This window comes from Bacteroides fluxus YIT 12057, assembly GCF_000195635.1.
GTDB classification, from domain to species: domain Bacteria; phylum Bacteroidota; class Bacteroidia; order Bacteroidales; family Bacteroidaceae; genus Bacteroides; species Bacteroides fluxus.
The window spans coordinates 115343-230685 of the sequence record NZ_GL882614.1 but is presented as its reverse complement, the minus strand read 5'-3'; the positions used below and the strand labels follow the sequence as shown (position 1 = coordinate 230685).

The following is a 115343-nucleotide window of genomic DNA, read 5'->3' as shown; positions in this document are numbered from 1 at the left end:
TGTACAGCGGCTTTACAAAGAACTTATTAGTCTGCCAAGTCCATCATCAGCGGAATGTCTTTCTCGTTGATTCCCTGTTTGATCAGCGTTTCCTTGTCCTTGCTGAACATCTCCCGGAATGCTTCCCTGCTACCGCTTTCCAAAGCTGCCTTACCGTAGAGCTCTGCTGCTTTTTCAAGATTCCCCAATCTCCAGGCAACATGTCCGGCATTGAGGTAATCGGTGGCAAGAGGCCGGGAGTCAAGTATCTTGTTGTAGTATTTCATGGCTTGTTCGTGCTTCCCGCTGACAAATGAACACCAGCCTATGGCACGCCATGCTTTGACATTGTTGTTTTCTATAAAATCCAGTTTAAAGAAGTACTGCAGGGCTTCTTCATACTTTTCTTGTTCTGCCAGGCAACTGCCTGTATAGAAAAGGATATTGTGGTTTTCCGGTTGGATCGTTTCCGCTTTTCTGTAATATTCCAGGGCAGAGGTAAAATCCCTCATCTGACGGTAGCAGGTGGCAAGATGGCGGATAGTCCACACATGGTCAGGTTTCAATATGTCGGCCTTGCAGTATGCGCTGACAGCTTCTTTGTAACGCTTTTCTTTTTGCAGGCAATAACCGGCTTTCTGGAAGATATCTGCATCTGTATGATTTTGGTTGATCAAGTTTTGATAAACTTCCAAAGCCTCGGTATAATGCTGTTTACGGAAATGGAAATCGGCCACGGCGGCGAGCAGTCCGGGCTTGCATAAGATTTCTTTTAAAGCCGGAATCCGGTGCAGCGCTATCTCTTCTTTAAAAATATCACGGAACTCCAATCTGCGTTGGTTCAGTTTGAAGAAACGATATAAATCATGTATATATTGATTGCTGTTGACATCCGGTCGTTGGGCATACTGGCGCAGACTGGAGGATTTGCTTTCATCCGCCAGGTCATTCAAATCCTGGGAGGTCATCTGGCTGAGCATCATTTCGCGCTGTGTCTGCGGTATGTGTGCCATGGTGAAACAGAGAGAATACTTGTCACTGTCACAAAAGAATCCCGATTGCAATATCAGAGAAAGGATGGCATTGTCTCCCGTCGGCTTGAAACCGAATTCTTTAATAAGGCTGGAGTGCTGCATGTCAAACGGGTAGAACCAGTTATACGGTTCTCTGAAGAACGGATAGCTCTTGAGTTGGGCAAATGTGCTCATATAAACATCTGCGCCTTCCAGTTGCAGTTCATTCATCTCGCGTATCTTGTCTCCTAAACCGGATTGTTCGAAAGCCTTTTCCCAGTCCGGATTCAAGTCATTTTCATCGGCGGCATTGTCCTCGAATCCGAATTTCATGTTGCGCATGATGCTGACATTCTTCATCATTTCCGGAATGATTTCCTCGCGCATCTTCTTGTCTATCTTCTCTGTTTCCTGGCTACGTAGCAGTTGGATATAGACCCGGTTCAGCTGTTTGCCGAAACTGCTGTCTTCATTGAAAAGAGACAGGCGGGCCGTCAGTTCGGGATAATAGGACAGGCGGGCAGGATAGATATGCAGCGCAATGGCTATTCCTACCAGGGCGCGCTGGTTTACATGGGTTTCGGCATGAGTCGTTGCATCCAGCAACCATGCGAACTTGCGCATGTCAAAACATTCCATTAGGCTCAGTGTCACGGCGCTGGTAAACAGGCATAGGTCGTTGACGGGCAATAACTCGGATTCCAGTAATTCTTTGGCTTGCTGCTCGTCCTTTGCCGTCCAGGCACTATTGCTCCATGTGGCAAGGAAAAGAACCTGGTTGGTCTCTTCATGGCGTTTTAATACGGCATCCAGATTTTGATTGTCTGGCATTAGCCGGCATACGGCCATATCGTCCGGAAAGGACTCCAAGACTTTCCGGAGGGTGGCAATGTCATATTCTTCGGGCAGCCTTTTCCTGTTTTTACGTAAGGAGTGGTAGTAATGGCTGGATACTTCATCGAGTGAACCCAGACGGACCTGGTCGGCAATTTCCCACGTTTCGGCAAGCAATTTCCGGTAGAGCTTCGGGCGTTCCGGGTCATTGACTCCTTGCTTCATATATTGCAGCATATACCGGTAGGAGATTTGCGCCTGTTCCAGACGGTTGCGTAAACTCCAGTTGCTGCTGTCCCATAAGAATGTTTCCAATAGGGATTGCGCCTCTTTCAATCGTTTCTGTTGCAGCAAGCTAATGATATGTTGGTATTGCTCTTGTATGGTTTGCTCGTTCATGGATTTCTGTCTTTTTAAAAGTATCTTTTGCAAAAGTACAAAAAGAATGCCAGAAAATTTGGCGATTTCTCAGAAACCGTTTGCCTGCTGTTGTAAAAAGATGAAGAGGTTGAATCCCATAAATGAAAAACATGGAATTCAACCTCTCTTTAGTCGTTGTAAAGCAGTGGGCTACAGCAGTCCGCTCGATCCTAGGAAGATCAGCATGGCATATCCCAGCACCAGTCCGATGGCTCCCATAATGAGACCGACTTTTTCCATATCTTTCTGTTTGATCATGCCTGTGGCATGTGCCAGCGCGTTGGGCGGTGTGCTGATGGGCAGCACCATTGCCAGGGATGAGCCGAGGGCTACGCCTACCAATAAGGTCAGTACGCCACCCATGGGCTGTAGCGTGTCGCGCATACTGATTCCGGCAATGGCGAGGATGGGCACCAACAATGCGGCAGTAGCCGTGTGTGAGATAAAGTTTGCCATGGCGTAACAGATAAGCCCCGACCCTACAATCATTACGACAGGTGACCATGTATTGAACGGAATGGCTTCAATCATGTGTTTGGCCAGTCCGGTCTCGTTCAATGCCACGCCTAAAGCGAAGCCGCCGGCAACCATCCAAAGTACACTCCAGCTGATTTCTTCCAAGTCGCGTTTGGTTATGACTCCGGTGATACAGAACACCGCTACCGGAATCATGGCTACTACATTGGAGTTGACACCGGTAAACTTGTCGGACATCCACAATAATACCGTGATGGCAAAGGTGATATATACCACAATAGACCGCCAGTCTTTTTTGGCTTCGCCTTCTATTTGCAGTTCAATGGTTTTCTGCTTGAAAGGGAACAGGCGGAGGAGGATGAACCAGGCAATGAATAGCACGATAATGGTATAGGGCATCATGAAACTCATCCACTCACCGAAACCGATGTTCATGTTCAAGCCTTCGGGGTCGTTGAGGTATTTCAGCGCGATGGCATTGGGCGGTGTGCCGATAGGGGTTCCCATGCCACCTACGTTGGCTGCTACCGGAATGGCAAGTGCCAGGCCTATTTTACCTTTTCCGTCGGCGGGAAGGGCTTTCAATACCGGGGTGAGGAAAGTAAGCATCATGGCGGCAGTGGCCGTGTTGCTGAGGAACATGGAGAAAAAGGCGGTTACTAAAATAAAGCCCAGCAATACGTAGCGTGACTGCGTGCCAAAGGGTTTCAGCATGACTCGTGCCAACAGCACGTCCAGACCGCTTTTCGTGGCGGCAATGGCCAGAATGAAGCCTCCGATGAACAGCATGATGATAGGGTCGGCAAAGCAATGCATGATGGACTTGTATTTTACTGCCTGCCCCAATTCTTCCGAGGAATAGCCTTGTCTGAAGAACCATAAGCTGCTGTCGGAGACGGTTAACAGCAATAATACCACAATCAATACGGAGGTGGTCCATGCCGGTACGGCTTCAAACACCCACATCAGGGTGGCAAAGACGAATATGGAAATTAAGCGTTGTTCTATGAAGGTCAGTCCTTCTACACCGAAAGCGTCTGTGGGGAGACCCCACAGTACTAAAGCGACTGTGGTGGCAATGGTCAGTTTGATAATTCTGGAAACGGTCTGGTCTTCCGCCAGACGTTTGGCTTTTTTAAGTTCCTGGTAGGCTTCCACTAAATGAAAGCCCCTAAACATTTTATACATGGTATTGGATTTAAAGGGTTATTGAATGCTAGAAAAAACAGACAGGGAAACTTTATTTAGAAACGCCAATAAAGTTGCAGGTCAAAAGTGTTATAATGGCCGTCATTGGCGGTACTCTTGTCGTTGGTGTATGTGTAGTTTGCTTGTATTTTCAGATTTTTATAGAAGTAGTAGTTGGCGGCAAGGCAATAGAGCGATTTTTGTGAGTTCCAGTTCTTGCTGTCTCTATACACGTCCCACTTGGCATAGACTTTACACTTCCGGCTGAGGGGGGCACCTACGGTCATGTACCAGGCGTCTGCCTTGTTCGAAGTACCCGCTTTCAAGATTCCGTCACTGCTGTAGTCGGTTATCTTATGTCCTTCGCTGGTGGCATATTCGGCACGTACGGTCCATACAGATTCATACTTCACTCCGAATGCCATGCGGTTACGGTCAACGGTGATTCCGTTCTTTGTATAGTCGCCTGTCCAGCCGAACACTCCGACGGCAAGTTGCTTGACGGGATAGACATAAATTCCTCCGATGACATCCTTGGAACGGTTCTCGTCCTTATGGTTGATGCCTTGCCCGTTGTAAACGCCTACCTGATAATGGATGAAATTGTGCCTGTCGTTGCCCATGGGCAGAAAGTCTCCTTGGAATTGAAGTCCCAGGTCACGTCCGTTGCTGGAATGCTCGCCGACACGGTCGTTCATGCCTGCCAGTTTGGTGATGAGCTGGGAATAGGCGCCAAAGCCTATGTCCCACGGATTCATGGGGTTCTCGAAGGTAAAGGCACGTTTGAATTGTCCGAAGCGTACATAGAAGAATTTATACTTCTGCCATTCTGCCCAGGCATCTACGATGCGCACGCCTTTTTCGTTGCTGTAGTCTCCCGGTTTGCCGTTCAGCTCTAATTGCAGTTTGTATTTAAAGTCCAGGACTTTACCGTCCACATAGGCACGTACCAACCTTATGTCAAAGTCGGTATGGCTTTTGGTGCTTGCATTCAAATGTTGGTCGGTAGCCGTTGCTTTTCCTATGACGTACCCGCCGAAAGATGTTTGTTGTATCAAGTCTTTTTTTGCTTTTTCCCCGATGGAAGTCTGTGCTTGGGTAAATGTAGTCAGCATCAAGGCTAATAGTAGCGTGATGTTCCTTGTGATTTTCATTGTTATTTAGATATAATAAGACAAAAAGAAGAGCTGCACTCAACTGTTCGGATTGCTTTCCGAAAATTAAGTGCAGCCTTTGTTATGCTTTACTTATTCTTATTCGTTGATAGCAGCGATACCCGGAAGAACTTTTCCTTCGATTGCTTCAAGCAATGCGCCACCACCTGTAGATACGTAGGATACGCCGCTTGCCAAGCCGAACTTGTTGACGCAGGCTACGGAGTCACCGCCGCCTACGAGTGAGAAAGCGCCGTTCTTGGTTGCTTCTACGATAGCTTCGCCTACGGCACGTGAGCCGTGAGTGAAGTTTTCGAATTCGAATACACCTGTAGGACCGTTCCAAAGGATGGTCTTGGAATTCTTGATAACTTCAGCAAAGAGTTCTTCAGTCTTGGGACCGATATCCAGGCCTTCCCATCCGTCAGGTATTTCGTCAACCGGACAGAACTTGGTGTTGGCGTCGTTGGAGAAAGCGTCGGCAATCTTGGCGTCAACGGCCAATACAAGGTTCACGCCTTTTTCTTTAGCCTTCTTTACCAGGTCGAGAGCCAGATCCAGTTTGTCGTCTTCACAGATAGAGATACCGATTTTACCGCCCATAGCTTTGGTGAAAGTATAAGTCATACCACCGGCAATGATTAGGTTATCGACCTTGTTCAGCAGGTTTTCAATGATCTCTATTTTAGAAGAAACCTTGGAACCTCCCATGATGGCGGTGAAAGGACGGTGAATGTCATTCAGCACTTTGTCAACGGCTTTCACTTCCTTTTCCATCAAGTAGCCGAACATCTTGCTGTCCTTGTCGAAATATTTGGCGATTAATGCCGTGGAAGCGTGTGCGCGGTGAGCTGTACCGAAAGCGTCGTTTACGTAACAGTCAGCGTATGAAGCCAATTTTTTGGTGAATTCTTTCTGGCTTTCTTTAACGGCGGCTTTGGCAGCTTTCTTTTCTTCGTCTGTAGCGTCTTCGGCCAGCCCACGGGGCTTGCCTTCCTCTTCAGCGTAGAAACGGAGGTTTTCGAGCAACAGCACTTCACCCGGTTGCAGGGCAGCGGCTTTAACGGCGGCTTCTTCACCCATGCAGTCGTTGGCAAACTGTACTTCAACTCCCAGCAGCTCTTCAAGATGCTTCAGGATGTGCTTCAAAGAGAACTTGTCAGCCGGACCTTTCGGACGGCCGAGGTGAGAACCGATAATTACACTACCGCCGTCGGCCAAAATCTTCTTCAATGTAGGAAGAGCAGCACGCATACGGGTATCGTCTGTGATGTTGAAGTTTTCGTCCAAGGGCACGTTGAAGTCCACGCGAACGAATGCCTTTTTTCCGGCAAAGTTAAATTGATCAATTGTCATAATACTCTGATTTTATTTAAAAGTGTTACTTATTTCTTTTTGTGAGTGCAAAGGTAATGTTTATTTCTTTTTTTAGCTATGAAATAATTATTTATTCTTCATCCGGAGCGCTCTCTTTACTTACTTTATATTTCCGGCAATAATATTTGCACATTAATTGCAAACCACAGTTGTCACATTGTGGAGTGCGTGCCTGACATACATAACGCCCATGCAGGATCAGCCAGTGGTGGGCAATGGGTATGTCGGCTTCCGGGATGTTTTTCACCAGCTCCTTTTCCACGCTGAACGGAGTTGTGCATTTGTCCGGAACCAGTCCCAGGCGGTGGCTGACACGGAATACATGGGTATCCACGGCCATGGCGGCTTTGTTGAAGACGACGGATTGAATCACATTGGCGGTCTTGCGTCCCACGCCGGGGAGTTTGACCAATTCCTCCAGGGTATCCGGTACCTGGCAGTTAAAGTCTTTCACCAGCATTTGGGCCATGCCCACCAGATGCTTGGCTTTGTTGTTGGGATAGGATACACTGCGGATATACTCATAAATGACTTCGGGAGTGGTCGCGGCAAGTGCTTCGGGAGTGGGGAAATCCCGGTAGATGGCAGGGGTGATCATGTTTACCCGCTTGTCCGTGCACTGTGCAGAAAGAATAACCGCTATCAGCAGCTCGAACGGGTTGTCATAATGCAATTCGGTTTCGGCTACGGGACGGTTTTCCCTGAACCAGGCGATTACTTTTTCATAACGTTCTTTCTTTCTCATCTTAATTTGTTTTTATGATAATGAGGAGATACTTTTCTGTTGAAGTAGAGCGTGGATATAATGGTAAGGCAGGCGCCGAATAGGTAGGCTCTGTCAAAAGTACTGACATCAGAAATATATCCTCCTGCCAGCATGCCTATACCTATTCCTACATCCCAGGATGTCAGATAAGTGGAAGTGGCCGTCCCCCGTTGGCTGTTTGGGGCGAGGTTGACGAACAGTGTGTTGTATGCCGGGAACATGATGCCGAATCCCACTCCGAGCAACAGGGCGATGAGGAAGAAGATGATACTGCATGCCACGGCGTTCCACTGGATGATATAGACACAGGCCGAGAGCAGGAAGAAACTGAATACCACGATATAGAGTCCTGCTGAAATGACTTGCGTCACTTTTCCTTTATCTACCAGTTTTCCCGAAAAGATGCGGGAAATAGCCATGCCTGCCGCCATGAAGGTGAAAAAGAAACCGGTTGTGACGTTGATGCCTATTTCTTTGGCATACATAGCCACGTAGTTGGTGGTCATGCCGTAGGGGATGGATAATAACAGCAGGCTGATACCTGCTGGGATTCCTTTCAGCAGGATGAACCGGTCAAGTGATACGGGCTCTTTCTTTACCGGAGGCTTATAGGGAGTTTTCACTGACATGGCACACATGAATCCGGCAAGGCAGGAGCAGAGCGAGCAACAGAAGATAGTTGTGAAACTCATGCCCGCGTCATGCAGGAACAGTCCGGACATGGGGCCTACCGCCATGGCTATATTGTTGGAAAGCCCGTAATATCCCAAGCCTTCTCCACGTCTGGACGAGGGCATGATGTCGATTACTACCGTGTTGCCCGCCACCGTTACCATCCCGAATGAAACTCCGTGTATGATCCGGAACAGAATAAACAGCGTGAGTGACCCCGCAATGATATATCCTGCAAACATTGTCATGAAGACAAAGTATGCCAGTAAATATAAAGGCTTGCGTGCGAAACTGTCCAGGAAGTAACCGGAGAAAGGGCGGATGCACAGGGCCGCGACCGTGTAGCAGGAAAGTATGATACCTATGGTGGAATTTCCGGCATTGAAGACCTCCGACAGATAAAACGGCAAGACGGGAATCAATAGCCAGAAACCAAAGTACAGCAGAAAGTTGGCTGCAAGGATGAAGCAATAGCCGGGAGTAATGAGCCGATCTTTCATTGGGCAGAATTTTAATAATGCGGAATTAACGATGAAAGAATTAAAGAATGGAAAACAACCTCACTTCATTTTCTCATTCTTTAATCCTTTCGTTTTTAGCGGAGGAAACTTCGCCGAATCAGTAGGCCGCCTCGAATTCCTTCAGGAAGCGTGTATCGTTTTCAGAGAAAAGGCGGAGGTCGTTGACGCGATATTTCAGGTTGGCGATACGCTCTATACCCATACCGAGGGCATATCCGCTGTATATTTTGCTGTCAATGCCGTTCAACTCCAATACGTTCGGGTCAACCATCCCGCAGCCCAGGATTTCAACCCAACCTGTACCTTTACAGAATGGGCATCCCTTGCCGCCGCAGATGTTGCAGCTGATGTCCATTTCGGCGCTGGGCTCTGTAAAGGGGAAGTAGGAGGGACGCAGGCGGATTTTGGTATCATTGCCGAACATTTCTTGGGCAAAGAGCAGCAAGGCCTGTTTTAAGTCGGTGAAAGAAACATTCTTATCTACATACAATGCTTCTACCTGATGGAAGAAGGCGTGTGCGCGGTAGCTGATGGCTTCATTGCGGTAAACGCGCCCCGGACAGAGGACGCGGATCGGCGGTTGTGACGTTTCCATCACGCGGCTTTGTACGCTCGAGGTATGTGTACGCAGAATAATGTTGTGTGATACGCTTTCGCTGTTGTTCTCAATAAAGAAGGTATCCTGCATGTCGCGTGCCGGATGATCCTCGGCAAAGTTCATGGAAGAGAACACATGCCAGTCGTCTTCGATTTCCGGACCGTCGGCGATGTTGAATCCCATGCGTGCGAATATGTCTATGATTTCGTTCTTTACGATGGTCAGCGGATGGCGTGTGCCCAATTCTACCGGATAGGCGGAGCGGGTCAGGTCAAGGTCGTCGCAACCGTTGTCCTGGCTTTCGAACTGTTCCTTCAATGCGTTGATTTTTTCCTGCGCTTTGTTTTTGAGTTCGTTCAATCGCATTCCCACCTCTTTCTTCTGTTCGGCGGCTACATTGCGGAAGTCTGCCATCAGTTCGTTGATGGTCCCCTTTTTGCTGAGATATTTGATGCGTAGCGCTTCCAGTTCCTCGGCGTTGGCGGCTTTCAGTGCTTCTACTTCTTGCAGAAGCTGATTGATTTTAGCTATCATATTGTTGTTATCTTGTTTATTTTCTCAGTTAAAAACGGTGCAAAGATACAATTTTCTTAGGATATCACTCCTTAGTCTGTTTAAATTTTCAGCATTGCGCCTCGATCCACCCACAGTTGTTTGGGCGGCGCTTGTTCCGCCGCTCTCTTGTTTCTGAAAGAAAAGACGGCTTTTTTAGGTCACTGCACGGAGATTTGTCTTATACTGGCATAGGTAGACATATTTACAAACTTATAAATATGTCTACCTATGCCAGTATAAGACACCCTCCGGTTACATTTGTAGGAGTTTCGCGGAATAGGCGGATGCAAATACCTTTTTTTGATGTTTTAAGGGTAAAAGCTTTCTTTTTGCTCTTGGAAAAACATAAATATGCATCGCTTTATAACTTTTAAAACATACTTTTATTATCTTTGCGCCCCACTATTCTATGGAGGTAGAATATGCGTCTGTTTAAACTTTATTGCTAGAACAACTAAAAAGAGACTTGACAGACAGGAATTTTAATATTAAAAGATAGAATTGAACTGATGAGATTAAAAACATTCCTGCCCATTATGGTAGCTACAGGCGTCCTGATAAGCGGACCCACTGTAATGTTGTATGCCGGCCAGTCTGACTCCGCTTTTCCCGAAGCGGCAGGATGGTTCCGGAAGAAAAAGAAGAGTGAAGCCAAGGACAGCGTCCGCTCCAGAAGCAACTATGAGAAGTTGACCGGTGACGGAGCCATTGTCCATACCGGCATGTTTAATGTTTACCGGAAAAAGAACGACTATTATTTTGAAGTCCCAGCAAAACTGTTGGGACGTGACATGCTTGTAGTGAACAAGTTGCAGCGTGTGCCTTCCGAATTGAATGAGGCGGGCGTGAACCGTGGCACGAATTACGAGAACCAGATGGTGCGCTTTGAATTGGATAAAGCTGCCGGTAAGCTGCTGGTGCGTCAAAGCCGTCCGTTGCCGCTGGCTCCGGAGGGGGATGCTATACGGCAGTCGGTACTCGATAATTATATTTCCCCGTTGATAGCGGGGTTCAAGGTAGAGGCGTTCAATGAAGACTCTACCGCGATGGTAGTGAAGGTGAACGACATCTACGACGGTACGGAAACGAGTATCAACAATGTGTTCACCAATATCAACCTGGGTACTTCAGCCATCAAGAACCTGTCACGTATTCTCTCCATCAAGTCCTTTGAGAACAATGTGGTGGCAACTTCCGAATTGACTACCAAGGTGACCGAAGGGACCACCACCGTCTATGTGACGGTGGAAGTAAGCTCCTCCTTGTTGCTGCTTCCGGAAAAGCCGATGATGGGGCGTCTGGACAGTCCGCGAGTAGGATATTTCACCAATCCGCTGTTGAACTATAGCGACGGACAGCAGCGCGTTGACAAGAAACCGTTCATTACCCGCTGGCGTCTTGAACCGAAGCCCGAAGACAGGGAGCGTTATCTCCGTGGAGAACTGGTGGAGCCCGCCAAGCCGATTGTGTTTTATATAGAGAACTCTACTCCCCGCCGCTGGAGAAAGTACATCAAGCAAGGTATTGAGGACTGGCAGGTTGCGTTTGAACGTGCCGGATTCAAGAATGCCATCATTGCAAGGGAACTGACGGACAGCATGAATGTGGATAAGGACGATGTGAACTATTCCGTACTGACTTATGCCGCTTCCACCAAGGCAAATGCCATGGGGCCTTCTATCCTTGACCCGCGTTCGGGCGAGATACTGGAAGCGGACATCATGTGGTGGCACAATGTGTTGGGCATGCTTCAGGAGTGGATCACGGTACAGACCGGTACGATACGTCCCGAAGCCAGGGGAGTAAAACTCTCGGACGAACTGATGGGGGATGCCATGCGTTTTGTGGCTTGCCATGAAGTGGGGCACTCTTTGGGGTTGCGGCATAACATGATGGCCTCCTGGGCTTTTCCTACAGACTCTTTGCGTTCAAAGACTTTTACGGACCGTATGAACAGCACCTCTTCTTCCATCATGGATTATGCACGCTTCAATTACGTGGCACAGCCGGGAGACGGGGTGACGGCTCTCTCTCCGCATATAGGACCGTACGACATGTTTGCCATAGAGTATGGCTATCGCTGGTATGGCAAGGAAACCCCGGAAGCGGAAAAGGAATTGCTTGCCGGTTTTCTGGATCGTCATACGGACCGGTTGTACAAATATAGTGAAGCGCAGGATGTCCGGGATGCGGTTGACCCCCGTGCGCAGATTGAAGACTTGGGAGATGACGCCATCCGCTCTTCTCTGTTGGGCATCGAGAACCTGAAGCGTATTGTGCCTCAGATCATTCAGTGGACTACCACCGGAGAGAAAGGGCAGACTTATGAAGAGGCTTCCCGCCTGTATTATGCGGTAATCAACCAGTGGAACAATTACCTTTACCATGTGCTTGCCAATATCGGCGGAATTTATCTGGAAAATACTACGGTAGGTGATGGGCAGAAGACCTATACGTTCGTGGAGAAGGAAAAACAACAGGCTGCCATGAAGTTCCTGCTCGACCAGGTATTGACTTATCCGAAGTGGCTGTTCGATGCGGAAGTGGGAGAATATACGTACTTGTTGCGCAACACTCCGCTGGGGGTAGTGGAAAACGCGCCGACACAAGTGCTGAAGAATGCGCAGTCGTATATCCTTTGGGATTTGCTGTCCAACAACCGTTTGATGCGTATGCTGGAGAATGAGTTGGTGAACGGTAGGAAGGCATTCACCGTGGTTGAACTGATGGATGGGCTGCATCGCAGTATTTTCGCTACTACTGAACGCGGAGCGTTGCCGGATGTCATGACGCGTGCCTTGCAGAAAAATTTTGTTGACGCGCTGATTACGGCTGCCGCCGAAAGCGAAGGGGTGAAGATCAACAAGAAATTGATGGACAGTCATTTTTTGCTGGATAACCGGATGCCCCTCTGCAGTTGTGACGAGCATGCCGGCAAGGCGTTGGATGCCGGTCGTATGGGAGCTCCCCGTGAACTGAACTTCTACGGTTCGCAGATCAACCGTGTGTCGGATGCCATCTCTGTGAAGCGTGGTGAATTATTGCGTATCAAGGATTTGTTGCAAAGCCGTCTGGGAACATCGGACATAGCGGTGAAGTATCATTATAAAGATATGATCCTACGTATAAATACAGCCTTGGGAATAAAGTAAAGGAGCAATTTCAATAGAGTATTAATTTTATTTTTAGTGTGACGCATGGAAAAACGTTTATTAATCGTTTTGCTATGCCTTGTGGGTGCTTTGTCTTCCGCCTTTGCTGCGGACAGACAGGTGCAGGGTGTAGTAATATCTTCAGAGGATAACCTTCCGCTTATCGGCGCTTCCGTTTATGTAACGGCGGAAGACTTGAAAAAGGCGGGAAGCTCTCAGACTACGGTTGGAGTTATCACCGACGTGGAAGGCCGGTTCTCTATCAGCATCCCTTCGGGAGTAACCCGTATCTTTTGCAGTTATGTGGGATACGAGGTTCAAGAGGTAAAACTTGTTTCGGGAAAAGATCGGTATGAGATAACTCTTCATACTTCTGCACAGATGCTCGACGCTGTTGTTGTGACGGGTTATCAGACGGTGGAGCGCCGCAAACTGACGGCTGCCGTATCCAAACTGGATATATCGGATGAAACCATCGGTGCGGTAAAGAGTATAGACCAGGCGCTTGCCGGACAGATTGCCGGACTTTCCGTAAGCCCGACTTCCGGTGCCCCGGGCGCTCCGGCAAAGATACGTATCCGTGGTACCGCCTCATTGAACGGCACGCAGGATCCTTTGTGGGTATTGGACGGCATTCCTTTGGAAGGGACGGATGTGCCCGAGCCGGATGAGCTGAATGACATCACCAATATGAAGCAATCTTCCATTGCGGGCTTGAATCCAGCGGACATCGAGAACATCACAATATTGAAGGATGCCGCGGCAACGGCCATCTATGGAGCGCGTGCTGCCAATGGTGTGATTGTGATTACGACCAAGAAGGGCAAGGTAGGGAAACCGGTTATCAATTTCTCTTCCAGATTTACTTATACTCCTACGTTGAGCCTGAAGCGGCTGAACTTGCTGAACTCGGCGGAGAAGGTCGGGCTGGAGATGGATATGATTCGCAATGACTATTCGCCGGAAAACCATAAGGGAGGAGTCTATAATATTCTCTCTGACTACAATGAACTGACGGCCTTCCGGTCCGGAGGGTGGGATGCGCTGAGCAGTGAGACGCAGGCTGCCATCAATCGCTTGAAGAGTGTCAATACGGATTGGGGAGACATCCTTTTCCGTGATGCTTTCAGTCAGGAATACAATTTGAGCCTTTCCGGTGGCACGGAAAGGGTTACTTACTATACGTCTTTCGGTTATTTTAAGGAAAATGGGAATATAGACGGAGTGGGTATGGATCGCTTCAACCTTGTAGGCAAGACCTCTTATAAGGTGAACCGAATACTGAAGGTGGGGGCTTCCCTGTTTGCCAACCGCCGCAAGAATACCAATTACCTGACGGACAAGTACGGCATGTCCAACCCCGTCTTTTATTCACGTAAGGCGAATCCGTATTTTGAACTTTACGATAAAGACGGGAACTATAATTATGATTACGATATACAGAATAATACGTACAAGGATTTAGGATTCAATATCTTTGAAGAACGCCGGAACACGTCCAATGAAGGTGTGGTGAACTCTTTCTCATCCATATTTGATGCGGAGTTGCGTTTCAATGATAAACTGAAGCTGACTTCCCAATTCGGCTATCAGCTGGAGAAAACCTCCAGAGAAGAGATTGCAGACTGGGAAAGTTATGCCATGCGTTATTATTATAAGCAGAGTGAATACTCCCAAGACGGTGAAACCAAGCACTTCCTGCCCGAAGGAGGTATGCAGAAGTCATACGAAAACTCCAACTCCCAGATTACCTGGAAGGCGATGGGAGAATATCGTGACAGCTTCAATGATATCCACGAACTGGAAGTGATGGCGGGTACCGAACTGCGCAAGACGTGGTATGAAACCTTGTTTTCCGCCGGATATGGCTTTGACCGTAAGACATTGACCACCAAACCGGTGATTTTCCCCAATGAGAGCTATGCCGCGTCTTTCCCGCTTCACCAGACCACTTATAAGGAGAATGCGTACGTATCTTTCTACTCAACAGCCTCTTATTCTTTGTTGAACCGCTATACGGTGGGGGGAAGTATCCGTTTTGACGGTTCCGACCTTTTCGGCGTGGATAAGAAATACCGCTATCTTCCTCTTTATTCTGTCAGTGCATTGTGGCGCCTGTCGCAGGAGCCGTTTATGCAGCAGGCAAAGTGGATTGACAACTTGGTGTTCCGGGCCTCTTACGGTCTGCAGGGAAATATAGACAAGAATACTTCTCCATTCCTGCTGGGGACTTATAAATCGGAAAGTATCCTGCCCGGCATGTCGGAAGATATGATTGTCATTAACTCTGCTCCCAATAAGAAGCTGCGTTGGGAAAAGACACAATCGGTCAATGCCGGTTTTGATTTTTCTGTATTGAACCAGGCCATCAACCTGAGTGTGGACTATTATTATCGCAAGGGTACCGACTTGATTGCCTTGCGTATGCTTCCTCTGGAAACCGGCTTCACTTCCATGAATGTCAATTGGGCCAGTATGGAAAATAAAGGGGTGGAAATCAGCTTATCTACACGTAATGTAACGACGAAGAACTTCTCCTGGTACACAAACTTCAACTTTGCCTATAACGGCAATAAAGTGTTGCAGGAAAACATTCCCGAACAGCAGACTACCCCGGGGCGTGAAGGCTATCCTGTAGGAGCCATCTTCGCGCTGAAGACTGCGGGTGTGGATAAAGAGACCGGAAACATGATGTTCTATAATCCGGAAGGGGAGAAAGTGACTCTGAAGGAACTTTACCGTCTGAAGGATGAGTGGGGGATCGGCATTGCCTCTTCCGATGTGACTGCTGCCGAGGAGAGAACTTTCTATTCGTATATAGGGAGCAGCGACGCACCATATACAGGAGGTCTGATTAATACGTTCAGTTATAAGAATTGGGAACTGAGCGCCAACTTCTCATTGACGTTCGGCGGATATGTACGTACCCAGCCTTCGTATGAAATTATCAATCCGGACTATGGCAAGAATTACAACCGTGATGTCTTGAACCGTTGGACACCCGAGAATCCGGATGCAAAGTTTCCGGCTTTTATGACAAGTGCCTCCAATCCGGAAGAATATTCCTGGTATGACTCTAAGTCTATCTGGAGGGATCTGGATATATGGGTAAAGAAACTCAACTATGTGCGCCTGCAGAATCTGCGCCTGGGATACCGTATCCCCGAGATCCTGACGAAACGTCTGGGGATGAATTCGGCTACGGTATCTATGGAAGGCCGTAATCTGTTTGTGTTCGGTTCGGGATATGATAACTATATGGATCCGGAATCAATGTACAATCCTTATGCCACTCCTGTGCCGAAGTCTGTAACATTTAGCTTGAGTCTGAATTTCTAATTCCAAAAACAGAAAGAAAATGAAGAAAACAATAAGTTTGATGATAATGGGTTGCATGCTGCTGCTTGCTGCCTGCGACAACTATCTGGACATACAGCCTACCGGTAGCGTCATTCCTAATTCCTTGGCTGAGTATAGGGCGCTGCTTGCCCGTTCGTACAAGGACGTGAGCAATTTCAGCGACCGGGGGATGGCTTGCTTCCGTTCCGACGAAATGCGGGTCAGGGATAATGAATATGACCAGAACTATTACATGGATATAGAACGCTGGAATGACTTGGCGCCCAACGCTTATACTTCGTCGTTTGAATGGGCTAAATATTATAATGTGCTTTTTATAGCGAACCATGTCATAGAGAGCAGAAGTGATATCAAGGACGGTTCTGGAAAAGATATAAACCAGCTCGTGGGAGAAGCGTATATGCTCCGTGCCTATGTGCATTTCTTGTTGGTAAACCTTTATGGTCAACCTTACACCAAAGAGGGTGCTTTGGATACGAAAGCGGTACCGCTGAAGCTGGACACGGACTTGGAGAAAGTCTTGAAACGTAATACAGTGAAGGAAGTTTATGCTTCTGTCCAGTCTGATATTGATGAAGCCCGTAAGTTGATTACGGAAACGGAGTGGGAGCAGAGATTCTCCTATCGTTTCAATGTGGCTTCGGTAGAGGCGCTTCAGTCACGCGTATCTTTATATAAAGGAGAATGGCAGGAGGCTTGGGATGCAGCCGAGGCTGTACTTGCAGGAAAATCCGTTCTGGAAGATTTGAACGATGCCGCCGCCGATGTACCCAACAGTTATAAATCTGTGGAGAATATTGCTGCGTTGGAAATCTCTTTGAGTAGCACCATCAATGGGGCTGCCCTGGCCACTCCGGATTTTCTTGCCCTTTATGCAGAGAAGGACATGCGCCTGGACAAATATTTTGCTGCAGCGGATGAAGACGGATTCCGGAAGAGCAAGAAGGCGGGAAGCAATAATTTCCTGTGTACTTTCCGTGTAGGTGAAATGTACTTGACGGCCGCTGAGGCTGCTGCCCGGATGGACCGATTGCCGCAGGCGCGTGCCCGGTTGCTGGCATTGATGCAGAAACGTTACGCTCCGGAGGCTTATCCTGTAAAAGCTGCTGCAGTCAATGAAATGAGCAAGGAAGCTTTGGTAAAAGAAATTCTGGATGAGCGTGCCCGCGAACTGGCATTTGAAGGACACCGCTGGTTCGATCTCCGGCGTACTACCCGTCCGCGGCTGGAGAAAGTGCTTGGTGGCAAGACGTATGTATTGGAAGAGAATGATGCCCGATACACGCTTGCCATTCCTAAAGAGGCGCTGGAAGCCAATCCCGGATTGTTGAACTGATGATGGAATAGAAACAAGAATCCCTTTCCGTATCTCTGAAATTCCTTATGAAAAGGTTGGTGGAGAAAGGAAGGGGATTCATTTCTTTATATAACTTTGCACCGGTTTTTATAAAAGACAGTATAAGATGATGCAGAACCAAAGACCTCCCATTCGCAGAATTGCTTTTCCTATACTTATTGCATTAAGCATTTCTCACTGCCTGAATGACATGATGCAGTCGGTAATTTCAGCGGTATATCCTTTGTTCAAGGAAGATCTTTCTTTGAGCTTTGCTCAGATTGGTCTGATTACACTGGTCTATCAAATGTCGGCATCTGTGTTTCAGCCTTTGATGGGATTGCTTTTTGATAAACGCCCTCTTGCCTGGTCCTTGCCGATAGGCATGAGCTTTACTCTGGTAGGTATAATGAATCTGGCTTTCGCCACTAATCTGTATTGGCTGCTGGCTTCAGTGTTTGTAGTCGGTATCGGTTCTTCCGTGTTGCATCCGGAAGCGTCGCGTATCGCTTTTCTGGCTTCAGGCGGAAAACGTGGGTTGGCACAATCTTTATTTCAGGTGGGCGGTAATTTAGGTGGTTCGCTCGGACCGTTGCTGGTAGCTTTGCTGGTGGCACCTTACGGGAGGCGTCACATTGCCTTGTTTGCTGTTTTTGCCGTGATGGCGATTATGGTGATGATACCTATTTGTCGCTGGTTCCGTTCCTACTTGAATCATATAAGGAAACGTCCGGCATTTGTGGTAGGAAAGTTAGAGCGTCCTCTTTCTTCCGGGATGACAGTCTTCGCCATAAGCATTCTGTTGGTACTGATCTTTTCCAAATACATTTATATGGCAAGTTTGACCAGCTATTATACTTTTTATCTTATCCATAAGTTTGGCGTCACCGTGCAGCAGTCACAATTGTTTCTGTTTATCTTCTTGGTGGCAACTGCCATAGGAACTCTGGTAGGAGGTCCGGTGGGGGACAAGGTAGGGCGCAAGTATGTGATTTGGGCATCCATTCTCGGTACAGCACCGTTCAGCATGCTGATGCCTCATGTCGGGTTGATGTGGACGATAGTGCTTAGCTTCTGTGTAGGACTGATGCTTTCTTCTGCTTTCCCCGCTATATTATTGTATGCACAGGAGCTGCTTCCCAATAAATTGGGGTTGGTTTCGGGCCTGTTCTTTGGCTTCGCCTTTGGGGTTGCTGGAATTGCTTCGGCTGTATTGGGCTCCATGGCGGACAAGCATGGCATAGAAGCGGTCTATAATGTGTGTGCATTCATGCCTTTGTTGGGACTGGTGGCTTGGTTCCTGCCTAATCTGAAGAAAGGATAACTACCGGCCGATTTATAGAAAAAAGAGGGATGTCTGAAAGAGAGAGAGATACCTTTTCAGAGTTTTGATACACTTGTCTTAAAACCAAGTTCTTTTAGAACTATACTTGTAAAAGCACAATTTTCGCTGCAAAAATAATAATATTTTTGTTATCAGAACATATTTAATAAAAATATTTTCTAATTAATTCATGAATTCCGTTTATTAAATAAAATATATCTATCAGAATCCTTGTTTTATTTATATTAATAAGGGATATGATTGTGTTTATCTAAAATATTTAATTTATCGAAGGATTGCCGTTAAAATCAATAAAAAGTATCACATAGCCATGAATGAGGTATAACAAATATACTTCCCGGTAGAACAATAGATACCTTTTTAGATCTCAATTTATGTTTTCAATGAAATTACTATCCTTCTTGGTTTTCTTTCAAGAGAAATATACACGTTAAGTTAGTTCTAAAAGTACTTACTGCTTTGTGGAGTACATTGTTAACTTTATTATTAATATTAAAAAAACAGTTATGTTAAAACGATTTAGATCGGTCAGCATGGTGCTGTTTCTCATGGGAATATCAGCAGGAACAGCTTATGCGGTAGCCAGTCCGGATGTGGCTGCTGTAAAAATCACACAACAGAGTGGTACGTGCACGGGTATTGTCAAAGATGAAACCGGTGAAAGTGTAATCGGTGCATCTGTAGTGGTAAAGGGAACCAGTAATGGAGTCATCACAGGATTGGATGGTGACTTTTCTTTGGGCAACGTTAAAACAGGCGACATTCTTCAAATTTCATTTGTGGGCTATCAGACACAGGAAGTGAAGTGGGAAGGAAAGGCACTTTCCATTGTATTGAAGGAGGATGCCCAAACTTTGGATGAAGTAGTGGTAATGGGGTATGGCATTAAGCAGAAACGAGGCAAATTGACAAACTCCATTTCGAAAGTAGGTGAAGAAACGCTTACTATGGGATCGTATGGTGACCCTGCCCAGGCACTTGTAGGTGCTGTGGCCGGTTTGAAAGTGAAGCAAACTTCTGGTTTTGCCGGCAGCACGCCTTCCATTGTACTTCGCGGTGGTACTAACTTTGACGGTACAGGGTCGCCTATCGTAGTCGTGGACGGGCAGATTCGTCCGGAAGGTCTAAGTGACTTGAACTCCAATGATATTGAGTCGATGGAGATTTTAAAGGATGCGGGAGCTACTGCCTTGTATGGTGCCCGTGCATCCAACGGTGTGGTGCTTATCACTACCAAACAAGGGAAAGCCGGAAAAGCCGCAGTTACGTTCAATATGAAGGTGGGAGCGCAATACTTTGTCAAACAGTATGACATGATGGATGCGGAAGGCTATATCTACTGGATGCGGAAGGCGCTTGCCAATACTCCGTGGGCAGCCTCTGCCAACTTGAATTCAGCCAATCATCCGGCAGGTATCGGCAGGACGCAGCTTGATGCAAGCACTATTTACAATATAATGAAATATACGGGTAGTGCAGAACAGGATGCACTTCTTGGTAAAGGATGGCGTTTGATGGACGACCCGGTTAGTGATGCCAGGATTTTATATAAAGATACGGATGCTTTTGACTACAACGTCAAGAATCCGGCTATCACCCAAGATTATAATTTGAGTTTTTCTGGTGGAAACGACAGGGGAAAGTATTATGCCGGATTAGGGTATTATGACGCCGATGGTTTCGGGGTAGGAACATTCTATCAACGCTATTCTTTCTCGTTGACCGGAAATTATAAAATTGCCAAATGGTTGGAATCAACTTCTATTTTCAACTATAACCGTGCAAACTATTTGGCCGATAATCCCAGAAGCCAGGGGGATGGTCGTTACTTTGGCCGTCAGATGTCAATGCCTCCTACTATGCGTCTGGCAGACGAAGAGGGAAATCTGTTGCTGGGTAGTTCAACGGCAGACGGAAACTTTGCTTACGAATTGGATCGGTTTATCCGTGAGAACCAAACTGACAAGTTCTCCATGACTCAGTCTTTGGAAGCGACATTGCTTAAAGGACTGAAATTGAAGGGCACCATGGCTTGGACATACAGTGAATATCTGGGAGAATCATTCAATAAGGATTACCATACCAACCAAGCGGAAACTGCCATTGACAAGACCCGCTCTTCATCAGCAAGTTTTTATCGTACTCTTGGCCAGACTTACAACCTGGTACTTTCTTATGACGGTACATTTGGTGACCATTCCATCAGTGCTATGGCGGGCACAGAGTATTATAACAGAGGCTATAAGAGCTTCAGTGCCTCCGGTAAAGATGCTCCTACCGGTGATTTCATGGATCTGGGCTATACCTCTACGGCCGAGGGCGCACGCGTCATTGACTCTGCACACGAACAACAGCGTATCATGTCTTATTTCGGTAGAGTGCAGTATGATTACTTGGGACGCTATATATTGGCTGCCACTTTTCGTGAGGACGGATACTCTTCTTTGATAGATAATCGTTGGGGCTTTTTCCCGGGTGTGTCTCTTGGATGGATTTTCTCTCAAGAGGGTTTCTTTGAAAATTATACGCATATCATAAATTATGGTAAGGTGCGTGCCAGCTTTGGTTTGAACGGTAATGCCAGCGGTATCGGTGCCTACACCTTGCAGGGACAGTACGGAGCCTATACCTATAATGGAAATACGGGATATCGTATAAGTACGCTTCCTAATCCTAGTTTGCGTTGGGAAAAGACACGTACTGCTGAAGTGGGACTTGATTTGGGATTCCAGGCTAACAAATATACGCTTGGCTTCACGTTCTATGATCGTTTGACTTCCGATAAGTACGCATCACTGTCTTTACCTAAAACCACCGGCTTCTCATCCGTTACCAATAATAACGGAAAGTTCCGTAATCGCGGTATTGAACTGGAATTCGGTGCAAACCTCATTCATAACAAGGACTTTCACTGGGATGTAAAAGGAAATATCTCATGGAACAAGAACACGATAGTGGAATTACCCGAAAACGGACTTGATAGAAACCGCCAGGGAGGTACTGAGATTTATACCGGCAACGGTGATGAAACCTATTTTGTAGGTGGCCTTCAGGAGGGAAAGACTCCTTATGATGTAATGGTAGGTTATGGTGTTGTAAAAATGGCACGGACTGCTGCAGATTTGCCGGATGGATATTGTGATGTGTCTCAAAGCGTAGCTGTATTTTCCGGTGAAAAGGGAAGGCAGAAATTGCAGGAGTATGGATGGACTGGTATGGCCTATGAACTTTCGCCGGGTGACTTGATTTATGAAGATAGAAATGGTGACGGTTACATTGACCAATATGACCAGAAAGTAATCGGCAATCTGGTACCGAAGTGGAACGGTGGTTTTAATACGACTTTCAGCTGGAAAGGCCTGTCGCTTTATGCGCGTTTTGATTTTGGCTTGGGATTCCATTCTTACGATGGCCTTCGTCAATGGATTAACGGTTGCGGACAGGGCACTTACAACATGACTACTGATATGTGGGATTCTTGGACGGAAGACAATGTCAACGCTAAATATCCCCGTTATGTATGGAATGATGCCGGTGGAACCAACAATTACATCCGTACATCCGAATTCTGGGCATCTAAAGGAAACTATCTGGCTTTCCGTGAGTTGCAACTCTCTTACAAGGTACCTGCCTTTATCACCCAGAAATTCCGTTGCCAGGAACTGACCGTCTCTGTAACCGGACAAAATTTGGGGTATCTTACGAGCAGTAATTGTGCCATACCTGACTATATACAGTATACTTCCGGTTCAACAGCCGGATACGGTGCCACTTATCCGCTGCCTCGTACTGTGCTCTTCGGACTTAATGTTACTTTCTAAATTCATATCATAAAAAGACAATTATGAAAAAAAATAAATTCTTCTCATTGTTCTCTGCAACTGTTGTTGCTGCAAGCTTGGGGCTTACTTCCTGCGAGCTTGATCTTGCTCCCATCGATTATTATGGAGCCAACAGCTTCTGGACCACAGAGGCTCAGGCCATAGGAGACATTCATGCCATGATGCAACATTTCCGTACCTTTGACTTTCAGACCAATATTACTTATGGGGAAATAAGAGGGGGGGCATATACTTTGGAGACGACAGGCTCTGATGGCTCTAACCTTGCTGCTGCGTATCTTCGTGAGCAGAACTTGAGTGTCACTAATTATGGGGTGGCTAATTTCGGCAATTACTGGGGGCTGATTGCCAATGTCAATCTTTTTATAGCCCGGGTAGAACCTGCTGATTACTTCTCTAGTGAAGAAACCAAGAATTATTGTCTAGGCATGGCTTATGGTATGCGTGCTTACTATTACTTTATACTTTATCGTGCTTACGGTGGGGTGCCTTTGCGATTGATACCTGACGTAGCAGATGGTAATTATGACCCGGTTACGTTATACATGAAACGTGCACAGCCTTCGGAAGTAATGGCTCAAATTAAGAAAGATATAACCACTTCGCTAAATTATTTTGGTAACCAGACTACTTTTAACTTCGACAATGAGAGCGGTAATGCCAAATATTACTGGTCAAAAGCTGCAACGGAGATGTTGGCAGGTGAAGTTTATCTTTGGAATTCCAAGGTGACCATTGGCGACCAGGCGGCTGATAAAAACGATCTGGCTACAGCCAAGACCCATTTTCAGAATGTGATAAATAATTATGGTCTGGGTTTGCAGGGGGACTTCTCCGCTGTATTTGATCCGGAAAATAAGCAGAATTCTGAAATAATTATGGCTTTTAAGTATGACGAGAATGAAGCTTCGAACGGTTTTTCCGGTTATTGCTACAGTGCCACTACCGGACTTACGCTTGGTAATGCCTTTGACATCAATGGAGAAACATGGGCGGATCCTCTCCGGATTGGTGGAAATGTGCACTATTATCAGTATTCTAATGCTCTCTGGTATCAGTATGATGAAGCCGATACACGCCGTGACGCCACGTTTATAAGTTCTTGGCATGACAAGGAGGCTACCCAACTTCGCGGAACTTTTGTACGCAAACATATAGGGAGCATTTCTGCTTTGACAAGTTACAGGACTTACGATAGTGACCGTGCTATTTATCGTCTGCCCTTGGCATACTTGTCTCTTGCTGAAATTGCGAATATGGAGGGAGATAACACCGGAGTAAAAAATAATATCAACAAGATCCGCGAGCGTGCATATGGTGACGCTTGGAGTGAAGATGTCTATGGATATACTCCTGGGTCGTTTGCAGAAAACGAAGTGGCTATTCTTCATGAGAAAGACAAGGAATTTGTTCAAGAAGGACAACGTTGGTGGGATGTCTGCCGTATGTCTGTCAGTTCAGCTTGTGGTACTACAGATCATTTGGTGTTCCATAATGAAGGACATGTGGCTTATGGACTTGCCGTTAATGACTTGAGGGAAGCAACTTCAAAATCATGGGCAGAGGCAAATTCGATTACAGTTCAGCCGCTGCTTTCTACAGAAAATGCCTATCGTGTCCTTTGGCCTATAGATACCAGTACATTGAGTTCTGATACGGAATTGGAACAGACACCTGGGTATTGATGACTTCCAGAGACAAAAAAGCTTGTGTAAAAGGACTTTTTTGTTTCATTCTTCTAACTTGATTCTATGCTCCTGTGATGAATATAATTGTTTAAACATATGTATTTTGGGGCTTATAGACTAAGCCAATGACCGCCTTGCTCGTGATGAGCCGGGCGGTTTTCCAATATTTATTCCTCAACGTATCCTTTCTCTTATAAAATTTCTCTCAAATTGCGTAGGGAGTTTTCAAAGAAAGCTTGTCTTTATGTTGCAATCAGATTTGAAGTCAGTAAGGTTCTGCTTTGCTTGTTGTTGGTAGGAACTATGCTATACCCCGGTTTTACGGTTGGGGGTTGTTTTTGAAGTAGTGTTGTGATTTAAAGATAAATGTTTAACTTAACTATTTAATTTATGAGAAAGTTTTTTTATGTTTTAATTGGAGTTTTTTCAAGTATAGTTGGATTACTTATTCTCATGTTTGTATCGTTCACTTCTTGTAGCAGCGATGAGGTAGAGCATTTTTCCAGAATCTCTGTAGAGCCTGACGAACTTTTACTGAGTTCTATGTACGTGAAGAAGGATTACCCGCCTTCTGTACGGCAGCTTGAGGTTTCCGGAATGAGAAAGGTCGATTTTATGTCCGAGGATGAGAATGTTGCGGTTGTCACCGAAAGGGGAGGTGTCGTGGGAATCCATGTGGGTAAAACGATAATAAAGGTACAGGCGGATAATCAAACAATAGATGTCAAGGTAGAAGTTGTTCCGAAATACCAGAACTTCATTGAACCTATACATGATTTTTCATTGACTAAAAATGATTTGTTGTCCAAACTTGGCGATAGCTATGAAATGCAGACAGATCCTGCTGTCTTTTATTATAGGAATGGTGGAGTTAGCCCTACAGGTGAATGGTATTTCTTTGATGAGGAGGGTGTATTATATACTTCATGTCTTATTTTGAGCAAAAGTAAGATACCCTATGATGAATTACGCCTTTTTATGAAAGAACGATATGAATATAATATTATTCGCGGAGCATATGTAGGTTACATTAATGATAAGAAACTCTTTATTCAGTTATCAGAGTACGATAGGGAGTATTATAAAATAACTTATACAAGAGGTTGAATCAGTGCCGCTCTTCTATATGTTTTCCGTTCTTCAGCGCAAGAACCAATTTTAACGAGTGGAGCGTATCGGACTCGAACCGATCACCTCGACACTGCCAGTGTCGCGCTCTAGCCAGATGAGCTAACGCCCCGTTGCTAACGTTTGCGGAGCTACCCGCATTTTTGATGGTGCAAATATAATGCATTATTCTGAAATAATTGCTATGTTTGCCAAAGAATTTGAAAAAAAGACGTTATGCTGATATATAATACGACCTATCACGTAGAGGAAGGACAGGAAAAAAACTTCCTGATTTGGATGCAGGAGTACTATCTTCCCGAAGTTGAGAAAAACGGTACTTTGCACGCTCCCCGGATTTCCCGCATATTGAGCCACATAGAGGAAGGCAGTATTTGTTTTTCGGTTCAGTTTGAAGTGGAAGATTCTGCCAAGTTGCACCGTTGGCATCAAGAACAGGGTGTCAAGTTGAACGGGGAGTTACTGAACATATTCAAGGATAAAGTAATAGGATTCCCTACATTGATGGAGGTGATAGTGTGATACAGCCGGTCAAGGAAAAGATAATTCTGGGTATTGACCCCGGCACCACTATTATGGGGTACGGTGTGTTGCGTGTTACGGGTGTAAAACCCGAAATGATAGCTATGGGCATCATTGACCTCCGTAAGTTTGGTGACCACTATTTAAAATTGCGCCATATCCATGAACGCGTACTGAGCATCATAGAGAGTTATTTGCCTGATGAACTTGCTATTGAAGCTCCTTTTTTTGGAAAAAATGTGCAGTCTATGCTTAAATTGGGGCGTGCGCAAGGAGTGGCAATGGCAGCCGCCTTGAGCCGGGACATCCCTATTACGGAATATGCTCCTCTAAAAATAAAGATGGCGATTACCGGAAACGGACAGGCATCCAAAGAACAAGTTGCCGACATGTTGCAGCGTATGCTGCATTTCCCAAAGGAAGATATGCCGGTGTTTATGGATGCAACGGACGGACTCGCTGCTGCCTATTGTCATTTTCTGCAGATGGGACGTCCGGCAGTGGAGAAAGGCTATCATGGATGGAAGGATTTTATAGCCAAAAATCCGGATAAGGTAAAAAAGGGGATAAAGTGATGACAATGGATAGGGTGATGAAATAAGACTTGAAATCTAATAAAATATTTAATACTTAAAGACAGTATCATGAAATTGAATGAACTTGCCATTATTGGAGTAACTGCAACGACCATCGCCAGTTGTGCTCCCGCAAAGAACGAATATGCTTCGTATGAACTTTATCCGGTCCGTTCCGGCAGTCTGACTGAAATGGAATATACACCTGCTGCAACGCAGTTTACCTTATGGTCGCCCACGGCGGATGAAGTTCGTCTGATGCTGTTTGAGGCAGGAGACGGAGGACATGCTTACGAAACAATTTCCATGAATCCGTCCGAGGAGGGAACATGGACTGCCAAAGTTGAAAAAGACTTGAAAGGCAAATTTTATACATTCAATGTCAAAATCAACGACAAGTGGTTGGGAGACACACCGGGAATCAATGCCAAAGCTGTTGGTGTGAACGGTAAACGTGCGGCGATTATTGATATGAAATCCACTGATCCTGAAGGGTGGGCGGACGACAAACGGCCTGCATTGGCTTCTCCTGCAGATGTCATTGTTTACGAGATGCATCACCGTGACTTTTCCATTGATCCGTCCTCGGGCGTTGAACATAAAGGAAAGTTCCTGGCACTGACAGAACAGGGAACGGTCAATCCCGATAAACTGGCAACCGGTATCGACCATCTGAAAGAGTTGGGAATAACCCATGTGCATATTTTGCCTTCTTACGATTATGCTTCAGTGGATGAGACCAAGTTGGATGAGAATAAATATAACTGGGGATATGACCCTCAGAACTACAATGTACCCGATGGTTCCTATTCTACTGACCCTTATACGCCGGAGGTTCGTATCCGTGAATTCAAGCAGATGGTGCAGGCTTTGCATAAGGCAGGCATCCGTGTAGTGCTCGATGTGGTATATAACCATACTTTCAATACTTCTGACAGCAACTTTGAGCGTACCGTTCCCGGCTATTTCTATCGTCAGAAGCCCGACGGCTCTTATGCGGATGCTTCGGCTTGCGGTAACGAGACTGCCAGCAACCGCCCTATGATGCGTAAGTATATGGTAGAATCTGTTCTGCATTGGATAAACGAGTATCATATCGACGGCTTCCGTTTCGACTTGATGGGAATTCATGACATCGAGACCATGAACGAGATACGCCAGGCTGCAACGGCTGTTGATCCTACCATCTTTATATATGGTGAGGGCTGGGCGGCTCAGGCTCCGCAGATGCCACAGGATTCTTTGGCCATGAAAGCCAACACTTACAAGATGCCGGGCATTGCCGCTTTCTCCGACGAGATGCGCGACGCTTTGCGCGGTCCGTTCAACGACAATCATCAGGGGGCTTTCCTTGCCGGGCTTCCCGGAGGAGAGGAGAGCATCAAGTTTGGTATTGTAGGTGCCATTAAGCATCCGCAGGTAAACAATGATTCTGTTAATTACAGTAAGGCTCCTTGGGCAGAGCAACCTACACAGATGATTAGTTATGTGTCATGCCATGACGATATGTGTCTGGTTGACAGGTTGAGGTCCAGTATTCCGGGCATCACTCCCGAAGAACAGGCAAAACTGGATAAACTGGCTCAAACCGCTGTATTCACTTCGCAGGGTGTCCCCTTCATCTATGCAGGCGAGGAAGTGATGCGTGACAAGAAGGGAGTGCACAACAGCTATGAGAGTCCCGATTCCATCAACGCCATAGACTGGAAACGCAAGACGGAACATGCCGATGTCTTTGCTTATTATAAAGGATTGATTCGGCTTCGCAAGAATCATCCTGCTTTCCGCATGGGTGATGCCGGCTTGGTGCGTAAACACCTTGAGTTCCTTCCAGTCGATGGCAGTAATCTTGTGGCCTATCAATTGAAGGACAATGCGAACGGTGATGCCTGGAAAAGTATAATCGTAATCCTGAACTCCCGCAAGCAGCCTGCAAAAGTTGCTGTTCCCGAAGGTAAATATACGGTGGTTTGCAAAGACGGCTTTATCAATGAACAAGGTCTGGGTACGGTGTATGGAACAGAAATACTTGTGCCTGCACAGTCGGCAATGATCCTTCATCTTTAAAAAAATCTTATCTTTGCGCCATCAACTATATTAAATACGTTTGAAATGGCGCAACCATACACTATACACATAGCGGGGGGCGTAGTACGCAACCCGCTTGTTCGTTTGGCCCGGCCCGTAACTCTCGACTTTCTGGCGGGAGAGCACATTGCCATTGTAGGTCCTAATGGGGCAGGGAAAAGCCTTCTGGTAGATATGCTCACGGGCAAGTATCCTTTGAGGGAAGGTGAACTGGCTTATGATTTTTCTCCGTCGGCTACCAAGACAGCCTATGATAATATTAAATATATAGCTTTCCGTGATACTTACGGCTCTGCCGATGCCAATTACTACTATCAGCAGCGATGGAACGCCCACGACCAAGAAGATACTCCCGAAGTGCGTGAGATGTTGGGGGAGGTCGCTGACAGCGCTTTGAAGGGTCAATTGTTCGAGTTGTTCCGTATCGAACCTATGCTTGATAAAAAAATCATTCTTCTCAGCAGCGGTGAGTTGCGTAAGTTCCAGTTGACAAAGACATTGCTCACCGCTCCCCGTATTCTTATTATGGATAATCCGTTTATCGGGCTGGATGCTCTTACCCGCGAACTTCTTTTCCATTTATTGGAAGAGCTCAGCCGTATGGATTCTTTGCAGATTGTCCTTGTCCTTTCCATGTTGGATGACATACCTTCTTTCATCACTCACGTGGTGCCTGTGTATAACATGACGGTGGGTGAAAAAGTGGAGCGTGAAGTATATATGCAGGCTTTCCGTGGGCAGGATACCGCTGTTGCCATGGATGAGTTGCAGCAACGTATTCTTGATTTGCCGTACGGAAGCGGGAATTATACTTCGGATGAGGTGGTAAAGTTGAACAAGGTCAGCATCCGTTATGATGACCGCACCATCTTGAAAGAATTGGATTGGACGGTGATGCGCGGGGAGAAATGGGCGCTGAGTGGAGAAAATGGTGCAGGCAAATCTACCTTGCTCAGTCTGGTGTGTGCCGATAATCCGCAGTCATACGCCTGCGATATCAGCCTGTTCGGCAGGAAACGCGGAACGGGTGAGAGTATTTGGGAAATTAAGAAACATATTGGCTATGTCAGTCCTGAAATGCACCGTGCCTATTTGAAGAACTTGCCCGCCATTGAAATAGTGGCGTCCGGTTTGCATGACAGCATCGGGCTGTACAAGCGTCCTCGGGAGGAACAGCTGGCTGTATGTGAATGGTGGATGGATGTTTTCGGTATTGCGGGGCTGAAAGATAAGCCTTTCCTGCAGCTTTCCAGTGGAGAGCAGCGTTTGGCTCTTTTGGCCCGTGCTTTTGTGAAGGATCCGGAATTGCTGATTTTGGATGAACCTCTCCATGGGCTTGATACGTACAATCGTCGCCGGGTGAAAAAGATAATTGAGGCATTCTGCCATAGAAAAGATAAAACGATGATTATGGTGACGCATTATGAGAATGAACTGCCCGGTACAATTACCGGTCATCTTTTTTTGAAGCGGAACCGCTAATAGCTTTATAAATGAAGTACGGAGTCTTTTATATATTGCTTTTGTTGCCCTTGCTGACCTCATGTGGAAGGCAACATGCGGCATCGGAATCCTTGCAACCTGATTCTGCCAGGGTAGCTTGGATATTTTATAAGAAAATCTGGGCAACTTCCACGTTGGACAGTGCAAAAAGGTATGCCGCTCTGGCATGTGATTATCTTTCGGACCAAGAACAGGAAGCAAGGGTAAATTATGCCATGGCACTCCGTTGTATGAAGTTGGGTGAGTTTGAACAGGCCCTGGCCTATTGTAGGAATATGGGTGAGAGGACGGATGGCTGGATGCAACAGGAGTTGTGCGTGATTATGCCCGAGGCGTATGCTGCCATGGGACGCTATCTTGATGCGATCCGTTGCTTGGACTCCATACGTGATTGCAGGGTATCGCGCTCTGTCATACCGCATTATTGTCTGGCTAAAGGAAATTTGTTTGTAATGACGGGGCAGGCTGATTCCGCATTCCACTATTATGAGATTGCTGCCAATTCCCTGAACCGTTGGGTGGCGGGGGTGGCCTCACTCCGGTTGAGAAATTTTTATGCTTCGTGTGGAAAGGATAGCTTGGCCTATAATTTGGCATTGAAGGCGGACAATATCTTGAAGAGTGAAATCCGGAAGGAAGAATTTGTGGAAAGCCGCACTAGCTATGAGAAAGAGAAGATGCAAAATGAACTGAATCGTTTGAAGATAGATAAGCAGCGCCAAGAGATTATGGTCTTATCCCTTGGATTGAGTGTCATTCTGATTGTTTTTGTCTTCTATTTCGTATGGCAGTACCGGAAACGCCAGACTGACCTATTGCTGTTGCAAGAAAAGACTGCCCGTCTGGAGCAAACCCAACAGTTGCTGGTGCAGGCAGAGGAACTGACCCTCTTGCGTGAAAAGGAAGCGCAGTTGCGCGAGTCGTTATTCCGCCGCATGAAGTCTTTTCATAAGATTCCTTCTTTGGAAGAGAACAGGGAGGAAACGGATAGCCACTCGCGTATTGCCTTGTCCGAAGAAGATTGGGAGGATATCCGGCAGACTGTGGATAAGAGTTATGATAACTTTACGCAACGGCTGCGACAAAACTTTCCTTCTCTGTCTGAAAAGGATATGAACTTCTGTTGTCTGGTGAAGATAGGAGTAAGTATCAAAGATCTCTCCGATATTTATTGTATCAGCCGTACGTCCGTCAGTCGTAAAAAGCAACGTGTGAAAAAGGATAAGTTCGGGCTGACCGCGGACGATGAGACTTTGGATTCTTTTTTGCGGCATTTTTAGAATTTGTCTATATCATTATCTGGTTGTTTGCAACTTATATGTCTGTATATTAGTAGTATATATGCCTTACGACTTTCTCGTATTGTCTATGGGAAAGTTTGCGCTTTTGCTTACTCTTCTCTAATTTTGTTGCCATACTATTAAAATAACAAGGACATGAGAAACAAGAAACAGATGAAAGCTTTTTTCCTGTTGGTGGGGATGGCTTTATTAGCAGGCTGCAATGGCACTGGAAAACAGGTAAATGATGGCTTGGCTGAACGGCCGGTAGTAGGCTCTGTAGAAGTTGTGAACGGTGATTCCGTATGGGTCTGTGATTTTTCCGCATTAAAGGATACGGTCACTTTGTATTTGAGCGCTGTTGCGGAAGATTTTCAAGTCGTGAAACTGGATAATAGTGACGAGGCATTGGTACCGGCAGGGAATGCTTTGGTTTCTGATAATTACATTCTGGTATATGGCAGGCAGCAGACTCCTTTCAAGCTGTTTGATAAGTCCGGTAAATTTTTGGCCAATGTAGGTTCCTTCGGACAAGGGCCGGGAGAGTATCAATTAGTGTATGATGCCCAGATTGATGAATCATCGGAACGTATTTATATCTTGCCGTGGAATGCGAAATCCTTGCTTGCCTACGATTTGAAGGGGCGGTATGTACAAAGTATCCCTTTGCCCACTCTGGTTCCGAAGGGTAAGTTTAAGGTGGACAGCCGGAATTCCACGTTATCTGTGTTCATTCTCCCTTTCAACAATCTGCCATACGTGGCATGGCGTCAAGACCTTCAGGGAAACTTGATAGATACCATTCCCGGACGTCATTTGGCGGTACGTCCGGACTTCAGTAATGAAGTGTCCAGCGGCAAGGTCAACGGTACATTTGACGTATTCCTCTTTACCTTCTTCGAACTTCGTTCCGATACGCTCTATCATTTTGAGGAGGGGCGTTTGAATCCACGCTTTACGGTAGATTTCAAGACCAAAGAAGTTCCAATACATTTTTATCAAGAATTGCCTCACCATTTTGTTGGTGACGCTACGGTGAAGAAGCAAGTGAGCGAAAATAACTATACTACTGAGGCCCCGTCTTATTACATCATGGACAAGAAGACACTGAAGGGGGCTTTTTATAGATTCGTGAATGACTATTTAGGAGATATGCCTGCTTATCTGTTTGCCTGCGGTGATTACTATATACTCAATATGGAACCTGCCAAACTGAAAGAAGCATTGGAGAAACATCTGGAGATCAAGACGAATCTTTCTTCCAAAGAACGTGAGCGTTTGCAGAAGTTGGCGGATGGCATTCATGAGAATGACAACAACTATATATTATATGCAAAATTTAAATAAGCCATGAAATACATTAACTTTCTTTTTTTGTTGGTACTTTTCTTTTTTTCGGCTTGCAAACACAGGACAGAAAAAGAACGGGCCATTGCTGATACGTTGTTTGTGGCTGTAGAACCGGTATGTCCTGCGGAACCGCCTTTGGTTGCCGGAAGCGTTACTTTAAGCGAGGATGATTTTGGCCCCCTTGTCGAATTGTCCGGCAAGCAACAACTTTTTGATGAGAATGGCCCGGTTTTCAAGCTTTCCGAACCGGAAGTATTGATCATTGAAGGATGTTTCCTTTTTCAGAATCGTCCTGCAGGAGGCATGGTACAGATACGAAACGAGAATGGAACTACCACTGTAAAACCGATGGGAGGTGAAGAAGGTGCATTGCCCAACTTCTTCCATTGGTATCACTTGCCTGATTTCCGGTATATGGCTTCTATGGGACAACAGGGAAATGGACCGGGAGAGTTCATTTATCCGCATCTGGTGCAGAGTTGTAAAAAAGCTCCTGGTGCCTATTTGTATGAAACGACTACATCCAGACTCTATATGGCCGATACTGCCGGAACATTGAAACCTGTGCCTGTTGATTTTCAAAAAATAAAGGGAAGCACTTATTCTAACAAGCAAATTGTTGTTGCTGCCCCCGATACTCTTTATTCGGTGGATAATGTCCGGGGTGGGAAAGCGCTTTTCCGTACGGTATTACGGGAAGATTCAACTGTGACGGAGCAGATTTACAACCTATCTTTCAGTAAAAAGCACAAAGGATGGGCAGCCTATATCGGAGACTTTGCCATGTCCCCGTCAGGCAGCCGTATTGTATATGCTTACAAATACTTCCGTAAACTGTTGGTGATGGATAAGGAAGCCCGTATTGTGCGTGACATTTCATTTGATGCGGAAGGAGTGGATGCCAAAGACGATGTAAAAACTTTGGGGCCTGATAATGTGACTTATTATTGGGGGATTTCTGCTACGGATCGTTACTTCTTTCTGGTTTATAGCGGGCGTACTCCCATTAAAGTAGGACAAGAAACCAATAAAGGTAACGGTTATATTTTTGTAGAGCAATACGACTGGGGAGGCAACCCTGTGGCGCGCTATCGGCTGGACCGCTGGGGGAAAGTATTTACAGATGGAACTACCTTTTATTTGCTGTGCTATAAGTATGACGATCCTCTCTTCCTTTATGCGTTGCCGGAAAATAAATAAAGGTATCCGCAACTTATCTATAGTATAAATCGTTATATTTGTACATCAACTGTTTAAACCATTTATACCATGAAGTTTTTTATTGATACAGCCAATTTGGACCAGATTCGGGAAGCCTATGATATGGGCGTGCTCGACGGTGTGACTACTAATCCTTCGCTCATGGCGAAAGAGGGCATTAAAGGTGTAGATAACCAGCGTAGGCATTATGTGGACATCTGCCACATTGTGCAGGGAGACGTTAGTGCCGAGGTGATAGCCACGGATTATGAAGGCATGATTAAAGAAGGGGAGGAACTGGCCGCCTTGAATCCGCATATTGTGGTAAAGGTGCCTTGTGTTGCCGATGGTATCAAAGCGATCAAATATTTCTCCTCCAAGGGAATACGTACTAATTGTACCTTGGTCTTTTCTGTGGGACAGGCATTGCTTGCCGCCAAGGCGGGAGCTACTTATGTCTCTCCCTTTGTAGGACGTCTTGACGACATCAGCGAAGACGGCGTCGCACTGGTGGGAAAAATCGTGGAAATGTACCGTTACTATGGGTATGCTACCCAAGTGCTTGCTGCCTCCATACGTCATACTGCACATATCATCCAGTGCATCGAAGTGGGGGCTGACGTGGCTACCTGTCCGCTTTCCGCCATCAAAGGACTGCTTAACCATCCGTTGACGGATGCCGGCCTGAAGAAATTCCTGGAAGATTATAAGCGTGTAAACGGATAATCTAAAAAAAAGCTATAAGCCTTTCTTTCACCGCAATTCTTGGCCAATAATGACGAGAATTAGAATAAAAAGATTTATTTTTGCGCCTTATATTAGATATAAGATATAAGAAAGGCACCGATGAAAGAAAGGCTTATAGGATTTATCAAGACATATTGTTTGTTTATCTGCATTTTTGCATTGCAGAAACCTCTGTTCATGCTGTATTACCGTTCGCTTTATGAAGATTCTTCGTGTGCGGACTGGTTCAGTACCATTTGGCATGGGCTACCTTTGGATTTGTCTTTGGCTGGCTATCTGACCGCCATTCCCGGTTTTCTTTTCATTGCTTCCGCATGGACACTGTCTAAAGTCCTTCATCGCATCTGGTGCGGATATTTTCTTTTCATTTCTATCCTGCTTTCCATTATTTTTATTGTTGACATAGGGTTGTACGAGTATTGGGGATTCCGGCTGGATGCCACTCCCTTATTCTATTTCTTCTCTTCTCCCAAGGATGCGGTTGCCAGTGTAAGCCTTTGGATGGTGATGGGCGGCATTATAGCGATGGCCGTTTATGCGGCAATACTTTATGCCGTTTTTTATGGAGTCTTGTTGCGGGAAAAACGGTTGCTTGGAATGAAGTTGCCATACTGCCGTCTGCGGGTGTCGGGGGTGCTGTTCCTGATGACAGGTATCTTGTTCATTCCCATCCGGGGAGGATTTACCGTATCGACCATGAATGTAGGCAAAGTCTATTACAGTCCTAACCAACGCTTGAACCATGCCGCCATAAATCCGGCCTTTAGTTTGATGGAATCTTTGTCTAAACAGAAAGATTTTGGCAGCCAGTATCGGTTTATGGAGGATGCGGAGGCAGGATGCCTTTTTAAAGGGTTGACAGATCCTGCCGTTTTCGGTGCAGAGGCAACCACTGCTGATTCTTTGCAACCATCGGCCGATTCGTTGCACGACCTGTTTACTACCCGTCGCCCCGACATACTCTTTGTGATTCTTGAAAGTTTCTCGTCCAGGCTGATGGCAACTTTGGGAGGAGAGCTGGACGTAGCTGTGAATTTGGATAGCTTGAGTAAGGAGGGGATTCTCTTTACAAACTTCTATGCCAACAGTTTCCGTACCGACCGCGGTTTGGTTGCCATCTTGAGCGGTTATCCGGCGCAGCCCACTACCAGTATCATGAAATATCCTCGTAAGACGCAATCCATTCCGGCCATTGCCGGCAGTCTGAGGAAAGCCGGTTACGGAACTGAATATTACTATGGAGGTGATGCCGACTTTACCAACATGCGTTCTTACTTGGTGTCTTCCGGTTTCGAGACGATTGTGTCCGACAGGGATTTCCCTGTTTCGGAGCGTTTGAGTAAATGGGGGGCGCACGATCATCTGGTGTTCAACCGCCTGCTGGAAGATTTGAAGGCAGAAGCTTCGGAAGAGACTTCGGCAAAGCGGCCTGCTCCTCATTTCCGTGTCTTGCAGACTTCCAGCAGCCACGAACCGTTTGAAGTTCCTTACCGCCGTCTGGAAAATGACCGTTTGAATGCATTTGCCTATACTGATAGTTGCCTGGGTGATTTCGTAAGACAGTATCGTGAATTGCCTCAGTGGAAAAATACGGTCATCGTATTGGTGCCCGACCATCTGGGAGCTTATCCCGAGAATCTCAACAACCTCACGGTGGAGCGTTATCAGATTCCCCTGCTTATGATAGGCGGCGCTGTCCGTGAACCCAAACGTATTGATGTATATGGTTCCCAACAGGATATTGCGGCCACTCTGCTGGCGCAGTTGGCGTTGCCGCACAATGAGTTTACATTCAGCAAAGATATGCTCAACCCGGCTTCTCCCCATTTCGCATTCTTTACAGTGCCTGATGCCTTTGGTATGGTGACCCCGGATAACCAGGTAATATTCAATTGTCAGGCCAATGCCGTAGCGCTGGATGAAGGACCGTCAAAAGGAAAAAATTTGCCGTTGGGAAAAGCGTATCTGCAAAAACTATATGATGATATAGCTGGAAGATGAAAGGAATATAAACTGCAAAAAACTTATGATGATGTTAATGGACGCTTTACAAGGTCTTGTCAGTGTGGATACTGATATATTCCTTTTCTTCAACGGAATGCACAACACGTTCTGGGACTACTTTATGAGTGCCTATAGCGGCAAGTGGCAGTGGATTCCCATGTATGCCGCGCTGCTTTACGTGATAGGGCGCAACTTGTCGTGGCGCACGGCGCTGATGTGCGTGATAGGTGTGGCGCTGGTAATTACCTTTGCCGATCAGGTCTGCGCCACGCTGATACGTCCATACGTGGAACGTATGCGTCCTTCCAACTTGGACAATCCCATTTCAGAGATGGTGCACATCGTGAACAATCATCGCGGCGGGCGTTATGGTTTTCCTTCCTGCCATTCGGCAAATACTTTCGGACTGGCATTCTATCTTTTTTTTCTGTTCCGCAGACGGTGGCTCACGTTTTTCATGATGGCTTGGGCAGTGCTGACCTGCTATTCGCGCGTATATCTCGGTGTGCATTATCCGGGCGACTTGCTGGCGGGTATGCTGGTAGGGCTGGCGGGAGCTTGCCTTGTTTTCTTCCTGTTCCGGAAAGTCAGCGGATATAAGCGTGCCGGACACGTCACTCATGCCAACGTTCCCATACTGACAGGCGGACTGACTGTCGTGGTGATGCTGGTGTATGCGGCGGTCATGAGTGCTTAGAACTGATAGCTTGCCAGTATCGTCGCTTCCCGTGGACGGATGTTCAGCCGGGCAGTGCTGCTTTGTGTAGCCGAATAGGTAGTATAGGTATATTCCTTCTTGTTGAACAGATTGTTTATATTGGCTTCCAGCCGCCATCTCTTTCCTTTATAGATGAGGGACGCATCCGCAAATAGGGTGTTGAGGTGGGTGTCATCTCCGATTTTGCTGCCCCCATATCCCAGCGTGGCATGATATTCCGTTTAAAAAAACTTCGGTTGGCGACCAGATCAGTTTGGGTTCCGCTTTCAGATAATCATAACGGTAGGTTTGTAGAAGACTTTTCGGGATGCCGTCGTTTCCCGGCAGGGAGGTGAGTTGCTCACCGTTGCTGCGGCTGAATGTGAATAAGATCGTCGGTCGCGATGCGCTGCTGGATGCTGTCTGGGGAGCTTCTTCATACGCCAATTTCCTTGCCTTGAATGTACAGATTACTTATTTGCGTAAGACGCTTCGTAATGACCCGGCGGTAAGAATTGAGTCACTGATGAAGAAAGGGTATATGCTGAAAGATATGACTGAGAAAACCGCTTGACAACATAGCTGCCGCAGTTGCTGCTTAAAAATAAGAAATCTACCCCTGTTCTGTTCCGTATCGCTCTGATATTTGCCCTCATTTTGTTTCTATAGTCTTATGTAATGCTTATATTTGCATATTGATAAACAAGAAGATATGAACTATAAACGGACTATTGAAGAGAAATTGAAAGCGTGGAGCCAATCTTCATATAGAAAACCTTTAGTATTGAGAGGAGCTAGGCAGGTGGGGAAAAACAACTGCTGTCAAGCTGTTTGCCCGTAACTTTCACCAATTTGTGTTTTTGAATTTAGAAACGGAGGATGCAAAGATGTTTGAATCTGCAACCTTTGTTGTTCTGGGTAAGGGAGAAAAGCGGTTCCAATGCCGAAGTTGATTTCTTGCTTCCAACTCCGCGAATGATTCCCGTTGAAGTGAAGTCAGGGGCTACAGGACATTTAAGGTCTCTTCTCTTGTACATGGATAAAACGGATGTTTCACTGGCTGTCCGTTTGTATTCTTCCCTACTGCTTTGCCGGGAAGGTACGGGAATATGTTGCAGAGGTAAATAGTTTATAAATCTGTAAAACAAAGTAGGATATTCGAATTATGGGAAATTTGGAATTAGCAGGATTATTGCCTTTTTCTAATGAGGTAGTTTTTGATGAGATTATAAGAAGAATAGTAAACAATCATTTTAAAGTCTTCTTCTCGGAAAATATGTATTACAAAATATTGTCCGAACATTTTTTGCAAGGTTATGAATATGATTTAGAAAGCTTGGAACCGGTGCGGTGTTGGGATTCGGAGGAGAATATCCGAAGAAGTAGTGATTGGTCGAATTTTAGGAATGTATATTATGAATTACAAGGAAGTCCATGTCATCATCCTTGGGAAGAGTTGTTTGAAAAAAACTGGATTGATTATTTTAAAACTTGGGTACTGCCAAATCATGATGCTTCATTGGTGATAGATTGGATATTGTCTGTTCCGTTGTTTAGTAAGAATAGAACAAGATCTCAAATAGCGGAACTGTTGGGATGCACTGCGATCGGACAGAATATGCATAAAGAAGAGTGTCCGGATAAGACTATAACTAGTATTGCTTATACTCAAATAAATAATGATTATAGTACCCATTGTCGTAATGAACAACAGGTTAACGTTGAAAATGAACATTGTCATAATGAGCAATATACGAGCGTAAATGTAGGAAAACCTGTTGAAGACAACCAAGGTAAAACCGATTTAGATAGCGAAAAAAATAATGATACACAGCAAAGAAAGAAAAAAAACGGTCGTCCTAAGAAGACATACCAATCCTTTCGGAAGTTGCTTCATGTGGAAGATAATGACGAACTTTGGGAGAATATACACAAAAAACTTCAGGAACTATTTGATGAGTATCAAAGGGATAATGAAAGAGCGCGAATAATCTGGATAGTATGCAAAGTAAGAAAAGAGCCCCAGGGGCATCTGCCATCGGCACCGGAGCTTGCCAAAGCTTATAACGATGCTTCTCTCCCTGCTATTAAAATTAGCACCTTTAAACAAAATAAATTAGGTTCAATTAAGGATGGAGAATTTGAGGATAAGATAAAAAGATTGTTTCAAGGAATGAAATAAAGCTTTGTTTCCAGTATGCCTATAATGTCCATAATGTCTATGTGTGTTAACTAGACATTATGGACATCTTTTTTTTTCAAAAAAAAAACCACCTTTGCGGTCGATGAAGCGCTTCATAACAGAATATTAATTTAAAAAGTAATAAAAACATGAGAACCAGATTATACTATACCGATACCGAGTATCGTAACGAAGACGGTGAACGAGTGAAATATGTCTATGTACCTTTACTGGACGAGTGGATGACTGTAGATGAATTCTACTTTGAGAAGTCAATGTACGACGACAGCATGGAAGATGCCGAGCGGGACGACAGAGAACACGGCAGATATTGATTTCACTTTTAGTTATCATTAGTTATGAACCAATCTTCTTCTTCGTTTCTTTACAGCCGGCTTATAAGATATATGCTGGATGACCGGATGAATGCCCGTGCTTGCCGTATAGGGTTGAGGTTGAATCGGACCGTTTTATATCGGAAGTCCGCAGATAAGCTACTGTATGAAGCGAATGAAGAGGAGTATAAAACAAAAATTCTTATGAACAATATTACAACAGGCATTGTGCTAAGCCACAATGAAACGATTTATCAAATGAGACTGGAAGAAGGTGTCACTGAACAAATACCGGTGAAAACCATGCACTTTGTGAATTATCCGGAAACGATGACAGATGAACAAGGATTTTTGAAACCGGGTGCACGAATCATTCTTTATGAACGGATTTCTAATAATGGCGATAGGAAACTTCTATATCCCGATCATGGTACTTATCGGGTGGCAGAAGCAACTGCTACTGAACGGAATCCGGAAAGACAGCCCAATGTGCCCCTTTTCAAGAACTTGGTAGAACGTGACTTCAATACTCCGCAGGACTTGGAACGCTTATTGGTGGCATATATGAATAGAAAGAATGATTTTACGGAAGACATACATCGCCGGGTTGTCGCAACCATCATACGGAATGACCGGGTAGAAACGTGTAATTTGTTGAGAGGAATCCTTCGCGAATCCATCTTTCCGCAAGAAGATGCCTTCAATGAATACAAAGCCTCTTTTTTGAAGTCTCCCATACCCTGCGCAGACGAACAAGAACAGCGGAAAATGCAGTTTAAGAATATTATAAAGGAACTATTGGCATTCGCCAATTCCGGTCATCAGGGGACACTGCTGGTAGGAGTCACTGACAATGGTGATGTATGTGGCATTGAAAATGAGATTACCGAGTTTCACCCTGCCTTTACCATCGAGAAGTTTGAGTCGATGTTCAGAAATGTGGTGAAGCAACTGACGAATACCGCTTTTCTTTGTTCCTTGGATATTCAATGGGAGAAGATTGATGAACATATCATTTGCCGTATTCAAGTACCTGCATGGCAAGGTGACGTATTGTTCTTGAACGGTGTGGAATTGTATGTCCGTACCGGGGCATCCGTCCATCAACTCAAAGGGAATGACTTGATTGATTTCATTCGTAGTAAACAGATGCACATTCATGCTGCTAATTGTGCTTAATATAAAGGAGGTTACATATATGAACAAGATTTCTTTTTTTTCTGCGTTGATTTGGAGCATTTGCGGACTTACTGTGTTGATTTATACTCCCCTCGTCTTCTATAGAAGCATGATGATGTGGGCTTTTACTGTTTTGTTCTCTGGCTTTTCCGCAATACATGTATATACGTATTACTTGCAGGAGCATGGCGAAACGGCAAGATACCGACGGTTCCAAAAATTGCGTATGGGAATAATGATAGTGGTCATCGGTTGGTTTTTAGGAGTCGCTTCGGTGATAACGCAATATTCCCCACAGCGTACATTTAAAGAGAGAATAGAACTCTGGATAGATCGTTTGAAAACAATTTAAACAGAAAAAGCGGGCAGCTTCTCGATCTTTTACTTGCTTTTGTTCTCTTTTTGCAGAAACTTTTATAGCTTTGCAGTTGTAAACTTAAAATGTAAAAACAGAAAGAATAGATAGAAAGTAAAATATTGTAGAACGTTTGAGGACGTATTATTCTGAAGGTTAAATCTGGTAAATTGAACTTTTGGTCATGAATAATATAAGTCTGAGCATTGTTCACACCCGTACGGGCGTGAAGCTGCTTCGCTTATTTCATGACCAAGGCTTACCAGAGCCGAACCTTCAAGGAATTTGTGAGAGTAGGTTCGCGCTCTTTTTGTGTTTGCGCATATACCTTTCCTCCACATACGAAGCGCGGGCTATTAACCATTTAAATCATAGGATATGACATTAAAATCATGCATGAAATGCGTAGGACAACTACTGTGTTGCTTCCTTCTGTCAGTTGCTTGCAGTGACGACGCCATTGAGGAACAATCCTCTATTACCTTACCTCCCGAAACGGAGGAGATATTTGAAAAGGGGGTGAATTTCACTACCACTGCCGGAACTCGGTCATTGGCCTTCGAAGCTACGGAAGACTGGGAGATAACTACCGCCGCTACACGCAATGGAGAAACCTGGTATCGGGTTTATCCGCTTAGCGGTGGTCCGGGAAAAGCTGAAATTTCTATCAGTGTGGATGAGAATGAAGGCTACGACGAGCGCAGTGTCGCCATTACCATCAATGCCGGAAAAACAAACAAGACTTTGATGATTTCACAAAAGCCGAAAGAAGCTTTGCTGGTGACCAGCAACCGTATGGAGATGAAACAGGAGGGAGGCACACTGAATATTGAAGTGAAAGCTAATGTAGAATACAAAGCGGTCATTGCAGATGATTGTCAAAGCTGGATTAAACCGTCAACTGCTTCTACACGCGGACTGACTACCACAACTGCAAGCTTCACAATCAGCCCGAATGAGGAACGTGTGAAACGTGAAGGGAAAATTTACATTACCGATGGCAAGTTGACGGAAGAGATAGACGTGTATCAGCATGGGGGAGATATTGTGCTGTTGAACGAAAATGAATATCCTGTTGGAGACCGTGGCGAGACTATAAAGGTAGAGTTGCGCAGCAATTGTGCTTATGGCGTTAAAATGCCCGATGTGGATTGGATGAAAGAAGCTACACTGACCCGTGGAATGTCCAGTCATACGGTTTACTATACAATCAGCGCCAATGAAAAAAGTGAAGCCCGCAGAGCGAAGATTATTTTCTACGATAAGGACAACACGTCTATTGCAGACACGCTGACCGTGATACAGGCGCAAAAGGATGCTGTTGTGATAGATGCCAAAAGCATCGAACTGAAATCTCCCAACGACACCATTATCTCTATTGATGTAAATGCCAATGTAGAGGTGGAAGTACGTCCGGCTGATACTTGCCAATGGATTACGGAAAGTACGGCTACCCGTGGTTTGCAACTTCGCAAAATCTATTTGAAGGCGGCACGGAATGAGAGTTTTGCTCCCCGGCGTGGCAGGGTGCTGGTAAAAAGCAAGAACGGGAATGAATGTGATACATTAAAAATTTGGCAAGCCGGTAAACCTACATCCGTGAAATTGGAAGAAGCTGCATTGAATGTGCCGAAAGAAGGAGGAACGTATCGGATTAAAGTAGATGCGGATGTTGCGGTGGCAATGAAGCAGTGGCAGGTGTTGGAACCGGAATCAGGCTATTTGGATCGAGACCCTATTGACCAAGTGACCGATGAGGAATTCTGGAGCTCTGCTCTATTCTATTATGAGAATAAAGCCGGAATATCATACGAAGCCGCATTGTCGGCTGACGGACAGTACTTAGAGATAAAAGTAAATCCTGCATTAAGCTCACAGCAAGCAGCTTCCGTTATAGTGACAATCTATGGAGAGCATGAGAACAAGGAAGCGAAACTGACAATCACGCAAGAACCTGATCCTACCAAAGTGGTTCGATTGCGTTTAGCAAAATTGGGACAACAGGTATTTGCTGGTATTTTAGATCAGTCATATACAGCTTTAAAGCAGGTTTATACTCAAGAGGAAGCATATAGTCGCCAAGGTGAGCAAGAACAAATATATAATGAATGGAGAGCTTTCATCAATCATGAGTTGACAGCAGATAATAGTCGTGTGGCAGGGGCACGTAATCTTTGTTATTCGGCAATAAACCGTATGTTGTTTATGAAGTACGGTGTACAAATCTCCAAACAGGAAGAATTAACACCTACAGATAGTACGTTTGTGATGGCTTTATTAGACATGCAACGCTTTATACTACATTATCAAATGGGAAATATTTGGGGGCAAGCTGTGTGTCTTGATGAATACTCTACAAGTTTAGAGGGTACTAATAGCCCTGCTATGACAAAAAAAGAATTGTTGCTGCATTTCACAGATCCTTTGTTATTGTTACGTGAATACCTGCCTGCCGAAAAATCAGCATTAGCAACCGCAGATGATTATTTCTTCCCCTCTCGTGATTTCCCTTCTTTGTTGTTGGCGCGTATCTACGTCGAACAGAATAAATATGCTGAGGCTAAAGCGCTACTGACTGAAATCGTGAATAGCGGTAAATACAAATTGGGTGATATGATTTATGTAATGCCCAATCCGAATGGAACTCGAACACCTCGTGGGGTACAAAGTTTTGAGTATGTTTCAGATATTTGCTTTAGCTATGTGGAAGTGATGCTTATGCTATCTGAATGTGAGAAACGTCTAGGCAATATAGCCCGTGCAGAAGAGTATTTGAATACAGTAGTTATTGCTAATGTCGGTACACCGGCTTATCCGTCTAATGTAGAGCTTGCAAAGACCCGTTCTACTGATGACTTTATCAATCGCTTGGCAGATGTCTGGCAGATACAGTTAAAAGGTACAGGCACTTACTTTGCTTTCATGAAACGCAACGGCATTGCCGAAGAACGTTTGAATGTACCGGCATGGCGGTTACTCTTCCCGATTCCTATGGATGAAATAAATACCAGTCCGGTAGTAAAGCAGAATCCGGGATATTGATGACGGATACTATAAATACAAAAAACTTGCTATCTATGAATTGATTGTGAATAGTTACTTAGCAGGAATAGTGCAGCTCCGGAGAGAAATAATAGGACTCCGGGGCTGCTTTTTTATTATAGTTTCCGCGGTTCAAAAACATCTTTTCTCCTTATGTTGTTATGCTTAATAAAAAACACTAAGGATTTATGACAAGTTTAGGAAGTTGGATGAACAAAATCCTCATTGATTGGGGTATTGACCCGAAGTTGGCAAATATGTTTGACGAATCGATTATCGCAGTGCTGATGATTGCGCTGTCGATAGGGTTGGATTATCTGTGCCAGGCGATATTTGTAGGTGGCATGAAACGTTATACAAAACGTTCGCCCCATAAGTGGAACACACTGCTCATGAAGCGGAAAGTGGTGCATCATCTGATACATGTCTTGCCCGGCATCCTGATTTATTTTTTATTGCCTTTGGCTTTTGTACGGGGCAAGGAGATGTTGGAGTTCTCACAAAAGATATGTGCGGTATATATAATTACCGCTGTGTTGCTTACTGTCAACGGTCTGTTGTTGGTTATGCTTGATGTATATAATGCAAAGGATACCCAGAAGAACCGCCCGATGAAGGGATTTGTCCAGGTGCTGCAGGTATTGCTGTTCTTTGTGGGGGGGATTGTCATTGTTTCTGTGCTGATTGACAAGTCTCCCATGACGTTGTTTGCCGGTTTGGGCGCTTCGGCGGCTGTATTGATGCTGGTTTTTAAGGACAGTATTCTGGGCTTTGTGGCCGGGGTGCAGCTTTCTGCCAATGATATGTTGCGTATCGGAGACTGGATAGCGTTGCCCAACGGTGTCGCCAATGGTACTGTAGAAGAAATAACTTTGAATACGGTGAAGATACGCAATTGGGACAAGACTATCTCTACCGTGCCGCCCTATACGCTTGTGAACAATTCTTTCCAGAACTGGCGCGGAATGCAGGAGAGTGGTGGACGCCGGGTAGATAAGAATATTTACTTGGATATGACCACCTTGAAGTTCTGTACCCCCGAAATGCTGGACAATATCCGGAAAGAAGTTCCTCTGATGGCAGATTATCAGCCGGCAGAAGGGGAAGTGCCTACCAACTCGCAACTTTATCGCATCTATATTGAACGCTATCTGCGTAGTCTACCGGTTGTTAATCAGGATATGGATTTGATTCTCAGCCAGAAAGAACCTACCACATACGGTGTGCCGATTCAGGTCTATTTCTTCTCCCGTAACAAGGTCTGGAGGGAATACGAACGCATCCAGTCTGATATTTTCGATCATCTGCTGGTGATGGTACAGAAGTTTGATTTGAAGTTATACCAATATTCCGACTAATAGATTATACGGAAATCTGCCCATACAGGCAGGTGATCGCTGTACCCGGCTTGGTATTTCATGCCGTAATAGGTGCGGAAGGGTTGTTTGCCTCCATAATTGGGGTCTTCTGTCAGAAGAAAGGGCAGGCTGAAGACATCCGCTCTCTTCTCGTCAGCAGATAGGGGAGAGCCGGCTTGCAGTAAGTTACCCGATACGATGATGTGATCCAGTAATCCCCATTCTCCCTGGTACTTGTAACTGCCGAAATGTTTTCGGGCCGCAGCTTTTCCGGCTAAGAGATGGTAAAGCCTGTGAGGATTCAAAGAACCGGAGACAGATGACGGAACTTCGGCTTTCAATATCTGCCGTACGGATTTGTTGGCAGGATAATCATTGAAATCTCCCATAATAAGTATTTGCGCCCGGTTGCGTACTTTATAAAGACTGTCGACAGCGTCTTTCAGCCTTTGCGCCGCCAACAGCCGGTAAGGTTCGGATTCTTTGGCCCCGCCCGACCGTGAAGGAAGATGTACGACAAAGACATCCAGGCTGTCATGGTTCAGTAACTGTCCGCAGACGTGCAGTATGTCTCGTGTCGGGCGACTGTTTTTGTGTGGCTTTTCCACTGACAGACTTTGCGAAGAAAGCAACTTGAAGCAGCCGCGTTGATACATCAGTGCCACGTCAATCCCTCTTTCGTCGGGTGATTGTGTCATGACGTAGCGGTAATCGGCTTCCTTTAAAATGGAATAGCAGGTTAAGTCACGCATTACGCTGTCATTTTCAACTTCACATAAGGCGACGATTGCCGGTGGATTCCATTCTCCGGCAGCGATAATGGCACGGGCAATATTATCCAGTTTCTTTTTGTATTTGGTATAGTTCCAGTGCCGGGTGGCGCCGGGCAGGAATTCATAATCGTTTTTAAGGCTGTCGTGGCGGTAGTCAAACAGATTCTCCACATTGTAGCCCAAGATGCGGAAAGTAAGGGTATCTGCTTGCTCTTGTGCATGCAGGGAGGTAGATAAGAGAAATAAGAAAGGCAGACAGAATGCTTTCATAGCGATAGAACAGGAGGTGAAAACTACTTAGTAGTAGTCGGCTGACTACTACTAAGTAAATGGTGAACTACTACTAAGTAGTTGTTGGATTACTACTACTTAGTTGGAATATTCTTCAATATATCCAATAAATGCTTCCAGAATTTTTCCACGGTGGGGATAAGCATCCGTTCATCGGGAGAGTGGACGCCCTGCAGAGTGGGACCGAAGGAAATCATGTCCAACGAAGGATATTTGTCGAGGAACAGGCCACATTCCAGGCCTGCGTGAATGGCCTTTACCTTGGCTTCTACACCGAACAGGCGTTTATAAGAGTCAGTCGCGATTTCCAAAATTTCTGAATGTGGATTGGGCTTCCAGCCGGGATATCCGTCACCGAAGGTAACTTCTGCTCCGGCCATCTCGAATACGGTACGTACCATGTTGGCGATGTCTTGTTTGGAAGATGCCGTAGAACTACGTTGGCTGGTTTCAATCCGGATAATATGGTTGGGCTTCATTTTGATGGAAGCCAGATTGGTAGAGGTCTCCACCAATCCCGGAATATCCTGGCTCATGGCATATACCCCATGAGGAACTGCATAAATGGCTTGCAACAGATGTAGGGTCGTTTCTTTGTCAATTGCTTTCGGACGTACAGTTTCTGATTCCAGCGTGAATTGCAGGTCGGGATCAACCACGGCATATTCGGCTTCTGCCTCTGCGGCAAAAATATTAAGGTCAGTACGCAACGCATGCTTGTCCGCATCCGGAATTGCGATGACGGCGTATGCTTCACGGGCGATGGCATTACGCAGGTTGCCGCCGTCTATCTCGCAAAGATACATATCATACTTTTTGAAAGTCTGGCTCAAAAAACGGTTCAGCAGTTTGTTGGCATTGCCGCGTCCCAAGTGTATGTCACCGCCCGAGTGCCCGCCTTTCAATCCTTTCACCTGTACTTTACAGAAGAAATAACCGGCAGGTACATCCACTTCTTTGTAGCTGAACTGTGCCACGGAATCCACTCCGCCTGCACAACCGATGAAAAGCTCGCCTTCGTCTTCCGAATCGAGATTCAACAGGATATCTCCGTTCATAAAACCTTCTTTTAAGGCAAAGGCCCCGGTCAGTCCGGTTTCTTCATCGATGGTAAACAGGCATTCTATAGGGCCGTGTTCAATGCTGTCGTCGGCAAGAATTGCCAATTCGGTGGCAACACCTATACCATTGTCGGCACCCAATGTAGTACCTTTGGCTTTTAGCCATTCGCCGTCTATCTCGGTTTCGATGGGATCGGTGAGAAAGTCATGTTGCACGTCATTGTTTTTTTCGCATACCATATCTACATGTGATTGCAGGACAACGGTCTTACGGTTCTCCATACCTGGAGTGGCAGGCTTCTTTATCAGCACATTACCTGCTTCATCGGTCAAAGTTTCCAACTTGTGTTTTTCTCCGAACGCTTTTAGATAAGCGATTATTTTCTCTTCCTTCTTGGAAGGACGCGGCACTTGGCAAATTTCTTCAAAAAAATGAAATACGCCTGCCGGCTTTAAGTCTTTCTTTTCCATAATGTATAATTTCTAATGCTGCAACCTCATTGTGCAGCCTTGTTTTGATTTTAAATCTGATTTTATAGATAAATACAGTAAGGCCCTCTCATGATGAATCATTACCAAATCCCAGTTTATTAACGTCATATTATTAAATATGGTTAAAACAATTGAGGATTTTATTTCCCTTTCTCTTTTTTTAGAGTAAAAAAGGCGGCTTAGTCCAATCAAAGCCCTATATTTGCACCCACAAAAATAGTGTAAATCGGATGCAAATGAAAATTTATTTTCATTTTTGATGGGATACGGCTATTTTCGCATAACAAAATTAATGGAAATGCTCGATACAGTATTGATAACTTTGTTAATAGTTGCTATTTGCATTGTTTTATTAGGTGTGAAAGTCTTTTTTGTGAAGAATGGCAAGTTTCCTAACGGTCATGTCAGCGGTAATAAGGCAATGCGTGATAAAGGTATCGGATGTGCACAGTCACAAGACCGTGAAGCCCGGCGCAAGCCTCGTTTTTCCATTGACGAGTTGGAAAAGACCTTAAACGATAGTATGAACTAATTATTAAAAAACAATATTTGATCAAATTATGAAGAGATTAAACTACCTTATGAACGGTTTGGCAGCTCTTGCTATTATCGTTTTATTTTCTCAATGTGCCGGTAATACAGATAAACAGACAGCGAGTGCCCCTGCGCAGACCGGCGGATTATCTGAAATGAAGATTGCTTATGTTGAGATAGATACACTTTTGGCAAAATACAATTTCTGCGTAGATTTGAATGAGGCCATGGTCAAGAAGAGCGAAAATGTCCGTTTGACCCTGAACCAGAAAGCCAACGAACTGGATAAGCAGAAACGGGAATTCCAGACCAAGGTGCAGAACAATGCCTATCTTACCCAAGAAAGAGCACAGCAGGAATATAACCGTATTGCCAAACTGGAGCAAGACCTGCAGAACTTGAGCAACAAATTACAGTCTGAATTGATGAGCGAAAATGAAAAGAACAGCTTGCAGCTGCGTGATTCTATCAATGCTTTCCTGAAAGAGTACAACAAGACAAAAGGTTATAGCATGATTATCAGCAACACCGGTTTTGACAACCTGTTGTATGCCGATAGCATTTATAACATTACCCGTGAAATCTTGGAAGGCTTGAATGCCAGATATTCTTCTCCTGCAAAGAAATAAAAGGGATATTTAAATAGAAAAGCCCGGATGCCAATGGTGTCCGGGCTTTTTATGTTTCTGTGCAAAATTTATTTGACTTGGATGATATCATAGTTCAAGTCGCTTACAGCTTCCTGCAGGCTATCGTTTACCAGGCGTAAGGTGGTATCGTTTACCACTACGAAGTAAACAGGGGCTTCGCCATTGTCCGGAGTCAGTTTGATGGCTGTCTTCTTCTTGTTGTTGACGTCTTTCTGAATCATCTCTTTCTTGCCTGTGGTAGTGAAACTCTTGTTCTTGCCAGGACCATCGGCGTCCAGATAGGTAGTGACTAACGTATAGCCGCTTTCTCCGTCAGGGCCTATACTATCTACGCTCAACACATATTGGATGCCCGGACCGTCGGCTGCAGGAAGAATTCCTTCATACACGGCTACGGCGGAAGAGTCGTTGCCTGTAACGGTCATTACACCTTCATCCATGGCGGTGTCATTGTTTTGAGTTCCTTTTGATTGGCAGGATACCAATGCAGCGGCAATGGCTGCAATCATCATTACTTTTTTCATTGCTTTAATGTTTAAGTTAAATATAAAAAGACGCCCGATAGCGTTGCGTCAGTCATCTTCATTCTCTCTTTTGATGACGAGTAACTTATCTACCCTTCCGCGATCCATATCCACAATCTCAAAATCCAGGTTCTTGTAAGTAAACAGGTCACCGGCTTTCGGTACCCTTCCTATCAGGAACATGGCAAGACCGCTGAGGGTGGTAAAGTCCTCTTCTTTCAGGTCATCGTAGTTCAAGATACCCATCGTTTCCATGAAGTCGTCCAGGTTCATGGAGGCTTCGACCAGCATTGAACCATCCTGCCTCACGATAATATCTTCTTCCTCCGTTTCATTCTCTTCAAGGATGTCTCCAAAGATACTTTCTGTCAGATCGTGCAGGGTGATGATACCTTCTGTATTTCCATACTCATCTACAACAACTCCGAACTTGTTTTTGTTCTTTTTGAATAGCTCTAAAACTTTCTTTGCATACAAACTTTCCGGGATAAACAATGGAGGGCGTGCGATATTGCGTAAGTTGAAGGGTTGCTCGCCTCCCATCATCAGTATGATATCTTTTACGGAAACCACTCCGATGATTTCATCTTTACCTCTTTCTACCAATAAATATTTGCTGAAGTGCTGCTCGCGAATGATGTGCAATACCTCTTCGGGAGTATCGGTAGGATGCAGAACGACGATGTCTCGCCGGTAAGTCATCAGGTCATTGGCACGCTTGTCCGAGAAACGGAACACGTCGCGTAGCATTTCCGTCTCTTCCTTGTCAATGATGCCCTGTTCCGAACTCTGATGTAAAATCATCTTCAACTCATCTTGCGTCATCTGGCGTTCCTCACCATTGTTCAGCCCTATCGCTTTATTCATAAGTTTGGTAGATGCGCTGAGTAAACACACGAACGGATAAGAAACTTTAGTCAACACAATCATAAACGGGCTCAGCATGGTGGCCCACTTCTCCGGATTGTTCAATGCTATGGACTTGGGTACCAGCTCTCCGATAATGAGGGACAAATAAGTAATGACGGCTACTACCGTTACCATGGCGAGCGTATCGGCATATGCGGCTGTTCCCGGGACCATCAAAAACAAAGGTTCTATATCATCGGCAATGGTGGCGCCGCCATAAGCACCGGATACGATGCCGATCAACGTAATGCCAATCTGAATGGTTGAAAGGAATTTTTCCGGTTCTTCCAATTGTTTCAATACTCCTCTGGCTCTTTTGTTTCCTTTGCCGACAAGGGTTTCAAGACGCGCTTTACTGGACGATACCAATGCAATCTCATACATGGCGAAGATACCGTTTAAAACAAGTAAAAGCAGAATGATAATAAATTCCATACTGGGATTCCGAATAGTTTATGGAGCAAAGATAATGTTTTTTGGGTATTTATTATTAATATTGTCCTCCGTTAGAAAATTTAAACAATATAAAACATGGAAAAAAGAAAAATCTTGTTTGGCAGCTTGATGCTCCTATTGGCTGTGGCAGTGCAGGCTGCACGTGTAGATACGGTGATGGTGAAAAGTCCCTCGATGGACAAGGACGTAAAAGTTGTGTATGTTTTGCCGGATAAGGCTATTGATGGGAAGGCATGTCCGGTGGTTTATTTATTGCACGGATATAGCGGGAATGCATTGACTTGGATTACGCTGAAGCAGGAGCTGCCTCTGCTTGCCGATGAAAAAGGAATTATCTTTGTGTGTCCCGACGGAAAGAATAGCTGGTATTGGGATAGCCCTAAGAATCCGTCATACCGGTATGAAACGTTTGTCTCGTCTGAACTTGTGGAATACACGGACACTCATTATGCCACAATCCCCCACAGGAAAGCACGGGCTATCAGCGGTTTGAGTATGGGCGGCCATGGAGCACTCTGGAATGCTATCCGCCATAAGGATGTATTTGGTGCGGCAGGGAGCATGAGTGGAGGAGTGGATATCCGTCCGTTCCCTAAGAATTGGGAAATGAGCCGGCAACTGGGTGAATTTGATGCCAATCGTGAGGTTTGGGATTCCCATACGGTGGTCAACCAGCTCGATAAAATAGAAAATGGCGATTTGGCTATAACCGTTGATTGCGGTGAAGCCGATTTCTTCCTTGAGGTGAACAAGGATTTGCACAAGCGTTTATTGGAAAGGAAGATAGATCATGATTTTACTACCCGTCCCGGCGGACATAACGGAACTTATTGGAATAACTCGATCGATTATCACATTCTCTTTTTTGACAAGTTCTTCAATAAAAAGTAATCCTGAAAATGGTTCTTCTGTAATATTACGGTACGGGCATAATCCGTACCGTAACTGTTTATAATTTCTTTGCCTGCCTTGCCTCGTTTATTCTTGATTGATTATTACTGCATGACTTCTGCGGCGTTCGATAGAATTGCTTAGAACGGACGTTTGCAATGATGAAGTCTTCTTTTCCGGTATGGCAATACTTCCGTCTATTACCCCTAATGCAGTATATAACATCAGTTCGTTGGGGTCGCCGAAGGGCAGGAATCTGGCTAAATCATTGTTTTCATTGATTGCAAGATCCGGTGTGAAGCCTTTTTCATAGTCTGATTTGCCTTCTGAGTTGTATATTTTGCAGACGATGGGACTCATGGTAATCATTAACTCCGGGTTGGAGAAGGCTCTGGAACCGACGTTCTTTCCTTCGGTGGTGCCGCCTATGATGACGACCTTTTCCATAAGGGGTTTCAGACAGTTTATTACCATTTCGGAAGCTGATGCTGTCTGGGAACTGGTAAGTATATAAAGGGTGTTCAGATTCAAGTTGGCCCCGCTCTGTATCAAGTTTGCATCCAGTGTAAACGAAACCTCCCGGGGAGTGAAGCGGCTGTTGAATTCCAGAAATCCGAGTTCCTGCCCCAGCTGGCTGGCAGGTGCCAATAAAGCACACATCAATTCGGCGCAAGAAAGCAGACCGCCGTTGTTGTAACGCAGGTCCAGAATCAATTCGTTGACCTGCTGACCGGCAAAATATTGAGAAGCACTGCGCAAGTCATCGTCATATTCGTTGCTGTTGCCGGTTGCTCCCGAGCTGAAATGGTTATAGACCAGATACCCCACGCGCTTATTGCCTTTGGTATATACATTCTTATAATAAACCGGATTGTCATTGACGGTGCGTGCCGCGGCAATGCTTCTGGGTTCTTTGTAAGCAACGATGGTATCGTTTACGGCATCATAATAACCTACCGTAAGTTCCATGGCGCTGCTTCCGTATAGTTTTTCATAATTCTTGCTGGTGATGGGCTCACCGTTCATTTCCATGATCCAGTCTCCGCGTTCCAGCCGGATGGCGGCAGCGGGACTGCCGGAAGCCACATACAATACGTGGGCATAGAGGGCGGTGTCATTGTTTTCCACCCGGTTGGTTGTAAATTGGAAACCATAGCTGTAATCCGTATATGGAATGCTCCGGGTAACGTTTGCCAGACTGTCTATGGTAGAGTAATGTGAGCTGCCCTTGCCGTCCTTTTGGGAAAGAAGCGATGCATAGAAAGTGAACGGTTCTTGAAAATAGTTCAGATTCTTGCTGTTGGGGATCTCTTCATTCCAATAGTACCACACCCGCATGGTATCGTCAATCCAACGGTCTGTCCGGGTTTGTCCGGCGTATGCGGCCCAACGGTCTTCTCCACAGGAGGTCAGGCAAATGGGAGCAATTAGTACTCCCAATATGAATATCAGTATATTTCTAGCTTTCATAGCTGCAAAATTAGGAAATAGTTTGTTTATCTACCATAAATATGGTATAAAATTCCCTATCATATGTCATAGGTTAGCTTCATGCTTCCCTCTATCTTTGCGTCATCCGAATGGAAAGGATTATTCACCTAAAATACAAACGACAATGGAAACAAAGAAATTGCATTTTGAGACTTTGCAGCTCCACGTTGGGCAAGAGCAGCCGGATCCGGCTACGGACGCACGTGCTGTTCCTATTTATCAGACCACTTCATACGTATTCCGTGACTCGGCCCATGCTGCCGCCCGTTTCGGTTTGCAGGATCCGGGAAACATCTACGGACGGTTGACAAACTCTACACAAGAAGTTTTCGAGAAGCGTGTAGCTGCCCTGGAAGGCGGTGTTGCCGGATTGGCGGTAGCGTCGGGTGCGGCGGCAGTTACTTATGCCTTTGAGAATATTGCCCGTGCAGGTGACCATATTGTGGCTGCCAAAACCATCTATGGCGGCACCTATAATTTATTGGCCCATACGCTGCCCGCTTATGGTATTACCACTACCTTTGTGGATCCGGCTGATTTGGATAACTTTGAAAAAGCTATCCGGGAGAATACCAAAGCCATATTCATTGAGACTTTGGGTAATCCGAACTGTAATATCATTGATATTGACGCTGTGGCCGGAATAGCACATCGGCATAAGATTCCCTTGATTGTAGATAATACTTTCGGTACTCCCTATCTGGTCCGTCCTATTGAGCATGGGGCCGACATTGTTGTCCATTCGGCAACGAAGTTTATCGGCGGACATGGTACTTCTTTAGGAGGAGTCATCATTGACGGCGGCAAATTCGATTGGGTGGCCTCCGGCAAGTTTCCTCAGCTGACGGAACCCGATCCGAGTTATCACGGAGTACGTTTTGTCGATGCTGCCGGTCCTGCCGCATATGCTGTCCGTATCCGTGCCATATTGTTGCGTGATACAGGTGCTGCCATCAGCCCTTTCAACGCTTTCATCTTGTTGCAGGGGCTTGAGACATTGTCGCTCCGTGTAGAGCGCCATGTGGAAAATGCCTTGAAAGTGGTCGGGTTCCTGAGCGGGCATCCTAAAGTGGCCGCGGTCAACCACCCGTCTTTACCCGAACATCCCGACCATGCGCTTTATCAGAAATATTTTCCGAATGGGGGTGGTTCCATCTTTACGTTTGAGGTAAAAGGAGGTGTGAAAGAAGCGCAGACTTTCATCGACCACCTGCAGATATTCTCATTGTTGGCAAATGTGGCCGATGTGAAATCTCTGGTTATTCATCCTGCCACCACTACACACTCCCAGTTGAATGAGCGGGAATTGGCGGAGCAAGGTATCAAGCCGGGAACGGTACGCCTTTCCATCGGTACGGAACATATAGATGATCTTTTGGAAGACTTGTCGCAGGCATTGGATAAAATTCAGAAATGAACATAGCTGTATTATTGTCGGGAGGTGTTGACAGTTCTGTCGTGGTACATCTCCTTTGTGAACAAGGTTATCGCCCCTCCCTGTTTTATATAAGGATAGGGAGGGATGATACCGATTATATGGATTGTTCCGCTGAGGAAGATCTGGAGATGGCTTCCGCCATTGCCCGTCGTTACGGGCTTTCGTTGGAAGTGGTCGATCTGCATCGGGAGTATTGGGACAATGTGGCTGCCTATGCCATCGATAAAATACGCCGGGGACTGACCCCCAATCCGGATGTGATGTGTAACAAGCTGATCAAGTTCGGCTGCTTTGAACGGCAGGTGGGCAGGGAGTTTGACTTTACGGCAACCGGACATTATGCCACGACTGTCCTTCTGGACGGGAAGACTTGGTTGGGTACTGCCGTTGATCCCATTAAAGACCAGACCGACTTTCTTGCCCAAATAGATTACCTGCAGGTTTCCAGACTGATGTTCCCTTTAGGCGGATTGATGAAGCAGGAAGTGCGGGACATAGCTTTGCGTGCAGGCTTGCCCAGTGCCAGACGCCGTGACAGTCAGGGAATCTGTTTCTTGGGCAAGATTAATTATAATGATTTTGTCCGTCGTTTCCTCGGTGAGCGCGAAGGAGATATTATAGAATTGGAAACAGGCAAGAAATTGGGAAAGCATCGTGGATATTGGTTTCATACGATTGGCCAGCGCAAAGGATTGGGGTTGGGCGGCGGCCCTTGGTTCGTAGTCCGCAAGGATATAGAGGGAAATGTGATTTATGTTTCCCGAGGATATGATACGGAGTTGCAGTTCGGCAATGAATTCCGTATGCGGGACTTTCACTTCATTACGGACAATCCGTGGAAAAAAGAAGAGAATGGAGCTGTAGAAGTGACTTTCAAGATACGTCATACCCCTGAATTCATGAAAGGGCGCTTGTTCCGGGAGCCGGAGGGATACCGCATCGTTTCGGACGAAAAGTTACAGGGAATTGCTCCCGGCCAGTTCGGAGTGATTTACGATTCTGCTTCCCGGCTTTGTGTCGGCAGCGGTGAGATTGGCTTGTAGTTGCTCTGCGGCATGTCGTTTTCGGCCCTATATATAATATTCCACCAGATCTACGATGCCTGCCTTCATGGCATATTTGGTAGCCTCATGTGCATTGTTCACGCCCAACTTCCGGAAAATATTTTTCCGGTGGCTATTCACCGTGTGGAAGCTGAGATTTCTGTCGGCGGCTATTTCCTTGGTCGTTTTTCCCAAAGCGATTTCTTTCAGAATGCTTCTTTCGGCAGGTGTCAGCAGGTTGTCTTTGATTGCAGGATGGGCAGGAGAGGAAGCATTCCTTCCCGAAAGCAGCAAGTTGCTGGCGTGATTGCAGATAAAGCGCTCTTTTCTTGACGTGCATTGCAATGCCGTCAGGATTTCTTCTTTGGAGTTGTCTTTCAGGATTACCCCGAATGCCATGCTGCTGAAGAGCACCTGGCGCAGGAAAGGTATGCTCAGCTCATCGGAAAATAGTAACCAGTCCGTTTCCTTGAAACGTTCGTGTAATACGATCAGTTCCTCGGCTCCGGAAAAATCAAATAAGGTATAGTCTAAAATTACGACTGCTGCGGGGTGCAGGCGTAATTGCTGTATCAGCTCTGCCTTATTGTCTGCTTCCAGCAGTAAGGAGGTGTCTTTCTGCTTGCTCAGCAGAAACATCATGCCCGCTTTGGTGATATCTTGATTGTCCGCTATGATGAATTCTCTCATGACCTTTATACCCTTATAAAAAACTCCGCTGCAAATGTACACTTTTTCAGCGATTTGCAGCGGAGTGGGATTATATTAATTTGTAAGGGGTTTACCAGGAACGTCCTTTGAAGATGTTGGACTGACTCAAGGGAACAAGGTTACCGCTTAATGTCATTGTGTTGGAATTGAAATTGGGGCTGATGGTTACGGTTGCGTTGTTGCCGCCGTTGGTCAGCGTCAGGAATATCTGGGCGGAGATGCCGATGCCCTGGATGCTGAAGTTGCAGTTTACGTTGCCCTTCTTGTCCGTGGTCATCTGGATGTCGGATACGGTTCCGTCCACTGTCACGCCGCCAATGCCGTTGGGGCCGGGATATACGGTGTTGAAGGCAACCTGTACGGTGCCGCGGCCTTCATTTACCAATACAAAGTTCGTGTTGGAGTTTACAAATGCAGTCTGTCCGTTGCGGAACATTACCTGGTCGGCTTCCATTACAAACTGTTTTGCCTTCAGTGCCGCTACGGCATCGTCATAAGAGATGGTGTTCGCTACTTGTTCTTCTGCTTTCAGGCGTGCGCGTTCTGCGTCTCTCTGGGCTTTACGGTCTGCACGGCGTCCTGCTCTACTCTCCTGGGCATAGACGGTGCTTGCAGTCATGCCCAGCATTACCAATGCTGCTAATGCAATAAACTTTTTCATACTCAATTTTTTGTTTAGGTTTAAATAAATTGTTCGTTATAAGTTTATTGCAAGAACAATGCCTAACCGGGATTGTTCACCGGTTTTTTAATTATTTTATATCCGACGGTTGCAATGAAGATGCTCATCAGCGGACTGACCAGGTTGAAAAAGCAGTAAGGAAGGTATGTCAGCGTGGGTACACTCAGGATGGTGGCTTGCGTCATGCCACACGTATTCCAGGGTATCAGGGGGGAAGTTACGGTAACGGCGTCTTCTGTGGTACGGCTCAGCAGGCGGCTTTCGTATCCTTTTTTATCATATATATTGCTGAACATATTTCCCGTAAGGATGATGCTGATGTACTGGTCTGCAGTGGCCAGATTCAGGAATAGTCCCGAACAGACAGTTGAAGCTACCATGCTGACCGTGTTTCTCATAAAGCGTACAAAGACCGAGGTAATGCTGCCCAGCATTCCGCTTGCGGTCATGGTTCCCCCGAAGCACATGGCGCACAGAATGAGCCAGATTGTATTCATCATGCCCGACATGCCGCGTGTGGCGATTAACTCTGTCAACATGTCACTGCCGGTCTGTAGGCCGGTACTGCCGTAGAAAGTTGTCATGATACCCTTGAATATATTGTCATCTCCTGCAATCTCCAATAACAGGCCGGGCTGGAAAATCAGTGCGAATATGCCTGCCAGCATGGTGGAGAGGAACAGGGTGATGATTGACGGTATTCTGCGTGCAATGAGTATGCCCGTAACGATGGGTACAGCCAACAGCCAGGGAGTGATATGGAACTTTGCATCGAGAGCAGCCGTAAATGCCGCTATCTGCTCCGTGCCGCTTGTCTCGTGAGTCAGCCCCATCACCGTGAAAATGACCAGCGTTATGGCAAGTGACGGGATGGTGGTAATCATCATATACCGGATGTGGCTGAACAGGGGAGTATCCGTGACAGAGGAAGCCAATACGGTAGTGTCTGACAAGGGAGAGATTTTATCCCCGAAATAGGCTCCCGATATGATGGCTCCTGCTATCCATCCTTCTTCAAATCCTTGTGCCTTGCCTATGCCCAGCAAGGCTATACCGATGGTGGCAATGGTAGTCCATGAACTGCCTGTCATGACCGACACCAATGCGCAGATTACACAAGTGGAGGTCAGAAAGAAATCGGGGTGGATAATCTGCATGCCATAGTAGATGAGGGTGGGTACTACGCCGCTTACCATCCATGTTCCGCTCAACGCACCGATAATCAGCAGGATAATGAGTGCTGTGGTGACTCCCGCCACGTTGTTGGTGATTGCCAGTTCATAATCTTTCCAGGGAATGCGGTAGAACGCCATGCCGATAAAGATGCAGAGGGCGGTGGTGGCAAGTAGAGAAACCTGGCTGCCTCCACTGAGGGCGTCACTTCCAAACGTGTGGATGGTGGCAAACAGCATTCCTACTAAAAAAGTAATGGGAAGAAGGGAAACCAAAGGGGAGGGGATTTTATTTTCTGAATTCATTGTACCATATCTCTGTTTAGCGGCTGCAAAGGTACGATAAATTCTGTATAAAATACCTATAAACCAAAGTGTGAAACCGAGGAATCCGCTATGTACGGCTGGTACACCTCCCGGTTGGAGGCAGAGGGGCAAATTCCCGTCAGCAGCCCTGCAATGACGACACCTACGTTGCATCCTTTATTTTCCGGACGGGAAAATTGGGAAGCGATCGGAATAAAGATTTGAGGAATCATGGAGCAGACACCTGTGACAAGTGATGCCGCCCAGATGATGTAAAATCTTCTAATTCCTGTTTCATACTGTAACAAAGCTAAGATGCTGCAAATCTAATTTTTTGTGTTGTCAATCTCGTCAGGATTGTTATCTTTTTCTCTTCTGATTTGTTGTACTCTTATTCCCGTTTGCTTAATAGTACAGCTGCAAAGGACTATTCGTTCCACCATGGGGGAAATTTTATTCCACCATGAGGTAAATATCGTTCCACCATGGAGGAACGATATTTACCTCACGGTGGAACGAATTAATCTCAGGCAATGTTTTCTTTGGCAACAGGAATTGCTATAATAAACAGAGCAGCATAAGAGTTCCCTCAAATGCTGCTCTGTTTTAAATTAGTCAATCTTCTTTATAAGTGGTCGTAGTAATGTCGTCCAATTCCGAACTACCATCGTTCAGATTGTCCCAATCCTCAAAGGCAAGTATCAGCTTAGTAGCTGTAAGTTCATTGACGGTAAGGACATCTGAATAACCATCATCGTAAGAGATAGTCAGCTTATTTCATATTGTTGCTAACTGTTAGAGTGTATAAACAGAAAAAGGACACCTAACTTAATAGATGCCCTTTCAATTAATAGTATGTATGAGTTGGTTTACTTCTTAGAGTAATGGTGCTTCATGGAGAATATATGCACTTCTATCTTATCATCGTTTACAGAGTAAACAAGACGATGTTCTGCGGTGATTCTCCTTGACCATTTACCAGTCAATTCATATTTTAGTGGTTCTGGCTTCCCAATTCCAGTATAAGGATGTTCTGCAATATCGATCAGTAAAGCTGTAATCTTATTCAGAATTATCTTATTGCCACTCTGTGAGAAGAATAGATATTCCTTCCGTGCTTGGTCAGATAATATTATTCTGTACATGATGCTCGCTTTAAAAAGTCTTCTATGCTTTCTCCATCTTTCTGTGCTATATAATTGCCATTCTTTATATCTTCCTCACCTTGACGTATAGCTTCCATTGTTGCAGGTGAGGACATTATATATTCAGTCTCTTTCAATGAATTGTATTCATCAAGGGAAATCATCACTACTCCTTTACCATTACCACGATTGACGATTACAGTATCGTAATCATCAATTACTGAATCAATATAACCTTTAAGATTTGCTCTTAAATCTGTGTAATTGGCTGTTCTCATAAATCCTCCTTTTTTATGATGCAAATGTATGTACTTATTTGCGTACTTGCAAATATAATTAGTTAATTATTAAATATGAAGAAAGGACACCAACTTAATGATGTCCCTTCCTCTGTCAATCAACAATCCACTCAGCCCAAGAACCAAGCGTATTCACTATCTCCTAATTTGGCACGTTGAATGCTGGTACGTGTTTGCCTGTGCTAAAGTAGATTCTCTTTCCATTCGTGGTGATTGAAACCTCAATAGGTGATAGACCTTTCTTGTTTTGCTTACTTTCTCTCAATGAAAAGTAAACCATTGTACAATGTTTCTCCATTTTAAATTAAATGTTATATGGAGTGTATCGCATTGTATTATAGTTGATTATGCCAATTCTTGCAGCCGTTTTTAAAGAATGGCAAATTCGGCTGCAAATCGGCTGCAAAAGTAACCTGTTTATGGCTTGATTTGAGAAGTAATTGGCTGCTCTTTACATGAGTTGTTTGGACTTAAATAAAGCAGAGTTTATCTCCTTACTGATTCACCATTCATTCACTCTAAATAGTGAGTGGTGCAAGGTGCTTCAATCTGTTATCCAAACCAAGTTACCACAAATAAAAAAAACTCCTGCAACCACAAGGATTACAGGAGTTTATCTATATTTAATTGTCTAAATTACTTGCTCAAAGCTTGAGCTACGTCAACCGCGCAAGCCACTGTACATCCTACCATCGGGTTGTTACCGATACCCAGGAATCCCATCATTTCTACGTGAGCAGGAACTGATGAAGAACCAGCGAATTGAGCGTCTGAGTGCATACGGCCCATCGTGTCCGTCATACCGTAAGAAGCAGCGACACAGCATCCCCATAACCACTTACTAATCTATTATAGATAGCTGTGTTACAGTTAGATATTCAAGTATATTAAAGAACTCTCCAGTTTATTAGTTACTGTTATATTGTTAAGTGGTCGTGAATAAGTCACAAACCTTATGAATTTAGCAATGCAATGACTTCATTTTTTTAGTTTTGGTAAATGATTAATAACCATACTCCAAAGTATATCTTCAATGGCTATCAGCATGTCTTGCAAATGTTTTTTTGGTTAAATCATCCATATATCAATGCTTTTGTTGCATCCACATTTTTTTTCAAATATGGATTCTTTATGGTTTGCTCTTCTAATAAATCAACCTCTCTTCCGAATAAATTTTCCAATGAATATTTAAAATCGAAGTAGTTATCAAAGTAGTCTTCCACTTCTGCTTTTTTGAAATCGACTACCAAGTCCACATCGCTGTCGTCATTGAAGCGATTGGTAAGGATAGAACCGAACACAAACAACTTGTTTACCTTGTGTTTCTTACACAAAGTGATAATTGTCTGTATGTTGTTTTCTATCAGCTTCATAAAGCGTTTATTGATATAACAAAAATAGTGGTTTCTGTTCGTATTAGCAAAAAGAAGTTGTTAAATAGTTTATTAGTAGAGTTGTTTGTGATTTCTTTTTAGGATCTTTGATAATTCAAACGCACGACTTTCAGAACCGGAATATCCTTGACGATTTAGCGAGATTCAGTACTTGTCAATATGTTATAAATCTCTGATAATGTTGATTATTCAACAATGCAAAGATACTGTTTTTTGAAAATAATCAAAATATGTATATTTGTAGTTACTAACTTTAAGATTTTCAATCATGGAAAATAAAAAATCCAATTTACCTAAAGGTGGATGGGTTATAGGGCATATTGATTTGTCTGCATTAAATCAAACCTGTCGCCCCCAAAAAAAGATTCGTACAGAGATCCGACGGATAACAGATGCTGATTTAAAAGAAATCAAGGATGGTTTATCAGTCCTTATAGACGAAGATTTTACGCCTCGCACTTTAGATTTTTTTCAGAACCATCCATTACTACATTTGATTGTACCAGTACTGAAAGAAAGAATTCAAACTGACTATTTGAGCGTGGAATTATTTATAGAAATTGCCTTACTACTGTCTCAGATTCCTTTACTTGAAACAAAGGATATTAAATCTTTAATTAATGATACCTTATGTAGTGTGTATGATATTGAAGAGAGTCAGAATTATCCTATGATACCAAAAGAAGATTTTAAATTGTTAGACGAACTTAGATACTTATTAAACAAGTATTCTTCCAATAAAGGAAATATCCGAAATTTTGACCAAGATAATTTTGAATGGCAGTCTTTAATATCAAGAGAGGATTTTTTATCTGTAGATTATGAAGAATTATATGTAAGTAAGGATATTTATGAAAACAAAATTTTCCAATATTTCCACTTTTTCAAATTAGGTTCCCTGATATTACCCTCATATTTCTCCTTATATCGAAAGGTTTTTACTGAAGATTATCAGGTTGAAATTTTATATGATGAACTATGTGTAAAAGGCAATGTCGTTGAGGTAGTAACAGAATCAGGAAAAATATCTCGTGAAGCTGTTCTTGATAGAATGGATTACCCTTTAGCACTTTGCTATATTATAGCTTTAGACAAACTAACGGCATCGGGAACAATAAATGACAAATGGATTATAAATAATATAGACTATAAGTATATTCAAACTTTTCGCTCATTATGGTGGGATTGTTCTGTATATGCAAAATGCAGTGAGGACTCAAAAGATGGTTTAAGTTTTGAAGAGCGTGTGCAGAAGAACTTAACATTAGCAGAGATGGAAACAGGAGAGAGATTAATCATGCCGGATGATTATTTTGCGACCAGTATCCTTTGGGAATCTATGGAAGTAATAAAAGAGACTTCGGAAATAAAGACACATTTGGATAATACCACTCCAAAACCGTCTAAAATTGAAATAACTCCACAGGAACAGCCCCATAAAATGCCGGATGATAATGTTCGGAAAGTTACCCAAAGAGGTCGTCTGCCACGCCCATTCAGAGATTGTTTTTATAGCAACGATAATGACATTCAGAACAAATATATAGAAAAATTTAAAGCTATTGCAGAAGGTGGAAAAGGGAAGAAAGTTGGGTTTATGATAGCCGCTGCATTTGAAATAAAAATATTGAAAGTGACTCCATCTTTTAAAGAAGCCCAAAAAGAATTTGGAGAGATAGGAGATGAATCTGGATATAAGAAATACAAACAAAGTATAGTTAAGAAAGACCAAGAATATGAAGATATAAAAAATCAGTTACTCAAGGCTAAAGAAGAAATTGAGGGAAAAATGCCGTCAAGTAACAATGGCTTTTAATAGCCTTAATTCCATATATATTATAAAATAGCTAATTTTCAAATACTTATAAAATTATTCATTAAGCTATTTAAGGGGTATTTTAGTTTCATTTTAACCTCATATCTTTGCGATATCCTAAGAGACAGAAGCTGTAGTCTCTAATATTGGGCATTTTGTTCAATAATAGGAGGTGGTAAAGTGTCAGTTTACAGCTTGCTATCACGACCACAAAAGAAAAATATTAATTATTTTTTAAAATGGTAAATATCAATAAAACAATCGAGCAGATTAAAGAGTTAGGTCCCAAGAAAGCGGCTGGATATTCCCTTTTAGCTATAGGGATTTTTGGAGGAGCCTATTATGTTTATAACTGGATTAAAAGAAGCAGTAAAACTGAAGAGCAAAATAACGCATCAAAAAATAAAATAGAGGAAATTGAAACAGCTTCTAACTTTAAAAAGCAAGAAATCGAGCAACTCCATGCCCATCGTAAAGAAGAAGAACGTTTGCAGACAGATCAGAAAATAGAAGTGATTAATGCGCAAAAAGAGGCAGATATTGAAAAAATGAAACTGCGGAATGAATTGCGCAAGGAAAGAGATGCTGCAAAAGCCGTTTCTACCTTTGTTGACGGCGACGGAACTGATAAAATTGAGAGCTATCGTGAAGCTATGAGAAATGGTACGGTAGGCAAGAACGTAGGAAAAGCATTGGGATTTCCATGGGTTCGTGAAGGTTTTGATACAGGTTTGGTCGGACCGACCGACTGTGGAAAAACATCTTTCGTCATGCAAAATGTCATTGCGATAGCAAAAGGGAAATGTGACATAAAATTAGCTCCTGAGTGGTACGACATACCACCGACACCAGTTCTCCTATTTTCTTTGGAACAGAGCTATGAGGAAATTAATACATATTATGGCTCCGTTATTAATAATCTGCCTATGCTTGAAATATATGCAGGTTCCCAAATAACGCCAAAGAAGATTATTGATATCATTAAGGAGAAGAAGGATATAATTACCAGTACAGGAATGGTCGTTTTTGTTGACAATTATTCCAAACTGGAAGACAAGGCTGGTGTCAAAGCCATGAAACAGTTCTGTGAGGAACTGGATGACTTGTGTAGCCAAAGTTTGAAAGTAGGGAGGCCGATAACCCCATTTAAGGTATATCATGCCAAACCAGACTGGAATCCAACTAAACCGCTGACTCCGGCAAGTGTAAGGGGAAACAAGAAGAATGTTAATTTTACAAACAATTTTGTGTACTTTACCTATTGCAAACATGGATCTGACAAAAGGGTACTTGGTTATATAAAATTGAAACATGGAAATAAAGAGACCCTTTCAATCCTGGAATATGCGGGGACGGAAATAGATCAGTTTCGTTACGCCGGTAAAGGAAGCAAAGAAGATTTAGGAGAAGCATCTACAGAGCAAAAGAGTTGTGATGTAAAGCAAACTCCCGGGCGAAAATCCGAATATTGCCTTGATGAAATTATGGTCTTATATGATATGGTACAGGCTAAAGAATGTACATACGCAGAAATTGAGGCATCCTACGGAATAAAGAAGAGTATGATAAAAAAAAGAATACAGCGTGCCCGTAAGAACACTTTGACATAAATAGGATAAGATACACTGGCAGAAATCGGTACATTCTGTTGGAATCAGGGGGGGACAAATACCTTGGAATAACTGATTAGGACAAATTGTAATTTATTGATTTGCAATATAATAAAAAATAATAGGTGTATATTCAATTTGTCCCCCTCCCTCCCTACCTAATTAGAAATGTGCAAGCCACAGTCCATAGTAGCCAATACACATCAAAACAAATAAGCAGTACCGCCCTAAAATAGTGTGTACTGCTTTCTCATTATTATTCCAGAATCTCGATAAAGAATACCCGTTTACCTTCATCATTCAATTTTTGCCTTTCACGAACAGAAAGGTATTGTGCCAGTTCTGTTGCTTTGGCTGTTTTACCTGAAAGTCCCAAGTTGTCGTATATCTTCTGTAACTTGGCCTTTACTTCCTGTTTGGAATAAAGCATGCCGGAAACGAACTCCTGTCTGCAAGCATCCCTTATCGGAGCCTGTGCGCATAAATTATTATAGGCACCCTCAACATCAACCTCACGAAAACCAAAACTTGACAAGGCATCATAACCAAGAGTTCCATACCACTCGTGAAATCTGAAATCAATGAACGGATTTTGTAAGAGTAGTGAATCATATTGCGGATATTGGTTTCTGAAATTCGCATATCCTGCAAGCCTGTCCTTGTCAGCTGCATTGTAGAACCACTGCTCAAACTGTTTCACCTCATCCGGTTTCTTCCACATCCCAACCGCAGACTGAATGCTCGTCAACAATTGGCAGGAGTTATCATAATAGTAACTTCTCTGGTACCACCTGTTCCACATTGCCGCCATTACCAGATGATTGTAACCTATCGTTGTTTGCCCGTTCTTCCGTATGAGGTCAACATAATCATCCACAAATTTTTTCTCCAATGCCTTGTCTCTATAGAGTTGCACCAATAAAGTCTTGGCTTCCTCCGGAGCATTGTTGAAAGTGTCAAGAATCTTATATGTATTCTGCTCCATCATCTTCTGCTTTTGTTCAAACTCTGCTTTCGTCACAGTGGTAGGGTAGGTCTTGTAATATATCGTAGCATCATGCCGGAACGGATTTGTATCAAGCCTCTGTCTGCCGAGTATCTGAGGTATATCCAGCATGATGTCAAGGGTCTGCCACTCCTTCCCTGCATTGATGAAGATATAGGTACTTGCATTATCCGAGTAGAAATCCACACCTTCAAAAGATGACTTCGTGCAGAAAGTGAAAGGTTTGTTTTTGGGATTGTTCCTGTCCGTATCCAACCCGCCTATCGTGAATCCTTTAGGCAGCTTTGAGAATTGGCTTTCAGAACACAAGATAGTCACCTCATCCGGCTTCAAACTGTTTTGCCTGATTATTCTTATGATTGACTTAACCTCATTGAGAAATATGCAGGCTTCACGGGAATAGACAATATTTCCATTCACTATTTTCCTTTCAAAATATCCGTCCCTTCTGTAACGTTGTATCAATTCCTCACATAGTTTTTCCGCAGTTTCACCGTTCTTCATTTGCCTCTCCTTCAATGTCGGCTCCACAATCACATCAGGATCCCATTCCAATTTATAGTAAGGAATGTTGGCGAATTGAGGTATATAGTTCAGATAGATGTCAGGGATAGGGGTAGCGGATAAGTAACAGATGCGTTTCACTTCATTGTCAAGGGATGCGAGAAAATTCATATCCGTACTACCCTTGAATGTCGCATCACCCATAAGACATTGGAACTCATCAACCACAAAGAGGCATGAATCCAACATGTTATTTCTTTTAAGGACATCGAGAACCTTGTCCGATGAATCCAGTGTAACCAGTGTCTTGGCAGGTTTTGACAAGGGAGCAAATGGTGTGTTCCCATGATGATAATTCAAGTACGAATCAAGATCCTGCATCTTTTGAATTATTGCTTGCCCTCTGTTATTGCACAATGGGACATGAAAGTGAAAACTATCGGGGTATTGTCTGTGCTTCTCTTTCAACACCTGAAGTCGTGGCGAAATTACCACTACCGGAAAGTCTGAGTTGAGAAACAGGGATGTACCACCACAACCGGTTACAGTCTTGTTGAGGATAAACTTTCTATCCAATGGCAAAATTCCATTTAAAAGATTGGCATAATCACTCATATACCTACAACCTTTAGGCATGTCAATTGTAATAATATTGTTCATAATTCTTTTAATTATTTGTTTCATCTATAAAGGTTTGAAACTTTTCTTATCTCCATTTTACACGTTTGCGAGTCAACGGGAACGCAACAATATTTTTTCCTTATGCAATCTATTCTTTTAAGTAATATTCCCAATTCTGGTAAAAAAAGTTGCATAAAATATATTTCATTCTTGTTCTTCGTTAGTTGTAGGCTCACGCCGCTTGAGTGGGTATTATAATAAAACATGCAGTATATGTATAATTAACTTGCCTTCGGTTAACTCACAAGGTGTTGTTTTGCAATGCTTTTTACCTACATCTTTAGCATATAGATTCTTTATTGGCTTTGACGAAATTTTAAAGGAGAGCTTATACAGCATCTCCTTTATCTTTCCAGTCAGTCAAGACATTCTCAAATCCAGCATTTGGCATTGGATTTGACTACCACTTTGGTAAATTTCTGAAGTTCGGTTATCAATCCCTGTACTTCATTTTTTGTCGGTTCGGGAAGAGTGATATCCTGTCGTGAGTTTTTGCCGATATTGACCTGTACAGGAGAACACATCTTGATAAGTTCAACCATTTTGGGCAAGTCGAATTTTATCAGAGGTTCACAGGTCACATAGGTTCTCATTCCAAGGCTCGCCAGTTTTTGCATGGCTTTGGCACGTTTCCGGGTATTTGGAGCATTCCTTACGATGTCCGGATAAAAGACATTGGTTTCTATGGTCGTACACAAAACCGATTTTTGCATTACAGGATGACTAATGAATTCCAAAAAACGTGAAGGGTCTTTGGATTGGAAAAGATAGTTGTTATTAAACAGGTTACAATAATCCAAAAAACAGGTAATCCAGTCCGAAGGTATGTCGAAAGCCCATGCGTCTGTTCCGCTGCCTACGAAAATGAAATTACCATTACCCAGGTTCACTTTCAGTTCCTTGGGGTCAATCCGTACCGGAAACAGACCATCGAATTTTTTCATGTAACAATAGGGGCAGTCATGAAAACATATCCCTTTTATTGCATTCCACGTGTGGGTAACAAAAGGATACATGTTACCCCAGCTTTTTGTCAGTGCCATAATTGTTTTTTTAAGGGTTAATTAAATCAGTGTATTGTAAATATCAATGTTCCAAAGTTCTTCTCTTCGGTCTTATAGGCATTGCCTACATGGCTTCTGATTTCCTTTTCATCCATTGTGTCATCTTCCCAGCCATCAATGAAATACTCTGTAGCCAATCCTTCGTCAACACCCCATTTGCACATCCAGCAAGCTAACATAAAGATGCTGTTTCCCCTATTGCCTTTTTTCCAATACTCCGGATAGTTCTTCTTCCAGTGGGAGTTCATAATGCTGATGATGCTTTTGTCCGACACTGTTCTTGTTCCGGATGATTGTGGTATCTGCATCTGTGGCTTTATGGTGGGAACATAATGGAATGGTTCAGGAGAAGGGTTAACCCAAATATAAGGATCGTAACTCAGGTAATTTCTGCGTGCAAGGTCTTTACAACTTGCATCATTTCTGTTAGCCACATAGAACTTGTTTAGTAACTGATCGTATAAATCTCCATGTTTGGTCGGATCTGTATTGTCATGCAAAACCAAAGCTTTCAGTCCATTTCCACTGGGTGTAATGAAAACACTTAGAACGCATGGTGTTATTTTCAGTCTGTTTTCCAAGCTATACATATCGTATGGCGTTGCTATATGGTCAAAATCCAATGCTGTCACATGCGAGTATTCAATCAGCCCTGCACTGTTAAGTTCCCTGAATGTACCGTTATAGGCAACAGCGGGCAGGAGTCTGGCTTTCCATTTCTGCCTATCCCTCGGAGCTACACTTCTGATATGCTCTATTGCTTGCTTCAATGTATAGCTATTAAACTCATTGTCATGTAATTGCATGTTTCCTGTACGAATCATCTCTATAATATCTCCTAGTTTTAGATAAGCCAAATTGTACTTTGTCCAATTAATCTTTTCTGTTAATGTTATTTTCATTATTCAATTTTTAAAATTAATAAATTGGTTATTTTCACAATGGTAAGGATTTTAGGGTCTTCTAAAACGTCATTTTTGAGGATAAAAAAGAGCCGCCATGCAATGATGCACGACGACTCTTTTAAAATATCTTCTATTGTCACTTCAACCTCAGTATCAAGGAATGGTTTCCGATTTCCAGTTTCGACCATTTCACCTTATCCGCTCCAAGTTTTAATGCACTTGCCTTATAACACTTCTTGAATACGGACTGCTCGAAATGATAAGGATAGTCCAAAGGAGGTTCATACCACATTACCGGCAATCGGAATTTGTTTGAGTCGATGCCGCAAACCATATACGCATCTGCATCCAAAATCTCAGTATCATATTTAGCCATTCCATAATCTACATTTCTCCTGAATATGAGGTTTATTCGATTTTCAGTAATTCCAATATTGAATATCACTTTATCTCTTCCAATCCAAGCATCAATGTCAGATTGCACGGATGTTTCAATCTCTTTTTCCGTTAAAATAGCGGTGTCGTAAACTTTACCTACGACAAAAATCTTCTTTGCCAAAGGGGATTTGGCAACTTTATTATTTTTCTGTTTCATACTATTTATTAATTAATTGTATATAATTTTTCCATTCTTCTCCCTCTTTTCTCTGAATACCTATCTAAAGAATTTGCTACTTCCATAGCCCAAATACACGTGAAATCGGATGGCATGGAATACTCGGAAATAAAGATCCGGTGCCCTTCCGACTTTTTAAGAAAACACCATTCATAAAACTTCGGGTAATCAAATGCTAAACCGTAACCTTCCGTCCCTCGATAGGGAGGATCACAGTAGATTATAGAATTGTCTGGAATTTCAAGATTTTCATAGGAACAACATATCAACTCACATCCTTTCATGGAATCAATTTGCTTGTAAATGTTGGCTATGCTAGCTTGAACATAATCCTTGCCATCCGATGCGCTCACTCCAGAATAAGAATGATAAAAGATTCCATTGTAAGAAGCCATAAAACCAGTCCAGCCAAGTTCTCCCATAGAATAAGTCGTGCTGTCATTGGTCTTATAAGCCGTTTTTGCCTTTTCATAATCTTCTTTACTTATTGTTTCCGGGTATTTTTCTCCATGCAATAAATCTTTCCACATGGCTATCAGATAAGGATTGATGTCGGCAGCTATTCTTAAACCATCTACTTGACAGATACTATTACAGCCACCACAGAAAGGTTCTACATAGTATTGTTTTTCTTCTCTGTTTTTCAATATGATAGGCGCAATATATTTCCAGATGCGCCTTTTACTTCCCATATATTTCATAGGAGTATGAGCTAAAATATTATCTGCATTAAGATGCGATCCGAATAGCATCTTAAGCCGATGTGTTCCACTGTCTGCCCTATCTCTTCAAACAGTTGGAATTTATAGAACCTGATAAAGCTTGTAATATCCGTGTAAAAATTCTTCCCGGCAAATTTTAGCGGATGTATCATTGGGTATCCACCAACAGTCTGAAGTTGGAAGGCTCCTATTCCCACTCCGGTTATCAAGGCCATATCCGAATCGTAGATAATCGGTTTGTCGGGGTTATAGTCGAAATCCCTGACAAAGAACATTCTGATTTCTTTCTCGCTGACTTCCTTGATTCTGAATTGTGCCATTCCAGAGGTGTTCTCATCTAATGTTGCCTGTACTCGTGATTCCATTTCTTTAATGCTCATATTTGTATTGAGCACTTCTCCGTTTGCTATAAAATAGTTTTTCATAATGATTTAGATTTAGTTTTTTGTGATGTGATTGTTAGTGTAATTCCTAGTTCTCTTTTCAGATATGAGATTAGACCAGAATAAGCATCTACTCTTTTTCGCTCTCTCTGCATAAGTGATAGTGCTTCTTGCAAAGTTAGATCAATGCAGAATCCAGTTTTAAAAGCATCCCCATATTTGCTCTGGAGTAATGCTACGTCTTTTCTGTATTTCTCAGGGATAGATTTGGGGGATGTCTTATTGCTGCCTTTTTTCACGATGACACTCGGCGCAGCATTATTTTCCAAGCGATTAGAAACCGAAGGTCTTCGTTCGGCACCTAATATTCTGTTTATAAAATCGGTGAACATAATGATTACGCTATTTATGTTTCAGATATTAGGAAATGAGGCGGCAAGAATCGCGTTTTTAAGGTTAGGACAAAAAATAACGCACTAAGATTTGTTGTGTCCTAGTGCGTTTGATACTTTCGGGTTATTTTCAATTTGGGAAGTTTGTAAAGATTTTGGAAATCAATTTTGAATAATACTCTTTCTCATTATTAGGATAATGTAATTCTGCCGTTATAAATACTCCATCCTTCAAGACAGTCTTTAAATAAAATATATCCCCATTTTCCGTATAATCAGATACGACAAACCAGTTATCTTTTAATCTATAATAAACAGGAGATTTGGATCTATATTCGTTATATTTATCCTCAATAGTTTCATTTAAGACATTATGCATTCCATATACAATTAAACAGGTATGACTATCCTTAGAGAATCTACAACCATCCCCATTTTCAGATTCATATATATTGCTAAAAGAAGATGGATATAAGACATTGTAGCCAAAACGAGAATTATGGTATTTTTTTAGTGTAGTTTCTTGTGGAACTACATTGTGATTGTCTTTTTGCAGTTCAAAAGGCATTTCAATACCTTTATAGTTAACAAATGTACCATAGAAAGAATCACTAGTAAATCTTCCTTTGAAATCACCCGTTTGTTCTCCTTTATTATTAAATTCAAGCAACACAACATCACCACTATCTGATACACCACCATATAAATGTAAACAACTATCACTACCGTTCTTATCATAGTAATATTTACCATAGATTTTGTCGCCTTGCATTGATAGCTGCATTGTAATAGGGTATTTGTTATTAATTTGACCTTTCAGATAATAAGTATTTCCATTATAAGACGGTGCGATTAATCTTCCTTGTAAGTCGTAATGAATATCAACAAAGGCATATTCACTTGTAGCATTACAATCTATAAATTTAGTCATTACCATTCTATGAGCTATATATCCATCATCATTTTTAGTTATCGCTCTTCCTGAACAAAGCTCTCTAATTTGCCAGTTAGAAGGATTTAGTTCTAATACATACTCTATATGTCCAATACTATTAGCACCATTATTACCAGAAATGAGTAATGTATTATTTTCTTGATTAATCAGTACATCATAATTAATCAACAATACCTCCCCGGCATTATTTGTTGGTAAAGCTTCTGTGTCAAACTGTTTTAGTTCCTTCCTATCCAAGTCATATATTAAAAGGTAGGGAAAGCCATAATCGTCTTCACCTTTTAACCTAAAAGTGCAATATTGGGATAATTCTGGATATTTATGATCAACTTGTATTTTATTACCATATTTGGCTGTCAGTTCTTGAATAATAGCGTTTGATCTTTGTTTGTATATATCCGATGTCGATTGCGTACTATGCTGTTGGGTAGCACCGGTAATAGTATTCATTTTCTCTTGTTGAAGTGTTGGCATTACATCTTCATCTTTAGTACATTGCCACACTACAGATATAGCTATAATGATAATTGCAATACCTCCAATTGCAAATCCAATATAGGAGGATTTAGATTGCTTTTTGACACTGGCTTTAATAGAATCGTTACATACGTTCTCATTCGTCTGTGGAGTACTCTCCTGAATATCTGATGATGTTATAGTTTCATTTGGGGATTTTATTACTTCGGACTGCTGATTGGTACTTGAAATATCTCCTGTTATAAGCTCAGAATTGTTTCCTTCTGTTGGCGTGTTAGAATATTCTATTGGATTTATACTGCTTGCCGCTGTTTGTGGGCTAGGCTGTTCTTGTTCTTTGTTTTCGTCTTGTTGCTTGATAAATCTTGATTGCAGTACCACCCAAGCATAATATTCATTCAATGTTTTATGATAATAGAAATGTTTTATAATCAGTATTAATGGCAATATCCAAACACTTCGTATTATCAAATCCATTGTAGAATAAATGTCTGTACCTAATAATCTTCCTATCCATGCTACCGTTTGTAAGGTTACTCCATCACGTATTATCATTTCATATAGGTCGGTACTTGATTTAGCAATCCAACAACAAGCCAATGTATTTAATATAGCTAATCCCTCAACAATCCGTCTATCAAGTTTTCTCCCAATGCTACCAATTACAGTTGCCGAAGAAAAGACAACAGTTATTATGATGAAGATAATAGCGAATGTATGCAAACTGTCCGCTTCACTCATTAAATAGTTGAAATTGGAAGTAGTATTGATGCCAGTATATTCATTTACTAAATCACCAACTACTGAATATTCTTGAACGAAAGAACTTACATCTTCATCCGTTTGCTTATATACTGGTTCGACTTGTAAGGCATAAACACATACCAGACTACCAAAAAGAATCTGCCAAAAGGACATAGATAACAAACCTTTAGTTATTCTTTTTTCAGTAGATGAGTGATATTGATTATGAATAAAAGGAATTATCACCTTATAGAAGATGATAATTCCGATGATTATAGAAATAAACATTACTATGATAAATTAATAACGTTGTGCCCACATAGATATTTTGTATGAAAGCATTGAATATTCTCCTAATATTTTACAATCCTTATTTAATAAAATACTTTTCCCATTATAAATTCCATATATACAATTTTCATTTATTGATGATATTTGTGTAAATGTCTGAGGTATAAGTTTTGTTTCATTCATAGATAGAAGAGTATATTCATTTCCTTGTTTTGCAATAAAAAAATTCCCATTACAATACGTAATTCGTTCATATTTATCTTTTATAACTATTTCTCCATTTTTATTCATAATTCCAAAACCTTGATTTGTTACAAATATAGGATATCCTTTTTCTGTTATAAAGGTTAGTTTGTACTCGTCATTTGCTTGAACTAATATTTGTCCGTTAATATTTTTAACGCCCCAAGTTCCTTCAGAAGTAACATAAGGTACTAAATTCTCATATATACCATTGATCCAAATTTCAAAAGTGTTTCCTATATAATCTTCATTTTCTCCATTTGCATCAGTTATAGTATAAACTTTCTCTCCTTTCTTGTTGATATAATATATATCCTTTTTATCATTCATAACTAAAGCATATCCCCTTTGATGTGGACTAGCAAAACGATATTGAAGTGGAATTATTATTTTTCCTTGCATATTGATAAATCCAAATTGATCATCTTCGTTTATAACAACAGCTAATCCATCTTGAAAACTAGATGCTTGTATAATTTCATTAGGTAGTTCAAATACTTTCTCACCTTGTTTATTGATATATGAAATATTCTCACCTTGTTTTATAACAGGAGCTAATCCACCGTAAAAAGCTCCAACACTAGTGTAATTTACATCTATAATTTTTTCAGGTTCATTTATATTATGCAATTCATAAGTACCATTTTGCCTAGGTACAAAAAACATATCATCAGTTACCGAAGTTGGCATACCTTGAAATGTTGGTTGTACAACAATTTTTCCTTCTGTTGTAACAAATCCCCATTTACCATTTTCTGTTTCTTGGTAAGCTAAATGTGTGATGCCTTCACGATTTCTATTAGCACCAGTATTATCACAAGCTGATAAAAAGAATGATATTATCATTCCTAGAAAAAAAACACATTTTGTTTTCATGATTAAATCTTTTGTTAGTATTAATATTTATTCTTCCAATTCGATTAAGGTATAACGACATTTAAATATGTAGCAATCCACCCTAATGTCTTCTTTTTATTAGTTATATCTAATTGCAAATTAGGGCATAATGGCTTAATCCAATTATCATATAGTTTCTTATGCCATCCTTTTTCTCTTCGTTTCTCTTTTTGAAGTAAATCATCCCAATCAAAAGGTGTAAATTTATCGCATTGCCCATAAAGTTCAATTTCCCAAGATTTACGTAAGTTCGATTTCTCATTTCTAATATTATTGTATAAAAGCTGTATATCTAGATTATCCCAAATATCTATGGTTTTGTTATCTGGATCTTTCATAACTTGCAAGTTTACGATGGAGTTTTTCTTTTTCTCCAGAAAATGTCTGACTTGATTTTCCCATTTTTCAAACCAAAGTTCTTTCCATTCAGCATCATTTTGTGATTGGGAATTTTTAATATCTTCTTTTATTATTTTCTGAAAGAAGCATAAGAGAAGACACTTTTGGTTAAGTGGCATTTTGGGGTTGGGAAAGATAGGCTTCATAGTTTAATCTCTTATTACTACAAGCCTCCGAGTAGTAATTTTTATATTCAAAAGAAAGCGTGAGGCTTGTCTATGTTCATCAAAACTGAGGTATCGCCAAACACCCTACCATAAAATGAACGAAGAAACAATACTCCTCACGCTGAATGATATGTAAGGAGTATAGCATAAAACTACACGCATACATATACAAACAGAAATGAGCGTCAATATTGCCTTCTATCCCTTATGGTAAAAATTTGGCGAATTTTCAGTTTTGGGATGAAGCAAAAAACGCTTTCCATATAAATCCAACCATTTCTCCGATTGGACTTTGCAAATATACGTTTTTGTTTTAATATTGACGCTCTTATTATGAGTATTATTTCTTCAAATATAAGGAAAACAATGTTTTCGGGACGGTAAAATTAGGAAAATATCATTGAACGGCGGGCTTTGAAATGAAATCAAATGTAATATTCCGTTCTTTTTTACATCATAATCATCTATGGGTTAACCGAAGGCTGGTTTTATAAGAACTATACCAAGGTTATTAATCCACTCAAGCGGCGTGAGCCTACAACTAACGAAAGAATACAATGAAACTTTTCTTATGCAACTTTTTTTGTCAGAATCGGTATTATTACTTAAAAAGAATAGATTGCATAAGGAAAAATATTGTTGCGTTCCGTTTACTCACATACCCTCCTAATGAACAAATAGAAATATTGCAGAAAAAGAAAAATAAGAGAAGCCAAGCATTACCTTAGCCTCTCTTTTTCTTTATTTGTCTATTCCACTACCGTAAACTCGTGAAAAGAGTACCAAACATCATCATCTTCTTGTTCGTCCATATATTCTTCCAATGCAGTTTCAATTACATTCTTATCCGGCTCTACCATCTTGCCTACTATCTCAGAAACACATTGAGCCGCTTCTTCGATAGTTGTAAAATACTCCGAATCATCATTGCCCGAATCCAAGTAGTAACGTTCCGGGAAATATTCGCCACCTGCATCATTCGTGGAATATACACAACATCCCGATTCTTCCTCTTGAAAATATACTTTAATGGATGGGAATTTTTCTTCGATAATATTTCGTACTCCTTCCTGCTCACACCAAGCTGTGGATTGACAGATAGTGAGAATATTATTATTCAGTTCATAATAAGTGATTTCGCCACGACATCTATACTTTTCCCAGTTACTTCCTAGTTTTGTGACTAAATTTCCCAGCCACCACTTGCCAAAGCCATTTTTCTCAATGCTGGTCTTACGTCTATCAATATACTTCAAGATCTTATACAACGACTTTACTTCCTTCAAGTCACCGACACATTTATAAGTACAATCGCACCAGTTAGGCATAATCCTCTACCTCCCTTCCGTTTTCGTATCTGCAAATATTCAATTCCTCAGTTGTCATCCATTGGCAGTTACTGAGCCTGAATCCGTACTTTTCTTCGATAGTTGAAAGGAAAGATTCAAAGTCCTCATATTCCTCCGATTCTCTTAATTCTTCATCCGTCAGCTTTATGATATTCAAACAGCCCACACAAAAGTCTAAAATTAAAACATATCTTGGTTCCATAATTTCAATCTTATTTTAAGTTATACCTTTTGATTAATTTATATACAGTCGATTTTGAGAAGTTACATCCCTGAGAAGTAACGAAACCTTCCCTGTTCAAAGTGTCCGCCATGCTTTTCAGGGTGTATTCTTCCTTGATTAATGTCCGAAGCATCGCAACGGCTCTTTTGTTATTAGGGTTGTTGTCAGCTTTCTCCTTACAACTTCTGATACTGTTCCGGATGGCTTGTTTATGCTTATCCATCAAGTGCTCAGGATTACCCAATTTAAAACCTCTTGCTTTCTTGGCTTGTAATGCAGATTTGGTTCTTACCGCTATCAGTTCCGCTTCGTATTGGGATATTGCGGATAAGATATGAAGTACCATTTTATTTGCTTGTGGGAAATCACAGAAAACAATCTCCACATCACTCTCTAAAAGGTTTGACAGGAAGGAAACATTTCTCGCCAGCCTGTCCAGCTTGGCTACGATAAGTGTCGCGCCTTCTTTTCTGCAAAGGCTCAACGCTTCTTTCAGTTTGGGTCTCTCTTTTTTACGGCCGGATTCTATTTCTATATATTCAGCAACTGGAACTTTGTCTTGAAGGTGTTTATGTATTATCTCCCTCTGTGCCTCAAGTCCCAGTCCTGAATATCCTTGTTTTTGTGTACTTACCCGTAGATAAGCCACATATTGGGTTTCATTCTTCATTGTTATTCGTTTTTTAACAATAGTTCCACTGCTTAGATGGACGTCTAATCTTTGGAACCATGTCGGTTGGGCATAAAAAAGGGGGAATACATGAGTTTCTATAATCTGAATTCTCACATATTCCCCGATAACATAAATTATCGTCTGCCTTATACGGCTACCTTATATATAACTCCGTATTTGGAGCAGATAAAATCATAGGAGGCTAAACCATAACTGACGGTATCATTTATTACAGCCACTATCTTATCAAGCGGCACACAATCATAGGTGATTTCTGTTTCCTCATTTTCTGGTTTAACTGTTATCTGATAAAGGTTCAGTTCTGCTAAGTAACGAACCTCAATCCAACACTCGGTTTTGAAAAGGTAAAACTCAGTACCTTTATCTGTCACCTTTATGTCATTAAAGTCCAATCCCCAACCAAAGGGGAGAAAGGATTTTTGCAAAGCATCATGCCAGATTACTTTTGCTATTTTCTCGTTTTCGTTCATAAGTCAAAGTCCTAAGATGTAGTTCATAACTTTGGCATTGTAGTCCTCAACCAAATAGTTCTCCACATTTTGGTCAATCACTTCAGCCAGATTATCTAAATACACATCATCAATTCGTTTCACCTCATTCCCTTCTTCATCATAGAGAGAAACTTGAAATAGATCCACTCCTTCAATATATGTAACTCTGACATTCCCTATATGAAGGAAACCCTGTATATGGAACTCTAAAGCATCGTCACTACAAACAAAGCTGTCCGTATCGACTCCCCAGCTCATAGAAAGGGAAGGGTTAGCGGCAATGATACTCCAAATGTATCTCGCCATTTCTGTTGTTATCTTCATTTTTTTGCTGTTTTATTATCAATCCATCTTTTTGCTGCATCCAAAGACTGAAAATGTTTGGTTTCTACTTCGTCATCGTCATTGAGTGCAAAGGCTTGAAAATCTGCTGTAGAAAACTGAATAATCAAGTTTTCATTATAAACCAGTTCTTCAGCCATAGTATTCTTTCATATAACAGGTTTCACACAAAGAACCATAGTCGTTTACATCACTACGGCTCATAGGTTTACCACAATAATCGCAATGTCTTACCACTTCTTCGTGCATATATCTTGCGACTTCCATTAACGGTGTTCCGGAATAGGAAACCGTTATCTTACTTTTCTTAGTTATCTTCTTCTTTGCCATTGTCATTCAGTTTATCGTTATACTTGTTTTTTATGTAGGCGGTCAGAATAGCTTTGATAACCTTAGCTCTGTCTGCCCGGTCGTAATTGGCTGGAACATCATGCTCATAACCATTTCTAAAAGACTCGTGTAGCTTTCCCAGACATTGATTTTCAGATCTGTTATCCAAGAAATACTTTAGCTTATAATCCGTATAGGTGTCTGTATCGTCTCCTTGGATGTAAACTGAGAGATATATTTCATCCTTTTCGCTATTCCAGATTGAAGTTACATTGCTGTTCCAGTTGTTGCCGGTATCAGAAAGGAATAGCGTTTTGAACTTATTTCTCGCTTTTCCTGAATCTCCTTTTCCAGCCTCCTTGATTATTCTGAGGATGGTAGTGTAGGAGATTGAGAGTAATTCGCTTTCACTGAGAGAGTTTATAATCTCCAGTTTCTTCTTGGGAGCGTATCTTTTGAATAGCTCCACGTTGATATTTGTTGCCATATTGCTTATTGCTTTTGTTCGTTAATGACTGTGAATTTCTGACGCAACCCTTCAATTACGTCTGCAAACTCTGTAAACTCTTCGTAATTCATTTTGGCTCCGTAAGATTTGATTTCGATAGAGCCACCATTAGCTGTGTTAAGTGTAAGAGTAATATCATTTTCTCCCTTAACTATTTGACTGATTGCTATTTCGTATTTCATCGTTTTAAGTTTTATATAAAAAGAAAGCGGGGAGAACTTCATTATTTCAGAAATCCTCCCCGCTGTTGAAAGTGGGTCTGTCGCTTTTATACCGCTATCATAAGACTTCCTGCGACATTGGAAGTCTTTTCGTAAAGAGAGTAATCAATCTCAGGGTGTTCAGCTTTCAGTTTGCTGGTATTGAGAGAGATTCGTGTACTTGGCATTTTTCTGGTAAGACGCATCGTTTCGGTAGTCCAGGTCTTTACTCCTGAACTTTCCATATCGGAGAGAATCTTGGCTTTGATTTCTGCCAGTCTTTCCTCCGCATCATTCTTGGTTTGGATGAGGGATCTGATTTCATCTTCCATAAACTTATACTCTTCTGGAATGCTAAAAGGGTTATTGAAATTTTCTTCTTTAAGATCTGCTTCTAACAATTCCTTGCAGATTTCGGAAGGTATTCTGTTTACGAAGATAACTTCATTGATATGGTCAACAGTTCCATCCTTCTTAATCTTGTTACGAAGATGGATGATGAAAAGCTTGTCAATCTTAGCCTTCTTGTTCTGTAATTCAAAGAAGTAAGCATAAAGACTGAGTTGCCATCTTGCTTTTTCGAGTTTCTCTGAGGTCATTACGCCATAGGTCTTAATATCGCCTATACTGAAAGTGTCATCAGAAACTCTATATACCTTATCAATCATGGAAGCCCAGTTCTTGTTGTCTGAAACAATATATTCAGAGGCTTCATGAACCAGTCCGTGTTCTTTACAGATTTCAATATAATCCGCTACTTCCACGGTTCCATCATTGTTCCAGTTCTTGTCGAAATCTTCAATGGAAGCGTGTACGTTTGTTCCGTAGGTAGCTGCTGCATTGAGAACAGCTTCGTCCACGTTATCATACTCGTCAGGAAATAATTGTCTTTGAATCATTCCTGTTATACCGCTCAGCTGTTTGTCACCAAGCCAGTATTCGTGAGGTTCTTCTAAAAAGATTACCTCACTGTTTTTCAGTTCAATTCTTTTTGTTGCCATAATCATGCTACTTGGTTAAGTTGTAACTTACGCTCCGTAAAGAGAGCCTTGATTTCACTGTTAGAATCCACTTCGTTCTTATGTTGCTGATACAATCCCATAAGTGCCTGCTGATTAATACAAGCGTTTAGGGCTGCTTTTATCCCAGCGTACTTCTCCAATGGTTGCTGTGTCGTTTTGGTTTTACGGGTTGTTGTTTTCTTTGATGCTGTTTCTGCATTTTGGCCAGCATCCGAACTTTCATTCTCCGGCACATCTTCTCCGGCATAGATATACAATCCCAGCCCGAACATGGCGAGGTTCTTTACAAGGCATCGCATCAGGGTCTTGTTGATGTCGAACATGGTGGCAGCTTCTACTTTCTTTTCGACATACTGCTTCTTGAACTTGTCATATACATTATAAGTATAGGGTTCAAACTTCATGGCTTTGTTGGCACCATTCATTACAGGTAGCCACATTTCGTGAGTAATTTCATCTACGGTCACTTCTGTATATACAACTATCCCTATAAATGGATCTGCAAAATAAGGAAGTCCTGTTGATGGATGTTTGACAATCTTATACGTTGCACTAGGGTAGCATCGTTTAAACTCTGCCCAAGCGTTTGCCCAGCTTAAATAAGTCAGGTCGTTGTACTTCTCAACTTTGTCGCTGAGGTCTAATGAATAAAGTGCATCAAACATGACGGCTCTTCTTTCGTCATCCGTAGCATTTGCCGGGATGACAGGTTTTTGAAATTTACACATAATGATAAAAAAATTAGTGGTTGATAATCCGATAAAATAAAAAAAGGGAGATACACAGAATCTTGGTTTGATGAATAAACTTTGATAATGTGTACCTCTCTTTTAAAAAGTAGGGTTAGTTGTCAGTTGAGAAACCATGAATAGCCTTCGGTATCGTTACCTTCTATGGCTCTTTGGATTCCCAAAGCAAAATCGGTGCAGTTTTGGTTGCGTTCAAGCCAACGGTCAATGTAAGCTGATTTGGCCGCTTCGTTGGCGAGTTGTAACAGGTTCCAACAGGTTATGTTCTCGTTTTCCTTCTTCCTGAAATTAGGATTGGAAACATATCCTTTCACCATCGCATTTACGGCTTGGTCACCCATTTCCAGCGATGGCAGGTTTCGTTGTTCGTTTACAGGTAGAAACTGATATAATCTTAATCTGCCTATGATTTTACAGAACAATTCTTCGGAGATTGCTGTTGATTGCAAATTCTCCAGAAGATTGAGTGTTTCTTCTTTATGAGGATTGAAACCGCTGAACAGTTCCAGAGCCTTCTGCGTGATGTCCGCTTCAGTCATACATTCTATCGTTCCCGAAAATCCGTCGCAAGTCAGGCATAAATTTGAACATACCCTTACTTTCCAGCCGACGAATATTTTAAACTTCATTGCGGTCTGTCCTCTGTAGAGTTTGTCTTCACTATAACTTCTGACACCTCCGACAGTCAGATTAACATTCTGTCCGTTGATGGTCTGAACCAATCCTTTTATATGTGTCACCCATGCAAGACGCTGATAGAATATGGTTTTCTCATCTTCTCTTAGTTCGCTTGCTTTCTTGTGCTGAGCTGATGGAACCCTCCCGATAATGGGGTGTGATACCCTGCATTCAACAGGTGTCATTTCTCCGAATATCTGTCCTGCCGCTTCTGTTACAGCACCGATGAAATTCTGGTGCGATATGGTCAGGCTGTTGTCGCAGAACGTTGGAATTACGTTCTTCTCTGTAAGTTCTTCCAATGTGATACCGGAAGTGTTGCTCTCGATGAAGTTAGGATGAAACTTCTGATTTTCTTCTGATACTGTTGCTGTATCTTCAATACCTGTAATCACTGCTGCCTGTTCTTTGATAGAATCGGCTGCTTGTCTTTTTGTTGTTCTCATTTTACTGTTATTTTTTAGTTGGTTGATAAAATCTGATAAAAACAAAAAGCCAAGAGGTCATTTCTTTGCTTTTACAAATATTCCTCTTAGCTTCTTTATGCCTTTAAGTATCGAAGTTGCTACCTCCAATACCGTTATTATTATGTCCTGTGTCTTGTCATAATCCATTCACGGACATTTTATCAGTTTTCAGTAACTGCATTATCTACAGCCACTTTACTTGCAGCGGATTTTTTCTTGGATCTGCTGCCATACTTCTCAACAAGTTCAATTACTACCGAACCTGCAACAATAATCTCAGCTACATACGCTGCGATTTTAATTCCTTTCATTAAATTTCCCATTTCTCTTAAATTTTAGTTTGTTAATAATATTGTTTTCTATTCTCTTATATACATTTTTCATATATAAGGCTTTGAGGGGAAATCAAGGAAATGGGGAGAAAAAATAAACCAATCTTTCGACTGGTTGTGATAGTTGAACCGTTGTAAATAGCTCCTCGCATTTACTTGGCCTATCATGCGGCATACATTCTTTCGTGGGGAACTATGTCTTGTCCATATACTAAAATTGCTACGCATCATCGAATCTCCATCTTATCCATCGTCTGAAAATAAGTGTGACTCGGTAAATTATTTTTTATATATGCTTGAAGCTACGCACCTTATCTTAATGGTGCATGAATAATGCTTCAAGTTATTTTCTCATATATAAGAGTTTGAGGTGATTTAAAGAGGAAATAAAAGCAATAATCCCTATTACTCAATAAAATTAGAGCATAGGGATTATTATGTTATAAAGGGATATACTTTAGTAATCAGAATCTCCTGTAAACGTATCCATAAGTTTATCCATCTGCTCGCCTATGCACTTGTCTATTAGCTTTGCATAGTGGGCAGTCATTCGTGTATTGGTATGTCCCAACATCTTAGAAACGACTTCCAGAGATATGTTATTGGCTAAAGTAACGGTACTTGCGAATGTGTGCCTACTTGTGTGAAAGCAAATTCGTTTATTGATTCCACAAAGTATAGCTATATCCTTTAGATATTTGTTGATGTCCGCAGGGTCTTGAATAGGGAGTAGTTTCTTTCCACCCTTGTACTTATCCAATATCAGTTTGGCAATAGGGAGTAGGGGAATGCGTGATAGAACTCCTGTCTTAACTCTACGCTTCTTAATCCATATTCTGCCTGCACTGTCCTTCTCAAAGTGTTCTGGTGTCAAGGTCTTAATGTCAATGTAACTAAGCCCAGTGAAGCACCCAAAGAGGAACATATCTTTAGCTCTCTCCAATCGTGGCAGGGGAGTATCAAAGTTGATTATCTTCCTCAATTCTTCTTCGTCCAAGAAATCAACTTCCACAGGTTCACGTTCTACTTTATAAGTAGTGAATGGGTTGAAACTAATGTAAGCATTGGCTACGGATAGGTTGATAATTTTCTTCAATAGTTTTAAATGCTTGGTGCATGAGTTTTGTGCCATACCTTTATCAATTTTTAAGAACGAATGAAACGACTGAATGAAATTAATGTTCAGTTCACGTAAATATAAATCGTCACGTTTGTATTTCTGTTGAACAAACTCCCTTAATAATCTGATGGTATAGACAGATACCCAAAGAGTGGCTTTAGAAACTCCATTGCCAACAAGTTTTTCTTGTTCTTTGTTGTGTTCTTCAAAGACTTCAAATAGGCTTTTCTCTTTTAGAGATTCTACTTTATCAAAATAAGCGTCACGTAATAGTTCCGCTGTGATTACAAAACCTCTATCTAACAATTCTGCTTCTTTTTGATAGAGTTTGGCTCTGATAGCCTTTAGATAGTTGTTTAGACTTTGGGCTTCTTTATCCTTGCCTTTTACTTGTTGTTTGGTTTTATCCCAATTACAGGATTTTACTTTTTTACCTGTAGAAAAAGCACATCTTTCTCCATTAACTGTGAGTACTACCTCTATTGAAGCTGTACCATCTTTCCTAACTCTGCTATCTCTTATGAAGAATAAGATAGCAAATGAACTTCTTACCATAGTTTAATCATTTAAAATTAGACATTGGGAAGTCCTTTAAAATGTGATATATCTTTCTGTATATTAGATAGATGAATTGATTTTTGTGTGCAGTTTTGAAAAAACATCAAATTGCACACAGATTGCACACAAAATAGCCTCAATTTAGCTCCAAATTAAGGATAATCAGCCACGTTTACCCTTAGAGATTCAAGCTCCATTTAAGCTATAATTTGCTTCAATTCCATCATTCAATCACAGCCAATTATAAGAAAAACAGCAAGAGGAAATGAGTGTCAGAATAGGGGATAAGCATTACAGTATAACTAAAACAAAAATCCCCATAACCATTACAGTTACAGGGATTTATATATTAGCAATGTATTATATTACTTGCTCAAAGCAGTAGCTACGTCAACCGCACAAGCCACTGTACATCCTACCATCGGGTTGTTACCGATACCCAGGAATCCCATCATTTCCACGTGAGCAGGAACTGATGAAGAACCGGCGAACTGAGCGTCTGAGTGCATACGACCCATAGTGTCCGTCATGCCGTAAGAAGCGGGACCTGCAGCCATATTGTCCGGGTGCAGAGTACGACCTGTACCACCACCGGAAGCTACAGAGAAGTAGGGCTTACCTGCCAATACACGCTCTTTCTTATAAGTACCGGCTACCGGATGCTGGAAACGAGTCGGGTTTGTAGAGTTACCTGTGATAGATACATCTACACCTTCTTTCCACATGATAGCTACACCTTCGCGAACATCGTCGGCGCCGTAGCATTTTACTTTGGCACGGGGACCGTCGCTGTATGCGATTTCACGAACTACTTTCAATTCACCCGTGTAGTAGTCGAATTGAGTCTGAACGTATGTAAAGCCGTTGATACGGGAGATGATCTGGGCAGCGTCTTTTCCAAGACCGTTCAAGATGCAACGCAAAGGTTCTTTACGTACTTTATCAGCTTTAGCTGCGATTTTGATAGCACCTTCGGCAGCAGCGAATGATTCGTGGCCGGCCAGGAAAGCGAAACACTTGGTCTCTTCGCGCAACAGCATGGCAGCCAGGTTACCATGACCGATACCAACCTTACGGTCGTCGGCTACAGAACCCGGAATACAGAATGCTTGCAGGCCGATACCGATAGCTTCAGCAGCATCAGCGGCATTCTTGCAACCCTTCTTGATAGCGATGGCGCAACCTACAACATATGCCCATTTTGCATTTTCGAAACAGATAGGCTGAGTTTCTTCACACGTCATATAAGGGTCAATACCGGCAGCTTCGCAGATAGCGTTTGCTTCCTCGATGTCTTTGATGCCGTTAGCGTTCAAGGCTTCAATAATGCCTTTGATACGACGGTCTTGACTTTCAAATTTTACTTCTCTAATCATAGTTTCTTTCCTCCTTATATTATTCGTGACGTGGATCAATGTGTTTAACAGCTCCCTGTTCAGCAGTGAAGCGTCCGTAAGTACCGGTTACTTTCTTCAATGCTTCGTTGGCATCGGTACCTTTCTTGATTTCATCCATGAATTTACCCATGTGAACGAATTCGTATCCGCAGATTTCGTCATTCTTGTCAAGAGCGATAGTCTTGATATAACCTTCTGCCATTTCCAGATAACGGGGACCTTTAGCCAAAGTTCCGTACAATGTACCTACCTGGCTGCGCAGACCTTTACCCAAGTCTTCCAAACCGGCGCCGATAATCAGACCGCCTTCAGAGAAAGCCGACTGAGTACGTCCGTAAACGATTTGCAGGAAGAGTTCGCGCATTGCTGTGTTGATAGCGTCGCAAACAAGGTCGGTATTCAATGCTTCGAGTATTGTCTTGCCCGGAAGAATTTCAGCTGCCATGGCGGCTGAGTGAGTCATACCTGAACAACCGATAGTTTCAACCAGTGCTTCCTGGATGATACCTTCTTTAACGTTCAAAGTCAGTTTACAAGCACCCTGTTGAGGAGCACACCAACCTACACCGTGTGTCAGACCAGAAATATCGACAATTTCTTTAGATTTTACCCATTTGCCTTCTTCGGGTATGGGAGCTGGTCCGTGGTTAGGACCCTTCTTTACAACACACATGTGTTCCACTTCGTGTGAATAAGTCATAATTAGCTCTTTTTTAAGTGATATAATTAAAAAAAACGTAGTTTCGCTTTTGAAATCGTTCGCAAAGTTAGTTGTTTTCTTGGTTTCTGCCAACCGTCTGATTTGACTTTTTTATTAAAAATAGGTAATAGGTCGTTGAATTTCTGTGGAATGTAAAGTTGAGTTTGCAGTTTTGTCTTAACTTTGCCGCGTAATTAATGGATACAAATTATGATAGAGGTGACAGATGCTGCTTTGCGCCGGTCGGCAGGTGAAGGAATGGATGCGTTTATAAAGGTCTTTACGGATGCATACAAAAATAAAATCGGTGACGTATGGACTGCTGAGACTATGTCTTTGCTTACGGGTGAACAACATTCTTTGCTCGCCTATCAAATATTCCGGGATGAAATAATGGAAGGCGGTTTTTGCCAGTTGATACAAAATGGATACGGGGGGTATATCTTTACCAATCCGTTTGCCAAGGTGATGCGCTTGTGGGAAATCGGTGATTTGAGCAAGTTGGTCTATGCGGCAAGGAAGATTTATGATGAGAACCGTGAAGATTTGGAGCGTGAGCGCACAGATGAAGAGTTTATGGCCATGTACGAACAATATGAGGCTTTCGATGACTTGGAAGATGAATTCCTGGAAAAAGAAGAAGGATATACTGCTATGGTTGCAGGATACGTGGATGAACATCTGGATTTGTTTGCAAAGATTGTGTAGTAATGTTAAAATAAGGTTGTTCGTGCAGTATTAAGATTAATATTTCATTTAATCTTAAAAACAATGAAAAAACGAGGAGAGTGCTCTATTACTCAATTCTTTTATCTAAATTTGCGAACTCTAATTTTTATAAGAAAGATGAAACAGTTAAAATTCTTGATGGTTGCCTTTACCTTATTAATGGGCGTTTCTTTAACTTCGTGTCTAAATTCGGACAATGACTATGCACCTTCTGTAGGTGGTTTGGTTAAGGTAAGTGATAGTATGTTTGGTAATTCATTCACTATGCTTGACGGGGTTACTAAAATAAGTCCGACGGCGGCATCATTGGCTACTTTGGAAAGTAATATGGGATTTAAGCCTTCAAGTACGAATATTGCATATGTCACAGGGACATACGACGAAACTTTGAATTCCAACCTTATAGAAGACAAAGAGTATAAATCTGTAAATCTGCTTTGGGCCGTATCTTTGGATGCAAAGGTTGAAATAACGGAACGGGGCGCAGAAAATGACTCTGTGAATAAAGCTCCGGTTATTGATATTGACAATTCAAGCCAGATGGGATATGAAATGGAAAAGAAATTGCATAAACCATGGTTCTTCTATGACAAAACCACGTTGATATTGCCTATCAATTATTTTGTCTATAAGGCAGGTGCCCATAAGTTTACATTGGTTTATTATCCGGAGGAGAATGCCGATGGAAATAAAACTTTGAAACTGTATTTGAAGCATTATGATGCAGATGATAAGTCAACGAACACTAATTCTTTGAATAATTCCGGTGCATATCCTCAAATTTATTATTATGCATATGATTTGCGAGGTGTGTTCTCTCAATATTCTAAAATGACCGGTGAAATGCCGACAACGGTGACTGTTGAATATGTAACAAATGCCAATAGTTTAAAATTGGAAGATGCGGAAACTAAAACCTGTGAGGTTGAAGTAAAAGGCATCAATGAATCAACAACTGATAAATAAATTTGAACTACAAAGAATTATTTCATATAGCTCTACAACTGATTTCCTCTCCGGCTCGTGCCTGGGAGGAAATTCGTTTGGAAGAGGATAGGCGAAAGGTGTTTACTTCTTTTGTTTATCCTATGATTGGTTTATGCGGGTTGTCCGTCTTCATCGGTTCCTTGTGGACGATGGGATGGGGTGGTCCGCAAAGTTTTCAATATGCCATGACACAATGTTGTGCCGTGGCTGTATCCTTATTTGGAGGATACTTTTTGGCAGCCTATCTGATAAATGGGTTGCGTGTCCGTATGCTGATGACGGACAGTGACATACCATTGACGCAACAATTTGCCGGGTACGCATTGGTCGTACTCTTTGTGCTTAAAATCATCATAGGCATCTTGCCGGATTTTAGGATTATCTCTTGGTTGCTTCAATTCTATATTGTTTATGTAGTGTGGGAAGGAAGTGCAAAAATGATGCAAGTGGAAGAAAAAGACCGTTTGCGCTTTACTATTCTTTCTTCTATTTTGTTAATAGCTTGTCCGACGGCTATTGAATGGATATTCACTAAGCTGACGGTAATGCTGAACTGATTTGATTTATGAAACAAGCTCCTGTAAATATAAAGAATAAGCGTGCTACGTTTGACTATGAACTGATAGACACCTATACTGCGGGTATTGTACTCACAGGTACGGAAATCAAGTCTATCCGTTTGGGTAAGGCAAGCTTGGTCGATACTTTCTGCTACTTTGCCAATGGTGAGTTATGGGTGAAGAATATGCATATCGCCGAGTATTTCTATGGCTCATACAACAACCACAATGCACGCAGGGAGCGCAAGCTTCTCTTGACTAAAAAAGAATTGGAGAAGTTGACACGTGGTTCCAAAGATCCCGGCTTTACTATTGTTCCTGTGCGTATGTTCATTAACGAGAAAGGGTTGGCGAAAGTGGTGGTAGCCCTTGCTAAAGGTAAAAAACAATATGACAAGCGCGAATCTTTGAAGGAAAAAGATGACAAACGCGATATGGCGCGTATGTTCAAAAGATGAAAATAGGGATTAATTCCTAATCCTTTCCCTAACCCTTATATACAATGGCTTCTATTGAAAAGTTGGTGCGTGAGCGCATCCTTATCCTTGACGGTGCCATGGGCACTATGATCCAACAATACAACTTGACGGAGGAAGATTTCCGGGGGGATCGCTTTTTGCGTATCCCGGGACAGTTGAAGGGAAATAATGATTTGCTCTGCTTGACCCGTCCGGATGTAGTACAGGATATCCATCGCAAATACTTGCTTGCAGGTGCGGATATCATTGAAACCAATACTTTTAATTCTACGCGTGTCAGTATGGCGGATTACCACGTGCAAGAGTATGTGCGTGAAATAAATCTTGCTGCTGCCGGACTGGCACGCCGGATGGCCGATGAGTTCACGGCTCTTACTCCCGGCAAACCCCGTTTTGTGGCAGGTTCCGTAGGACCAACCAACAAGACCTGCTCCATGAGTCCTGATGTGAATAACCCTGCATATCGTGCTTTGACATACGATGCGCTTGCGGCTGATTACCGTGAACAGATGGAAGCTCTGCTGGAAGGTGGGGTAGATGCACTGTTGGTCGAAACAATATTTGATACCCTGAATGCTAAGGCTGCCGTTTTTGCTGCGACGCAGGCAATGGAAACTACCGGAATCCGTGTACCGTTGATGCTTTCCGTGACAGTTTCCGATACGGTTGGACGTACACTTTCCGGCCAGACGTTAGAAGCTTTTCTTGCTTCCGTGCAGCATGCCGATGTTTTTTCGATAGGGCTGAACTGCTCTTTCGGCGCCCGTCAGCTTAAACCATTCCTAGAACAACTTGCCCGTCGTGCTCCTTACTATATAAGCGCTTATCCCAACGCAGGACTGCCCAACAGTCTGGGAAAATATGACCAGACACCGGCTGACATGGCACATGAAATAAAGGAATACATTCACGAAGGCTTGGTAAATATCATTGGGGGGTGTTGTGGAACTACCGATGCTTACATAGCTGAATATACGGCTTTGGTGGAGGGAGTTACTCCTCATGTACCTGCTCCGAAACCGGAGAACCTTTGGCTTTCTGGTCTTGAACTTTTAGAGGTCAGGCCGGAGAATAACTTTGTGAATGTGGGCGAACGTTGCAATGTTGCCGGTTCACGCAAATTCCTGCGTCTGATTAATGAGAAGAAATATGATGAGGCCCTCAGTATTGCCCGTCAGCAGGTTGAGGACGGTGCACAGGTCATCGACATTAACATGGATGACGGTCTGTTGGACACCCGGACTGAAATGATTACCTTTCTTAATCTCATAGCTTCAGAACCTGAGATAGCGCGGGTGCCTGTCATGATAGATTCCTCCAAGTGGGATGTTATCGTTGCCGGGTTAAAATGCCTGCAGGGAAAGTCCATCGTCAATTCCATTTCTTTGAAGGAAGGTGAGGAGAAATTTCTGGAACATGCCCGTACCATCCAGCAATATGGCGCTGCCGTTGTGGTGATGGCTTTCGATGAGAAAGGGCAGGCGGATACCTTTCAACGTAAGATTGAAGTCTGTGAACGCGCTTACCGTCTTTTGACGGATAAAATCGGGTTCAATCCTCATGATATTATTTTTGATCCGAATGTGCTGGCCGTAGCTACAGGCATGGACGAGCATAATAACTATGCTGTCGATTTTATTAAGGCTGCCGGTTGGATAAGAAAGAATCTGCCCGGTGCGCATGTCAGTGGAGGGGTGAGCAATCTTTCATTCTCGTTCCGCGGCCATAACTACATCCGCGAGGCCATGCATGCCGTGTTCCTTTATCATGCTGTTCGCGAAGGGATGGATATGGGCATTGTCAATCCTGCCACTTCCGTACTTTATACGGATATTCCGGAGGATATTCTGGAGCGCCTGGAAGATGTGGTCTTGAATCGTCGTCCCGATGCTGCGGAACGTCTGATAGAAACCGCCGAGCGTTTGAAGGCAGAAACTGATACCGCTAAAGCATCCGGCAATGTACGGCATGCAGTCCAGTCCCAGCTTTCTTGGCGGGAGAACGCCACGGTGGAAGAACGCTTGAAATATGCTTTGACCAAGGGTATCGGTGATTATCTGGAAGAAGACTTGGCTGAGGCTCTGGAGCAATATGCGAAGGCAGTGGATATCATCGAAGGCCCACTGATGGCAGGCATGAACCATGTCGGTGATTTGTTCGGTGCGGGTAAAATGTTCCTTCCACAGGTTGTGAAAACAGCACGTACCATGAAGAAGGCGGTGGCTATCCTGCAACCGGTCATAGAATCGGAAAAGCAGGAAGGTTCTGTTTCTGCCGGAAGAGTATTGCTTGCTACCGTGAAAGGTGATGTTCATGATATAGGCAAGAATATAGTTTCTGTAGTGATGGCTTGTAATGGTTATGAAATCATAGATCTCGGAGTGATGGTGCCTGCCGAAACTATTGTACAGCGTGCCATGGAAGAAAAGGTGGATATGATTGGTCTGAGTGGCTTGATTACCCCTTCTCTGGACGAGATGGTGCATGTGGCTCTTGAACTGGAGAAGTCCGGTCTGGATATACCTCTGTTGATAGGTGGTGCCACTACTTCACAGTTGCATACGGCATTGAGGATTGCTCCGGTTTATCATGCTCCGGTAATCCATCTGAAAGATGCCTCGCAAAATGCGGCAGTTGCGGCGAAGCTGATGAATCCCGAATCGAAAGAAGAATTGAGCGAGGAATTGAATGAAGAGTACCGGCGCCTGCGCGAGAAGAACAGTGAGCGGCAGGTTAAAACAGTTTCTCTTGAAGAGGCTCAAAAGAATAGGCTGAATTTATTTTAATGTTTTATTTTTTTCTTGTACTGGTCGAAGCGTGATGTGATGTCCCTTACAAAGTTGTAGGTCTCTATACCACGGAAATAACCGTTTTTGCAGACTGGGTCGGAAAAGTATTCTTCGTTGCTTTTCAGCAGGATGAAGTTTTCTACATTGTCCCGCCAAGTGTACTTGTCTTTACCGTACTTTTCTGCCAATGCCATGGCGTCCTGCACGTGTCCTATCCCTGAGTTGTAGGATGCCAATATAAAGTTGATGCGCTCTTCTTCGGGAACTTTGGCAAAACTTCTGGCTGTGGCGGCTATGTATTTGACAGCAGCTTTTATGCTTTCTTCCGGGTTCTGTTCCTTCCCTGCGGGAACTCCCATGGCACGTGCGGTGCCCGGCATCAGTTGCATCAGTCCTCTTGCGCCTGCCCAAGATACAGCGGTGCTGTCAAAATTAGATTCTGTATAGGCAAGGGAGGCAAGCAACCGCCAGTCCCAGTTGATTTCCGGTGCGTATTTCTTGAATAAATCATCGAAATGGGAGATTTTACCTTCCCGTAAAGAAAGAATCGGAGAGTGGGGAATAGCCTTGCTGATTTCAAAATAACGCTTCATGCTGGCTGTATAGGCTGGTGAGGTCATGTTTTCTTCATGCCATTTGTTGGCGGCGGCAGCTAGTTTGGGACAATTTTTGCGCACGGCCCATGATGCGCGTTGGTCAAAGCTGATGGACAGTCCGATATTCAGATTGGGATAATACGTGGTGTTGAGTTGGGCAAGGTCGTTGTCGGCTACGGTATAGGGGATTTTCCCTTGTGATACCTGGGTTATCAGGTCTTCCATGCTGATGCTGTCATTCGTGACTTTATGGATATGGATACCGCCTCCCAACTCTTCGTCCAGATTGACCAGCCGATTATAATACTTTCCGGGTTTTACATAGACATCCTTGCCTATCAGTTCGGTCACGTCCTTCAGAGGCTTGGTACGTCCGCCTGCCCGTTGGACTATTACTTGGTGGGTAATGACCTCTTCTCCGCAGTAAATCAGGCTGTCCTTCCACTCTTTGGTGATAGGCAGGTTGTAAGCAATCAAGTCTCCTTTGCCTGCCAACAGCTTTTCGATGAGTTCATGCACATTTCTTGCAACCTCTATTCGGAGCTTTACTCCCAGGCTGCTGGCAAACTGTTCACTCAATTCATACTGGAATCCCATGTCCTGCCCGCGGTAGATAAAGTAGGAGGTAGAACTATATAAAGTCAGTACCACCAATTCTCCACTATCTTTTATTTGCTGCAAGTCGTCACCTGCCTTTTCTTTTTCCGCACGATGACTTCCGCCGCATCCCAAGATGCAACACAGGAAAATAACGAGAAGGATCGGCTGTCCGTATTTCATCTGCTCGCGGCATTACTGATTGTCAATTGCCCAAATGCTTCTTTATATACATTGTTAAAATGTCGATAGCCACCTGGTTGTTTCCGCCTTCAGGCACAATGAGGTCCGCATATCGTTTGCAGGGCTCAATGAATTGCTGGTGCATGGGCTTCAGGATGCGTGTATAGCGTTCCATTACTGCCTCGGCAGTGCGTCCGCGTTCTACCACATCGCGTTGTATGACACGGATCAATCGTTCATCCGGATCTGCGTCAACAAATATTTTAAGGTCCATCATGCTGCGCAGCTTCTTGTCACATAAGGCAAGGATTCCTTCGATGATGATGACTTCGCGCGGTTCGATATGGATGGTTTCGGGCTGGCGGGTACAAGTGAGATAGGAATAAGTGGGCTGTTCAATGCTGTTTCCCTCACGCAATGCTGCAACGTGCTTGGAAAGAAGGCTCCATTCGAAAGCATCCGGATGGTCGAAGTTTATGTTTTGCCGTTCTTCTACAGGAACGTGGCTGCTGTCCTTATAGTAAGAATCTTGTGGTAGCAGTACCACTTCACCGGCCGGCAGGCTCTCGATAATTTTGCGTACGACGGTGGTCTTTCCCGAACCTGTTCCGCCTGCAATTCCTATTATTAACATCCGTTTAAGTGTATTATTGAAACAAAACTTGTACTTTTGCACTTGTTAAAAACAACTGCTTCAGCTGACAAATATAGACATAAATCATTTAAATAGCAAAGTTATGGTAAAGCACATTGTATTATTTAAGCTTAAAGATAACGCTCCGGCTGACGAAAAGTGGGCGGCGATGAATAATTTTAAGAAAGCAATCGAAGCGCTTCCCGTTAAAATATCCGTGATTCGTAAGATTGAAGTCGGATTGAATATCAATCCGGGAGAGAGTTGGAACATTGCTCTTTATAGCGAGTTCGATACATTGGAGGATGTAAAGTTTTATGCGACGCACCCCGATCATGTGGCTGCGGGCAAATTGATTGCTGATGTGAAAGAAAGCCGTGCTTGTGTGGACTATGAAGTGTAGTTCTGCTTGCATCGGACTGATAGTTGATAATTAATAATTAATATTTTAAGAAGACGTGAAGAAAAGTGTTTTTTCTATTTGGCTGTTGCTTCTCACTGTGGTGGCACAGGCGCAGATACATGACCCCGTTAAGTTTAAGTATGAGCTGAAGACTTTGTCGGCCGGTGAAGCGGAGGTCGTATTTACCGGAACTGTTGAAAAGGGGTGGCATGTCTATTCTACGGATTTGGGCGACGGCGGTCCTATCTCGGCTACCTTTAATGTTGAGAAACTGTCGGGAGCGGAACTGATAGGTAAGTTGAAACCGGTAGGTAAGGAGATTTCTTCATTTGACAAATTGTTTGAAATGAAGGTGCGTTACTTTGAGAATACTGCCCAGTTCGTGCAGAAGTTGAAGTTGACCGGTGGCGCCTATCAGATAGAAGGTTATCTGGAATATGGTGCATGTAATGATGAAAATTGTTTGCCACCCACTCAAGTGCCGTTTAGTATCTCTGGCAAGGGAGAGGGGACGGCTAAAGAAGATGCTGTGGGAAACAAGGCTGAAGGACAGTCTGCGTCACAGGAAGTTGCCGCTGATACAGCATCCGTTGCCGTGATCGGCGGTGCGGATGTTCCTACGGGAATCAATGTGGGAGGTGGGACAGACCTTTGGAAGCCGGTTATCAATGAACTGAATTCTTTGGGTGAAACGACTTCCCAGGAAGATATGTCATGGATTTATATCTTTATTACAGGATTCGTCGGTGGATTGTTGGCGCTGTTCACTCCTTGTGTATGGCCTATTATTCCGATGACGGTCAGCTTCTTCCTGAAACGTAGTAAAGATAAGAAGAAAGGTATCCGTGATGCTTGGACATACGGTGCGTCCATCGTGGTGATTTACGTGACGTTGGGGCTGGCTATTACACTTATATTTGGTGCCAGTGCATTGAACGCACTCTCTACGAACGCAGTATTCAATATCTTGTTCTGCTTGATGCTGGTAGTATTTGCCGCTTCTTTTTTCGGGGCGTTCGAAATTACGCTTCCTTCCAAGTGGAGCAATGCTGTGGATAGCAAGGCCGAAACGACGGGAGGATTATTGAGCATCTTCTTGATGGCGTTTACATTGTCTCTGGTATCCTTCTCCTGTACAGGTCCTATTATCGGTTTCCTTTTGGTACAGGTTTCCACAACGGGCAGTGTGGTGGCTCCGGCTATCGGCATGTTGGGCTTTGCCATTGCTTTGGCGTTGCCGTTTACCTTGTTTGCGCTGTTCCCGTCCTGGTTGAAGTCAATGCCTAAGTCAGGCGGTTGGATGAATATTATCAAAGTCAGTCTGGGATTCCTGGAACTGGCATTTGCTTTGAAGTTCCTTTCGGTTGCCGACCTGGCCTACGGATGGCGTATTCTTGATCGTGAAACCTTCCTTGCTTTGTGGATTGTTTTGTTCGCATTGCTCGGTTTCTATCTGTTGGGCAAAATCAAGTTCCCCCACGATGATGATGATACCAAAGTCAGTGTGCCGCGCTTCTTCATGGCTATGGCCTCATTGGCGTTTGCGGTTTATATGGTTCCCGGTTTGTGGGGTGCTCCGCTGAAAGCAGTCAGTGCTTTTGCGCCGCCTATGCAGACTCAGGACTTCAACCTCTATAACAACGAGGTACATGCCAAGTTCGATGATTATGATCTCGGTATGGAGTATGCCCGTCAGCACGGTAAGCCTGTTATGTTGGACTTCACCGGTTACGGTTGCGTAAATTGCCGTAAGATGGAGCTTTCTGTATGGACAGATTCAAAGGTGAGTGATATCATTAATAATGATTATGTACTCATCACGCTTTATGTTGATAACAAAACTCCACTTTCTTCTCCGGTGAAGATTATGGAGAATGGCACGGAGCGTACTTTGCGGACGGTGGGCGACAAGTGGAGCTACTTGCAGCGTGTCAAGTTCGGAGCCAATGCACAGCCTTTCTATGTGTTGATTGACAATGAAGGCAAGCCGCTCAACAAATCCTATTCTTACGATGAAGATATTCCTAAGTATATAGATTTCTTGCAGACCGGATTGGAGAATTACAGAAAAGAGAAATAATAACAGAAGAGGAGGATGCTTTGTTAGGAAGCATCCTTTTTTATAAATGTCCTTTTACATACATGAAACATATCATTGACATTGAAAATTGGGAACGTCGGGACAATTACGGTTTCTTTCGTGGATTTGTAAATTCGTGGTATTCTGTTACTACGGAGATTGACTGTACGGAAGCGAGCGTTGCGGCCAGAGCTGCAGGGCATTCTTTTTTTCTTTATTATCTGTATGCCGTGTTGCGTTCGGCCAATGAAGTGGATGAATTGCGCTTTCGCGTAGACAAGGAAGGGCAGGTCGTCTTTCATGACCGGGTAGATATCATCTCTCCCATAGCCGTTCCGGGGAAAACTTTCTATACGGTGCGTATTCCTTACCATGAGGATTTTCAACGTTTTTATTCCGAGGCTCAGGCGTTGATTACTGATATTCCGGAGGATGGTGATCCTTATGCGGCGGAAAAGAAACTGGCGGAGCAAGGAGATTATGATGTAGTGCATTTAAGTGCGGTTCCGAAAATGTATTTCACGTCAACGACCTATACGCTTGCCGAGGCGGGCAATGCTTGCAGCCATCCATTGATGACTGCCGGGAAGGTGGTAACCCGTGAGGGACGTCTGGTATTTCCCCTTTCCATTTACGTGAACCATGCTTTTGTGGACGGTTCGCATCTGTCGTTGTTCTTCCAGAAGATAGAAGAGCACTTGAAGAGAATTTCCCGAAAATAAATAAATGATTATCCGCAATATTATCCCTATGCCACTCTTCCATATTACGGCACATCAGTGCAGCGGGGAAACGGGATACGTGTATAAGGCTTTTAATGCCATCTCACTATAGGACTGAGATGGGTAGATGCGGTGAAAGAATAAGGATGGGCCATGACAAGAGCTTATTACATGAGCCATGGCCGATGTCCTGTAGTTTGCCATGCTAAGTTATGTTATAAAACATGCAAATGTTTATTGCTGATATTAAATAAATTACCTTTCTTTGTGGCAGGATGGTTCAGCACGGTTTGCGAATCACCGGTTACTGTGATATCTAATTTGTTAATCTTAGCATGAAAGTGGCGTTCGGACAACAGACTACCAAAGTCAAGCAATTGGCGGATCTTATCAGCCAGGATATCTCGATGGGAAAATACAAGGTGGAGAACGCCTTGCCTTCCATCAATCGGTTGAGTCAGGACTATAAGGTATCCAGAGATACTGTTTTCAAGGCCTTTATTGATTTGAAAGAACGTGGAATCATTGATTCTACTCCGGGAAAAGGATACTTTGTGGTAAATAGGCAAAAGAATATCCTGTTGTTGCTTGATGAATATTCTCCATTCAAGGACACGCTCTACAATAGCTTTGTCAAACGTCTTTCCACTAAATATAAAGTCGATTTGTGGTTTCATCAATATAATGAATCATTGTTCAATACCATAATCCGTGATTCCATAGGCAGATACAATAAGTATGTGGTGATGAACTTTGACAATGAGAAGTTTTCTCCTTATTTATATAAGATTGACCCGTCACGTTTGTTGTTGCTTGATTTCGGAAAGTTTGATAAAAGGGAATATTCATATATCTGCCAGGATTTTGGAGAATACTTCTATCGGGCCATGTCACAATTGTCTGCCAGGATACAGCACTATCAAAAACTTGTCCTGTGCATTGCCAAAGGAAGTAAACATCCGGAGGAGACAAGTGAATATTTCAAGAGATATTGCATGGACTGCCATGTGGATTATAGCGTGATGGAAAATATGGACGAGTTGGAAGTGCGTCCGGGAGAGGTATATATAGCTGTTCGCCAAGTAGATGTGGTGGAGATAGTAAAAAAGAGCCGGATTGCCGGGCTCACCTGCGGAATGGATTTCGGATTGATAGCTTATAATGATACTCCTGCCTATGAGGTGATTGACAAAGGCATAACTGCCATGAGTATCGATTGGAGGAAAATGGGAGCCATGACAGCGGATTTTATTCTTTCGGGTAAACGAATACAAGTTTATTTGCCGATTGAAATCCATTTAAGAGGTTCCTTGTAGTTCTTTTTTTAAAGTAATGAATTCAGCATAGTTCGGTATAGTTTAATTTATTAACTCAATAGAAATAGTATGAAAAAGTATCCTAAAATCGGGATTCGTCCCACAATTGACGGTCGTCAGGGAGGCGTACGCGAGAGTCTTGAAGAAAAGACCATGAATCTGGCTAAAGCTGTAGCCGAATTGATTTCAGGTAATCTGAAGAATGGCGATGGAAGTCCCGTAGAATGCGTCATTGCCGATGGTACCATTGGACGTGTGCCCGAAAGTGCGGCTTGTGCCGAAAAGTTTGAACGCGAAGGGGTAGGGGCTACCATTACTGTAACTTCATGTTGGTGCTATGGTGCCGAAACGATGGACATGAATCCTTACTATCCGAAAGCAGTTTGGGGATTCAATGGTACGGAGCGTCCGGGAGCCGTTTATCTGGCAGCTGTATTGGCTGGGCATGCTCAAAAGGGGTTGCCTGCTTTCGGTATTTACGGACGTGACGTACAAGATTTGAATGATAATTCCATTCCGGCAGATGTCGCCGAGAAACTTTTGCGGTTTGCCCGTGCCGCACAGGCTGTAGCTACCATGAGAGGAAAATCTTATCTTTCTATGGGCAGTGTGTCTATGGGTATTGCCGGCTCCATTGTCAACCCCGATTTCTTTCAGGAATATCTGGGCATCCGTTGTGAATCTGTTGATTTGACGGAAATCATCCGCCGTATGACTGAAGGTATTTATGATAAGGAAGAGTTTGCCAAAGCCATGGCATGGACAGAAAAATATTGCAAGAAGAACGAAGGCAAGGATTTCAATCTTCCGGCAAAAACAAAAACTCGTGAAGAGAAAGATGAGGACTGGGAGTTCATTGTGAAGATGACCATCATTATGCGTGACCTTATCCAAGGCAATCCGAAACTGAAAGAGATGGGCTTTAAAGAAGAGGCGCTCGGACATAATGCGATCGCTGCCGGATTCCAGGGACAACGCCAATGGACGGATTTTTATCCGAACGGTGACTATTCCGAAGCGTTGTTGAACACTTCTTTCGATTGGAACGGTATTCGGGAAGCGTATGTCGTTGCTACTGAAAATGATGCTTGCAACGGTGTTGCCATGTTGTTTGGCCATCTGCTGACCAACCGTGCGCAGATTTTCTCGGACGTACGTACGTATTGGAGCCCCGAGGCCGTGAAACGTGTAACGGGTAAGGAACTTACAGGACTGGCTGCAAACGGTATCATCCATCTGATTAACTCCGGAGCTACCACACTGGATGGAACCGGGCAACAGAGTAATGCCCAGGGAGAGCCTGCCATGAAACCTCATTGGGAGATCTCTGAAGAAGAAATGGAGAAATGCCTGGAAGCTACTACCTGGTATCCTGCCAATCGTGACTATTTCCGTGGCGGCGGTTTCTCCTCGAACTTTTTGTCAAAAGGTGGAATGCCTGTGACGATGACACGCCTGAACCTTGTCAAAGGTCTTGGCCCTGTGCTTCAGATTGCCGAAGGATGGACAGTGGAAATTGATCCGGAGATTCATAAATTGCTGGATGAACGTACTGACCGTACCTGGCCCACTACCTGGTTTGTGCCCCGCCTTTGCGATAAACCCGCCTTTGAAGATGTATATTCGGTGATGAACAATTGGGGAGCCAATCATGGTGCCATCAGCTATGGGCATATAGGTAAAGATCTGATAACGTTGGCTTCTATGCTCCGCATACCGGTTTGTATGCATAATGTGGACGAGAAGGATATATTCCGTCCGGCGGCATGGAATGCTTTCGGCATGGATAAGGAAGGTGCCGATTACCGGGCTTGTGCTACTTACGGTCCTATTTATAAATAATTCTGAGATAAAATAGAAGAGTCATGATAAACAGATTCATATTGAACGAAGTGTCTTACTTCGGACCGGGAGCACGTGAAGTGCTCCCTAAAGAAATCGCTCGTCTGGGATTGCGCAAGGCATTTGTAGCTACGGACAAGGATCTTATAAAATTCGGCGTGGCCGATAAAGTGTTGGATGTATTGAGAGCGGCGGGCATTCCATACGAAGTGTTTAGTGAAATCAAACCGAATCCTACGGTTGGCAATGTGAAGGCCGGAGTAAAGGCTTTTGCGGCGTCGGGTGCAGATTTTATATTGGCAATAGGTGGCGGTTCGTCCATTGATACATCGAAAGCCATCGGGATTATCACAAATAATCCCGATTTCTGCGACGTCGTTTCTTTGGAAGGTGTTGCGGATACCAAAAAGAAGTCTGTTCCTATTATTGCGCTTCCTACTACAGCCGGGACAGCTGCTGAGGTGACCATTAATTATGTGATTACCGATGAGGAGAATCAGAAGAAGATGGTATGCGTCGATCCTAATGATATTCCGGCGATTGCCATTGTAGATGCCGAACTGATGTACTCGCTCCCTAAAAGTTTGACTGCTTCTACAGGGCTGGATGCGTTGACTCATGCCATTGAAGGTCTGATAACGAAAGGGGCTTGGGAAATGAGCGATATGTTCGAGATTAAAGCTATTGAAATGATAGCGCGTTATCTGGAGACTGCCGTCAATGAACCTTCCAATGCCGAAGCACGCAATGGTATGGCTGTGGCACAATATATTGCCGGAATGGCCTTTTCCAATGTGGGACTGGGTGTGGTGCATGGCATGGCACATCCGCTGGGAGCCATTTTTGATATTCCGCATGGCGTGGCAAACGCGTTGTTGCTTCCGGTGATAATGGAGTTCAATGCTCCTGCGGCGCTCGACAAGTATGTGGATATTGCCAAGGCCATGAATGTATATCAACCGGGGATGAATCGGGAAGAGGCAGCCGGTGCCGCCGTTGCGGCAGTGAAATCGCTTGCTGTACGTGTAGGTATACCTCAGCATTTGTCAGAGTTGGGTATCAAGGAAAAGGATTTGGAACGTTTGGCTGAATCTGCTTTCGCTGATGTATGTACTCCTGGCAATCCGCGTGAAGTGTCCAAGGAAATTATTCTCGGACTTTATAAGAAAGCTTTATGATCACTATAGAACAAATTAAAGAATTTGTATCTCAGGCCCACCGTGTGGGTGTCGCCGGGCTGACGGTTTGCAATAGCGGTAACCGCGTCATCACCCAGTCAGAAGGTGATTATACAGTACTCACACAGGAGGAAATAGATGATCTTGAAACTTACATTTTAGGTAAAAGAACTAAATGAATAACACATATTTAGCTGTGGACTTCGGAGGGGGAAGCGGTCGTGTAATGGCCGCTTCCATCCACCGGGGAATACTGAAGCTGGAAGAGATTTATCGTTTTCCGAACAGGCAGGTTCGTATGGGAAATCATATCTATTGGGACTTTTTGGCCTTGTTTGAAGAAATGAAGACGGGAATTCGCCAAGCGGTCCGTAGAGGGTATTCTGTCAGGAGTATAGGCATTGATACCTGGGGAGTGGACTTTGGTCTGATTGACAAAGAGGGTAATTTGTTGGGAAATCCGGTTTGCTACCGGGACTCCCGGACGGACGGGTTGCCCGAAGAATTTTTTGACGGTCCTGCACTTTCGGCTCATTATGCGGAAACAGGTATTCAAGTGATGGCTATCAATACGCTTTTCCAGCTTTACAGTATGCAGAAAAAAGGTGATGCGCAACTTGAGGTTGCCGATAGGTTGCTGTTCATGCCCGATCTTTTCAGTTACTATCTGACCGGTGTGCCCAACAATGAATACTGTATTGCTTCCACCTCGGAATTGTTGGATGCCCGTACACGCACTTGGAACCGCACTTTGATTGAATCTTTAGGTTTGCGGCAATCGCTTTTCGGTGAAATAGTGATGCCTGGAACCGTACGGGGAAAGCTGAAAAAGGAAATATGCGAAGAATTGGGAGTATCCGAAGAAGTGGAAGTTATTGCAGTGGGTTCACATGATACTTCGAGTGCTGTTTTTGCAGTTCCTGAAGCAGGCAAGAACAGGGCTTTCCTCAGTTCGGGTACTTGGTCGTTGCTGGGGGTGGAATTGGACGAGCCTATTCTTTCGGAGGAAGCCCGTAAAGCCGGTTTTACAAATGAGGGTGGAGTCGGTGGAAAGATCCGCTTCTTGCAGAACATTACCGGATTGTGGATGTTGCAGCGGCTTATCGCTCAGTGGAAAGAAGAAGGTAAGGAGACCGATTACGAATATTTGATGACAACGGCCGAAAAATCCGAGATCACTTCGGTGATAGACGTGGACGACAAAGCTTTTCAGAGTCCTATGGATATGGAGGCCGCTATCGCCGGATACTGCCGGAAGCATGGATATCAGGTACCTGCTTCGCAAGGAGAATGTGTACGTTGTGTCTTGCAGTCGTTGGCACAGCGCTACAAACAGGGAATTGAACAATTAAACCGTCTGTTGCCTGCTCCGGTAGAACAGTTGCATATTGTAGGAGGAGGCTGCAGGAATCATTTGCTTAATCGGCTGACTTCTGAAGTAGTGGGGATTCCCGTATATGCTGGTCCTGTGGAGGCTACAGCTATCGGAAATATTCTGGTACAGGCTCTGGCGGCAGGAGAGATAAAGGACCGTAACGAGATTAAAGAAATCATTTAAATGAACTTTCACCATGAATAACATAAAGAAAACTACTATAATGAGTAAAGATGGCGTAAGCTATCTGATACCTTTCATTTTGATTACAAGCTGTTTTGCTCTTTGGGGCTTTGCAAACGATATTACCAATCCGATGGTGAAAGCCTTTTCTAAAATCTTTCGGATGAGCGTTACGGATGGTGCATTGGTGCAGGTTGCCTTTTATGGCGGTTATTTTGCGATGGCTTTTCCTGCGGCTATGTTTATCCGTAAATATTCTTATAAGGCGGGTGTGCTCTTGGGGCTGGGTTTGTATGCCCTTGGCGCTTTCCTGTTCTTTCCTGCTATGCTGACGGGTAGTTATTATCCGTTCCTGATAGCTTATTTCGTATTGACTTGCGGACTGTCTTTCCTTGAAACCAGCAGTAATCCTTACATCCTTTCTATGGGGACAGAAGAAACAGCTACCCGCCGGTTGAATTTGGCGCAGTCGTTCAATCCGATGGGATCATTGCTTGGTATGTATGTAGCGATGAATTTTATCCAGAATCGTCTGAACCCGATGGATACGGTTGAACGTAGCCAGTTGGCTGCCGCAGATTTTGAGGCGGTACGTGATTCGGACTTGAGCGTGCTGATCGGTCCTTATCTTGTTATTGGCATCATTGTTTTGCTTATGCTTTTTTTAATTCGCATGGTAAAGATGCCAAAGAATGCGGACCAGTCTCATGAAATAGATTTTTTTCCTACGCTGAAACGTATTTTCCGTATCAAGCATTACCGGGAAGGGGTCATAGCCCAGTTCTTTTATGTAGGTGCACAGATTATGTGCTGGACATTTATCATACAATATGGTACCCGTTTGTTTATGGCGGATGGTATGGAAGAAAAGGCGGCGGAAGTACTGTCACAGGAGTATAATATTATAGCGATGATTATCTTCTGTTGCAGTCGTTTTATATGTACATTTATTTTGCGCTATCTCAGTCCCGGACTGTTGCTGAAAGTGCTGGCCATCGTTGCCTGCTTGTTGACAGGAGGTGTGATAGGCTTTCAGAATATCTGGGGTATGTATTGTTTGGTCGGAGTATCCGCTTGTATGTCGTTGATGTTCCCTACGATTTACGGAATTGCATTGCAGGGCTTGGGCGATGATGCTAAATTCGGAGCTGCAGGATTGATCATGGCGATTCTGGGTGGATCTGTATTGCCTCCTCTTCAGGCAAGTATCATTGACCAACATACATTGCTGGGCATGCCTGCAGTGAATTTATCCTTTATATTGCCTCTTATTTGTTTTGTGGTAATCACCATATACGGACATCGTTCGTATGTAAGACAGAAATGCAAATAAGTAGGAACTTCTCATGTATTACAGATTTATTACAGAATTAATCTGTAATTTTGTACTTTTAAATCTGTATAAATATGATGTATTCGACAAATAGGATAGAACCATCTTCTTTCGGAAGGAAAATTTGCGGCTGGTTTGCCGGACTGCTGTTCCTGTGCCAATGTACAGTGCATGCGCAGGAGAAGGACTTCACCACTTGGACAAATGTCGGCTTTACTTATGGGGTAAGGCCGGCATTTGATGTATCCGGAGGATTGGAATGGCGGACGAAGGATGATTTGGGTATGACAGACCGTTGGGGAATGGATATAGGGGCTTCCTATAAACCATTGCCTTTTTTGAAACTTGGTGCAGGATATGAGGTGCATTACCGCAACCGGGGTGAGGACGGGTGGAAATTCCGTCATCGCTACCGGGTGGACGGTACGTTTTCCGCACGTGTACAGCGATTGAAGATATCCTTGCGTGAGCGTTTTCAACATACTTTCGACGGTAATGGAGATGAATTCCGTTTGCGTTCCCGTGTAAAGTTAGCCTATGACACTCCTGGGTGTAAGTTAGAGCCGTATGCATCGGTCGAGATGTACAGCGGGTTGAACCGTGGCGAGCATTTTGATGTGCAGCGTATGCGCTATCGGGGAGGTTTGGCATTTCCATTGTCCAGTCATTGGGAAGCGGATGTATTCTATTGTCGCCAGTGGGAGCGGGATAAGCGGAAAGACATTGTAGGTGTGGAATGTTCTTATCGTTTTTAAGAAGCAAGTCGAAGCTGTTGCCGGGTTATTTTGATTGAATCGGTTTGGTTTTCCGGTGTTCCTTTTTCAGATAGAAGTTGAAGCCGGCATATACTTGCAGGGTACCGAAGCCATTGTTCAAGGAAAAATTGTTCCGGTAATAATCATACGTCCTGCCAAGGAACGAGGTGCCTATGAAATATTTGCTGTTATTGTAAACAATGCCTGCCCGTACGATAAAGTCTATATTGAAATTTTTGTACCAGTCTTTTTTTTCATTTTCTTCTTTCTCTATTTGGGATGTCTTATATGCGATGGACGGATTGAGCGACAGGCACGCAAGGCAGTTGCGTGCGAACACCCAGTTGTAGGCATAGCCGAAGTTCAGGCTGATATTGGTGTATTTGATATGCTTTACTTTCATGCCGGGATTCATGTTTTCTTGGATAATTGCAGGAAGTTTGGTGTAATCAAAATTCAGGTTGTGTGTGGATGTGGAAAAGCCGGCAATGAATGAGCCTGCATTGCGGCGTTGGTTGGTGGACTGGCTGAATGCCGCCGGATAGGAAAAACGACGGTTGTTGAAAATGTAATATAGGTTCAGACCTTTCATCCTCACTTTCAGTCCGCTGAAATCTTCAGAGTAATTTGAAGGAATGTCCTCGGAGAATCCTGTAACCTTGTCTATCCTGTAATTATTGCCGGTGCGGTGGTAGAAGATGTCCACTCCTATCTTGGAACTGTAAAGGCTGAGGTCGAATTCCGTTCCTCTGTCCTTTCCGCTTTTCTTTCCGTAGAGTCCGTCCGTATCGATAGCCCATCCCAGAAATATCCAGCGCCAGCCGAAATAAACTCCGATTTTATTATGAGGTTTGGGCGAGAAACTGAGGCGCTGGGGGGTGGGAGAGGTATTCTTGACGGAATAATACTCGTAATTCGTGAAATGATCGAGCATCAGGGCATAGTTATACCGGTTGGGGCTTATATAGGTCGTATCGAAATCACTGAAGTTGAGAAACTTCTTGATTGTTTCGACAAAGCCCCGTTGCCGGGCTGTAGGGGCAATGCTGTCATGCATGAGAGAATCTTTCACTTCGTCTTGGGCAAACAAAGAGAAAGGTAGGCATATTATCCATAACCAACCGATACCCCTTTTCAGCATTACTTCTATTAAAAATGAGTTTTTACAATTAATCATTTTAGGTCTCTTGTATGAACGAAGATAAGGAAAATGCCGTAAAAAGGAAAGATAATGGAGTGTTTTTTTTGTTCCGTCTTATTATGCTCTTGATTTTGTGCTATCTTTGTCTCATTGAAGAATCAATAGAAACAGTTATGAAGAAGATTATCAATCCATGGAAAAGTATGGAAGGCTACAATTGCTTCGGTTGCTCTCCCGATAATGAAGCCGGTGTAAGAATGGAGTTTTATGAGGACGGTGACGAGATAGTGAGCATCTGGAAACCGCGTCCTGAATATCAAGGATGGCTGAATACGTTGCATGGTGGCATCCAGTCGGTATTGTTGGATGAAATATGTGGTTGGGTAGTATTCCGCAAATTGCAAACCGGTGGGGTGACATCGAAGATGGAAACGCGTTTCCGCAGATCCATTTCAACGGAAGATACACATGTCGTATTGCGTGCTTCCCTCCGTGAACAAAAGCGTAACATTGCCATAATAGAGGCTCGTCTGTACGATAGCGCCGGAGAACTTTGTACGGAAGCTACCTGCACTTATTTCACCTTTCCGAAGGAGAAGGCTGAAAAGGAAATGTATTTCCATCATTGTGACGTAGAACCGGAAGAAATATTGCCGTTGATTTAGTTCTTTCTTATAAGATTATTGGTCGTTTGCAATGAATTTGAAAGAAAAAGTGAACTTTTTGTGATAAATCCTTGGAAGTTCCGAACGAAACGTTTACTTTTGTCGCATTAAAATAAAGAATATGAAGAATATCGTAGCACATCATTATCATCATCATCCTGACGAATAACTCGGTGGGCGTATGAGTGTATGTGTATAACGTAGAACATAAAGGACGAGGCTTACCGATTATCGGTGAGCCTCGTTTTTTGTTTTCTGTCTTCAAGCAAAACGGTAAATCATAACTAACAAATAACCTTATGTTAAGAATTGCAGTACAAGCTAAAGGGCGTCTCTACGATGAGACAATGTCATTTTTGGAGGAATCGGATATTAAACTGAGTGCCATGAAACGTTCGCTGCTGGTACAGTCTTCGAATTTTCCTTTGGAGGTGTTGTTCCTGAGGGACGATGATATTCCCCAGTCTGTGGCAACCGGAGTTGCCGATATCGGTATCGTGGGCGAGAATGAATTTGTAGAAAAAAAAGAGGATGCGGAGATTGTAAAGCGGTTGGGTTTCAGCAAATGCCGTTTGTCATTGGCAATGCCGAAGGATATTGAATATCCTGGTGTGACTTGGTTTGAAGGAAGGAAGATTGCCACCTCTTATCCCGGAATCCTTTCTGCTTACTTGAAGGAACAGGGAGTGAGTGCAGAGATCCATGTTATCACCGGTTCTGTGGAAGTGGCGCCGGGCATCGGTCTGGCAGATGCCATTTTTGACATTGTGAGTTCGGGTTCCACATTGGTAAGCAATCGTCTGAAGGAAGTGGAAGTGGTGATGAAGTCAGAAGCCTTGCTGATTGGAAACAAGAACATGAGTGAGGAGAAGCTGGAGATCTTGCGGGAGCTCCTTTTCCGTATGGATGCTGTAAAAACGGCTGAAGACAAGAAATACGTGCTGATGAATGCTCCCAAAGATAAACTGGACGAGATAGTCAGCGTTCTTCCGGGCATGAAGAGTCCTACAGTGATGCCGTTGGCACAAGAGGGATGGTGCTCTGTGCATACGGTATTGGATGAAAAATGTTTCTGGGAGATTATAGGCAAGCTGAAAGCGTTGGGAGCGGAAGGAATATTGGTGCTGCCTATTGAGAAGATGATTCTTTAAAAGATAATTCAAGAATAACTTAACGAAGACCCCAATTTATTATGATTCTGATATCAAATCCAGATCAATCACAATGGACTGAAATGCTGAAGCGCCCGGTGATGAATACCGAAAATCTGTTCGATACGGTACGGAGCATCATCAATCGTGTAAAGGCAGAAGGCGACCGGGCTGTCCTGGAATATGAAGAGAAGTTTGACAAGGCAATTCTGAGTTCACTTGTCGTGTCGGCTGAAGAGCAGGCGGAGGCCGAAACGCTGGTTAGCGAAGATTTGCAGGCGGCTATCCGGCTGGCGAAACAGAACATCGAAACCTTTCATGCCGCACAACGCTTTGAAGGGAAAAAAGTAGAGACACAACCGGGAGTTGCCTGTTGGCAGAAAGCTGTTGCCATAGAGAAAGTGGGACTGTATATCCCGGGGGGAACGGCTCCGCTGTTTTCTACTGTGCTGATGCTTGCCGTTCCCGCCAAGATTGCCGGATGCAAGGAGATTGTACTTTGTACCCCTCCGGGCAAAGACGGTAAGGTGCATCCTGCCGTGCTGTTTGCGGCGAAAGTTGCCGGTGTGAGCCGTATCTTCAAGGTCGGTGGTGTGCAGGCCATTGCTGCCATGGCGTATGGTACGGAGAGTGTACCTAAAGTATATAAGATTTTTGGTCCTGGAAACCAGTATGTTACAGCGGCCAAGCAATTGGTAAGTCTGCGTGACGTTGCGATTGATATGCCCGCAGGACCTTCCGAGGTGGAGGTGTTGGCGGATGAGACTGCCAATCCGGTATTTGTCGCGGCTGATTTGTTGAGCCAGGCAGAACACGGGGCGGATAGCCAGGCAGTGCTGGTTACTACTTCTGCCCGTTTGCAGCAAGCGGTGAAAGAGGAGGTGGAGCGCCAGTTGGCTCTGCTGCCGCGTAAGGAGATTGCGGAACAATCATTGGCCAACAGTAAGCTGATTGTGGTACGCAGCCTGGAGGAGGCCATTGAACTGACCAATGCCTATGCTCCCGAACACCTGATCATCGAGACAGCCGACTATATGTCTGTTGCAGGCAAGGTTGTGAATGCTGGTTCGGTTTTCTTGGGCTCATTGAGTCCGGAAAGTGCCGGGGACTATGCTTCGGGCACCAACCATACCTTGCCGACAAATGGTTATGCCAAAGCTTACAGCGGTGTCAGTCTGGATAGTTTTATCCGTAAGATAACTTTTCAGGAAATCAAGCCGGAGGGAATCAGGGCTATCGGTCCTGCCATTGAAGTAATGGCCGCCAATGAACAGTTGGCTGCGCACAAAAATGCAGTCACTGTGAGACTGAAGGAATTGGAGATTGAAAATTGATTTCGTACACTCATGGAGGAGACAGATAAAAGATAGAGATATGAATCGTTAAATCGTAAATAACATGTTGAAAACATTGCAAGAACTTACCCGTCCGAATATCTGGCGCTTGAAACCGTACTCTTCGGCACGCGACGAATATAATGGTGCGGCTGCATCCGTATTTCTCGATGCCAACGAGAATCCGTATAATCTGCCGCACAACCGTTATCCGGATCCTATGCAGAGGGATTTAAAAAAGGCATTGTCCAAGATAAAGAAAGTAAACCCGGAAAACATTTTTTTAGGCAACGGCAGCGACGAGGCTATCGACCTTGTATTTCGTGCTTTCTGCGAGCCTCGTGTGGACAATGTGGTTGCCATCGACCCTACATACGGCATGTACCAGGTTTGTGCGGAGATAAATGATGTGGAGTACCGCAAGGTGCTGCTCGACGAGAACTTTCAGTTTTCAGCAGATCGGTTGCTGGAAGCGGCGGACGGGCATACCAAGCTGATTTTCATTTGCTCTCCCAACAATCCTACCGGGAATGACCTTCTCCGCGGCGAAATAGAGAAACTGGTTCGTGGTTTTGATGGTTTGGTCATATTGGATGAAGCCTACAATGATTTCTCGGAAGCTCCTTCCTTTCTGGAAGAATTGGGCAGATACCCCAATCTCATAGTTCTCCAGACTTTTTCCAAAGCATGGGGATGTGCGGCTATCCGTCTGGGTATGGCATTCGCCTCGGCGGAAATCATCGGTATTCTCAGTAAGATAAAGTATCCTTATAATGTGAATGAACTGACTCAGAAACAGGCTTTGGAGATGCTGCACCGCTATTATGAGATAGAGCGTTGGATAAAGACGCTGAAGGAGGCGCGTGAAGAGCTGGAGGCAGAGTTTATGCAGTTGCCTTGTTGCGTAAGGATATTCCCTTCGGATGCTAACTTTTTCTTGGCGCGTGTAACGGATGCGGTGGCGATTTATAATTTTCTGGTAGGGAAGGGGATTATCGTCCGTAACCGTAATTCTGTTTCTTTGTGCGGAAACTGCCTGCGTGTGACGGTGGGGACAAGAGTGGAAAATGAGAAACTGATTGAGGCGTTGAAGAGTTTCCCGCAATAGCAGGGGATGATAATATGGAAAAATTTATGAAGAAACTATTATTTATAGACCGTGACGGTACATTGGTCATTGAGCCGCCGGTGGATTATCAGTTGGATGCTTTGGAAAAGCTTGAATTTTATCCGAAAGTCATGCGTAACCTTGGCTTCATCCGCAGCAAACTGGATTTTGAGTTTGTCATGGTGACGAACCAGGACGGACTGGGTACGGCATCTTTTCCGGAAGAGACTTTCTGGCCGGCACACAATCTGATGATGAAAACGTTGGAGGGGGAAGGCATTACGTTCGATGAGGTTTGTATTGACCGCAGTATGCCGGAAGACCTTGCCCCGACACGTAAGCCCCGTACGGGCATGCTGACGAAGTATCTGGATAACCCGGATTACGACTTGGCAAACAGTTTTGTGATAGGAGACCGCCCTACAGATGTGGAACTGGCAAAGAATCTGGGATGTCGGGCCATTCTTCTGCAGGATGATACCGCTTGCCTGAAGCCCAAAGCAGAAGGTGGAGAAGCTGCCTGCGAAGGTCTGGAATCAGTCTGCATGCTTGCGACAAAAGATTGGGACAAGATTGCCGAATTCCTTTTCGCCGGTGAGCGGAAGGCGGAAATACGCCGTACTACGAAAGAGACGGATATCTATGTGGCTGTGAATCTTGATGGCAACGGAGCATGTGATATCCACACCGGGCTTGGATTCTTTGACCACATGCTGGAGCAGATAGGCAAACATGGCGGTCTGGATCTGACTGTCCGTGTGAAGGGCGATTTGGAAGTGGACGAGCATCACACCATAGAAGACACGGCGCTTGCGTTGGGTGAATGCCTGTACCGGGCATTGGGCAGCAAGCGGGGCATCGAGAGGTATGGCTACGCCCTGCCTATGGATGATTGCCTGTGTCAGGTATGTCTTGACTTCGGGGGGCGTCCCTGGCTGGTGTGGGATGCCGGGTTCAAGCGCGAAAAGATAGGAGAGATGCCTACGGAGATGTTTCTGCATTTCTTTAAGTCATTGAGCGACGCAGCCAGGATGAATCTTAATATCAAAGCAGAGGGGCAGAACGAACACCATAAAATAGAGGGGATTTTCAAGGCACTGGCGCGTGCGCTCAAGATGGCCGTGAAACGGGACATTTACCATTACGAATTGCCAAGTTCGAAAGGGGTACTGTAAAAGTCTCCTCCGGAGATGTGGGGCTCTCTGTTCGTTTGCGGACATCTCTACTGTCCGAAAACGAACACTTACCCCTCTCCGGTACCATTCTTGCCGCTTGGCACGGTCTTTGCTTTTCTTCTGGCGGAAACTTTAAAGACCGAACATGAAAAAGAATATTTTACTTATAGCTTGTTTTTTAATGCCGTTGGCCGTTTCGGCACAGAACGATGCGCGGGAACATGAACGTGACATTACCCTGGCGGAGGCCATTGCCTTGGCGCGTACCCAGTCTGTAGATGCTGCCGTTGCTCTGAATGAGTTGAAAACCGCTTATTGGGAATACCGTACTTTCCGTGCGGACCTGTTGCCGGAAGTGAATTTCACCGGAACGTTGCCCAACTACAACAAATCATACAATACCTATCAGAACTCCGACGGTTCCTACAGTTTCGTCCGTAACAATACGTTAGGTTTGTCCGGCCAGCTTTCCATTGACCAGAATATCTGGTTTACGGGAGGTAAGTTGTCTCTGGCTTCTTCGCTGGATTATATCAAGCAGTTGGGATCCGGGGGCAACAAACAATTTATGTCCGTTCCCGTGAGCCTTGAGTTGACCCAGCCTGTCTTCGGGGTCAATAACCTGAAGTGGAACCGTCGCATCGAGCCGGTGCGCTATGCAGAGGCAAAGGCTGCCTTTATTTCGGCCACGGAAGAAGTGACGATGAAGACCATCACTTATTTCTTCCAGCTGCTGTTGGCCAAAGAAGCGCTTGCCACGGCGGAACAGAACAAGACGAACGCCGACCGCCTTTATGAAGTGGCTATCGCCAAACGTAAAATGGGGCAGATTTCGGAGAACGATCTGCTGCAGCTTAAATTGAATGCCTTGCAGGGGAAAGCCGATGTGACGGAATCGGAAAGTAATCTGAATGCCAAGATGTTCCAGCTCCGTTCGTTCTTGGGAGTGTCCGAGCAGGATGTCCTGAATCCGGTATTGCCGGCTTCCGTTCCCGATATAAAGATGGAGTACGACCGGGTACTGAACAAGGCATTGGAACGTAACTCTTTTGCACAGAATATCCGCCGCCGCCAGCTGGAGGCCGACTATGAAGTTGCCACGGCGCGGGGAAACCTGAGGAGCATTGACCTTTTTGCCAGTGTGGGTTATACCGGGCAGAATCATGAGTTCTCCTCTGCCTATCAGGACTTACTTGATAACCAGATTGTGAAAGTGGGTGTGAAGATACCTATCCTCGACTGGGGAAAACGCCGAGGAAAGGTGCGGGTGGCAAAGAGCAACCGTGAAGTGGTTCTGTCGAAGCTCCGCCAGGAACAGATGGATTTCAACCAGGATATTTTCCTGTTGGTGGCAAACTTCAATAACCAGGCGCAACAGTTGGATATTGCGGAAGAGGCCGATGCGATTGCCGAGAAACGTTATCAGACCAGTGTGGAGACCTTTATGATTGGCAAAATCAGCACACTGGACTTGAATGATGCGCAAAACTCTAAGGATGAGGCCCGGCAGAAACACATTTCGGAACTTTATTACTTCTGGTACTACTTCTATCAACTCCGCAGCCTCACTCTTTGGGACTTTGAACGCAATACTGAGTTGGAAGCAGACTTTGATGACATTGTAAGGGGGTGACCGGAAAGTTATAAGTTATCAGTTATCGGGCTGAAAATAAGAATATAGTGTACTGTTGCAGGCAAATAACCGATAACTTATAATCAAGAACTGTATTTTTTTCTTTATTTTTGCGAGAAACAAACTGCAAAATCCATTATGATACTGATAATAGACGATGATAGCGCTGTACGTTCTTCACTTAGTTTTATGTTGAAACGTGCCGGATACGAAGTAAAGACTGCTCCGGGACCCCGCGAGGCTATGGACATGGTCCGTGCCGAAGAACCTGCCTTGATATTGATGGACATGAATTTCACTCTTTCCACTACCGGAGAAGAGGGACTCACGCTGTTGAAGCAGGTAAAGGTCTTTCGTCCCGGCGTGCCGGTCATTCTGATGACGGCCTGGGGGAGCATTCAGCTGGCCGTGCAGGGCATGCAGGCGGGAGCTTTCGATTTCATCACCAAGCCGTGGAACAATGCAGCCTTGTTGCAGCGCATAGAAACCGCCCTGGAACTGACCGCTGCTCCGAAGGAGGTTTCCGAAGAAGCGGGCAGCGCTTTGAACCGCAGCCACATTATCGGAAAGTCGAAAGGTTTGACGGATGTGTTGGATACGGTTGCCCGCATAGCCCGCACCAATGCTTCCGTACTTATCACGGGAGAAAGCGGAACCGGCAAGGAACTGATTGCGGAAGCCATTCACATCAACAGCCAGCGTTTGAAGCAGCCTTTTGTGAAAGTTAATCTTGGCGGCATCTCACAAAGCCTGTTCGAGAGTGAGATGTTCGGGCACAAGAAAGGTGCGTTTACCGATGCGAGCGCCGACCGTATAGGCCGTTTCGAGATGGCAAACAAAGGTACTATCTTTCTGGATGAGATAGGGGATCTTGCCCCGTCTTGCCAAGTGAAACTGTTGAGAGTGTTGCAGGACCAGACTTTCGAGGTCTTGGGCGACAGCCGTCCCCGAAAGGTAGATGTGCGTGTGGTGTCCGCTACCAATGCCGATTTGCGCAAGATGGTTGCCGAACGCACTTTCCGCGAAGATTTGTTCTATCGCATCAATCTGATAACCGTAAAATTGCCTTCCTTGCGTGAGCGCCGTGAAGATATCCCCCTGTTGGTACGTCATTTTGCCGACCGCCAGGCCGAGGCAAACGGTCTGCCGCATACGGATTTCTCGGCAGATGCGCTGAACTTCCTTTCACGCCTGCCTTATCCGGGCAATATCCGTGAATTGAAGAATCTGGTGGAACGGACGATTCTGGTCAGCGGGAAGCCGGTGCTGGACGCCTCTG

The 115343-nt window shown here is 43.7% G+C and carries 99 protein-coding genes, 1 tRNA gene and 7 pseudogenes (2 of these 107 running past the window's edge); 55 read left to right on the top strand and 52 right to left on the bottom strand.

Annotation, left to right across the window (positions count from 1 at the left end; all coding sequences use genetic code 11):
• Positions 1-70 carry the 3' portion of a Maf-like protein gene (locus HMPREF9446_RS04035; protein WP_039968503.1) on the top strand. The gene continues 545 nt to the left of window position 1, outside the view, so 70 of the gene's 615 nt are visible here — the last part of the coding sequence; the start codon falls outside the window, past its left edge; the stop codon is at positions 68-70.
• Here HMPREF9446_RS04035 and HMPREF9446_RS04030 read toward each other — a convergent pair.
• The 7 genes from HMPREF9446_RS04030 to pheS form a co-directional block, all read right to left on the bottom strand.
• Positions 27-2225: a tetratricopeptide repeat protein gene (locus HMPREF9446_RS04030; protein ID WP_009124141.1), complete on the bottom strand. Its 2199-nt coding sequence runs from the start codon at positions 2223-2225 to the stop codon at positions 27-29. The two genes, HMPREF9446_RS04035 and HMPREF9446_RS04030, sit on opposite strands and share 44 nt — an antisense overlap.
• A gap of 171 nt (positions 2226-2396) precedes the next feature.
• Entirely contained in the window at positions 2397-3911 is a 1515-nt protein-coding gene (locus HMPREF9446_RS04025) for an SLC13 family permease (protein ID WP_009124140.1), read from the bottom strand.
• Between the two features lie 56 nt (positions 3912-3967).
• Positions 3968-5065 (bottom strand): porin, encoded by a 1098-nt coding sequence (locus tag HMPREF9446_RS04020; protein ID WP_009124139.1) that lies wholly within the window; start codon positions 5063-5065, stop codon positions 3968-3970.
• 99 nt (positions 5066-5164) lie between these two features.
• Positions 5165-6424 carry a phosphoglycerate kinase gene (locus HMPREF9446_RS04015; protein WP_087943536.1) on the bottom strand — a complete coding sequence of 420 codons (1260 nt, stop codon included), beginning with the start codon at positions 6422-6424 and terminating at the stop codon, positions 5165-5167.
• An 88-nt stretch (positions 6425-6512) separates the two neighbouring features.
• Positions 6513-7187 carry an endonuclease III gene (gene nth / locus HMPREF9446_RS04010; RefSeq protein WP_009124137.1) on the bottom strand — a complete coding sequence of 225 codons (675 nt, stop codon included), beginning with the start codon at positions 7185-7187 and terminating at the stop codon, positions 6513-6515.
• On the bottom strand, positions 7184-8380 hold the full coding sequence (locus HMPREF9446_RS04005; protein WP_009124136.1) for an MFS transporter: 1197 nt from the start codon (positions 8378-8380) through the stop codon (positions 7184-7186). The genes nth and HMPREF9446_RS04005 overlap by 4 nt, the downstream gene beginning before the upstream one ends.
• Positions 8381-8498: 118 nt before the next feature.
• Positions 8499-9533 carry a phenylalanine--tRNA ligase subunit alpha gene (gene pheS / locus HMPREF9446_RS04000; RefSeq protein ID WP_009124135.1) on the bottom strand — a complete coding sequence of 345 codons (1035 nt, stop codon included), beginning with the start codon at positions 9531-9533 and terminating at the stop codon, positions 8499-8501.
• A gap of 530 nt (positions 9534-10063) precedes the next feature.
• On the opposite strand from pheS, the gene HMPREF9446_RS03995 reads away from it, so the two are divergent.
• The 7 genes from HMPREF9446_RS03995 to HMPREF9446_RS03965 all read left to right on the top strand — a co-directional run bounded on the left by HMPREF9446_RS03995 (position 10064) and on the right by HMPREF9446_RS03965 (position 25384).
• Positions 10064-12706 carry a zinc-dependent metalloprotease gene (locus tag HMPREF9446_RS03995; protein ID WP_009124133.1) on the top strand — a complete coding sequence of 881 codons (2643 nt, stop codon included), beginning with the start codon at positions 10064-10066 and terminating at the stop codon, positions 12704-12706.
• A gap of 45 nt (positions 12707-12751) precedes the next feature.
• Positions 12752-16045 carry a SusC/RagA family TonB-linked outer membrane protein gene (locus tag HMPREF9446_RS03990; protein WP_009124132.1) on the top strand — a complete coding sequence of 1098 codons (3294 nt, stop codon included), beginning with the start codon at positions 12752-12754 and terminating at the stop codon, positions 16043-16045.
• A 19-nt stretch (positions 16046-16064) separates the two neighbouring features.
• Positions 16065-17402 carry a RagB/SusD family nutrient uptake outer membrane protein gene (locus tag HMPREF9446_RS03985; RefSeq protein WP_009124131.1) on the top strand — a complete coding sequence of 446 codons (1338 nt, stop codon included), beginning with the start codon at positions 16065-16067 and terminating at the stop codon, positions 17400-17402.
• Between the two features lie 127 nt (positions 17403-17529).
• The gene (locus tag HMPREF9446_RS03980) at positions 17530-18726 is read left to right on the top strand and encodes an MFS transporter (RefSeq protein WP_009124130.1); all 1197 of its coding nucleotides are present in this window, start codon (positions 17530-17532) and stop codon (positions 18724-18726) included.
• A gap of 527 nt (positions 18727-19253) precedes the next feature.
• Positions 19254-22568: a SusC/RagA family TonB-linked outer membrane protein gene (locus HMPREF9446_RS03975; RefSeq protein ID WP_050797278.1), complete on the top strand. Its 3315-nt coding sequence runs from the start codon at positions 19254-19256 to the stop codon at positions 22566-22568.
• A 23-nt stretch (positions 22569-22591) separates the two neighbouring features.
• The gene (locus HMPREF9446_RS03970) at positions 22592-24274 is read left to right on the top strand and encodes a RagB/SusD family nutrient uptake outer membrane protein (protein WP_009124128.1); all 1683 of its coding nucleotides are present in this window, start codon (positions 22592-22594) and stop codon (positions 24272-24274) included.
• Between the two features lie 393 nt (positions 24275-24667).
• Positions 24668-25384, top strand: coding sequence for an Ig-like domain-containing protein (locus tag HMPREF9446_RS03965; RefSeq protein ID WP_009124126.1), 717 nt, complete (start codon positions 24668-24670; stop codon positions 25382-25384).
• Positions 25385-25443: 59 nt separating this feature from the next.
• Here the strand turns inward: HMPREF9446_RS03965 and HMPREF9446_RS03960 are convergent.
• Positions 25444-25517 (bottom strand) — tRNA-Ala (locus HMPREF9446_RS03960).
• A 104-nt stretch (positions 25518-25621) separates the two neighbouring features.
• Between HMPREF9446_RS03960 and HMPREF9446_RS03955 the strand changes: the two genes are divergently transcribed.
• From HMPREF9446_RS03955 to HMPREF9446_RS03910, 10 genes are all read left to right on the top strand, one after another.
• Positions 25622-25927, top strand: a complete 306-nt coding sequence (locus HMPREF9446_RS03955; protein WP_009124125.1) for a DUF4286 family protein — start codon at positions 25622-25624, stop codon at positions 25925-25927.
• Positions 25924-26502, top strand: a complete 579-nt coding sequence (gene ruvC, locus HMPREF9446_RS03950) for a crossover junction endodeoxyribonuclease RuvC (RefSeq protein WP_009124124.1) — start codon at positions 25924-25926, stop codon at positions 26500-26502. The genes HMPREF9446_RS03955 and ruvC overlap by 4 nt, the downstream gene beginning before the upstream one ends.
• 69 nt (positions 26503-26571) lie before the next feature.
• Positions 26572-28569, top strand: coding sequence for a type I pullulanase (gene pulA, locus HMPREF9446_RS03945; RefSeq protein ID WP_009124123.1), 1998 nt, complete (start codon positions 26572-26574; stop codon positions 28567-28569).
• A gap of 45 nt (positions 28570-28614) precedes the next feature.
• A complete protein-coding gene (locus HMPREF9446_RS03940) occupies positions 28615-30072 on the top strand; it encodes an ATP-binding cassette domain-containing protein (RefSeq protein WP_009124122.1) in 1458 nt (485 codons plus the stop codon).
• A gap of 11 nt (positions 30073-30083) precedes the next feature.
• Positions 30084-31373: a hypothetical protein gene (locus HMPREF9446_RS03935; RefSeq protein WP_009124121.1), complete on the top strand. Its 1290-nt coding sequence runs from the start codon at positions 30084-30086 to the stop codon at positions 31371-31373.
• Between the two features lie 156 nt (positions 31374-31529).
• The gene (locus HMPREF9446_RS03930; protein ID WP_009124120.1) at positions 31530-32720 is read left to right on the top strand and encodes a 6-bladed beta-propeller; all 1191 of its coding nucleotides are present in this window, start codon (positions 31530-31532) and stop codon (positions 32718-32720) included.
• A gap of 3 nt (positions 32721-32723) precedes the next feature.
• A complete protein-coding gene (locus HMPREF9446_RS03925; RefSeq protein ID WP_009124119.1) occupies positions 32724-33923 on the top strand; it encodes a TolB-like 6-bladed beta-propeller domain-containing protein in 1200 nt (399 codons plus the stop codon).
• A 69-nt stretch (positions 33924-33992) separates the two neighbouring features.
• Positions 33993-34649 carry a fructose-6-phosphate aldolase gene (fsa, locus tag HMPREF9446_RS03920; protein ID WP_009124118.1) on the top strand — a complete coding sequence of 219 codons (657 nt, stop codon included), beginning with the start codon at positions 33993-33995 and terminating at the stop codon, positions 34647-34649.
• Between the two features lie 120 nt (positions 34650-34769).
• Positions 34770-36671 (top strand): LTA synthase family protein, encoded by a 1902-nt coding sequence (locus HMPREF9446_RS03915; RefSeq protein ID WP_009124117.1) that lies wholly within the window; start codon positions 34770-34772, stop codon positions 36669-36671.
• 25 nt (positions 36672-36696) lie between these two features.
• A complete protein-coding gene (locus tag HMPREF9446_RS03910; protein WP_009124116.1) occupies positions 36697-37371 on the top strand; it encodes a phosphatase PAP2 family protein in 675 nt (224 codons plus the stop codon).
• On the opposite strand, the pseudogene HMPREF9446_RS18115 reads toward HMPREF9446_RS03910, so the two are convergent.
• Positions 37368-37773, bottom strand: a pseudogene (locus tag HMPREF9446_RS18115) (carboxypeptidase-like regulatory domain-containing protein); the annotation flags it as partial. The gene HMPREF9446_RS03910 and the pseudogene HMPREF9446_RS18115 sit on opposite strands and share 4 nt — an antisense overlap.
• Between HMPREF9446_RS18115 and HMPREF9446_RS03905 the strand changes: the two are divergent.
• The 8 genes and pseudogenes from HMPREF9446_RS03905 to HMPREF9446_RS03875 all read left to right on the top strand — a co-directional run.
• A pseudogene (locus HMPREF9446_RS03905) lies at positions 37757-37945 on the top strand (winged helix-turn-helix domain-containing protein); the annotation flags it as partial. The pseudogenes HMPREF9446_RS18115 and HMPREF9446_RS03905 overlap by 17 nt on opposite strands.
• Positions 37946-38250: 305 nt before the next feature.
• On the top strand, positions 38251-38499 hold the full coding sequence (locus HMPREF9446_RS18615; protein WP_157243316.1) for a hypothetical protein: 249 nt from the start codon (positions 38251-38253) through the stop codon (positions 38497-38499).
• 37 nt (positions 38500-38536) lie between these two features.
• Complete coding sequence (locus tag HMPREF9446_RS03900; RefSeq protein WP_009124111.1) at positions 38537-39553, top strand: hypothetical protein; 1017 nt, start codon at positions 38537-38539, stop codon at positions 39551-39553.
• A 149-nt stretch (positions 39554-39702) separates the two neighbouring features.
• Positions 39703-39888 (top strand): hypothetical protein, encoded by a 186-nt coding sequence (locus tag HMPREF9446_RS03895; protein ID WP_009124110.1) that lies wholly within the window; start codon positions 39703-39705, stop codon positions 39886-39888.
• 204 nt (positions 39889-40092) lie between these two features.
• Positions 40093-41067, top strand: coding sequence for an AlbA family DNA-binding domain-containing protein (locus tag HMPREF9446_RS03890; RefSeq protein ID WP_157243315.1), 975 nt, complete (start codon positions 40093-40095; stop codon positions 41065-41067).
• A 19-nt stretch (positions 41068-41086) separates the two neighbouring features.
• On the top strand, positions 41087-41419 hold the full coding sequence (locus HMPREF9446_RS03885) for a hypothetical protein (RefSeq protein WP_148345710.1): 333 nt from the start codon (positions 41087-41089) through the stop codon (positions 41417-41419).
• A 381-nt stretch (positions 41420-41800) separates the two neighbouring features.
• The gene (locus HMPREF9446_RS03880; protein WP_148345708.1) at positions 41801-44464 is read left to right on the top strand and encodes a BACON domain-containing protein; all 2664 of its coding nucleotides are present in this window, start codon (positions 41801-41803) and stop codon (positions 44462-44464) included.
• A 188-nt stretch (positions 44465-44652) separates the two neighbouring features.
• Positions 44653-45822: a mechanosensitive ion channel family protein gene (locus tag HMPREF9446_RS03875; RefSeq protein WP_039968462.1), complete on the top strand. Its 1170-nt coding sequence runs from the start codon at positions 44653-44655 to the stop codon at positions 45820-45822.
• Here the strand turns inward: HMPREF9446_RS03875 and HMPREF9446_RS03870 are convergent.
• Both HMPREF9446_RS03870 and HMPREF9446_RS03865 read right to left on the bottom strand, forming a co-directional pair.
• On the bottom strand, positions 45819-46865 hold the full coding sequence (locus HMPREF9446_RS03870; RefSeq protein WP_009124105.1) for an endonuclease/exonuclease/phosphatase family protein: 1047 nt from the start codon (positions 46863-46865) through the stop codon (positions 45819-45821). The two genes, HMPREF9446_RS03875 and HMPREF9446_RS03870, sit on opposite strands and share 4 nt — an antisense overlap.
• A 95-nt stretch (positions 46866-46960) precedes the next feature.
• Complete coding sequence (locus HMPREF9446_RS03865; RefSeq protein ID WP_009124104.1) at positions 46961-48418, bottom strand: aminoacyl-histidine dipeptidase; 1458 nt, start codon at positions 48416-48418, stop codon at positions 46961-46963.
• A 319-nt stretch (positions 48419-48737) separates the two neighbouring features.
• Here HMPREF9446_RS03865 and HMPREF9446_RS03860 point away from each other — a divergent pair, with 319 nt between their 5' ends.
• Positions 48738-48971 carry a hypothetical protein gene (locus tag HMPREF9446_RS03860; RefSeq protein WP_039968497.1) on the top strand — a complete coding sequence of 78 codons (234 nt, stop codon included), beginning with the start codon at positions 48738-48740 and terminating at the stop codon, positions 48969-48971.
• 28 nt (positions 48972-48999) lie between these two features.
• Positions 49000-49602, top strand: a complete 603-nt coding sequence (locus HMPREF9446_RS03855; RefSeq protein WP_009124102.1) for an OmpH/Skp family outer membrane protein — start codon at positions 49000-49002, stop codon at positions 49600-49602.
• 68 nt (positions 49603-49670) lie between these two features.
• On the opposite strand, the gene HMPREF9446_RS03850 is transcribed toward HMPREF9446_RS03855, so the two are convergent.
• Entirely contained in the window at positions 49671-50147 is a 477-nt protein-coding gene (locus HMPREF9446_RS03850) for a copper resistance protein NlpE N-terminal domain-containing protein (RefSeq protein WP_009124101.1), read from the bottom strand.
• A gap of 48 nt (positions 50148-50195) precedes the next feature.
• Positions 50196-51491, bottom strand: coding sequence for a hemolysin family protein (locus HMPREF9446_RS03845; protein WP_009124100.1), 1296 nt, complete (start codon positions 51489-51491; stop codon positions 50196-50198).
• A 96-nt stretch (positions 51492-51587) separates the two neighbouring features.
• Between HMPREF9446_RS03845 and HMPREF9446_RS03840 the strand changes: the two genes are divergently transcribed.
• On the top strand, positions 51588-52403 hold the full coding sequence (locus HMPREF9446_RS03840; RefSeq protein ID WP_009124099.1) for an alpha/beta hydrolase: 816 nt from the start codon (positions 51588-51590) through the stop codon (positions 52401-52403).
• 87 nt (positions 52404-52490) lie between these two features.
• Here the strand turns inward: HMPREF9446_RS03840 and HMPREF9446_RS03835 are convergent, their stop codons facing one another.
• Positions 52491-53873: a S41 family peptidase gene (locus HMPREF9446_RS03835; RefSeq protein ID WP_009124098.1), complete on the bottom strand. Its 1383-nt coding sequence runs from the start codon at positions 53871-53873 to the stop codon at positions 52491-52493.
• A gap of 145 nt (positions 53874-54018) precedes the next feature.
• Between HMPREF9446_RS03835 and HMPREF9446_RS03830 the strand changes: the two genes are divergently transcribed.
• A complete protein-coding gene (locus tag HMPREF9446_RS03830; protein ID WP_039968458.1) occupies positions 54019-55311 on the top strand; it encodes an O-acetylhomoserine aminocarboxypropyltransferase/cysteine synthase family protein in 1293 nt (430 codons plus the stop codon).
• Positions 55308-56375 (top strand): tRNA 2-thiouridine(34) synthase MnmA, encoded by a 1068-nt coding sequence (mnmA, locus tag HMPREF9446_RS03825; protein WP_009124096.1) that lies wholly within the window; start codon positions 55308-55310, stop codon positions 56373-56375. The genes HMPREF9446_RS03830 and mnmA overlap by 4 nt, the downstream gene beginning before the upstream one ends.
• A gap of 27 nt (positions 56376-56402) precedes the next feature.
• Here mnmA and HMPREF9446_RS03820 read toward each other — a convergent pair whose 3' ends face one another.
• From HMPREF9446_RS03820 to HMPREF9446_RS03795, 10 genes and pseudogenes are all read right to left on the bottom strand, one after another.
• On the bottom strand, positions 56403-57065 hold the full coding sequence (locus HMPREF9446_RS03820) for a response regulator transcription factor (RefSeq protein ID WP_009124095.1): 663 nt from the start codon (positions 57063-57065) through the stop codon (positions 56403-56405).
• Positions 57066-57156: 91 nt separating this feature from the next.
• Positions 57157-57747, bottom strand: a complete 591-nt coding sequence (locus HMPREF9446_RS03815; RefSeq protein WP_009124094.1) for a DUF4251 domain-containing protein — start codon at positions 57745-57747, stop codon at positions 57157-57159.
• A gap of 62 nt (positions 57748-57809) precedes the next feature.
• Positions 57810-59246 (bottom strand): Na+/H+ antiporter NhaC, encoded by a 1437-nt coding sequence (nhaC, locus tag HMPREF9446_RS03810; RefSeq protein ID WP_039968455.1) that lies wholly within the window; start codon positions 59244-59246, stop codon positions 57810-57812.
• A gap of 122 nt (positions 59247-59368) precedes the next feature.
• A pseudogene (locus HMPREF9446_RS18610) lies at positions 59369-59521 on the bottom strand (MFS transporter); the annotation flags it as partial.
• 340 nt (positions 59522-59861) lie between these two features.
• A pseudogene (locus HMPREF9446_RS19515) lies at positions 59862-60023 on the bottom strand (lipocalin family protein); the annotation flags it as partial.
• Between the two features lie 92 nt (positions 60024-60115).
• Positions 60116-60391 carry a Txe/YoeB family addiction module toxin gene (locus HMPREF9446_RS03805; RefSeq protein ID WP_009124092.1) on the bottom strand — a complete coding sequence of 92 codons (276 nt, stop codon included), beginning with the start codon at positions 60389-60391 and terminating at the stop codon, positions 60116-60118.
• Positions 60379-60669 carry a type II toxin-antitoxin system Phd/YefM family antitoxin gene (locus HMPREF9446_RS03800; RefSeq protein ID WP_009124091.1) on the bottom strand — a complete coding sequence of 97 codons (291 nt, stop codon included), beginning with the start codon at positions 60667-60669 and terminating at the stop codon, positions 60379-60381. The genes HMPREF9446_RS03805 and HMPREF9446_RS03800 overlap by 13 nt, the downstream gene beginning before the upstream one ends.
• A 181-nt stretch (positions 60670-60850) precedes the next feature.
• A pseudogene (locus HMPREF9446_RS18605) lies at positions 60851-60988 on the bottom strand (Arm DNA-binding domain-containing protein); the annotation flags it as partial.
• A 338-nt stretch (positions 60989-61326) separates the two neighbouring features.
• Positions 61327-61503, bottom strand: a pseudogene (locus tag HMPREF9446_RS18100) (GGGtGRT protein); the annotation flags it as partial.
• A 260-nt stretch (positions 61504-61763) separates the two neighbouring features.
• On the bottom strand, positions 61764-62063 hold the full coding sequence (locus HMPREF9446_RS03795) for a nucleotidyltransferase domain-containing protein (protein ID WP_005936874.1): 300 nt from the start codon (positions 62061-62063) through the stop codon (positions 61764-61766).
• Between the two features lie 289 nt (positions 62064-62352).
• On the opposite strand from HMPREF9446_RS03795, the gene HMPREF9446_RS03790 reads away from it, so the two are divergent.
• The gene (locus HMPREF9446_RS03790) at positions 62353-63900 is read left to right on the top strand and encodes a hypothetical protein (protein ID WP_005936877.1); all 1548 of its coding nucleotides are present in this window, start codon (positions 62353-62355) and stop codon (positions 63898-63900) included.
• A gap of 239 nt (positions 63901-64139) precedes the next feature.
• Entirely contained in the window at positions 64140-65510 is a 1371-nt protein-coding gene (locus HMPREF9446_RS03785) for a hypothetical protein (protein ID WP_009124089.1), read from the top strand.
• A gap of 256 nt (positions 65511-65766) precedes the next feature.
• Here HMPREF9446_RS03785 and HMPREF9446_RS03780 read toward each other — a convergent pair whose 3' ends face one another.
• The 25 genes from HMPREF9446_RS03780 to HMPREF9446_RS03660 form a co-directional block, all read right to left on the bottom strand.
• On the bottom strand, positions 65767-67680 hold the full coding sequence (locus HMPREF9446_RS03780) for a DEAD/DEAH box helicase family protein (protein WP_005936885.1): 1914 nt from the start codon (positions 67678-67680) through the stop codon (positions 65767-65769).
• Positions 67681-68072: 392 nt separating this feature from the next.
• Positions 68073-68744 carry a hypothetical protein gene (locus HMPREF9446_RS03775; protein ID WP_005936887.1) on the bottom strand — a complete coding sequence of 224 codons (672 nt, stop codon included), beginning with the start codon at positions 68742-68744 and terminating at the stop codon, positions 68073-68075.
• 26 nt (positions 68745-68770) lie between these two features.
• Positions 68771-69667, bottom strand: coding sequence for a BT4734/BF3469 family protein (locus tag HMPREF9446_RS03770; protein ID WP_005936889.1), 897 nt, complete (start codon positions 69665-69667; stop codon positions 68771-68773).
• A 139-nt stretch (positions 69668-69806) separates the two neighbouring features.
• Positions 69807-70265 (bottom strand): hypothetical protein, encoded by a 459-nt coding sequence (locus HMPREF9446_RS03760; protein WP_005936893.1) that lies wholly within the window; start codon positions 70263-70265, stop codon positions 69807-69809.
• 8 nt (positions 70266-70273) lie between these two features.
• Positions 70274-70987, bottom strand: a complete 714-nt coding sequence (locus HMPREF9446_RS03755; RefSeq protein WP_009124084.1) for a DNA adenine methylase — start codon at positions 70985-70987, stop codon at positions 70274-70276.
• A gap of 11 nt (positions 70988-70998) precedes the next feature.
• Positions 70999-71433 (bottom strand): hypothetical protein, encoded by a 435-nt coding sequence (locus HMPREF9446_RS03750; RefSeq protein ID WP_005936899.1) that lies wholly within the window; start codon positions 71431-71433, stop codon positions 70999-71001.
• Positions 71430-71783 (bottom strand): hypothetical protein, encoded by a 354-nt coding sequence (locus HMPREF9446_RS03745; protein WP_005936902.1) that lies wholly within the window; start codon positions 71781-71783, stop codon positions 71430-71432. Before HMPREF9446_RS03745 ends, HMPREF9446_RS03750 begins: the two co-directional genes overlap by 4 nt.
• A gap of 130 nt (positions 71784-71913) precedes the next feature.
• The gene (locus HMPREF9446_RS03740; RefSeq protein WP_005936905.1) at positions 71914-74247 is read right to left on the bottom strand and encodes a hypothetical protein; all 2334 of its coding nucleotides are present in this window, start codon (positions 74245-74247) and stop codon (positions 71914-71916) included.
• A 12-nt stretch (positions 74248-74259) separates the two neighbouring features.
• Positions 74260-75369 (bottom strand): WG repeat-containing protein, encoded by a 1110-nt coding sequence (locus HMPREF9446_RS03735; RefSeq protein ID WP_005936907.1) that lies wholly within the window; start codon positions 75367-75369, stop codon positions 74260-74262.
• A 44-nt stretch (positions 75370-75413) separates the two neighbouring features.
• The gene (locus HMPREF9446_RS03730; RefSeq protein WP_009124083.1) at positions 75414-75935 is read right to left on the bottom strand and encodes a hypothetical protein; all 522 of its coding nucleotides are present in this window, start codon (positions 75933-75935) and stop codon (positions 75414-75416) included.
• A gap of 770 nt (positions 75936-76705) precedes the next feature.
• Positions 76706-77284: a hypothetical protein gene (locus tag HMPREF9446_RS03725; RefSeq protein WP_005936913.1), complete on the bottom strand. Its 579-nt coding sequence runs from the start codon at positions 77282-77284 to the stop codon at positions 76706-76708.
• On the bottom strand, positions 77277-77507 hold the full coding sequence (locus HMPREF9446_RS03720; RefSeq protein ID WP_005936916.1) for a hypothetical protein: 231 nt from the start codon (positions 77505-77507) through the stop codon (positions 77277-77279). Before HMPREF9446_RS03720 ends, HMPREF9446_RS03725 begins: the two co-directional genes overlap by 8 nt.
• 10 nt (positions 77508-77517) lie before the next feature.
• Positions 77518-78198: a recombinase family protein gene (locus HMPREF9446_RS03715; protein ID WP_005936919.1), complete on the bottom strand. Its 681-nt coding sequence runs from the start codon at positions 78196-78198 to the stop codon at positions 77518-77520.
• A 149-nt stretch (positions 78199-78347) separates the two neighbouring features.
• Positions 78348-78692 (bottom strand): hypothetical protein, encoded by a 345-nt coding sequence (locus HMPREF9446_RS03710; protein ID WP_005936925.1) that lies wholly within the window; start codon positions 78690-78692, stop codon positions 78348-78350.
• Between the two features lie 3 nt (positions 78693-78695).
• Positions 78696-79019, bottom strand: a complete 324-nt coding sequence (locus tag HMPREF9446_RS03705) for a hypothetical protein (RefSeq protein ID WP_245532239.1) — start codon at positions 79017-79019, stop codon at positions 78696-78698.
• A gap of 14 nt (positions 79020-79033) precedes the next feature.
• The gene (locus HMPREF9446_RS18880; protein WP_005936943.1) at positions 79034-79195 is read right to left on the bottom strand and encodes a hypothetical protein; all 162 of its coding nucleotides are present in this window, start codon (positions 79193-79195) and stop codon (positions 79034-79036) included.
• 167 nt (positions 79196-79362) lie between these two features.
• Positions 79363-79872, bottom strand: a complete 510-nt coding sequence (locus HMPREF9446_RS03695; protein WP_009124078.1) for a hypothetical protein — start codon at positions 79870-79872, stop codon at positions 79363-79365.
• A 5-nt stretch (positions 79873-79877) separates the two neighbouring features.
• Positions 79878-80075 carry a hypothetical protein gene (locus HMPREF9446_RS03690; protein ID WP_005936949.1) on the bottom strand — a complete coding sequence of 66 codons (198 nt, stop codon included), beginning with the start codon at positions 80073-80075 and terminating at the stop codon, positions 79878-79880.
• A gap of 86 nt (positions 80076-80161) precedes the next feature.
• Positions 80162-81094 (bottom strand): hypothetical protein, encoded by a 933-nt coding sequence (locus HMPREF9446_RS03685; protein ID WP_005936951.1) that lies wholly within the window; start codon positions 81092-81094, stop codon positions 80162-80164.
• Between the two features lie 2 nt (positions 81095-81096).
• The gene (locus HMPREF9446_RS03680) at positions 81097-81843 is read right to left on the bottom strand and encodes a Sak single strand annealing protein (RefSeq protein ID WP_009124075.1); all 747 of its coding nucleotides are present in this window, start codon (positions 81841-81843) and stop codon (positions 81097-81099) included.
• 122 nt (positions 81844-81965) lie between these two features.
• On the bottom strand, positions 81966-82988 hold the full coding sequence (locus tag HMPREF9446_RS03675; RefSeq protein WP_009124074.1) for a DUF3871 family protein: 1023 nt from the start codon (positions 82986-82988) through the stop codon (positions 81966-81968).
• Between the two features lie 182 nt (positions 82989-83170).
• Positions 83171-83332: a hypothetical protein gene (locus HMPREF9446_RS18875; protein ID WP_005936961.1), complete on the bottom strand. Its 162-nt coding sequence runs from the start codon at positions 83330-83332 to the stop codon at positions 83171-83173.
• A 466-nt stretch (positions 83333-83798) separates the two neighbouring features.
• Positions 83799-85016 (bottom strand): site-specific integrase, encoded by a 1218-nt coding sequence (locus HMPREF9446_RS03670; RefSeq protein ID WP_009124073.1) that lies wholly within the window; start codon positions 85014-85016, stop codon positions 83799-83801.
• Positions 85017-85384: 368 nt separating this feature from the next.
• Positions 85385-86395: a GGGtGRT protein gene (locus tag HMPREF9446_RS03665; RefSeq protein ID WP_009124072.1), complete on the bottom strand. Its 1011-nt coding sequence runs from the start codon at positions 86393-86395 to the stop codon at positions 85385-85387.
• Positions 86396-86414: 19 nt separating this feature from the next.
• Positions 86415-87116 carry an iron-sulfur cluster assembly scaffold protein gene (locus HMPREF9446_RS03660; protein ID WP_005780363.1) on the bottom strand — a complete coding sequence of 234 codons (702 nt, stop codon included), beginning with the start codon at positions 87114-87116 and terminating at the stop codon, positions 86415-86417.
• A 210-nt stretch (positions 87117-87326) separates the two neighbouring features.
• Between HMPREF9446_RS03660 and HMPREF9446_RS03655 the strand changes: the two genes are divergently transcribed.
• The 5 genes from HMPREF9446_RS03655 (at position 87327) to metH (ending at position 92657) form a co-directional block, all read left to right on the top strand.
• Complete coding sequence (locus HMPREF9446_RS03655; RefSeq protein ID WP_009124070.1) at positions 87327-87824, top strand: DMP19 family protein; 498 nt, start codon at positions 87327-87329, stop codon at positions 87822-87824.
• A gap of 138 nt (positions 87825-87962) precedes the next feature.
• Complete coding sequence (locus HMPREF9446_RS03650) at positions 87963-88811, top strand: hypothetical protein (protein WP_245532238.1); 849 nt, start codon at positions 87963-87965, stop codon at positions 88809-88811.
• Positions 88812-88813: 2 nt separating this feature from the next.
• Positions 88814-89389, top strand: coding sequence for a Yip1 family protein (locus tag HMPREF9446_RS03645; RefSeq protein ID WP_009124068.1), 576 nt, complete (start codon positions 88814-88816; stop codon positions 89387-89389).
• Positions 89390-89397: 8 nt separating this feature from the next.
• On the top strand, positions 89398-89850 hold the full coding sequence (gene smpB, locus HMPREF9446_RS03640; protein ID WP_009124067.1) for an SsrA-binding protein: 453 nt from the start codon (positions 89398-89400) through the stop codon (positions 89848-89850).
• 44 nt (positions 89851-89894) lie between these two features.
• A complete protein-coding gene (gene metH / locus HMPREF9446_RS03635; protein ID WP_009124066.1) occupies positions 89895-92657 on the top strand; it encodes a methionine synthase in 2763 nt (920 codons plus the stop codon).
• Here the strand turns inward: metH and HMPREF9446_RS03630 are convergent.
• Together HMPREF9446_RS03630 and udk are read right to left on the bottom strand one after the other, a co-directional pair.
• Positions 92654-94036 (bottom strand): MltF family protein, encoded by a 1383-nt coding sequence (locus HMPREF9446_RS03630; protein ID WP_009124065.1) that lies wholly within the window; start codon positions 94034-94036, stop codon positions 92654-92656. The two genes, metH and HMPREF9446_RS03630, sit on opposite strands and share 4 nt — an antisense overlap.
• A gap of 22 nt (positions 94037-94058) precedes the next feature.
• The gene (udk, locus tag HMPREF9446_RS03625; protein WP_009124064.1) at positions 94059-94670 is read right to left on the bottom strand and encodes a uridine kinase; all 612 of its coding nucleotides are present in this window, start codon (positions 94668-94670) and stop codon (positions 94059-94061) included.
• A 103-nt stretch (positions 94671-94773) separates the two neighbouring features.
• Here udk and HMPREF9446_RS03620 point away from each other — a divergent pair, with 103 nt between their 5' ends.
• The 10 genes and pseudogenes from HMPREF9446_RS03620 (at position 94774) to HMPREF9446_RS03575 (ending at position 105857) form a co-directional block, all read left to right on the top strand.
• The gene (locus tag HMPREF9446_RS03620; RefSeq protein WP_009124063.1) at positions 94774-95073 is read left to right on the top strand and encodes a Dabb family protein; all 300 of its coding nucleotides are present in this window, start codon (positions 94774-94776) and stop codon (positions 95071-95073) included.
• Positions 95074-95128: 55 nt separating this feature from the next.
• Positions 95129-97153 (top strand): protein-disulfide reductase DsbD family protein, encoded by a 2025-nt coding sequence (locus HMPREF9446_RS03615; protein WP_009124062.1) that lies wholly within the window; start codon positions 95129-95131, stop codon positions 97151-97153.
• A gap of 62 nt (positions 97154-97215) precedes the next feature.
• The gene (locus tag HMPREF9446_RS03610; RefSeq protein ID WP_009124061.1) at positions 97216-97875 is read left to right on the top strand and encodes a chloramphenicol acetyltransferase; all 660 of its coding nucleotides are present in this window, start codon (positions 97216-97218) and stop codon (positions 97873-97875) included.
• 335 nt (positions 97876-98210) lie between these two features.
• Complete coding sequence (locus tag HMPREF9446_RS03605; RefSeq protein WP_009124060.1) at positions 98211-99191, top strand: GntR family transcriptional regulator; 981 nt, start codon at positions 98211-98213, stop codon at positions 99189-99191.
• A 69-nt stretch (positions 99192-99260) separates the two neighbouring features.
• On the top strand, positions 99261-101033 hold the full coding sequence (gene fucI, locus HMPREF9446_RS03600; RefSeq protein WP_009124059.1) for an L-fucose isomerase: 1773 nt from the start codon (positions 99261-99263) through the stop codon (positions 101031-101033).
• A 23-nt stretch (positions 101034-101056) separates the two neighbouring features.
• On the top strand, positions 101057-102211 hold the full coding sequence (gene fucO, locus HMPREF9446_RS03595; RefSeq protein WP_009124058.1) for a lactaldehyde reductase: 1155 nt from the start codon (positions 101057-101059) through the stop codon (positions 102209-102211).
• Positions 102212-102294: 83 nt separating this feature from the next.
• Positions 102295-102390: pseudogene (locus HMPREF9446_RS18595) on the top strand (class II aldolase/adducin family protein); the annotation flags it as partial.
• Positions 102387-103769 (top strand): rhamnulokinase, encoded by a 1383-nt coding sequence (locus HMPREF9446_RS03585; protein ID WP_009124056.1) that lies wholly within the window; start codon positions 102387-102389, stop codon positions 103767-103769. The pseudogene HMPREF9446_RS18595 and the gene HMPREF9446_RS03585, both read left to right, overlap by 4 nt.
• Before the next feature lie 13 nt (positions 103770-103782).
• Positions 103783-105102: an L-fucose:H+ symporter permease gene (gene fucP, locus HMPREF9446_RS03580; protein ID WP_009124055.1), complete on the top strand. Its 1320-nt coding sequence runs from the start codon at positions 103783-103785 to the stop codon at positions 105100-105102.
• Positions 105103-105176: 74 nt separating this feature from the next.
• On the top strand, positions 105177-105857 hold the full coding sequence (locus HMPREF9446_RS03575; RefSeq protein WP_009124054.1) for a DUF2490 domain-containing protein: 681 nt from the start codon (positions 105177-105179) through the stop codon (positions 105855-105857).
• Between the two features lie 25 nt (positions 105858-105882).
• Here the strand turns inward: HMPREF9446_RS03575 and HMPREF9446_RS03570 are convergent, their stop codons facing one another.
• The gene (locus HMPREF9446_RS03570) at positions 105883-106998 is read right to left on the bottom strand and encodes a DUF4421 domain-containing protein (RefSeq protein ID WP_039968404.1); all 1116 of its coding nucleotides are present in this window, start codon (positions 106996-106998) and stop codon (positions 105883-105885) included.
• 173 nt (positions 106999-107171) lie between these two features.
• On the opposite strand from HMPREF9446_RS03570, the gene HMPREF9446_RS03565 reads away from it, so the two are divergent.
• The 7 genes from HMPREF9446_RS03565 to HMPREF9446_RS03535 form a co-directional block, all read left to right on the top strand.
• The gene (locus tag HMPREF9446_RS03565; RefSeq protein WP_039968488.1) at positions 107172-107663 is read left to right on the top strand and encodes a PaaI family thioesterase; all 492 of its coding nucleotides are present in this window, start codon (positions 107172-107174) and stop codon (positions 107661-107663) included.
• 299 nt (positions 107664-107962) lie between these two features.
• Complete coding sequence (hisG, locus tag HMPREF9446_RS03560) at positions 107963-108814, top strand: ATP phosphoribosyltransferase (protein ID WP_009124051.1); 852 nt, start codon at positions 107963-107965, stop codon at positions 108812-108814.
• A gap of 41 nt (positions 108815-108855) precedes the next feature.
• Entirely contained in the window at positions 108856-110148 is a 1293-nt protein-coding gene (gene hisD / locus HMPREF9446_RS03555) for a histidinol dehydrogenase (RefSeq protein WP_009124050.1), read from the top strand.
• Positions 110149-110212: 64 nt separating this feature from the next.
• Positions 110213-111256: a histidinol-phosphate transaminase gene (hisC, locus tag HMPREF9446_RS03550; RefSeq protein WP_009124049.1), complete on the top strand. Its 1044-nt coding sequence runs from the start codon at positions 110213-110215 to the stop codon at positions 111254-111256.
• A gap of 26 nt (positions 111257-111282) precedes the next feature.
• On the top strand, positions 111283-112431 hold the full coding sequence (hisB, locus tag HMPREF9446_RS03545; protein ID WP_039968400.1) for a bifunctional histidinol-phosphatase/imidazoleglycerol-phosphate dehydratase HisB: 1149 nt from the start codon (positions 111283-111285) through the stop codon (positions 112429-112431).
• 145 nt (positions 112432-112576) lie between these two features.
• Complete coding sequence (locus HMPREF9446_RS03540) at positions 112577-114064, top strand: TolC family protein (RefSeq protein ID WP_009124046.1); 1488 nt, start codon at positions 112577-112579, stop codon at positions 114062-114064.
• Between the two features lie 138 nt (positions 114065-114202).
• A protein-coding gene (locus HMPREF9446_RS03535) for a sigma-54-dependent transcriptional regulator (protein WP_009124045.1) crosses the window boundary here: on the top strand, positions 114203-115343 show its 5' portion. 215 nt of this gene lie beyond the right edge of the window; the window shows 1141 of its 1356 coding nt (coding positions 1-1141); it begins with the start codon at positions 114203-114205; its stop codon lies beyond the right edge, outside the window.

Excerpts from the sequence above, each read along its gene's own strand:
- HMPREF9446_RS04030 (WP_009124141.1), bottom strand. The coding sequence starts at position 2,225 with ATGAACGAGCAAACCATACAAGAGCAATACCAACATATCATTAGCTTG.
- HMPREF9446_RS04025 (WP_009124140.1), bottom strand. The coding sequence starts at position 3,911 with ATGTATAAAATGTTTAGGGGCTTTCATTTAGTGGAAGCCTACCAGGAA.
- HMPREF9446_RS04020 (WP_009124139.1), bottom strand. The coding sequence starts at position 5,065 with ATGAAAATCACAAGGAACATCACGCTACTATTAGCCTTGATGCTGACT.
- nth (WP_009124137.1), bottom strand. The coding sequence starts at position 7,187 with ATGAGAAAGAAAGAACGTTATGAAAAAGTAATCGCCTGGTTCAGGGAA.
- HMPREF9446_RS04005 (WP_009124136.1), bottom strand. The coding sequence starts at position 8,380 with ATGAAAGATCGGCTCATTACTCCCGGCTATTGCTTCATCCTTGCAGCC.
- pheS (WP_009124135.1), bottom strand. The coding sequence starts at position 9,533 with ATGATAGCTAAAATCAATCAGCTTCTGCAAGAAGTAGAAGCACTGAAA.
- HMPREF9446_RS03995 (WP_009124133.1), top strand. The coding sequence starts at position 10,064 with ATGAGATTAAAAACATTCCTGCCCATTATGGTAGCTACAGGCGTCCTG.
- HMPREF9446_RS03990 (WP_009124132.1), top strand. The coding sequence starts at position 12,752 with ATGGAAAAACGTTTATTAATCGTTTTGCTATGCCTTGTGGGTGCTTTG.
- HMPREF9446_RS03985 (WP_009124131.1), top strand. The coding sequence starts at position 16,065 with ATGAAGAAAACAATAAGTTTGATGATAATGGGTTGCATGCTGCTGCTT.
- HMPREF9446_RS03980 (WP_009124130.1), top strand. The coding sequence starts at position 17,530 with ATGATGCAGAACCAAAGACCTCCCATTCGCAGAATTGCTTTTCCTATA.
- HMPREF9446_RS03975 (WP_050797278.1), top strand. The coding sequence starts at position 19,254 with ATGTTAAAACGATTTAGATCGGTCAGCATGGTGCTGTTTCTCATGGGA.
- HMPREF9446_RS03970 (WP_009124128.1), top strand. The coding sequence starts at position 22,592 with ATGAAAAAAAATAAATTCTTCTCATTGTTCTCTGCAACTGTTGTTGCT.
- HMPREF9446_RS03965 (WP_009124126.1), top strand. The coding sequence starts at position 24,668 with ATGAGAAAGTTTTTTTATGTTTTAATTGGAGTTTTTTCAAGTATAGTT.
- HMPREF9446_RS03955 (WP_009124125.1), top strand. The coding sequence starts at position 25,622 with ATGCTGATATATAATACGACCTATCACGTAGAGGAAGGACAGGAAAAA.
- pulA (WP_009124123.1), top strand. The coding sequence starts at position 26,572 with ATGAAATTGAATGAACTTGCCATTATTGGAGTAACTGCAACGACCATC.
- HMPREF9446_RS03940 (WP_009124122.1), top strand. The coding sequence starts at position 28,615 with ATGGCGCAACCATACACTATACACATAGCGGGGGGCGTAGTACGCAAC.
- HMPREF9446_RS03935 (WP_009124121.1), top strand. The coding sequence starts at position 30,084 with ATGAAGTACGGAGTCTTTTATATATTGCTTTTGTTGCCCTTGCTGACC.
- HMPREF9446_RS03930 (WP_009124120.1), top strand. The coding sequence starts at position 31,530 with ATGAGAAACAAGAAACAGATGAAAGCTTTTTTCCTGTTGGTGGGGATG.
- HMPREF9446_RS03925 (WP_009124119.1), top strand. The coding sequence starts at position 32,724 with ATGAAATACATTAACTTTCTTTTTTTGTTGGTACTTTTCTTTTTTTCG.
- fsa (WP_009124118.1), top strand. The coding sequence starts at position 33,993 with ATGAAGTTTTTTATTGATACAGCCAATTTGGACCAGATTCGGGAAGCC.
- HMPREF9446_RS03915 (WP_009124117.1), top strand. The coding sequence starts at position 34,770 with ATGAAAGAAAGGCTTATAGGATTTATCAAGACATATTGTTTGTTTATC.
- HMPREF9446_RS03910 (WP_009124116.1), top strand. The coding sequence starts at position 36,697 with ATGATGATGTTAATGGACGCTTTACAAGGTCTTGTCAGTGTGGATACT.
- HMPREF9446_RS18615 (WP_157243316.1), top strand. The coding sequence starts at position 38,251 with ATGCAAAGATGTTTGAATCTGCAACCTTTGTTGTTCTGGGTAAGGGAG.
- HMPREF9446_RS03900 (WP_009124111.1), top strand. The coding sequence starts at position 38,537 with ATGGGAAATTTGGAATTAGCAGGATTATTGCCTTTTTCTAATGAGGTA.
- HMPREF9446_RS03895 (WP_009124110.1), top strand. The coding sequence starts at position 39,703 with ATGAGAACCAGATTATACTATACCGATACCGAGTATCGTAACGAAGAC.
- HMPREF9446_RS03890 (WP_157243315.1), top strand. The coding sequence starts at position 40,093 with ATGAACAATATTACAACAGGCATTGTGCTAAGCCACAATGAAACGATT.
- HMPREF9446_RS03885 (WP_148345710.1), top strand. The coding sequence starts at position 41,087 with ATGAACAAGATTTCTTTTTTTTCTGCGTTGATTTGGAGCATTTGCGGA.
- HMPREF9446_RS03880 (WP_148345708.1), top strand. The coding sequence starts at position 41,801 with ATGACATTAAAATCATGCATGAAATGCGTAGGACAACTACTGTGTTGC.
- HMPREF9446_RS03875 (WP_039968462.1), top strand. The coding sequence starts at position 44,653 with ATGACAAGTTTAGGAAGTTGGATGAACAAAATCCTCATTGATTGGGGT.
- HMPREF9446_RS03870 (WP_009124105.1), bottom strand. The coding sequence starts at position 46,865 with ATGAAAGCATTCTGTCTGCCTTTCTTATTTCTCTTATCTACCTCCCTG.
- HMPREF9446_RS03865 (WP_009124104.1), bottom strand. The coding sequence starts at position 48,418 with ATGGAAAAGAAAGACTTAAAGCCGGCAGGCGTATTTCATTTTTTTGAA.
- HMPREF9446_RS03860 (WP_039968497.1), top strand. The coding sequence starts at position 48,738 with ATGCTCGATACAGTATTGATAACTTTGTTAATAGTTGCTATTTGCATT.
- HMPREF9446_RS03855 (WP_009124102.1), top strand. The coding sequence starts at position 49,000 with ATGAAGAGATTAAACTACCTTATGAACGGTTTGGCAGCTCTTGCTATT.
- HMPREF9446_RS03850 (WP_009124101.1), bottom strand. The coding sequence starts at position 50,147 with ATGAAAAAAGTAATGATGATTGCAGCCATTGCCGCTGCATTGGTATCC.
- HMPREF9446_RS03845 (WP_009124100.1), bottom strand. The coding sequence starts at position 51,491 with ATGGAATTTATTATCATTCTGCTTTTACTTGTTTTAAACGGTATCTTC.
- HMPREF9446_RS03840 (WP_009124099.1), top strand. The coding sequence starts at position 51,588 with ATGGAAAAAAGAAAAATCTTGTTTGGCAGCTTGATGCTCCTATTGGCT.
- HMPREF9446_RS03835 (WP_009124098.1), bottom strand. The coding sequence starts at position 53,873 with ATGAAAGCTAGAAATATACTGATATTCATATTGGGAGTACTAATTGCT.
- HMPREF9446_RS03830 (WP_039968458.1), top strand. The coding sequence starts at position 54,019 with ATGGAAACAAAGAAATTGCATTTTGAGACTTTGCAGCTCCACGTTGGG.
- mnmA (WP_009124096.1), top strand. The coding sequence starts at position 55,308 with ATGAACATAGCTGTATTATTGTCGGGAGGTGTTGACAGTTCTGTCGTG.
- HMPREF9446_RS03820 (WP_009124095.1), bottom strand. The coding sequence starts at position 57,065 with ATGAGAGAATTCATCATAGCGGACAATCAAGATATCACCAAAGCGGGC.
- HMPREF9446_RS03815 (WP_009124094.1), bottom strand. The coding sequence starts at position 57,747 with ATGAAAAAGTTTATTGCATTAGCAGCATTGGTAATGCTGGGCATGACT.
- nhaC (WP_039968455.1), bottom strand. The coding sequence starts at position 59,246 with ATGAATTCAGAAAATAAAATCCCCTCCCCTTTGGTTTCCCTTCTTCCC.
- HMPREF9446_RS03805 (WP_009124092.1), bottom strand. The coding sequence starts at position 60,391 with ATGTACAGAATAATATTATCTGACCAAGCACGGAAGGAATATCTATTC.
- HMPREF9446_RS03800 (WP_009124091.1), bottom strand. The coding sequence starts at position 60,669 with ATGAGAACAGCCAATTACACAGATTTAAGAGCAAATCTTAAAGGTTAT.
- HMPREF9446_RS03795 (WP_005936874.1), bottom strand. The coding sequence starts at position 62,063 with ATGAAGCTGATAGAAAACAACATACAGACAATTATCACTTTGTGTAAG.
- HMPREF9446_RS03790 (WP_005936877.1), top strand. The coding sequence starts at position 62,353 with ATGGAAAATAAAAAATCCAATTTACCTAAAGGTGGATGGGTTATAGGG.
- HMPREF9446_RS03785 (WP_009124089.1), top strand. The coding sequence starts at position 64,140 with ATGGTAAATATCAATAAAACAATCGAGCAGATTAAAGAGTTAGGTCCC.
- HMPREF9446_RS03780 (WP_005936885.1), bottom strand. The coding sequence starts at position 67,680 with ATGAACAATATTATTACAATTGACATGCCTAAAGGTTGTAGGTATATG.
- HMPREF9446_RS03775 (WP_005936887.1), bottom strand. The coding sequence starts at position 68,744 with ATGGCACTGACAAAAAGCTGGGGTAACATGTATCCTTTTGTTACCCAC.
- HMPREF9446_RS03770 (WP_005936889.1), bottom strand. The coding sequence starts at position 69,667 with ATGAAAATAACATTAACAGAAAAGATTAATTGGACAAAGTACAATTTG.
- HMPREF9446_RS03760 (WP_005936893.1), bottom strand. The coding sequence starts at position 70,265 with ATGAAACAGAAAAATAATAAAGTTGCCAAATCCCCTTTGGCAAAGAAG.
- HMPREF9446_RS03755 (WP_009124084.1), bottom strand. The coding sequence starts at position 70,987 with ATGAAATATATGGGAAGTAAAAGGCGCATCTGGAAATATATTGCGCCT.
- HMPREF9446_RS03750 (WP_005936899.1), bottom strand. The coding sequence starts at position 71,433 with ATGAAAAACTATTTTATAGCAAACGGAGAAGTGCTCAATACAAATATG.
- HMPREF9446_RS03745 (WP_005936902.1), bottom strand. The coding sequence starts at position 71,783 with ATGTTCACCGATTTTATAAACAGAATATTAGGTGCCGAACGAAGACCT.
- HMPREF9446_RS03740 (WP_005936905.1), bottom strand. The coding sequence starts at position 74,247 with ATGTTTATTTCTATAATCATCGGAATTATCATCTTCTATAAGGTGATA.
- HMPREF9446_RS03735 (WP_005936907.1), bottom strand. The coding sequence starts at position 75,369 with ATGAAAACAAAATGTGTTTTTTTTCTAGGAATGATAATATCATTCTTT.
- HMPREF9446_RS03730 (WP_009124083.1), bottom strand. The coding sequence starts at position 75,935 with ATGAAGCCTATCTTTCCCAACCCCAAAATGCCACTTAACCAAAAGTGT.
- HMPREF9446_RS03725 (WP_005936913.1), bottom strand. The coding sequence starts at position 77,284 with ATGCCTAACTGGTGCGATTGTACTTATAAATGTGTCGGTGACTTGAAG.
- HMPREF9446_RS03720 (WP_005936916.1), bottom strand. The coding sequence starts at position 77,507 with ATGGAACCAAGATATGTTTTAATTTTAGACTTTTGTGTGGGCTGTTTG.
- HMPREF9446_RS03715 (WP_005936919.1), bottom strand. The coding sequence starts at position 78,198 with ATGAAGAATGAAACCCAATATGTGGCTTATCTACGGGTAAGTACACAA.
- HMPREF9446_RS03710 (WP_005936925.1), bottom strand. The coding sequence starts at position 78,692 with ATGAACGAAAACGAGAAAATAGCAAAAGTAATCTGGCATGATGCTTTG.
- HMPREF9446_RS03705 (WP_245532239.1), bottom strand. The coding sequence starts at position 79,019 with ATGGCGAGATACATTTGGAGTATCATTGCCGCTAACCCTTCCCTTTCT.
- HMPREF9446_RS18880 (WP_005936943.1), bottom strand. The coding sequence starts at position 79,195 with ATGGCTGAAGAACTGGTTTATAATGAAAACTTGATTATTCAGTTTTCT.
- HMPREF9446_RS03695 (WP_009124078.1), bottom strand. The coding sequence starts at position 79,872 with ATGGCAACAAATATCAACGTGGAGCTATTCAAAAGATACGCTCCCAAG.
- HMPREF9446_RS03690 (WP_005936949.1), bottom strand. The coding sequence starts at position 80,075 with ATGAAATACGAAATAGCAATCAGTCAAATAGTTAAGGGAGAAAATGAT.
- HMPREF9446_RS03685 (WP_005936951.1), bottom strand. The coding sequence starts at position 81,094 with ATGGCAACAAAAAGAATTGAACTGAAAAACAGTGAGGTAATCTTTTTA.
- HMPREF9446_RS03680 (WP_009124075.1), bottom strand. The coding sequence starts at position 81,843 with ATGTGTAAATTTCAAAAACCTGTCATCCCGGCAAATGCTACGGATGAC.
- HMPREF9446_RS03675 (WP_009124074.1), bottom strand. The coding sequence starts at position 82,988 with ATGAGAACAACAAAAAGACAAGCAGCCGATTCTATCAAAGAACAGGCA.
- HMPREF9446_RS18875 (WP_005936961.1), bottom strand. The coding sequence starts at position 83,332 with ATGGGAAATTTAATGAAAGGAATTAAAATCGCAGCGTATGTAGCTGAG.
- HMPREF9446_RS03670 (WP_009124073.1), bottom strand. The coding sequence starts at position 85,016 with ATGGTAAGAAGTTCATTTGCTATCTTATTCTTCATAAGAGATAGCAGA.
- HMPREF9446_RS03665 (WP_009124072.1), bottom strand. The coding sequence starts at position 86,395 with ATGATTAGAGAAGTAAAATTTGAAAGTCAAGACCGTCGTATCAAAGGC.
- HMPREF9446_RS03660 (WP_005780363.1), bottom strand. The coding sequence starts at position 87,116 with ATGACTTATTCACACGAAGTGGAACACATGTGTGTTGTAAAGAAGGGT.
- HMPREF9446_RS03655 (WP_009124070.1), top strand. The coding sequence starts at position 87,327 with ATGATAGAGGTGACAGATGCTGCTTTGCGCCGGTCGGCAGGTGAAGGA.
- HMPREF9446_RS03650 (WP_245532238.1), top strand. The coding sequence starts at position 87,963 with ATGAAACAGTTAAAATTCTTGATGGTTGCCTTTACCTTATTAATGGGC.
- smpB (WP_009124067.1), top strand. The coding sequence starts at position 89,398 with ATGAAACAAGCTCCTGTAAATATAAAGAATAAGCGTGCTACGTTTGAC.
- metH (WP_009124066.1), top strand. The coding sequence starts at position 89,895 with ATGGCTTCTATTGAAAAGTTGGTGCGTGAGCGCATCCTTATCCTTGAC.
- HMPREF9446_RS03630 (WP_009124065.1), bottom strand. The coding sequence starts at position 94,036 with ATGAAATACGGACAGCCGATCCTTCTCGTTATTTTCCTGTGTTGCATC.
- udk (WP_009124064.1), bottom strand. The coding sequence starts at position 94,670 with ATGTTAATAATAGGAATTGCAGGCGGAACAGGTTCGGGAAAGACCACC.
- HMPREF9446_RS03620 (WP_009124063.1), top strand. The coding sequence starts at position 94,774 with ATGGTAAAGCACATTGTATTATTTAAGCTTAAAGATAACGCTCCGGCT.
- HMPREF9446_RS03610 (WP_009124061.1), top strand. The coding sequence starts at position 97,216 with ATGAAACATATCATTGACATTGAAAATTGGGAACGTCGGGACAATTAC.
- HMPREF9446_RS03605 (WP_009124060.1), top strand. The coding sequence starts at position 98,211 with ATGAAAGTGGCGTTCGGACAACAGACTACCAAAGTCAAGCAATTGGCG.
- fucI (WP_009124059.1), top strand. The coding sequence starts at position 99,261 with ATGAAAAAGTATCCTAAAATCGGGATTCGTCCCACAATTGACGGTCGT.
- fucO (WP_009124058.1), top strand. The coding sequence starts at position 101,057 with ATGATAAACAGATTCATATTGAACGAAGTGTCTTACTTCGGACCGGGA.
- HMPREF9446_RS03585 (WP_009124056.1), top strand. The coding sequence starts at position 102,387 with ATGAATAACACATATTTAGCTGTGGACTTCGGAGGGGGAAGCGGTCGT.
- fucP (WP_009124055.1), top strand. The coding sequence starts at position 103,783 with ATGAATAACATAAAGAAAACTACTATAATGAGTAAAGATGGCGTAAGC.
- HMPREF9446_RS03575 (WP_009124054.1), top strand. The coding sequence starts at position 105,177 with ATGATGTATTCGACAAATAGGATAGAACCATCTTCTTTCGGAAGGAAA.
- HMPREF9446_RS03570 (WP_039968404.1), bottom strand. The coding sequence starts at position 106,998 with ATGCTGAAAAGGGGTATCGGTTGGTTATGGATAATATGCCTACCTTTC.
- HMPREF9446_RS03565 (WP_039968488.1), top strand. The coding sequence starts at position 107,172 with ATGAAGAAGATTATCAATCCATGGAAAAGTATGGAAGGCTACAATTGC.
- hisG (WP_009124051.1), top strand. The coding sequence starts at position 107,963 with ATGTTAAGAATTGCAGTACAAGCTAAAGGGCGTCTCTACGATGAGACA.
- hisD (WP_009124050.1), top strand. The coding sequence starts at position 108,856 with ATGATTCTGATATCAAATCCAGATCAATCACAATGGACTGAAATGCTG.
- hisC (WP_009124049.1), top strand. The coding sequence starts at position 110,213 with ATGTTGAAAACATTGCAAGAACTTACCCGTCCGAATATCTGGCGCTTG.
- hisB (WP_039968400.1), top strand. The coding sequence starts at position 111,283 with ATGAAGAAACTATTATTTATAGACCGTGACGGTACATTGGTCATTGAG.
- HMPREF9446_RS03540 (WP_009124046.1), top strand. The coding sequence starts at position 112,577 with ATGAAAAAGAATATTTTACTTATAGCTTGTTTTTTAATGCCGTTGGCC.